A 115,343-nucleotide genomic window follows, 5' to 3' on the forward strand; every position below is an offset into this window, starting at 1 on the left:
AGCAGAACCCATAACGGCACTTGCACCACTGCTGTTGTGCAATACAAAACGACCTTCTTTTATCGTACTATCGAGCTTGCCATTTTTTAAATAATCGAAACTTACTCCCTTAACCACGCCAACAGCCTGTTTATTGTTGTATTTTAACAAGGCATTTTCTTGCAACACTTCAGTAAAAGCATATACAGCCTTGTTTTGCCTTAACTGATTAAAATAGGTTGTATTTGGATCGAAAGTTTTACCCTTAGCCGGGGTAATGGCTATTTGCGGGGTAATGGTATCGAACATACTCAATACCACCGTTTCCAAGCCGTTAAAAACCGACAAAATAATAATTAATGCAGCACTACCCACCATTACACCCACCATCGAAATACCCGAAATCAGGTTGATGGCATTGGTAGACTTTTTGGCAAAAAGGTACCTTTTGGCGATATAGAAAGATGTGTTCACTGCGGTAAAGATAATAAAAGGTTAAAGGTTTAATGGAAGAAGGCATAAGGTTGTATACCGTTACAATTAAATACTTTACAAAAAATAGCCAATACTAAAAAAACGGGTTATGCTGCTTTTCGAAACCTATACTGGTTGCTGGTCCGTGGCCAGGATAAACCTTAGTTTCATCTGGTAAGACAAAAAGTTTATCGGTAATGTTTTGAATTAATTGCTGATGGTTACCACCGGGCAAATCGGTACGGCCAATACTGCCATAAAAAAGCACATCGCCACCCATTAAAATATGATCGGCTGCACTGTAAAAGCACAAATGAGCAGGCGAATGACCCGGTGCAAAAATTAAGCTCAATGTACTGTTACCAAAACTGATGGTTCCGGTTTCGGGCAAAAAAGTATCGGGTTCTGGCGAAAGTTCGTAATGGCTGAAGCCCATTTGCGGCGCATAGCCAGGCACGGCCTGTAATATCGGCAATTCGCCTTTGTTAAACTGCGGCTTTAGGCCATAAGTATCGAAAACAAACTTGTTGCCAAAAACGTGGTCTAAATGGCAATGCGTATTCAGCAACAAAACAGGTTTAAGATTATTTTCTTTGATAAACGAAACCAGTTCATTCTGCTCATAGCCTTCATACATTCCCGGGTCGATAATTACGCACTTGCCGGTTTCATCATATAAAACGTATGTATTTTCGCTGTACGCGTTAAAAGTTAATGTTTTTACTGTAATCATATGGTTTTTAGTTTTTCCATCTAAAGGTGGAAATCAATTTATCAATATCTTTTTTAATGAAATTGATAACGGGCGCAATCGAGTCGTATTGCGGACGTTCGTTAAAATATAATGCCCCCCTGAAATAGTGCTTAACACTGTCGGTTAAAAAAAATTGCACAGATGAGGCGGTATTCCCTTCAATGGCATAATAAATTCCATATACCTTATGATCGGGATAGTTGATGAGTTTCTGATCTATAGCGCTTGCCTTGATGGTGTGTTTAAAAGCGAGTTTTCTGGCGTCTTCTACCATTTCATTGTACTCGTTCTTGCCAGACACATCGTAATAAGTTAAATGCAAATAACCGTTAAATTGTTTAAAATGCAGGTTATACCAATCTTTTTGGGCATCGCGACTTTTATCCTGCTCTATGCTCGCATATACCGGGTACTCAAAACCAAAAGGCACCGGCGCAATGAAGGATTTATATTCTTTTTTGGGGAACTCAATCCTGAAGTAAGCTTTAGGCTTAGGGCTATAATCGTGGTTTTGGCAGGCTGTTATACATAAAAGCAGTGCAAAGGGTAAAAAAATCAGCTGTTTTAGTTTCATTCCTCGGGAGATTGCTTAATGGTTAACAGGATAAAGATAGGCCAAATTATTTATTCCAAATGGCCCAGGCTTTTTCAGCCTGCTGATGCAACATTTCGAGTCCGTTTTTAGTTTTTGCGCCTTCAGCTGCAGCTTTAACCAGAAATGCAGTTTCGAGCGGATTGTAAACCAGATCGTATGCCAAATGTTCAGGTCCAACCAAACTGTAATCGATATCCGGAAAGGTATCTACATTTGGCGACATGCCCAATGGTGTGGTATTGATTAATAATTTATGCGAGGCTAGAATTTCAGGAGTAATCTCCGCATATAAAATGGCTCCTTCAGTTGCCTTACGCACCACTACCTGATATTCGATATTCAGCTTTTCTAAAATATACTTTACAGCTTTAGCCGCGCCACCATCGCCAAAAACCAGGGCTTTGGTATGCTGTGGTTCTAACAAGGGGCTTAACGACGATTCGAAACCATAAGCATCTGTATTATAGCCTTTTAAATAGTTTTTCCCTTCAAAGTTTTTAATCGAAATGCAGTTTACCGCACCAATTTTATCGGCAGCTTCATCTACCTCGTTTAAATAGCAAAGTACATTTACTTTATGCGGAATGGTTACATTTAATCCCTGCAACGATGGGTTATCGTTCAGTAAATCGGGCAGCGCTTTAATATCTTCAATTGGAAAAAGCTCGTATTGATGATCGGCAATGCCTTCATTTATAAACTTTTCGGTAAAATATTTTTTAGAGAAAGAGTGAGAGAGCGGATAACCAATCAGGCCGTAAGTTTTCATAAGCATATATACATTCATTGCGAAGCAGTACTTCCCCAATAGGGTAAGCAACGCTTCGCAATGCAGAAATTTTATATTATTTCCCTAAGTTTAAGAAATGATCGAAGGTATCGCCCCTTAAACCCAAACGAATGGTTTCTAAAGGAATAACTTCGGCAGGGGCAATATTACCCAGGTTTACATTGGCTCCAATGAGTTTTATAAACCAAACCTGCTGCTCTTTTTGGGGTGCTTCCCAAATAATGGTTTCTTCGGGTATCTGGGTCAGGATTTCATCTACCAATCCTTCGCGTACCTCACCGCTTCCGCGGTAAATACCCACATTACCACCTTCGCGTGCTTCGGCAATAACTTTCCACGAGCCGGCTTCGATTTCGGCCTGCATCAGTTTAATCCACTTGTATGGCGCAAATATTTTGGCAGCATCTTTACTACCAACTTCCGAAATTACGGTAACCTGTTTGGCCAGTTCGCTGATAAAAGCGCACTTTTTATCGTGTTCAATATCTACCGAACCGTCTGAAACCTCGGCATACTCCATTCCGTACTGATCAAGCACGCGCTGGTAATCTGAAAACTGGTTACGGATAATAAAGGCTTCAAATAGTGTTCCGCCAAAATAAGTCGGAATACCTGCACTTTTGTATAAAGCTAACTTTTCTTTAAGGTTTGGTGTTACGTGTGAGGTAGCCCAACCCAATTTTACGATATCTGTATGTACACCTGCCACATCAATAAAATCTTCAACCTGGCGCAGGCTTAATCCCTTATCCATAACCATTGTTAAGCCTTTTTGGCGTGGTTTAGCTGGACGTTCGGGAACGTTTAATAATGGATAATTCATATGCCTACAAAAGTGAAAAAAATTTTCAGATTTATTTGTTAAATTTTTCTCACAAGGTCGTTACCTGATATATCGGTTTATTACGTTCAAAATGGCACTATTATCTTGTAATTGTGGCAAATATTCGAATAAAATATAATGTTTTTCGGGGTCAGTTGTTAAAGCAGTTTCCAGATATCCCAATGCATCAGCATAACTGCCAAGTGCAAAAAGGTAAGCTACCATACGGTAATACAGTTCGGCAGCTTCGGGATTATTTTTAATGGCCTCGGCCATGGTTTCTGATGCTTCAAGCAGTTTACCCTGCTCATACAATACGGTACTGAAATCTAACCAGGCCTCAATATCAAGCGGATTAAATTCCAAAACTTTCTCGTAAGCCTCGATTGATTCGTCAATCTGGTTTAGTTTGTAATAGGCATCGGCCAGTGCAAACCAGAAATCGGCATTTTCGGCTTCTAAATCGATCGCTTTTTTATAAAAATGAAGCGATTCGAAATAACGTTCTTCAAAATTCAGTGTAACACCAATCCCAAACCAGGCATCAGCCATTTTAGGATCCATTTTTACCGATTTTTTATAATAAGAACGGGCTTCGTCCATCTTCTCGAGCTTTTCGTAACATTCGCCAATGGCACAATACGTATCGGCATTGGGTGGTTCGTACTCAAAAGTTTGTTTATAAACCTCTATCGCTTCGTTATACTTATCTAACTGTACCAGCGCATTGCCTTTGTTAAAATAAGCCGAACTGAAATCTTCTTTAATCAGAATGGCATAATCGTAAGCATCAATTGCCTTTTCGAAAAGATTTATCTTATGGAAACTGTTGCCCAGGTTGTACCAGGCCGCATAAGAATACGGATCGGTATCGATATATTGCTGATAAAACTTGATGCTTTCTTCCTGCTTGTCCAACACATCGTAACAGAAAGCCAGTTCGTATAAACCATCCTGGTTTTCCATATTCTGCTCTAAACTGAGTTTGATGTAAGTAATGGCATTTTCGTAATCAGACATGCTCTGGTAAACGTAGGCCATTTGCAGTAAAATCTCGTCGGTGCTTTCGGCCAGGCCCAAAGCTTTTTCATAATTCTCTAAAGCTTCGTCAAAGCGCTCGGTATTCTGAAAAATATTACCACGAAGCAAATAAATATCCGGTTCTGATGGTTCCAGTAATTCGGCCTTTTGCAAAGCGATAAAAGCCTGTTCGTGGTTGTTGGTTAAAATGTACAGATGAGCCTGTTTAATTAAGAAAACAGTTGCGTAGGGGTGTTGACTGATTGCAAAATCAACTACCTGCAAAGCTTTGACCGGATCATTTTTCTCAATGTAGAAATCTACAATGTATTCAAAAGCGCCTGCATCGAAGAAATATTGGTCCTGATTGCGGAGCATTTCTTCGTAACGTTCTACTGAGCGTTGTGCGTCTTCGTTGGATTCAAAAAAGAATTCTTCTTCCATATATTATACTATTAAAGAACCGTGCCAATTAGCAGGAAAACACATTATAATTTTACTACTTTTAATTATCCGTTTTTAAAATAATTATTAACATCTGCTATTTAAAACGACGTAAATAGCTGAATATAAAGCTTATTAACTGTTATTAAGATGTGTGGATAATCAATAGATTTTTGCAACATCGCGGTTCCTTTTCCCTTCTTTCACAAAAATACTATAAATTTATGACACAAACGTAATGAAGAAGTCATGAAAGGAACAGTCATTTTTGCCCTGTTTTTGGTCTGCTTTGGCTTACAGGCCTTTGCGCAAAACGATGAAGAAAGCGCCATTAAAAAAGCAGTAAACAATCTTTTTACCGGCATGAAAACCAGCGACAGCACCTTAGCGCGTAGTGCCTTCGCAACTGGTGCTGTAATGCAAACCATTGTGAACAAAGAAGGGAAAGTAAGTGTGCGCAACGAGTCGGTTGATAATTTTATCAAATTAATTGGCACACCTCATAAAGACCAATATGACGAGCGGATTGTGTTTAGCAAAATATTAATAGACGGACCACTGGCATTGGTTTGGACAGATTATAAATTTTATCTGGGCGATAAATTCAGCCACTGCGGTGTGAATTCCTTTCAGCTGGTAAAAGGCGATAATGGCTGGCAGATTGTTTATATTATTGATACGAGAAGAAAAGACGGCTGTAATTAGGATATTGACTTTGGCTTAAGCCTAAGTCTCCAAAGCTTAGATATGCCAAAAATAAGGCCGGTCATGTTTTTCATGCCGGCCTTTATTTATTCAAATTTGTTTTGCTTATTCTTTGCCTAAATCGGCGGCTCCTTTTTTAAACAAATCTGCCTGTTTGTTCAGGTTATCTTTAGCGGTACCGGTAGCCGCAGCAGCCTGTTTTTGCTTAGCCTGCACAGTTGCGGTATAAGCACCTGCCAATTGTTTGTTTAAGTAAGCCTGCAGTTTTAATCTTTCAATAGCATTATTAATATTTTTGATTCCTTTTTCGGTAACCACCGGATTAGTATTGGCCCTTAAATACTGAAAATACTGGCCAATGGTGGCAAAAATTTTATTTCTGTCGCCAGTAGCCATAACATTCTCGTAAAAAGCCTGATGCTCATCTCTCGGGTCGCTGATGTATAAAGTTGCAACCGAACCTGCAATGTGATCTTTGGTATCTGCATCTAGGGCCGATAATGCCGCAGAACCTTCCTGAGGAGCCAATCTAGCTAAGCCACCGAGTCCGGCAGCAATTACCTTGTACGAGCGGTCTTTTAAACTTTCGCTCATTAGCGCTTTATAGGTTTGATCGCCGGTTTCGGCAAGCTTGCTTATCGCGGCCGATCGTACTTCGGTATCTTTATCGCTTTTAGCCAATTGCAGCAGAATTGGCAGGGCCGCAGCTTTAATCTGGGCATCTTCTAAATTCAAACCATCAATGCTCAGCGCACGCAAATCGGCCGATTTATCTTTCAATCCGGCTAACAGTACCTGCTGACCGCTGTTGGCTTTGCTTTGCATAATAAACTGCAGTGCTTCGATCCTGTTGGCATAACTTGGCGCATTTTTATACTGGAAGTAATAGTTTTCGGCTGTTTTATTGTCGTTGGTTTCGCCTACCACAATTTTATCTGCATCAAAATCGATCAGATCAGGCTTAGTGCTTACATCGAAACTAAAGCTTTGTTCGCGGCTGTTGATCAGGATTTCTTTTCTGATTTTTTGTCCACCTGCATAAATATCTACTTTAACCGGTAGGGTAAAAGTCTGTACGCTGGCATCCTGCGTTTGTTTAACTTTAATGGTTGCTTTACCATTTTCGTAGCCATAATCGATGCTTAAAATAGGGTGACCACCATTGTAATACCACTGATTAAAATAAGGGCTCCAGTCTTTACCGGTTACCTCTTCCATAGCCAGACGCAACTGATGTGTTTCGCCATTTTTAAAAGCATTGGTAGTTAAATAACGGTTAAGCGATTTGTAAAAAGCAGCATCACCCATCTGGTTTTTCAATGCATAAAGAATAATCGACCCTTTGGCATAGCTGATGTTATCGAACATATCTTCCTTATCGTTGTAGTGGAAACGAGCCAACACCGGACTTTCGCCATTTTTAGTTGAGCCAAGATAAGATTGCAATTTTTCGTAACGCGATTTATCTTCAGCATCCTGACCGGCGTCGTGCCCGTGCCAGATCACCTCGCCAAAGGTGGCAAAAGATTCGTTCATCGTTAAATTAGACCACGATTCGGCCGTTACATAATCGCCAAACCATTGGTGGAAAAGCTCATGTGCAATGGTGCCTTCTTCATTTCCATCCAACAGCTCACGGTCTGTTTTTTGCACATGTTCGCCATGTAAAGTTGCAGTGGTATTCTCCATTGCTCCCGAAACGTAATCGCGGCCCACCACCTGCGAATATTTGTTCCATGGATAATCTACGCCAAGCAAATTGCTGTAAAACTGAATCATATCAGGTGTTTTACCAAAAATCTGCTTCGCATAAGGCGCGTATTTAGGTTCCAGGTAATAGCTTACTTCTTTACCTTTATAACTGTCTTTGGTCACTTTAAACTCACCTACAGCCATCATAAACAAGTATGGAGAGTGCGGCAAATCCATTTTCCAGGTATCTGTTCTGGTACCATCGGTATTGGGCTTCTGACTAACCAGTTTTCCGTTTGACAGAGTGGTGTATTTCGATTTTACCGTCATCGAAATTTCCTGTGTTGTTTTCTGATCAGGTTTATCGATTGTAGGAAACCAGGCTGAAGAAGATTCGGTTTCACCTTGCGTCCAGATTTGCGTTGGTTTGTTTTTATCGCTACCATCTGGATTAATAAAATACAATCCTTTGGCATCAGTTATGGCCGCGCTTCCTTTCACCTTTAACTCATCGGGCTTAGCTGTATAAGCAATATACACTGTATATTTTTCGGTGTTGGTGTACTTTTTATTTAAGTTGATGTACAACTTATTATCGTTATAGGTGTATTTAAGCGGGGTATTCCCTTTTACACCAACCAGTGCAACTGTTTTAATGTCCATGCCTTGCGCATCAAGCGTTAGCGAATCGGTGGTGTAAAAATGAGGTTTTAAAGTTATCCATGCCTTACCGTAGAGGTATCGCTTTGCATAATCAAAAGAAACATCGAGTTTGGTATGTACCAGATCGTTAACCTTGGTTGCAGTTACTCTGTAAACGCCAAGATTAGATTTTTCAGCAGCTTGTTCCTGTGCGGAAAGTGAATTGGTTGCAAAAACAGCAGCCAGCATTACCCCACAGACAATAAATTTTTTATTCATTTTTTAAGATTTTATAAGTCAGTTTCTTGATGGCAAGGTATTAAGAATTGCGGTAATTACCAGCTAATTTTACATTATGCCTAATTGGTTGTTATCGGTTTTAAGATGTAACCTTTAACCTGCAAGCCTTTTATCAAACCTTCATCTCCCACCAAATGACCAGCACCAACGGCTATAAACAACGATTCTTTTTCCATTAAAGCAGGGAGTTGATCGAGCCAGCGTTGATTCCGGTTTTTGAGCATTTCAGTCATAAACTCTTTGGTTTCTTCATCCTGCGTTTTAAAAAAATCAGTTAATTTATCAATATCCTGAGCCAGGTAATAGGCGGTTAGCTCTTTTATTTTAAGTTTATTTTTATCCGATTCCCGAACTGATTTAAGCAAGGCCTTTTTCTGTTTTTCCAGATCGCCGTCAAACAAAAGTGCGCCCTGATATTCAGCAGTTTCTAAGCCGTGTATCGATTTTGCATTGCTTTTGGCATATTGCTGAAAGCTATCGTCTATCCCATCGGCCATATCTTTTATCTCCGGGTTATCCAGCAGCATCAGTAGCACGCCAACCATAGCGGGCTTAAATCTGTTCAATTGTTTTAAATTAACTTTTGGGTTTTTAGCTTTAATGTAATCGTCAACCTCTTTGTATTCTGCGGGTGTAAATAAACTATCGAGGGTGTTGTTTTTCATGGTTAAAAACGGAGCCATTCGCATTTGTACCGTGCTATCCATTACAATCTCGCCCACTACACCATCAACCGATTTCAGTTTTTGTTGCAAAACCCGCATGGTATCGGCAAATTTCCTGCTTGTAAAATGGTGTGTTCCAAATAAATAAGATGGCTTCTGTATTCCATTGCCTGAAATTTCCCAGAGGAGTGTGTTGGTAGCCTTTTTGGTTTGTGCGTTAAGGCTGAGCCCAAAACCTAAAATGGCGATGAGTAATAGTTTAAAGTTTCTCATTGAGTAGTCGTTTTTAGTAAAATCAGGGCAAGATATTAAGAATTGTGATAAAGTTAAGTGCGCCGTGTACCTCGCATTCCTTTATTTTTTTGTTTTTTTGTGTAAACCGATAGAGATATGACTACAGATATTCAATCCATTTTAAACAAATTGGGCATAAATGCCGATAATGCAGCATTTAGCACAGGGAGCCATTGGGGAGGAACTGCTAATGTAAAAACGCTGGAAAGTTTTTCTCCTGTAAACGGAAAACGAATTGCTTCGGCCAGGGTGGCTACCAGTGTCGATTATGAAGCAGTGGTGCTACAGGCGCAGGCTGCTTTTACCGAATGGCGCAACGTTCCTGCTCCTAAAAGAGGTGAAATTGTACGCCAGTTTGGCGATGCCCTGCGCGAAAACAAATCGGACTTGGGCGCACTGGTTTCATACGAAATGGGAAAAAGCTTACAGGAAGGTCTTGGCGAAGTACAGGAAATGATTGATATCTGTGATTTTGCTGTGGGTTTATCGCGCCAGCTATATGGCTTAACCATGCACAGCGAACGCCCAAACCACCGCATGTACGAGCAGTGGCACCCGCTGGGTATTGTAGGCATTATTTCGGCCTTTAATTTCCCGGTTGCGGTTTGGAGCTGGAATGCAGCACTAGCCCTGGTTTGTGGCAATGTATGTATCTGGAAACCATCAGAAAAAACGCCTTTAACCGCTATAGCCTGTCAGCATATTATTGCGAAGGTTTTTAAAAAAAATGCGGTTACAGAAGGTGTATGCAGTTTAATTCTAGGCGATAAAGAAGTAGGTGAACTGATGACCAATGACGGACGTGTTCCTTTGGTTTCGGCAACCGGATCAACCCGAATGGGGAAAGCGGTTGCCGCTGCTGTGGGCGCACGTTTAGGCAAAAGTTTACTCGAACTGGGCGGAAACAATGCCATTATTATTTCGGAACATGCCGATTTAGATATGAGTTTAATTGGTGCTGTATTTGGTGCTGTGGGCACTGCAGGGCAAAGATGTACTTCAACCCGCAGGCTGATTATTCACGAAAGTGTTTACGATACTTTTACCGCAAAACTGGTTAATGCCTACGGGCAACTGCGCATTGGCGATCCTTTAGATCAAAACAACCATGTTGGTCCGTTGATTGATACTGATGCGGTTGCAGCCTATCTCGATTCGATTGAAAAATGCAAAGCTGAAGGTGGCCGTTTTGTGGTAGAAGGTGGTGTATTATCGGGCGAAGCATACCAGAGCGGCTGTTATGTAAAACCCTGTATAGCCGAAGTAAAAAACGAGTTTAAAATTGTACAGCACGAAACATTTGCTCCGATTTTATATTTAATCAAATACAAAACACTTGATGAGGCCATTGCTTTGCAAAACGGTGTTCCACAAGGGCTTTCATCGGCCATTATGACTTTAAACCTGAGAGAAGCTGAACAATTTTTATCTGCCAGCGGATCGGATTGCGGTATAGCCAATGTAAATATTGGTACCTCAGGTGCCGAAATTGGCGGAGCCTTTGGTGGCGAAAAGGAAACCGGTGGTGGCCGCGAAAGTGGATCAGATGCCTGGAAAGCGTATATGCGTAGGCAAACCAACACCGTTAATTACTCGAATACCCTGCCACTGGCACAGGGGATTAAGTTTGACTTGTAAAATCTGTTGGTCCGGATTTGTAATCCGGACCAGGGTAGCATGGCGATTGTATCGCCAGAATATATTAATCCGTGTTTATCCCGTGTATCTGTGGTTAAAACCTTAACTTTTTAACATAAAAAAGGTCGGGATTTTGCAAATCCCGACCAACATTTAAAATATATGATAGAGTTAGAATAGTTTTTCTAATAAAGCAATGTCTATATCGGCATAACGGGATGGATTACTGTTGGCCAACACAACTGGTTTTGCCGATACCCTTATGCTACTTTCTGTTGCTGTAAAATCGCCCATTTTAATTTTCGATTCTGCCCCGATTACAGCAGTATGATCTTCGGTAGAGCCGGCTAGTTTTAAAGTTGCTGCATCATTAATTTCTGTTGATAGATTAACCGTATTGGCAGTGATATCGGCCGAAGCTTTATCGCTAAGTACAACCTTAAGGTTTAACAAATTAAAGTTGCCCGCAGTGCTTACTGTTGCTGTATTTGAAGCTACAATTGTTGTCAGGTTATTCACGTGCGCAACCACTGTCAGGGTATTTTTATCAAAAGAGCTGATTCTCAATTCGGCACCTTGTTGTTGCACCATTGCATTTTTACCATAGTATTGATCGTAAACCTCAACACTTTCTTTAGCATCCTGAACCAGGATTAGTTTAACATTGCCCGATACCACTACTTTACTGATGTTTTTAACATTTGTTAATGCAGTATAGCTTGCTGTGTTTTCGGTAGCATTGGCTACCACTGCTGCGCTACTTAAGGCAACCACTACCAATGCAGCTGCGAATAATTTTTGGATAGAATTTTTCATGATCTTAATATTTTATGTTTGACGAATCTTTATTTTAAACGCCTTACTACCAGGCGTTTTCTATAAATAAGACGACTGTTTCTTCAAAACGTTTCAGGCAAGAGCATGCTATTATACCATAAGCATCTATTTATAGACGAACACCCGATTAACCTATACGAAATTCGGTTTGTTAGCCCGTCAAAGATTAAGCGATATTGAGAATTAGGCAGATATGTTAAAAAAGGTTAAAACTTAATATAGAACTAACATATTAGTTCTATATTCGTAAATACAAAACAGATCCTTCTATATGAAACGTTTATTACTCTCACTGTGCTTTTTTGTCACGATTGCATCGTACACAAGGGCACAGAGCCTGCATACCATAAAAGGCCGGACGATTGACACCGCTTCGACGGCCATTTTATCGGGTAGTTCGGTTGCAATTTTAAATGCAAAAGACTCTACCCTGGTAAAGTTTACCCGTGCTGCAGAGAACGGCTCTTTTGAGCTTACCGGCATTAAAAACGGTAAGTTTATCCTCTTGGTTTCTTATCCTCAATATGCCGACTTTGTTGATCATTTTACGCTCGATTCCACTACGCAAATCAAGGATTACAACAAAATAAATCTTACAGGGATGGCTAAACTTCTTTCAGACGTGATTATTAAAGGAGAGCGGGCAGCCATCAAAATTAAGGGCGATACGACTGAGTTTAATGCATCAAGCTATAGCATACAACCCAACGACAAAGTAGAAGATTTGTTAAAAAAGTTGCCAGGCATACAAGTTGATAAAGACGGTAAGATCACTGCTCAGGGAAAATCAGTTCCGAAAGTATTGGTAGATGGAGAAGAATTTTTTGGCGACGACCCCACACTGGTTACCAAAAATTTAAGGGCCGATATGGTTGATAAAGTGCAGCTTTATGAGAAATCAAGCGATCAGGCCGCATTTACCGGAGTAGATGATGGACAGAAAACACAAACCATCAATATCAAATTAAAAGAAGATAAAAAGAGTGGCTATTTCGGTAAGGTAGATTTAGGTTACGGCACCAAAGATTTTTACAAAGGGCAGGTTTTATTCAACCGTTTTAAAGCCAAACAAAAATTCTCTGTTTATGGAACAGCCGGCAATAATGGTACAACCGGATTAAGCTGGCAAGACAATAATAAACTAGGCGCTAGCGACAACAATATGCAAATGGGAGATGATGGAAGCATGTGGTTTAGCTTTGGTGGCGGCGATGAACTGGAAAGTGGCAGCTATTATGGAGAAGGTATCCCCAAAGCTTTAACAGGCGGTGCACATTACGACAATAAGTGGAATGATGATAAAGAAACCATTAATACCAATTACAAATTGGGTGCCTTAGGTATAAAAACCACCAAAAATACCATCAACCAGAACAATTTACCTGATGGGATTATCAATACCAATACCGACGAAAATTCTGACCGGAATGTTTTCAGACAAAAATTAGATGCAACCTATACCATTAAATTGGATACCACCAGCAATCTTAAAGTAATTGTTGATGGGATGTTGAAAAATAGTGATAATACCTCCAGTATAAACAGCAAGGGCCGTAGAGGCAACAATTCTTTGTTAAACAGCAATGATCAATCTAACAGCAATGATGGTAAGGAGCAGAACTTTAACATATCGGCACTTTATACTAAAAAGCTTAAAAAATTAGGCCGGAACTACTCGATAAGTGTTAGTCAAAAATTAAACCAGATTAATGGCACAGGTTTTCTACATTCGGATGTTAAGTATTTTGATACGTTAGGCGTGCAAACCAGAAGTGAAGTAACCGATCAGTACAAAACAAATAATACCCGCAGCGCCATTTTTAACACCAATGTAACCTATAACGAACCCATCACTAAATCAGTTGCGTTGGTACTCAACTATGGTTTTGTACTAAACGATAGCCGCTCAGACCGCAGGTCTTTCAATCAATCTACGCCGGGTAATTACGATGTGCTGGATAGCGAGTTTAGTAACGATTTTAAAGCTACACAATATATCCATCAGGGTGGAGCGATTTTTAACTACAAAAAACCTAAAACGACCATTAGTTTCGGCAGTAGGATTAGTGCTGTAAACTTCGATCAGATCGAACAGCTTTCGAATCAGACCTACAACAGGAGTTTTGTTAACTGGTTACCACAAGCCAGCTATCTTTATAAATTCTCTGCACAAAAATCTTTACGCATTGGTTATAACGGAAATACTACTCAACCTTCTATTAGCCAACTGCAACCAGTAAGGGTTAACGATAACCCATTGTATCAACCATTGGGAAATCCTGATCTTGCACCATCGTTTAATAGCCGTTTTAATGCGGGCTATAACTCTTATAAAGTTTTAACGCAACAATCATTATATATAAACGGTAGTTTTGGTTTCGTAAATAAAGCTATTGTAAGTAATACTGAGACCGACGCCGTTGGTAAAACAATTGCCAAATCTGTTAACTTAACCGATAAAACCCCTATTAACTACAACATTTACGGTGGCATTAGCCGGAAACTAAAGTTTCTATTTGACACCAACGTTGGTCTTAATTTAAATGCAGGAGGCAGTACCAGCTACAATTATGTAAAAAGCCAGCTAAGCGATGTTACCGAATTAAATGAAATAACAACCACCCGTTTCAGTCCTACAATAGATATTAACCGTTATAAAGATAAAAGTGAATTCTATCTTAATTTCGGACCAAGTTACAATGCCCAGGTAACCTCTTTACAAAAAGACCGCGCCAATAAGGGATGGGGTATGCAGGGATGGGGAGGCATGAGCTTTACCTTACCGAAAAAAATTAAATTTCAGGCAGATGGTGAATATACGTATACGCCACGTTCGCAAGCTTTCGATACCAGTTTCGAACAGATTGTGGTTAATGCATCCATAACCAAATCTTTCTTCAAAAAGGAAGAACTGAAATTTACCATTCGTGGAAACGATTTGTTTAACCAAAACCGCGGATTTAGAAGGTATGCTTATTCCAACATCATTACGCAAACCAATTACAACAACATCAGCCGTTACTTTATGTTCTCACTTGTTTGGGACTTTAATAAAATGGGTGGTGGAGCACCTCAAAAATAATCAGCACATGCTGTTAAAAAGACTAAATATTATATAATTGATCTTTTAAATTATTACAAAAAATGAAATTAAGATATGCCATAATGATGCTTTTTTGCACTGTAAATTATGCAATGGCACAGCATGCGAGGTTTGTACACCAGGGTACCATTCAATTTGAGAAGAAGATAAATATTTATGCTTTGCTTAAAGACCAAATCAAGCGTTATCCTGATAATTTCTGGAGTGCACAGGCATTTGAGCAGTATCAGAAAAATAATCCGCAGTTTAAAACTTTAAAAAGTGAACTTGTTTTTAAAAACGACCAGACTTTCTTTAATCCCATGCCTGATGAAAGCGTTGGTAATAACTGGGCAAGCAACTTTGCTTCTGCTAAACAGAACAATATTATTTTAACCAATTTAAAAACTTCAACCAGTATTAACCAAAAATCAGTTTACGAAGAAACTTACCTGGTTAAAGATTCTGTCCGTAAAATAAACTGGAAAATAACTGATGAGTTTAGAGACATTGCCGGCTACAACTGTCGTAGAGCAAATGCACTGATTATGGATTCCATTTACGTGGTGGCTTTTTATACCGACTTGATTCCGGTTTCGGGTGGCCCGGAAACCTTTAGCGGATTGCCAGGGATGATATTAGGCGTCGCCTTGCCTCGCGAGCACATTACCTGGTTTGCTACTGCAGTTAAAGATACTGAAGTAGCCAGTACACAGCTCAAAGTGCCTGCTAAAGGTAAGCCCGTTACCAAAAAACAATTGAGCGATATTTTAAAAGGTGCTTTAAAAGATTACGGCAACTATGCCAGCGATATTTTGAAAGCGGCAGATATGTAAGCCTGAATTATTATTAATTTAGCTGTAAAAATTAATAATGTACAGCGCACTTTATAACCACATTAATAAATTTATAGATTTGAGTAAGGATGAGCAGGATCTTCTTGCCCCCTTACTCAAATCTTTGTCGGTTAAAAAGAAAGCTTTTTTACTGGAAGAAGGGCAAACCTGCAGGGCCAATTACTTTGTGGTAAAGGGTTGCCTAAGACTTTATTTTATTGATATTAAGGGCGCTGAACAAACCACTCAGTTTGCTATCGAAAACTGGTGGATTACCGACCTCACGAGCTTTCTATTTCAAAAATCTTCCGAATTTTATATCCAGGCCGCAGAAAGTACAGAAGTAATTGCCATTGAGCAGCACCATTATGATGAAATGTTCCATAAACTACCTAAACTGGAAAGGTATTTCAGGCTCATTTTACAAAAAAACCACCAGGCCTCGCAAATGCGGATCAGGTACCTGTATAGCCAAACTGCTGAAGAAAGATACCGACACTTTAACCAGCTTTTCCCCGAATTTGTACAAAGGGTACCACAATACATGCTGGCTTCTTATCTGGGTTTTACGCCAGAGTTTTTGAGTAAGATCAGAGCGAAGAGATAAACTAATTTCAACCACAAAGCACACAGAGTAAGGCACAAAGTACACGGAGCCAGGTGAATTACATACCCAAATATGTAAAATTAAAATTGCTCTGTGCCACTCTGTGAAAACCTCTATGGCCGCTGTGGTTAATTTAAAGAAATAGCAGGATTGGAATAATAATTTCTCTGCGTAACTCTGCGCAAAAACTTAGCGACCTTTGCGGTTAATACTTTTCTTAAACTACATTAAGTTTTTTCAGCGCCGGGATACGGAACTTTACATCATAATCAAAAACAATAAAAAATGGAAAGTAGAATTGATATCCCCAAAGTAGATCCGGCAGCCTACCAGGCCATGTATGCCTTAGAGAAATATTTATCAGCCAGCAAAATCGACCCCATTCTTTCAGAGTTGATTAAAATGAGGGCATCGCAAATTAACGGTTGTGCATTTTGTTTAAATATGCACTCGGCCGATGCACGCAAAATAGGCGAAACCGAACAAAGATTATACCTGCTAAGCGCCTGGAAAGAAACCACCCTGTTTACAGAAAAAGAGAAAGCTGTTATTGCTTTAACCGAAGAAGTAACCCTGATCAGCAACCATGTTTCTGATGCTACTTATCAAAAAGTTGCCAGTTTCTTTAGCGAAACCGAAATTACCAGTATCATTATGGCCATTGTTACCATTAATGCCTGGAACAGAATTGCAATTACCTCCAAAGTAATTGTAGGATAAAATTTTTAAACCTATCAGATTTTAAAAGTCTGATAGGTTTTTAAACTTCTTTAGCTCCCCGAACACGAGGCCTGCAATCGCCTTTGCACCTTCAGGCTGAAAATGGGTATTGTCTTTTTGACCTTTCGGATATGCCTCGTATTTAGCCGAATCTAAATTCATAAAATAATTTTTGCTCACATATTCCTGACCTCTAGTGGTAAAAAAATCGGCCGAAAGCGTGGTTAAATCGATAAGCGGTACATGCAACGACTTAGCTACGTCTTTTACTGCTTGCGGATATTCACCGTGTGCGCTACCCAGCTTACCATACTTCCAGGGATAATTGCGCGTAACCGGAGTAATCAGAACCGGGAATGCGCCTTTTGCACGCGTTTCATTTACATACATTTTTAAGAAATCTTTGTAACCCGGTATATCTACATAACGCTCGGGCTTATCTTTTGCCGCATCATTATGGCCAAACTGAATCAGTACCAAATCGTTCTTCTGTAAAGTGCCTAAAACTTCTTTCCACCTACCTTCTTCAAAAAAACTTCGTGTACTCCTGCCTCCTTTAGCTTTATCAACCACCAAAACGCTATCGCTTTTAATCAGCCGGTTTAGTTTTTTTAGGCTATCTTTTTGGAAGAAGGGCTGAAAAACCTGTCCCCAACCCGTTAGCGGATATCTTTTCTGCATGTAGCCTTCTTCTAAAGTATAATCCGCCACAGTCGAGTCGCCGATTAAATAAACCTTAACCGGTTTGGGTTTGGTGATGAATGACATCAGCAAAAAGCCAAGAGCGATAACTGCGGTAATAATTTTATAATGTTTCATTTTGCTAATCGATTATTTAATGGGTTCTATTCTAAACCAATCGTATTCGGCAATTCCCGAATCGTTGGTTTGTGTATCGCGGATGGCAAATAACCCAAGCTTGGCCCCAATCCATTGCCCTGCTGTAGCCTGAAATGCTTCGCCAACGGGATTAAAAGTAATTCCATCTTCGCTATAACTAAACTGGCATTTGGCTCCGTTGGTAACTCCTACCCTTAACTGTACCGATGTTGACTTAAGTTTGATAACCTCCTTTTCATTTTCAGCTTTACCTTTATCAGCACTTTGGCAAACACCATACATCAGATACAGTCCATCCTTTTTACTCTTGATACTCATCTGGGCATAACTTCTGCCCATAACCACTAAACCGGTTTTTTCATTTTCGAGTTTAGGATTGGGTTTAAAATTGAGCTTAGTTGTTGCTACAAACTCATCAGCAGGAAATTTCTGCATCAATAAATTGGGTACATCCCAAAGGTTTTTAGCCTCATCGGGAATTTTTGAAGTATATAATTTTAAAATGCCCTTATTGGCATCGGTGAACCACCAGGTGGGTTGTGGGTTTGCCTGCCATTGCCATTGTAAGCCTAAATTAACCGAACCGAATTCATCACTTTCAACCGGATTTTCTATCGGATATACTTTACCCACATTCGGTTTTTTATAAACTGCTACCGGTTCGCCCGTACCATCGCCATCTTTATCTAAACCAATAACCGGCCAGTCGTTTACCCATTTCATGGATTGCAAATGAACTACACGGCCATAAGCATCCTTATCCTGGAAATGTAAAAACCAATCTTCGCCGGTCGGTGTATTTACCCAGGCGCCCTGGTGCGGGCCATTAACGGCCGATTTGCCCTGATCCATGGCTACCTTTCTTTCGTAAGGTCCGTAAACATTTTTACTGCGCAATATCAACTGCCAACCGGTAGAAACACCTCCCGCCGGTGCAAATAAATAGTAATGACCATTACGCTTATAAAATTTCGGCCCCTCAATAGTGGGGTCTAGCTCATGTCCATCGTAAACAATCCGTCCTTTTTCCAGCGCTTTCATTCCATCACTCCGCAGTGGCATAATGGCTAAAACACTTTTAATTCCGGCACGGCTACCTGCGTAGGCATAAGCCAGGTAAGCTTTACCATCTTCATCCCAAAACGGGCAGGGATCTATCAAACCTTTGCCTACTGCAACCAATTGCGGGGCAGACCAGTCGCCGGTAATGGTTTTGGCTTTGGTTACATAAATTCCGAAATCGGGATCGGGATAATAAATATAAAATTCGCCATTGCGGTAACGGATTGATGGCGCCCAAACCCCGTTGCCATGCTGCGTTTTTTCAAAATGATCGAATGGCGGCTGACGTTTTAGCGCATGACCAATAATTTTCCAGTTTACCAGATCTTTTGAATGCAAAATGGGCAAACCCGGTACAGCATCAAAACTGGAGGCAATCATATAAAAATCGTCACCCACGCGAATGGCATCAGGATCGGAATAATCAGCATTAATAACCGGATTTTTATAGGTTCCGTTGCCCTGATCTGATACCCAAACTTTAGAAATGTATCTGTTTGAAGGGCTTTGCTGTGCAAAGACACTCAAACTAAGACTTAAAATCAGGGTGGTGCTAAAAAGATATTTCATTTTACAACGAGGTAATTAATATTTGGCTATCAACAAGATTAAGCCTTTTTTTATTTCAAGACAAACAGATATTGTGCAATCGTTCCCGACATCGTTTGCATCTTTTAATTTCGATAAAACTTCGTTCTGACGAATATTAATGTTTAAAATTGTTCATCATATATTTTAAAACACGGCTGCGTGATGAAGTTCATACTTTTACGTGGCCGATTTTATTTTAAGCCTAACCAAATCGATATGAGAACAATTGCTTTATTCTTTTTAACGGTCTTTGCCCTTGCTGCACATGCATTGGAGGTTAAACCCGATTTTATAGTCGCTGCTGATGGAAGTGGAAATTTTAAAACGGTGCAGGAAGCCATTCATGCCGTACCCGATTTCAGGAATAAGACCACCGTAATTTTCATTAAGAAAGGTATTTATAAAGAAAAGCTGGTTTTGGCAGCATCGAAAAAAAATGTAAAACTAATTGGCGAAAGCCTTAACGAAACCGTTTTAACCTACGATGATTATGCCCAAAAGAAAAACACTTTTGGAGAAGAAAAAGGCACTTCAGGCTCATCCAGTTTTTACATTTACGGCGAAGGCTTTTCCGCAGAGAACATCACTTTCGAAAATTCATCGGGCCCGGTTGGGCAGGCTGTAGCGGTTTGGGCCGGTGGCGATAAGTCTGTTTTCATCAATTGCAGGTTTTTGGGCTTTCAGGATACATTGTATACCTACGGCGGCAACAATCGCCAGTATTATAAAAATTGCTATATCGAAGGCACGGTCGATTTCATCTTTGGAGCGGCAACAGCCTGGTTCGAAAACTGTACGCTTTATTGCAAAAAGGCCGGTTACATTACCGCAGCATCGACCGCCGATACCACTAAATTTGGGTATGTTTTTAACAAATGTATCATTAAAGGCGATGCACCAGCAAATAGTTTTTATCTGGGCAGACCCTGGCGGCCTTATGCAAAAGTAGCCTATCTTAACTGTACACTCCCCGATTTAATCCGTCCGGAAGGCTGGAACAACTGGGGCAAAACAAGTAACGAACAAACTGCTTATTATGCTGAATACAAAAGCCTTGGAAAGGGCGCAAATCCTGGTTCGAGAGCCAAATGGTCGCACCAATTAACAGATATGGAGTATAGTGCGTATATTTTGGAAAACGTTTTCCGGGGATGGAAGCCGGAGGCTAAATAATCAATATAAAAAACTGATAATCAACATAAAAGCACCTTAAACGAGGTGCTTTTTTCGTTTATTTTCCGGCAACGATTGCATAGATTTCTCTTCTGTTTTAGGAGCAAACAACGTACACTTGTTATACGATTAACCAAATATAATTTAACAGCACCAACAATGAAACAGATAACAGGTAGTTTCTGCCGTACAAAAATAGCGCTCACATGTATTTTAATATCGGCTGCATGTTCGGCTATTGCGCAACAAAAGCAAGGCTTGCCTGTTATTCAGCAGGTTAAATTTAAAGCCGACACCACAAGCATTACCCGCTTTGGGGCCAAAGGCGATGGGCTTTTTTTAAATACCCAAAGCATTAACAAAGCCATTGAGGCCGTAAGCCAAAAAGGTGGCGGCGTGGTTTTAATCCCATCTGGTTTATGGTTAACCGGACCAATCGAATTAAAAAGTAATGTAAACCTGCACTTAAAACGCGATGCGATTTTGCAGTTTACCGATGATTTTACACAATACAAACTGGTTCAGGGAAATTGGGAAGGTCAGCCCGCATGGCGCAACCAAAGTCCTATTTCTGGTGTTAATCTGCAAAATATAGCCATTACCGGCGCAGGGATTATTGATGGAAATGGTGGTGCATGGCGCATGGTAAAAAAAGATAAACTTACCGAAACCCAGTGGAAAACATTGGTTGCATCGGGAGGAGTAGTGAGGGCTGATGGCAAAATGTGGTACCCATCAGAAAAAACCGTTAAAGGCTCGAACACTAAAAATGCTGGTGTAATTGAACCTGGCAAAACGGCTGCCGATTACGAAGACATCAAAGATTTCCTTCGTCCTAACCTGGTAGTGCTAACAGGCTGCAAAAAAGTACTTCTGGAAGGCGTTACCTTTCAAAACTCGCCAGCCTGGAACCTGCACCCTTTACTTTGCGAAGACCTGACTTTGAGAAACCTACAGGTTAAAAACCCCTGGTTTGCCCAAAACGGCGACGGTGTAGATGTAGAATCTTGCAAAAACGTGTTGATTGAGGGTAGCACTTTTGATGTGGGCGATGATGGTATCTGCATTAAATCGGGCAGGGACGAGGCCGGCCGTAAACGTGGCGTGCCTACCGAAAATGTAATTATCCGCAACAATGTGGTTTACCATGCACATGGCGGTTTCGTTATTGGAAGTGAAATGAGTGGTGGTGCCAAAAATATCTGGGTATACAACTGTTCTTTCATTGGTACCGATATCGGTTTGCGCTTTAAAACCACCCGCGGTCGTGGAGGCGTAGTCGAAAATATTTATGTGAACAACATCAACATGATCGACATTCCGGGCGAAGCCATTTTATTCGACATGTATTATGCGGCAGTTGATCCGGTTCCTTTGGCTGGAGAGAAACGCGAAGCCATTAAAACCGTTACCGTTCCGGTTACTGAGGCTACTCCGCAATTCAGAAATTTCTACATTAAGGATGTAGTAGCCAATGGCGCAGAAAAAGCGATATTTTTCAGGGGCTTACCTGAAATGAATATTAAGGATATCCACCTCGAGAATGTAACCGTTCAATCGAAAAAAGGGGTCGAAATTATTGAGGCATCAAATATTTTCCTTAAAAATGTTAAGGTCATTACCAACGATACCAATCCCGTTGTACGTGTGCAAAACGGCACCAACATTAATATTAATGGGCTTCAGTATAAAAACGGAGCTGAGCTCTTGTTCGATATCACCGGCGAAAAAACCAAAGGGGTAAAAATAACGGGAACAGATGTTTCAAAAGCACAAAAAACCTCCGCCTTTGCTACCGGCGTAAATCAATCTGTATTGGAGATTTCAAAATAATAAAACATGAAACGATCAATTATATACCTTACAGCAACCTTAGCATTCCTTACCGTTTTTGTACAAAATGGCCTGGCGCAAAAGAAATTGTCAGAACAGCTCACACTAACGGCCATGGAAAAACTGTTTCAGGATACCACCCTGCTTAAAGGTGCCAAAGGCCCAAAATGGACCTACGATATGGGAGTTGTTTTGGAAGGTGCTGCCGCCGTATGGCGCAATACCGGCGATGGAAAATATTTTAAATACGTACAAAGTTCGATGGATGCCTATTTGGACAAAGAAGGCAACATCAATACTTATAAAGCCGAAGATTTTAATATCGACAATGTTAAAAATGGTCGTTCATTGTTGCTGCTTTACAAAGTTACCGGACAACAAAAATACCTGTTGGCAGCCACTAAACTTTATGATCAGTTACAGCAACAACCACGCACCAAAGCTGGCGGTTTCTGGCACAAGAAAATTTATCCCAATCAGATGTGGCTGGACGGGTTGTATATGGGTGAGCCCTTTTACGCCGAGTATGCCAAACTGATGAAAAAGGATGCTGCTTTTGACGATATCGCCAAACAGTTTATTTTAATGGAACAAAACTCGCGCGACAATAAAACGGGTTTATTGTACCACGGTTACGATGAAAGCCGCGAAGAGCGATGGGCAGATAAAACAACCGGGCGCTCACCCAATTTTTGGGGCAGGGCTATGGGCTGGTACATTATGGCTTTAGTTGATGTATTGGATAATTTCCCTGTAAATCACCCCAAAAGAGCAGAATTATTAGCCATTTTAAACCGTACGGCAACCGCTGCTGTAAAATATCAGGATCCGAAATCGGGTGTTTGGTTCGATATTCTGGATATGCCAACCAGAAAGGGCAATTACCTGGAAAGTTCGGCTTCGAGCATGTTTGTGTACGGACTGGCCAAGGGGGTACGCAAAGGCTGGTTAGCTCCATCTTTTATGGCAGCTGCCAATAAAGGTTATGCCGGTTTAAAGAAAGAATTTGTTGAGCCTGCGGGTAACGATAGGATCAACCTGACCAAAACCGTTTCTGTTTCGGGTTTGGGAGGAAAACCAAAATACCGCGATGGCAGTTTCGAGTACTACATCAGTGAAAAAGTTATCACCAACGATCCAAAAGGCGTAGGTGCCTTTATCTGCGCATCAGCAGAAATGGAAATTGATGCGCTACCTAAAACCGGGAAAGGTTTAACAGTAACTGTTGATAATTTCTTCAATAACGAATACATGACCGGGCCAACCGGCGATAAAATCCCTTTCCATTACCTTTGGGAAGAAGACGACAACAATGGTTTTTCGCTATTCGGGAAAGTATTTAACGATGCAGGTGTTAAAACCGCAACGCTTAAAACTGCTCCGACCACAGCAAACTTAAAAGGCAGCAACATTTATATCATTGTAGATCCTGATACGGAAAAAGAAACGGCTAATCCCAATTACATGAATGCTGAACATGCAAAACAAATTGCAGCATGGGTTAAGGCTGGTGGCGTATTGGTGCTGCTGCTTAACGATGCTGGCAATTGCGAAATCAGCAAATTCAATGTGCTTCCTGAAACTTTCGGGATTAAATTTAATGAAGACAGCCGCAATAAAGTGCAGGGCTCGAATTTTGAGCAGGGAGCCGTAAAAATCCCTGCCGGAAATGCAATTTTCAAAACGGCTAAAAAAGTTTACATCAAAGAAATTTCGACCATTGTGGCCAAAGCACCTGCTGTTTCTGCATTGACCGATAACGGCGATGTGCTGATAGCAACTGCAAAATATGGTAAGGGAACAGTTTTCGCTGTTGGCGACCCCTGGTTTTACAACGAATACATTGATGGGCGGAAATTGCCTGCAGATTTTGAAAACTTTAAAGCCACAAATGATTTGGTAAACTGGCTGATTAAGCAGGTTCCTGGTAAGAAATAAAATAAAGAGATAATAGGTCGGTGAGGACACCAACCTATAGGAGAATATTAGCCACGGAAACACAGAGACACGGAAAAAGAATTAAGTAGTGGTCTGTGGAGACACAGACCACGGAGGAGTGTTAATCCCCGCCTCCGTGGCAGAAAAAACTAACAAGCAAACAATGAAAATAAAAATAGTATTAACCCTGATTTGCAGCACACTGATGCTGTCGTGCTTTGCGCAGCAAGCTGCAGACTCGATCGCCGATAAAATGCTGGTTTATCAGCTGGGCAATGGCGGCTGGCCCAAGCAGCTGGAAGATAAGAGCGTGGTTAACTATGGAGCAACCTTAACCCCTGAGCTTTTGGCCAAAATAAAAGCCACTAAAGATTTACATGCTACGTTCGATAACAAAGCCACCAGCAGGGAAGTAGTATATCTGGTTAAAGCCTACAAAAAAACACAAAACCCCGCTTACCTGAAAGCTGCTGAAAAAGGAATTGATTTCATCCTCGAAGCCCAGTATGCCAATGGTGGCTGGCCGCAATATTATCCGGATAAAGCGCTGTACCGTTCAGAGATCACCTATAACGATGATGCCATGATTAACGTGCTGGATATCCTGGAAGACATCGTGACAAAGAAAAACGATTTCGACGTCGTAAACGTCAGCTATATCCCGAAAGCTGAACGCGCCGTTACTAAAGGAGTAGACTGCATTTTGAAAACACAGGTAAAACAAAATGGTGTTTTAAGCATTTGGGGAGCACAGTATGATAAAGACAGCTTGCAGCCCGCAAAGGCCCGGAATTTTGAGCCGGCATCTTTAAGTACAAGCGAATCGATGGGCATTACCCGCTTTTTAATGCGTTTTAAAAATCCTTCTCCACAAATTAAAGCTGCAGTAACAGCTGCCTACAATTGGTTTAATACCTATAAAATTGCAGGTTACCGTTTCGAAAGAGGTACCGACCCGAAAACAAAGGAAAAAAGTGCTGCGCTGGTTCCCGATCAGTCATCAATGGTTTGGGCACGTTTTTACGATCTGGATAAAAACATTCCGATTTTCGGCGACAGGGATAACAGCATTAAACTAAAACTGGAGGAGCTGATTCCCGAACGCAGAAACGGTTACGCCTGGTACGGCAGCTGGGCACAAAAATTTATAGAAAAAGATTATCCGAAGTGGTTAGCCACAAACGGGAAATAAACATTGTATAACTCGTCATTGCGAGGCACGAAGCAATCCTACTACTATGGGTGGGCATCACTACCGCTTTAAGATTGCTTCGTTCCTCGCAATGACGGAAATTGGAAGACCAATGATTTTAAACAAAGAAAATTTAAACAGCATCAGCAGCGAAAAGGTTACCAAACCAACTGCTGAAATTTTAGCATTACCAGAAAAGGTAATTCAGTTTGGTACCGGCGTTTTACTGCGTGGTTTACCCGATTATTTTATCGACAAAGCTAACCACCAGGGTATTTTTAATGGCCGTGTACTGGTGGTTAAATCGACCTCAAAAGGTGGTGCCGATGCTTTTTCGCAACAAGACAACCTGTACACGCTATGTGTTAAAGGTATAGAAGATGGGGTTAATGTAGCAGAAAATACCATCAATTCATCTATCAGCCGCGTATTGTCGGCTTCGCAAGATTGGGCCGAAATTTTAAAAGCAGCAAATCAGCCAGAAATGCAGGTGGTGATTTCGAACACCACCGAAGTAGGTATTGTAAAAAGCGAAGATAAAATTACCGACAACCCTCCGCAATCTTATCCCGGTAAACTGCTCGCCTTTTTGCACGAGCGTTACAAAGCCTTTAACGGATCGGCTGAAAGTGGAATGGTGATTGTACCAACCGAACTGATTAGTGATAATGCCGATAAACTGAAAGAGATTGTACTGAACCTGGCCATCCAAAACAAACTGGGCTGGGATTTCGAAAACTGGTTAAAAACCGCCAATCACTTCTGCAAAACTCTGGTAGACCGCATTGTACCGGGAAAACTGCCTGCAGCTGAACAGAAAGCCATTGAAAACGAATTGGGTTATGAAGATGAGCTGATGATTATGGCTGAACCTTTCAGGCTTTGGGCCATCGAATCATCGAGCGAAAAGGTAAAAGACATCTTATCTTTTGCCAAAGCCGATAAAGGCATTTTCATTGTTCCATCTATCGATAAATTTAAAGAATTAAAACTCCGTTTACTGAACGGAACTCATACCATTAGCTGTGGACTGGCCATTTTAGCCGGCTTTAACACGGTAAAAGAAGCCATGGCCAACGAAGAATTTTCGGCACATGTTTTAAAACTGATGCAGGACGAAATTGCTCCGGCTGTGGTAAACGAAGACATTACTTACGATGAAGCCCTTGCATTCGCAAAAAGCGTAATCGACCGTTTCAGCAACCCGGCATTAGAACACAAATGGCAGGCCATTACCTTAAACTATACTTCCAAATTGCAAATGCGTAACATGCCTTTAATCAGAAGGTACTACGCTTTAAAAAATGAAGTGCCCCAACTTACAGCACTTGGTGTAGCTGCTTACATCCTTTTCATGAATGTAGCTAAAGAGGGCGATGTTTTTGTTGCAAATGTAGCCGGAAAAACCTACCCTATTGACGATGAATTTGCCGGAATTTTATACGAATACTGGAAAAACCCTGAAACAGTAGTTGACAGTACGCTTGGCGACAGACGTTTGTGGGACAAGAACTTAAATAACTACCCTGGCTTTAACGCGGCTGTAAAATCGTACGTTGATTTATTACAAAATAAAGGTGCAAAAGAAACTTTAGGTAACTTGCATTCAGAAAGAACAATTTAAAATGGTTACTAGAATTTTAAAAATCCATCCTAACGATAATGTACTGGTTGCGCTTCAAAACCTGGCAAAAGGCGAAACCGTTATCCACGATGGACAGGAATATATTTTACAGGATGACATTCCGGCCAAGCATAAATTTTTTATGCAGGACATGAACCAGGGCGACCACATTATCATGTATGGTGTTTTGGTTGGGAAGGCGCAGCACTTCATCCTTAAAGGTGGCTTAATGGATACCGAAAATACCAAACATGCATCTGATCCTTTCGAATTCCGTCCGTACCATTACCAATGGCAGGCACCCGATGTGAGCAAATTTGAGGGCCGTACCTTTAATGGTTACATCCGCAGCGATGGTCGTGTGGGTACAGCCAATTACTGGTTGTTTATTCCAACTGTTTTTTGCGAAAACCGCAACCTGGATGTAATCCGCGAGGCTTTACACAACGAGTTGGGTTATGCGGTAACCGACAAATACAAATCGTATGCACACGAGCTGGTAGAAGCGTATAAAAACGGCGAAATTTTAGCCGAAGCCGATCCGGCATCAATCGGACAGGCCAATCCATCTGCCAACCGTGTTTTTAAAAACGTTGATGGTATTAAATTTTTAAATCACCAGGGTGGTTGTGGCGGTACCCGTCAGGATGCTGCTGTGTTGAGCAAGCTACTGGCTGCTTATGCCGATCACCCGAATGTTGCCGGCGTTACAGTTTTAAGTTTAGGTTGCCAGAATTTACAGGTGCACGATTTTATGGAAGACCTGAAGCACCGCAGCCCTAACTTCGATAAACCTTTATTTGTTTTCGAGCAGCAACAATCGCAAAGCGAAGAGCAACTCGTTAAAGAGGCGATCAGAAAAACTTTTATCGGTTTAACCGAAATCAATAAAATTGAACGTCAGCCGGCACCATTAAGCAAACTGGTTTTAGGTGTTAAATGCGGTGGAAGCGATGGTTTTAGCGGCATTAGTGCAAATCCGGCAGTAGGGTATACTTCCGATTTATTGGTGGCCTTAGGCGGAACTGTACTACTGGCCGAGTTCCCTGAACTTTGTGGTGCAGAACAACAGCTGATTGATCGTACGAAAGATGAAACTGCTGCACGTAAATTTATCCAGTTAATGACGGCTTATAACCAATCGGCTGAAAACGTAGGCTCGGGCTTTTTCATGAACCCATCACCAGGCAATATTAAAGATGGTTTAATTACCGATGCCATAAAAAGCACTGGCGCTGCAAAAAAAGGCGGAACCTCGCCGGTTGAAGATGTTTTGGATTATACCGAACCCGCAACCAAACCTGGCCTCAATTTAGTTTGTACGCCGGGTAACGATGTGGAAGCCACTACCGGTAAAGCAGCATCGGGCGCAACTTTGATTTTATTTACAACCGGACTGGGTACACCTACCGGAAACCCCGTTTGCCCAACCATTAAAGTATCTACCAATAATGCCTTAACCAAACGCATGGGCGATATTATCGATATCAATTGCGGCCCGGTGATCGAAGGCGAAAAAACCATCGAACAAATGGGCGAAGATATTTTGGAATACTGTATCAAAGCAGCAAGTGGCGAGGTTATTCCAAAGGCCGTTTTGTTAAATCAAGACGATTTTATTCCGTGGAAACGCGGCGTAAGCCTTTAATTATCAGCCGCCGCGGTCAGTGTCTGCACTGACCGCACCAAGTTTTATTCAATTTAGTGGTCTGTGAAAACACAGATCACCAGTAACAATGACATAGCATGAAACCTTTTTTAGACGAAAATTTTCTTTTGGAGAGCAAAACTGCTGAAAAGCTTTATCACAATTTTGCCAAACCCTTACCGATTATAGATTACCATAACCACCTCATTCCCGAGCAAATTGCCAACAACACTCAGTTTGCCAACATGACCCAGGTTTGGCTGGCCGGCGACCATTACAAATGGCGTGCAATGCGTGCCAATGGTGTTGACGAAAAATACATCACCGGTGCAGGTTCTGATTTTGAGAAATTTGAGAAATGGGCAGAAACCGTTCCTTATACTTTGCGTAACCCACTGTACCACTGGACACATTTAGAACTCCAGCGTTATTTCGGCGTTACCGATTTACTTTCTGGTAAAACTGCGCAGAAAATTTACGACGAATGTTCGGCTAAACTGCAAACACCTGAATATTCAGTACGCGGTTTATTGGCCAAAATGAATGTAGAATCGGTTTGTACTACCGATGATCCTTTAGATAGCCTGAACTTTCATCAGCAACTGGCCAGAGAAGGAGCAAACCTGAAAATGTTACCCGCTTTCCGTCCAGATAAAGCCATGAACAGCGATGACATTGAAGGTTTAAACCAATATATTGATAAACTGGAAAGTGTAGTTGATAAAACCATCAGCAGTTTTCAGGACTATATTGATGCATTGAAAAGCCGCCACGATTATTTTGCGGATAATGGTTGTTCAGTGTCTGACCATGGTTTAGAGCAGATTTATGCCGAAGATTATTCCGAAGCCGAAATCAGCGCCATTTTTGACAAAATTCGCAGTAAAAAGGGCATTTCTTACGAAGAAAACCTGAAATTCAAATCAGCCATGCTCGTTTATTTTGCTGAGTGGGATCACGAGAAAGGTTGGGTACAGCAATACCATTTAGGTGCGTTACGCAACAACAATGCCCGCATGTTAAGACAACTAGGTCCGGATACTGGCTGGGATTCGATTGGTGATTTTAGCCAGGCCCGTATGCTTTCTAAATTCTTAAACCGTTTGGATAACCAGGATAAACTGGCCAAAACCATCATCTACAACCTTAATCCTGCAGATAACGAGTTAATTGCAACCATGATCGGTAACTTTAATGATGGTTCTGTAGCAGGTAAAGTACAGTTTGGATCGGCCTGGTGGTTTTTAGACCAAAAAGATGGCATGATTAAACAATTAAATGCACTATCGAACATGGGGCTTTTAAGTCGCCTGGTAGGTATGCTTACCGATTCACGCAGTTTCCTTTCTTTCCCTCGTCACGAATATTTCAGAAGGATTGTTTGCAACCTGTTTGGAACCGACATTGAAAACGGAGAATTGCCTAACGACCTGGAGTGGGTTGGTAAAATTGTGCAGGATATTTCGTACTTTAACGCAAAAAATTACTTTAAATTTTAACCAAAATCAGGCTTTTAAGAAGAATTTCGTTGGATTCAACGCATTTCAAACGTTTTACTTCCATTTTCATACCGTTGCAGAAAACAGCATGAAAAAAGCCGATTATTTACGAAAATGAGTACCCAAATATTCGATTCATCAAAAAAAGGAAAAAAAGTTTTAAGCTTTGGTGAAATACTTTTACGCATCTGCCCGGATATGGATGGGCAATGGTTAAAAGAAAATAAACTACCGTTTTATGTGGGAGGTGCCGAGCTCAATGTGGCTACCGCCTTAGCTTTATGGAATGTGCCTTCGGCCTACCTTTCGGCTGTGCCCGATAATTCGGTAACCCGCGAGATTGTTGAATACCTGAATGTGCGCAATATCGATACTACGCCAATGGTTTATCATGGCGAACGTCTGGGCCTTTATTACCTGCCAAAAGGGAAAGACCTTAAAAATGCAGGGGTAATTTACGATCGCGCCAATTCGGCCTATGCTGATTTAAAAGTTGGACAGATTAACTGGGACGAAGTGTTTGAAGATGTAGCCTGGTTCCATTTCAGCGCAATTTGCCCCGCCATTAACCAAAATATCGCCGATGTTTGCCTGGAAGCACTAAAAGCTGCCAGCACCAGAAACATTACCATTTCTTTAGATTTAAATTACCGCGCCAAACTTTGGAAATATGGTAAAGAGCCTATTGACATTTTACCTGAGCTGGCTAAATATTGTACTTTAATTATGGGCAATGTGTGGGCAGCAAATAAAATGCTGGGTACAGCACTTCACCCTGATTTGCTGCCAACCGAAGGTTATGCAAAAGAAACGTTACTGCAACAAGCCACCGATACTTCTAAAGAAATATTAAGTTTGTTTCCGGCGTGTAAAGTTGTAGCCAATACCTTCAGGTTCGATCATGGCAAAGGCATCCGCTACTATACTGCCATTTATACCAACAATGAGCTAACCGTTTCCGAAGAATATGTTTCTGAAGAGATTTTAGACAAAGTAGGTAGCGGCGATTGCTTTATGGGTGGATTAATTTATGGCTTCTACAATGGCCTTTCAGCTAAAGAAACCTTAAATTTTGCTACCGCAGCTGCATACGATAAATTATACATTGCAAGTGATGCCACAACCAGCACCGTGGCAGATATAGAAAAACGAATTATATAACCATGATCAGTAACAAGCACAAAATTTTAGATGCCATTTTAGAGCAGGGCATGCTACCCCTTTTTTACCAGGATAGCGAAGCAGGAAGTGTTGAAATATTGCGTACCCTGTATAAAGCAGGTGTTCGTGTTTTTGAATACACCAACCGCGGAAAATCGGCCTTGCCTAATTTTAAAAAGCTAAAAGAAATCCGCGATGCAGAAATGCCCGACCTTTACCTGGGCATTGGTACCATTAAAACCCCTGCTGATGCGAATGCTTTTATTGAAGCCGGAACCGATTTTATTGTAGCGCCGATTATCAATCCGGCTGTTGCCGAAATTGCCAACAAAATAGGCATGCTATGGATTCCGGGTTGTATGACCCCTACCGAAATTAGTGTGGCACAAGAACACAAAGCCATGTTAATTAAAATTTTCCCGGCTAATATTTTAGGCCCAGAATTTATTGCTTCGATCAAAGATTTATTTGCCGGCCAGCTGTTTATGCCAACCGGAGGGGTAGAAATTAATGCCGATAATTTAAAAACCTGGTTTAAAGCCGGTGTTTGTGCCGTTGGTATGGGCAGTAAATTAATTAGTAAAGACGTGATGAGCAAAGGCCTTTATGATGAACTGTACGAAAATACCCAACTGGCGCTCGACCTCATTAAAAAAAGTAAGTAATCCCTAACCACACACAACCGAAATGAGCCAAACCAAAATGAGCAAATACAGATGGACAATATGTACGCTGTTATTTGTTGCAACCACCATTAATTATTTAGATCGACAGGTACTCTCACTTACATGGAAAGACTATTTTGTTCCCGAATTTCACTGGACAGATAGCGACTATGGAACCATTACAGCACTATTCTCTCTTTTTTATGCCGGATCGATGTTGGTTGCAGGACGTTTTGTTGACTGGATGGATACCAAAAAAGGTTTCCTTTGGGCAATCGGAATCTGGTCTGTAGGTGCATGTATCCACGCTTTTTGCGGCATTGCCACTTCAGGCATCATTACCGGTACCTGGGCCATGAGTTTTGCAGGTGCCAAAGAGGCGCTTTCTACCGTTGGAAACACGACGTTAATTTTATCAACCAGTCTTTCGCTGTTTATTTTTGCCCGTTTTGTACTGGCATTGGGCGAGGCAGGGAACTTTCCGGCAGCTATTAAAGCTACTGCTGAATATTTCCCTAAAAAAGACCGTGCTTTTGCTACCAGTATTTTTAATGCAGGTGCAACTGTTGGTGCTTTGGCCGCTCCTGTAACCATCCCTTACATTGCTGAGGCTTATGGCTGGGAAATGTCGTTCATCATTATCGGTGCCTTAGGTTTTATCTGGATGCTATTCTGGATTCTGCTTTATGGCAAACCAGAAAACCACTCGCGCGTAAGCAAGGCTGAATTGGCTTACATCCAGCAGGATTTAGTTGCACATGAACAAGTTAGCGAAACGGTTACTGCCGCATCGCCTGTTAAAAAGCTGTCGTTTGCCGATTGCCTTAAATTTAAACAAACCTGGGCCTTTGCTTTTGGTAAGTTTATGACTGATGGAGTATGGTGGTTTTACCTGTTCTGGTCGCCAGCCTACCTGAAAGATATTTATAAAATGAGCGGTACGGAAAGTGCTTTCCCGCTGTTTATTTTATATGTAATTACCTTGTTATCGATCATCGGAGGATGGTTACCATCTTATTTTATTGGCAAGAAAAATATGAACCCTTACGATGGAAGGATGAAATCGATGTTGATTTTTGCCTTTTTCCCGCTATTGGCTTTATTGGCTCAGCCTTTAGGTTATTATAGCTACTGGTTGCCAGTAATTATTATTGGTATCGCAGGGGCTGCACACCAGGCTTGGTCAGCTAATATTTTTACTACTGTAAGTGATATGTTTCCCCGTCAGGCCATTGCTACCGTAACCGGAATTGGTGGTATGGCCGGAGGTTTAGGATCATTTTTTATCAACAAAGGTTCTGGAGTACTGTTTACCTATGCCGGCGATAGCCAAATGACTTTTATGGGTTTCCACGGTAAAGAGGCCGGTTATTTTATCGTTTTCTCTTTCTGTGCTGTTGCCTATTTAATTGGCTGGACGGTGATGAAAGCATTGGTACCAAAATATAAATTAATAGAAGTTAAATAATTCAAAACACAAGATTTAGGCACAAAAACAAGTGCCTAAATCTTGATACTTTTTTTAAAAACATTAATCTATACTTAAACGATAGATTAAGCATTATAAACCCTAACAACCAAACCCAAATTGAGCACATCGCTAAACCTCGAAAGTATTTTCGTTGAAGAGAGCCAGATTCCAGATGAATTTAGGCTCAAGGAAGAGATCAATCAAAAAGAATTCCTTTCCAATGGTGAAATGAAACCCTGGAACGGACCTTTTAACGAAGTTTTTTCTCCCGTATGTATTAAAACTCCTGAAGGTTTAAAACGAAAACGGATTGGAAGTTTCCCGGTATGTACCGAAAAGGAATCGACAGAAGCTTTAGACGCTGCAGTAGCGGCTTATGACAACGGTCGCGGCCAGTGGCCAACCATGAGCGTTGCCGATCGTATTGCCTGCGTAGAAAATTTTACCCACAAAATGATTGAGCAAAAAGAAATTGTTGCCAAACTGATTATGTGGGAAATCGGTAAATCGTATGCCGATTCGGTTAAAGAGTTCGATCGTACCGTTGAATACATTTATGCAACCATTGATGCGCTGAAAGACATCGACAGACAGTCTTCGCGTTTCGAAATAGAGCAGGGTATTGTGGCCCAGGTGCGCCGTTCGCCACTTGGTGTGGTACTTTGTATGGGTCCGTTTAATTATCCCTTAAACGAAACCTTTACTACTCTTATTCCGGCTTTGATTATGGGCAACACGCTTTTATTCAAACCACCTAAACACGGTACCTTATTGCACTACCCATTATTAGAGGCTTTCCGTTCGAGTTTTCCTAAAGGTGTGGTAAACACCATTTATGGTCGCGGCAATACCATTGTACCAGGCTTAATGAAATCAGGAAAGATTAATGTACTTACCTTAATCGGATCGAGTAAAGTGGCCAACGAGCTTAAAAAATTACACCCGAAAGTAAACCGCTTAAGGGCTATTTTAGGGCTTGATGCTAAAAATGCCGCCATCATTACCAAAGATGCGGATCTCGACCTGGCCGTTTCTGAAACCGTATTGGGCTCGCTTTCTTTTAACGGACAGCGTTGTACCGCAATTAAAATTGTTTATGTACACCGTAGTCTGGCGCAGGAGTTTTTAAAACGCTTATCGGCCGAAGTTGAAAAACTGAAATTCGGTATGCCATGGGAAAAAGGGGTAAACCTTACACCACTGCCTGAATTAAATAAACCTGAATATTTAAGAGATTGCATTGATGATGCGGCTGCACATGGTGCGAAGGTAATTAACAAAAACGGTGGGCAAACACTCGAAACCTTTGTTTACCCTGCAATTGTTTATCCGGTAAACAGCAACATGAAACTATACCGCGAAGAGCAGTTTGGTCCAATTGTACCTGTGGTGCCTTTTGACGATTTAGAAGAACCTATTGAGTACTTAATCGGCTCACCACACGGCCAGCAGGTAAGTATTTTCAGCAATAATGCCGCGGTAATTTCTTCGTTAATCGATCCGTTGGTTAACCAGGTGAGCCGTGTAAACATCAACTGCCAGTGCCAGCGTGGGCCAGATGTATTTCCATTTACCGGCCGTAAAGATAGTGCAGAAGGTACACTTTCGGTAGTAGATGCCTTGCGTTCGTTCTCGATCCGTTCGCTGGTAGCTACCAAGTTTACCGATAGCAATAAAAAACTATTGAATGAGATTGTTAAAGGCGACGATTCGAACTTCCTGAGTACGAAGTATATTTTCTAGTTGCTGTCATTCTGAACGCAGTGAAGAATCTGTTCAAAGTGGAGTCAGCTGTTACCAGCTGACTCTTTTTGTATCCGACGTGTTAGATATACTCTACTCTTGCATTGTTGTCTGTAGCAGGCAGGCTTCGTCGTTCCTCCCCGTAACAACGCCTCCTTTTTATGTTGTCATCCTGAGCTTGTCGAAGGATCTACATAAACACTTTATGAGACGTTTCTACAGGCTCAAGGTGACAAACCTGAAAAAAGACTCTCCCCAAAGTAATGATCCCATTTACATGTCACCCTGAGCAGAGTCAAAGAGCGCTTAATAATTATTGTAATAGTAACTAATATCATCCACCAGCTGACTGTAAATCGGCTTGATAAACTCCAGAAACAAGGTACTCGGCGGTGGAGGAAGCATTTCCCTGCGTTTAGTCATGGCCAGCTGCTGCTTGCTTAAAGCCCGGTCATCGCCTTTATAACTGGCCCAGCTATCTCTCCAAACGTAAGTTCCGGGAAATTTCTGCTGGCGCACCAGTTTTTTTGTGTTCCAATCCATAATACTCATATCCAGCAAGCCTGAAGAAGAAATATTTTTTTCAAAAATACTCAAGGTAGCCTTTACTGTGCCATAAACGGGTTTTCGCTCACGGGTTTCGCCAATCACCACACTATCGCGCTTTAACTTTTCAACGCGTTCTTTCACATAAGTTTGTCCAACCACAAAATCATCAAAATTCAGGCTTAATACCTGATCGGGAACAATTTTTTGCTCAGTAGCCTGCTGCTCACCATAAAAAAGCACAAACTTATTGCGCGCATATTTACCAATAAACTGATCAATTTGCTGCTGAAAATAATCGGCACTCAGTCTATACAAGCTGCTGTTAACGATAATGGGTTGTACAACCACACGGGTAACTGCAGCCCAGTAAGCATCTTCCATTTTAGCTTTGGCATCTTTATAATTAGGTTCCAGGTTTAAGGTTTTCTCGAACTCGTAATAAGCTTTCTTAGCTGCCAAACGGTTATTATCCCTTAAGTAGCCCAATCCTGAATTATATCTCGCTCCGGCAGCCATGTATTTGCTATCTGCTAGTTCTGTAATATATTTCGAGGGGCTGGGTACGATGGTTAAACAAGCCGGACAGCTGTTAATATCGTCGGCCAGCTGATTTATTTTCTGGTAATCGTACATAATCGATTCCCATCTGAACAGGTCGTTTGATAGTTTAGCTTCATCAATTTTGCGCAAATGACTTTGCAAGGCCAGGTCATAAGCCGTTTTAAGCACCTGCATGGCTTCGGTGTTTTTAGGCGAATTTTGCAGCCTGCTAACCGCCTTGCTTACCGAGGCATCATAGTCACCTTTTTGCAGTGCATTCTTTCCTGTGGTACATCCTCCAATAATTATTAAGGATAAATAAATAAAATACCGTAATCTTGAAACGTTTTCCATGGCAGAGGTTTTTGCGTTAATAAACAAATATACTTTTGTAAGGCGATACTTACCTTATTTATTTAGAAGACGATTGATCATGAAGATTAGTTACAAAGAATTTGAATTAGAGTTAAAGCACCCATTCTCGATCTCGAAATTTACCCGCACCAGCACGCCTTTAATGCTGCTCAAAATAAACTACGAAGGCGTTATGGGTTACGGCGAAGCATCAATGGTGCCTTACATGGGCGAGAGTTACGAAACCGCTATACACTTTTTAAAACAGGTAGATTTAAGCGCTTTTAAGCATCCTTTCGATTTTAAGGAGGTTATTACCTATCTCGACAGCATTGCACCCGGCCAGCCAGCGATAAAAGCAGCCATTGACATTGCACTAAACGATATCCGGGGGAAAATTTTAAATAAACCCTGTTACGAAATTTATGGCGCAAACCCGGCGCAAATGCCAGTTACCTCTTATACCGTTGGTATTGATACGCCTGAAGTAATTCGAGAAAAACTGAAAGATGCCAGTGCATTTAAGGTGATAAAAGTTAAACTGGGCAGGGATAACGATCAGGAGATTATCGAAACCATCCGCAGCATGACTCAGGTGCCGCTATATGTTGATGCCAACCAGGGTTGGAAAGACCGCATTAAGGCCATCGATTTGATTTACTGGCTCCATAACCAGGGCGTTGTTTTAATTGAACAGCCCATGGATAAAAACGACCCGGCGGGTAATGCCTGGTTAACTGAGCGTAGCCCTATTCCGCTATTGGCCGACGAAGCTGTACAGCGCCTAAATGATATTGACAACCTGAAAGGCGTTTACCATGGCATTAATGTAAAGCTGATGAAAAGCTGTGGCATGTACGAAGGCCATCAAATGATTTTAAAAGCCCGTTCTTTTGGCATGAAGGTGCTAATTGGCTGTATGAGCGAAACCAGCTGCGCTACATTGGCTGCTGCTGCATTAGCTCCATTGTGCAACTGGGCCGATTTAGATGGTCCCTGGTTAACCAAAAACAATCCGTTTACCGATCCACCTTTCGAAAACGGCAAATATATTTTAAAAGATTTACCCGGTTTGGGGCTTGAAGGAGTTACTTCTGATCTTTTTCCTTGAAACTTTTTCTGATTTCTTTGGTTAGCTGATACTTAAAATAGAACAAGCAGCAGGCTACACCAACCAGAAAGCCGGCCGGGAGATATTTACCATTGTTGTAGCACCAAACCAATCCAAAAATAGCAAGGATAATGGCCAGGTTATAGAAGATATTTAAAGCAAATTTTTTACCCACAGTTATAGGTTTTTCGTGTATGAGAATTTAGCGAAGAAGCACCAATGAACAATAATCAATTTTCAAACCCTATCCGGAAGTCGGAAACATTCAAAACGTTTAATCCCGCAAGGTTAAAGTTTGAAAATTGATCTTATTTATGTGATATAACCTACTCCAATTGATCATTGGAATTTGGTTATTTTTTTTCCTGGTAATTGGTTATTGAAAACTGGTGATTTTAATAAACCGGCATATTCGGATCGTAAGCCTCTTGCCAGGCTAAAATACCGCCTTTTAAATTGTAAAGGTTATCATAACCGTACTGTTGCTCTAACTGCATTACAGCAGCTGCACTTCTTTTACCACTGCGGCACTGGATAATTACGGGTTTATCTTTTGCAACCTTATCAGCCTCAATTAAAATCCCACCCAACGGAATGTTTTCTCCGTTCAGATTAGAAACTTCATATTCGAATGTTTCACGAACATCAATTAATTGAAAATCTTCATTGTTGTCGATTTTCTCTTTTAGTTCTTGTACCGATATTTCTTTCATTTTATTCAATGTATTTATGCAAATATAGGAAAATCAGCCTTACCCGCCCCATCAAAAAAATGCCATAAAATTTTGTAAAAAACTGTAACAACTTAAACCCTTAGGCGTTTAATTATAAATAGTTACAAATGGACAAACTGAACCGCTTCTTTTGGTTTTGCTCTGGCGCTCATATCCCGACACTGGAAAAATATCCTTCAGAACAAAATAAATATACCGGCATTGGTGCCACCATCTTTTTTACGGGCTTATTTGCGGCCCTTTCGGGTGGTTATGCCATGTATTTTGTTTTTAAAGGCGACGATCTGGCGGTAATTTTCGCAATCATTTTTGGCTTTTTATGGGGTGCAGCCATTTTTAACATGGACCGCTACATCGTATCGAGTATTAACAAAAGTGCAAGTACCAATAAACAGCTTTTACAGGCCACGCCACGTATTTTACTGGCCATTATGATCGGTATGGTTATTTCGAGGCCTATTGAACTTAAAATTTTTGATAAAGAGATTAAGGAGCGTTTAAAAGTAAGCTATTTGAATGGTCAGCGGGCAAAAATTGATACCTTAAATAAAGCTTTCGAGAAAAAATACCAGGTTGAGTTTGGCCGCTTGAACCAGCAAAAAGCTACGCGCGACTCGCTGGAGAAAGGCATTAAATCCGACAGGCAGAAACTTAACTTCGAAATATTCGGCAATAAGACCACCGAAACATCGGGCGTAATGGGTTATGGACCCTATGCCAAGCGTAAGGAAGCAGAAATTGCGCAACGCACGGCAGAGCTCGATTCGCTAAAGGCCAACATTAATAAATCGGAAGCTTTTGTAGATAAACGCAAAGAATTTGATGGCCTGTTTACCGAAAAACTGTATACCAAAAAGCAATTGGATAGTTTAGCCAACATTGCAGGTTTTGCCGACCGCAACTGGGCACTTGGCCAGCTTAAATTTAATGTAGATGGCAGCCGCGACAACAATACAGCCATTGCCGTAACCTTTATTGGCCTGCTGTTTATCTTTTTTGAGTGTTTGCCGGTATTTGTTAAACTGATGAGTGCCCGTGGCCCTTACGATTATGCCATTTCCGATGGTGATGAAGTTTCGATTTACCATTCTAAAAAGGATAAAGATTTTCATTTCGAGGTGGCCGATAATATCCACGAAACGCGGGTTGATTCAGAATCATCCAAACGGAAAGAAATTATTAAAGGCAAAGCCTACCGCGATTTGGAAAAATACGATTGGGATAACGAGAGTTAAAGAAGAGGGTTGATAGCCCATAGTCGATGGTTAATAGATAATAGCCCACACAAAACAATTGTGCTATTGACCAAACTTATCCTAACCAGGCTATTAACTATAAGCTATCAACCATAAACCTAAAGGCTACCTTAAAAATCTTCCATTTATTACTAAATTGCCGTCATTATTCCCTTTTTATGAAGAAATTTATAGGTACCGCAATCGGGAGCCTGCTCTCACTTGCAGCTTTTGCTCAAAATGAAATCAGTTACGCCGTTTCATTTCCCAATGCCATACACCATGAGGCAGAAATCAGCATGCTTATTCCCAATGTTCCGGCAGCTACTTTAAAAGTACGCATGAGCCGCTCTTCGCCAGGCCGTTATGCCACGCACGAATTTGGCAAAAATGTATACCATTTAAAGGCTTTTGATGGCGCGGGGAAATATTTAACCGTTAACCAAACTGCGGGCGATGTATACGAAATCTCCAACCACGGTAGCAGCGTTAAAATAACCTACACCCTTTTTGGCAACTGGATTGACGGAACTTATGCAGGCTTCGATGAAACCCACGCCCACATGAATATCCCGGCAACATTTGCCTACCCGATAGGTATGGATAACCGGCCAAGGGTAGTGAAATTTAATTATACAGGTAAACAAAACTGGAAAGTGGCTACCCAGCTTAAACTTCAGGCCGATGGAAGTTATTTTGCGCCTAATCTGCAATATTTTATGGATAGCCCAATTGAAATTGCAGACTATAAAACCGCAAGCTGGGAGGTTAAAAACACCGATGGAAAAACACAAACCATTCACCTGATTTCGCATGCTAACGACGATCAGCAAACCATCGACAATTATGCCGGGATGCTGAAAAAAATGGTTGATGAACACCTCGCGGTATGGGGCGAGTTCCCAACTTACGATTATGGCCATTACTACTTTTTAGAAGATGTTTACCCCGATAATGCCGGCGATGGGATGGAGCATCGAAATTCGACTTCTATTGTGCAGCGCACCCCAAAAATTGCAGGCTACGAAGCTAATTTACTGGGTACATTTTCGCACGAATATTTCCACAGCTGGAATGTGGAGCGACTGCGCCCCAAAACTTTAGAGCCTTTTAACTTCGAACATGCCAATATGAGCAATGAGCTTTGGCTTGCTGAAGGCTTTACTCAATATTATGGCAATCTGCTGTTAACCCGTGCAGGTTTAAAAACAGAAGACAATGCCATACAAACTTTTAACAGTTTGGCAAATGCTGTACTGCTTTCGCCTGGGGCACTCAATTTTTCGCCTGTTGAGGCCAGCCGGTATGCCGTATTTGCCGATGCTGGTGTAGCGATCGACCAAACCAACAAAGCCAATATTTTTACCTCTTACTACACTTATGGCGCTGCAACCGCCCTGGCCTTAGACCTCCGCTTAAGAGCGGACTTTAAGCTTACGCTCGATGATTATATGCGTGCACTTTGGAAAGCCTACGGGAAGCCGGAAATTGCGTACACCATCCCAGATTTAGAGAAGACTTTGGCAAGCTTAACCAAAAACCCATCATTCGCAGCCAGTTTCTTTAAAAAGTACATTTACGGCACCGAAAAAAACGATTATGCTCAATTGTTGCTTAATGCCGGATTGGTACTGCGAAAGGCAAAGCCAGGACAGGCTTATACTGGGTTTGGAAATATTGCTTCAGTAGACGACAAAGTTATTTTATCGCAAACCCTGGCAGGAACCCCAGCATATAAAGCAGGCCTGGATATTGGCGATGTTTTATTAACAATAAATAGAGTACAAGTGAAGAACGGTCCTGAGGTAATTAAAGTTATCGACGATTATAAACCAGGCGACACAGTTGATATCACTTACCTCTATCGTGGTGTAGCAAAAACAACAAAATTAACCTTAACCGAAAATCCGGCCCTGGAGCTTATCAGTATTGAAAAAACAGGAGGAACCTTAACACCTGCCATGCAAAATTTCAGAGCCAGCTGGTTAGGCTCACAAGTTAAATCGAAAACAACTAATTAAACATAAAAAATGAAGAAAATAGCCCTTTTTGCCTTAGTCGGGATGGCAGGTTTGCAGCTTAAAGCGCAAAACATCGATAAAATTATTACCCGCGAATATACCGACCACCTCATTAAAACCTTAAGTGCCGATGATATGCAGGGACGTGCCACCTTTACGCCCGGTATTGATAAGGCCGCTACATTTATCGAATCGGAATTTAAAAAGATTGGTTTACAACCTTTAACCGGAGAGAAAACCTTTCGCCAGACTTTTTATAAATACCGCATTACCAACCAAAATACGAGTGTTAAGATAGACGGACAGGAAATTGCGCCTGAAAACCTGATTATTTCCGGTGTATCATCAGAAAACGTTACCCTCGACAAATCAAATGCTACGGTTGTTAAACTTGACCCTGAAAAGCCATTTGTTGCCCAATTAAGAGCCATGACCGAATCAGGTAAAAACCAACTGGTTTTGGTTGACAGTAAGTTTGCCGATTTGTTTAACCGTTACAGAAATTATTTTAGCAAACCCGCCACCGTTGATGAAAAAGACGTAAAGGCTGCCAGTGCTGTGCAGGTTTTTGTATTGGGCAAAGATGCTGCAGTCGATTTTTCGGCAAACGTTAAAAGCAAAGTAGATAAAATGCCTTTGTTTAATGTGGCTGGTGTAATTCCTGGTAAATCAAAAGCTAAAGAAATTGTAGTGTTCTCAGGTCATTACGATCACCTGGGTTTCTTAAAACCGGTAAACGGCGATAGTATTGCCAATGGTGCAGATGATGACGCCTCGGGAACAACAGCCATGATTGCCCTTGCCAAATATTACAAAGCACAAAAGAATAACGAACGCACATTGATTTTTGTAGCCTTTACGGCCGAAGAAATTGGTGGTTTCGGTGCAAGGTACTTCTCAGAGAAATTAAATCCGGATGATGTTGTAGCCATGTTTAACATCGAAATGATTGGAAAAGACTCTAAATTCGGTAAAAATACCGCATTTATTACCGGTTATGAAAGATCAGATTTTGGCAAGATTTTACAGAAAAACCTGGCCGGAACGGAATTTACTTTCCACCCTGATCCATATCCGGAGCAAAATTTATTTTACAGAAGCGATAATGCTACTTTAGCAGCCCTGGGTGTTCCGGCACACACCATCAGTACCGATAAAATCGATATCGATAAATTGTACCACTCAGTTAAGGATGAGTACAGTTCTTTAGATGTAGAAAATATTTTATCAACCATTAAAGCCATTGCGAAGAGTGCAACAAGTATTGTAAACGGAACTGATACACCAACAAGAATACCTAAGTTGAAGCAATAAATCTATAAACAATGGAGAGATGCTGAAATAAATCCGATAGCCATCGGATCAGCATGACGCTCAATTAATAGAACATCAAAAAAGGCCAGTGAAAAATCACTGGCCTTTACTATTTTTTATAAACTTACGAAGTTCTCCAAGCTCCTTGCTTTTCAAACTTCGTAAGCAGATTACTTACTCAAATACATTGATTTGTCTTTGTAAAGCTTGCGGAAGTAAGGATCTTCCAGATCTTTAATGAAGCGGATCGCCTCACCAGTCGATTTCATTTCTGGGCCTAGCTCTTTAGTCACCTCAGGGAACTTCTCGTAAGAGAAAACAGGCTCCTTAATCGCATAACCTTTTAATTTACGCTCGATGGTAAAATCTTTCAGTTTCGCTACACCCAGCATAATTTTAGCTGCGATGTTGATGTAAGGTACATCGTATGCTTTCGCAATAAACGGAACCGTACGTGATGCCCTTGGGTTCGCTTCGATTACATATACTTTTTCATCTTTGATAGCGAACTGAATGTTCAGTAAACCACGTACATCTAAAGCTTTCGCAATCTTAACCGAATATTCTTCCATGGCTTTAGTTACCGTTTCAGATAAGCTAAAGGTAGGCAATACTGCAAACGAATCTCCAGAGTGGATACCTGCAGGTTCGATGTGCTCCATCATACCTACAATATGAACATCTTCACCGTCAGAAATCGAATCCGATTCTGCCTCTTCTGCTCTGTCTAAGAAATGGTCAATCAGTACGCGGTTACCAGGTAAATCGCCCAGTAATTTCACTACTGCTTTCTCCAGGTCTTCGTCGTTAATTACGATGCTCATACCTTGTCCGCCCAATACATAACTCGGACGAACGAGTACCGGATAGCCTACCTCGTTTGCTACCACAATAGCTTCTTCGGCGTTTTCGGCAACTCCGTATTTTGGATAAGGAATATTTAAATCTTTTAACAGGTCAGAGAAACGGCCACGATCTTCGGCGATATCCATGTTCTCGAAAGAAGTTCCGATAATTTTGATACCGTTTTCAGTCAGTTTCTCAGCCATTTTCAAGGCGGTTTGTCCACCAAGCTGAACAATTACACCAACTGGTTTCTCCAGCTCGATAATTTCGCGTACATGCTCCCAGAAAACCGGTTCAAAGTACAATTTATCCGCCATGTTAAAGTCGGTAGAAACCGTTTCAGGGTTACAGTTAACCATGATGGCCTCGAAACCTGATTCTTTAGCAGCCAATAAGCCGTGTACACAAGAGTAATCGAACTCAATACCCTGACCAATACGGTTAGGACCTGATCCCAGAACGATTATCTTTTTTCTATCTGTAGGTACCGATTCATTTTCCTCTTCGAAAGTTGAGTAATAATATGGTGTTTGTGCCGGGAATTCTGCAGCACAGGTATCAACCATTTTATATACTCTGCGGATACCTAGCTCTTTTCTGCGGGCATAAACCTCATCTTCGGTTACGTTACCCAGCAACCATGAAATCTGTACATCAGAAAAACCTTTTTGTTTTAAGTTGAAGAAGAAATCGCGCGGGATATTGTTCAGTGAGTATCTTTTTAACTCAGTTTCTAAAGCTACAAGCTCCTGAATCTGGTTTAAGAACCATTTGTCGATTTTGGTTACCTTACGGATTGATTCCAAAGGAACGCCCATCGCCATGGCATCTTTTATTAAGAACAGGCGGTTCCATGAAGCGTGCTCCAAACCATCCATAATTTCTTCGATATTGCGTACTTGTCTGCCATCTGCACCTAAACCTGAGCGGCCAATTTCTAAACTCTGACAAGCTTTTTGTAAAGCTTCAATGAACGTACGGCCAATAGCCATTACTTCACCTACCGATTTCATTTGTAAACCAAGCTCTTTGTTGGCTCCTTTAAATTTATCGAAGTTCCAGCGAGGTACTTTTACGATTACATAATCTAAAGTAGGTTCGAAATATGCCGAAGTGGTTTTGGTAATCTGGTTTTCAATTTCATCCAGGTTGTAACCGATAGCCAGCTTAGCTGCAATTTTTGCAATCGGGTAACCCGTTGCTTTACTTGCCAATGCTGATGAACGTGATACACGTGGGTTAATTTCGATCGCGATGATTTCATCATCAGCCGGGTTAACCGAGAACTGAACGTTACAACCACCAGCAAAGTTTCCGATGGCGCGCATCATTTTAATCGCCTGGTTACGCATTTCCTGGTAACAACGGTCAGATAAAGTCATGGCCGGTGCAACTGTAATCGAATCTCCGGTGTGGATACCCATTGGGTCGAAGTTTTCGATCGAGCAGATAATGATTACGTTATCGTTGCTATCTCTTAACAACTCTAACTCGTACTCTTTCCAGCCTAAAACGGCTTTCTCTACTAAAACTTCGTGTGTTGGCGAAGCTTCTAAACCGCGTTTAAGCGCGGCATCGAATTCTTCTTTTCTGTGCACGAAACCACCACCAGAACCACCTAAAGTGTATGATGGACGAATTACCAGCGGGAATCCGATTTCCTGTGCGGCTTCTTTACCTTCTAAGAATGAGTTGGCAATTTTCGATTGGGCAACCCCTACACCGATATCAACCATTAACTGGCGGAAAGCTTCGCGGTTTTCTGTTTTCTCGATTGCATCAACATCAACCCCTACAACTCTAACCCCGTATTTTTCCCAAACACCGCGCTCTTCTGCTTCTTTACAAAGGTTTAGTGCTGTTTGGCCACCCATTGTTGGTAGTACGGCATCAATTTTAGGTAAACTTGCATCAGCAATGTGCTCCTGCAAAATCGCTTCGATCGAATCAACAGTTAACGGACGCAGATAAACATGGTCGCCGATAACTTTATCCGTCATAATAGTAGCCGGATTTGAGTTGATAATTGATACGGTAATCCCTTCTTCTTTTAAAGATAGGGCCGCTTGAGAACCCGAGTAATCAAATTCACAGGCTTGGCCAATAACAATTGGTCCAGATCCGATAATTAGTACTGAGCGAATGGAAGTGTCTTTAGGCATGATAAAGCTTAAACAATAATTAAAATTCTAAAGTGTTGGTTCATCTAAGAACCTTAGAAAGCAACGAGATTTAGTGCTAGTGCGAAGAAAAATCCCAACTGTTCTGTCGGGATGCAAAGATACATCTTTAGCACGACTTTAAGCCGTTTTTTTTAAAATAAAAAAGAGGCCTTAATTATGCCTCTTTTTAACCTTTTTCTTTCGCTAAAACACCTATTGCAGTAATTTAATTTCGCCTAAATCTGTAGTAGCACTATCTTTAACTGCCACCTTTTCAATAGTGGCATCTTTGTAAGGCGCATTGGCCCGTATCCAAACGGTATAAACACCTTCTTTAAGATTGGTAAAAGTAAAAACACCCTGGTTTAACTGCGCTTTTAAAGTATCTGTTCCGGCTACTAAAGAAACAGAGGCAGCAGCATCTGCAGGACTAATTTTACCAATAATTCCGCCTAACTTAATGTTGGTATAGGCAATTGCCCCGAGGGCAAATACAATGAGCAGCGCCAATATTGCACATAACTTTTTCATCGTTTTAGTTTTTAATGTCTAACTGTCTAAAATAAGTAACACCATTTAGTACAAATAGTTTTAAATAATGAACAGCCAAAATTCAAAACGTACTAATAATTATACACAAGAGTAATGCCACAATATACAATTGTAATCTGAATGTTAATAAGTGTTAAAATAACACTAAGAATATGGCCCCACACGTCAGAATTAAGTCACGAAGTTGTGATGTTCCCATTATTGGCAATAATGTTGTAATAAGCAGAACAGATATACGTTTTGTATATACTTTAGACAATGATCTAAAGCTTCCTCCGCGGATTAGTTACCCGCCATGAGGATTTCTTCATAAATAGTTTGTTTGGTTTATTATCCGGTTAGAGGAGCCCTCCTCAACCGGATTTTTTCTTTTAGGGCATTTTCCTTTACATTTGAACCTTGTCAGCATACATTACGTGAACAAGAACATAAAAAAAATCGCCATAGTTGGCCCCGAGAGTACAGGTAAATCAACTCTATCGCAATTATTGGCCAAACATTACAAAGTTTCGTGGGTGCCCGAGTACGCGCGTTATTACTGCGAAAACCTGGTTACCGACTATACCCTGCAGGATGAAGCCAACATGTTTTATGGTCAGGTGGCGCTTGAAGATGCCATCCTTTCAGTAACGGAAAGCGATTTTATTATTTGCGATACCACTTTTGTAACCGTTAAAATATGGAGTGATGAAGTGCTGGGTAAAACCCCACAGGAGGTGCTGGATACTTTACCCAAAAGGCCTTACGATTTATATCTGTTAATGGATATCGATTTGCCCTGGCAAGACGATCCCTTACGCGATTTTCCGAACAAACGCGAATATTTTATGGAAATCTGGTACAAAGAACTGCAGGCACTTGATGCAAATTACATCGTAATTAGCGGACAAGGCGATGAAAGGGTAGCTAACGCCAAAAAAGCAATTGATGATTTTTTAGGCCAATAGTGAATCAATTTTTATATTTTGAAAATGATGGTCAGTAGCTTTTGGCAGCCTGTAGCCCCGCCATCCGCTATAGCTCCGATAGAAAAATCGGAGGCTGCCGCTGCTGTCGGGTTTAAGAACAGCGGCTTGTAAACATGGCACTGATGACACCAGGCGCACAGAACCGTAAATTTTCCAACAAAAAATCAACAAATTCTATAAACAAGACGATTAAGGTATCATTTCTTTAAATTCGGCACCGCAATACCTAGGTTTAAGTGAGAATTGCCAAATATTCCCTACATTTGCCTCATCATTAGGGGTGCCTTGTTTAAATAAACACAAAAACAGGCTGAGAACATACCCATTGACCTTAAATAACCAATTCAAAATATCCAATTTTCAAAAATTTGAACATTGGAATTTGATTATTGGAATTTAAAAGTCATGCACCTGATCCGGGTAATGCCGGCGTAGGGATTGGAGTTATGGAAGTTTAACTAAAAATCGGGGAAACCCCTTTTTCCGGTTGGTTTAACTAAAAACAAAAAAATTGAAAAATTTACTTTTTGCAGCCCTTGTTGCAATGTTGCCTTTCTTTGCATCGGCACAGCTTGTGGTTACCGGTAAGGTAACCGATCAAAACCAAAATGCCCTGCCCGGCGCCACCATTAAAATAAAAAACAAAAAAACAGTTGTATTGAGCGATGCAGGTGGAAATTTCACCTTATCCAACCTTGAAAATGGAAAATATACATTTGTTGTGAGTTATGTGGGGTACAGAACTGAAGAAAAAGCAGTAACCCTTTCGCAAAACAGTACGATAGATTTCGCCTTAACGGCACAAAATTTTCTGGCCGACGAGGTAATTGTACGGGCAACACGGGCCAATGAAAAATCGGCAACAACCTACAAGAACATTGGTAAAGAAGAAATCCAGCAAAACAACTTTGGTCTGGATTTACCTTTTATTTTACAGAATACGCCTGGCGTGGTAGTTAATTCTGATGCCGGCGCTGGTGTGGGTTACACCGGTATCCGTATACGCGGTAGCGATAATAGTCGTATAAACGTAACCGTTAACGGCATTCCAATTAACGATAGCGAAAGCCAGGGAACTTTTTATGTGAATATGCCCGATTTTGCTTCATCAGTAGACAATGTGCAGATTCAGCGCGGTGTAGGTACCTCAACCAATGGTGCCGGCGCTTTTGGTGCAAGTTTAAACATCCAGACCACCGCCAGCGAAACGGAACCCTATGCAGAAGTAAACAGCACCTACGGCAGTTTCGATACCTGGAAAAATACCATAAAGGTTGGAACAGGTTTAATTAACAACCGTTTTAGTTTCGATGGCCGTTTATCGAGAATCAGTTCTGATGGCTATGTAGACCGTGGATCATCTTTACTTAAATCTTATTTCCTTTCTGGTGCTTACCATGGCAACAAAGATTTATTGCGCGTAAATGTTTTCTCGGGTAACGAAAAAACTTATCAATCGTGGAATGGTATTCCGCAATCGCGTTTAGAAAATGATGTTGCCGGCATGAATGCCTACATCGCCCGGAACGAACTTAGCGCTGAAGATGCCGCTAACCTGTTAAACTCTGGACGCAGATATAACAGTTTCTTATACAATAACCAGACAGATAATTATGTTCAAAACCATTACCAGCTAATTTATGCCCGTCAGTTTTCTGATCAGTTCTCTTTTAACGGAGCTTTGCACTATACACAGGGTTCGGGTTACTATGAAGAATACCGTGTACAGAATAAACTGGCCGATTATGGTTTAAATCCGGTAGTTATTCCTGGTGGAACACCTATTACCAAAACAGATCTTATCCGTCGCCGTTGGTTGGATAACGATTTTTATGGTGTTACCTATGCCTTTAATTATGTGCCACAGAAAAATTTAAATTTCACTTTAGGTGGTGCATATAACGAATACAAAGGCGCGCACTTCGGACAAATTATTTGGGCACAATATGCCTCAAACGGCGACATAGACAGGCATTATTATGATAACGATGGCTTTAAAACCGATTTTAATACCTACGGTAAGGTGAACTACAGCCCGGTGGAAGCACTGAGCTTATTTGCCGATTTACAATACCGTCGTGTGTATTATGATATCGCCGGAACTGAAAACAAACTGAATACGCTGGCGATAAACAAAACTTTAAATTTCTTTAACCCTAAGTTTGGTGCTACTTATTTCATCAATCCGGAGAGCAATGTATATGCTTCATTCAGCGTAGCCAATAAAGAACCTAACCGCGATGATTATACCGATGCAGCAGTGGGTGCAACTCCTAAACCAGAAAGGCTGAACGATTTAGAATTGGGTTACCGTTTTAAGAACGAAAAATTAAACATCGGGGCTAATGCGTACGGCATGTTCTATAAAAACCAGCTGGTGGTTACCGGTAAAATAAATGATGTGGGTGGAAATTTCCGTCAAAATGTAGACAGAAGTTACCGTTTGGGTATTGAGCTGGATGGTGCTTATACCATTAGCAAGCAGTTTATTTTAAATGCAAACGCAGCTTTAAGTCGTAACAAAATCAAAAACTTTACCGAGTATTACGACGATTATGACAACGGTGGTCAGGTGGTAAACAATTACCAGCTTACTGATATATCATACTCGCCACGTGCCGTACTTTTTGGCGAACTGGTTTACAAACCGGTTAGTGGTTTTGCGGTAGCTCTGCAAAGTAAATATGTAAGCAAGCAATATTTAGACAACACCCAAAATAACGACCGTACCATAAATGGTTATTGGGTAAGCAATGCCCGCTTAGGTTATGATTTTAAATTTGCCGGAGTTAAAAACATCAATCTGGGCTTATTGGTGAATAATATTTTCGATAAGCGTTACGAAAACAATGGCTATACCTATGGCTACCAGTTAGGTGGCAGCAGGATTACCGAAAATTTCTTTTACCCACAGGCTGGAACCAACTTTTTGTTAAGCCTGAATGTGAAGTTTTAAGAAAGCTGAAAGACTAAAGCAAAAAGACCAAAGCTTAAAATCGCCATTGAGGATAAATTCTCAATGGCGATTTTGTTTATATTGGCATTTTAAATTATAAAAACCCTAATCGGGAACAACACTCACCATGAAATACATCGAAAAGTTCCAATACATTACCCACGATATCCCCAACTTAACGCACATTGAACAGGTACAACTGGCTTGCGAGGCAGGGGCAAAGTGGATTCAATACCGTTGCCTGAGCAAAGACGATGAAGCTCTTTTAGCGGATATTAGCGCCATCGCCGAAATTTGCGATGATTGGGGTACAACACTAATCGTTACCGATCACATCCATTTAAATGGCAAAGCCGATATCCAGGGATTTCATATTGAGGATATGGATGCCGATTTTGCAGCTATCCGCAAGCAGCTGGGCAATGACGTTACTCTGGGCGGCTCGGCCAATACCGTTGAAAATTTAATCCGCATGGCCAACCAGGGCGTAGATTATGCCGGCTTTGGCCCTTTTGCTACAACCGAAACCAAGCCAAACGATTTACCCTTGATAGGAGTTGAAGGTTATTCCAAAGCATTGCAAAAACTCAAGGCAGCCAACATTCAATTACCCCTTTTAGCAGTCGGGGGTATTAAAATTTACGATGTTGAAGCTTTAATGCAAACGGGTATTTACGGTATCGCCGTTTCTGGCGCGATTAACTTTGCCGATGATTTTATTGAAGCTTATCAGGATTTTTACACTTTGGTAAAAGAAAGTGCTGTTTATTAAAATTTTAGAATTTAAAGCCTGTTAGCTATTTTAAGCTTTGGGATAAACCAAACCACATGTCAGAAAACGCTCTTCAAAACAATGCCCAATGGGGGATTTTTAAAAAAATCTCTTTCAGATTTTTCTTTATTCTGCTCCCACTGTTTATTTTCCTGAATAATAACGGAGTTTTCACATTCCTGTCGGGGCTGCTGCAATTGCCTAATCACTTTTTACGCGATTTCGTTCCATGGTTTTCTAAAAATATCATTCATTATAACTATACGCCCAACACGAGTCCAAGCGGCAGCGGCGATACCTCTTACAATTGGGTACTATTGCTTCTGATAGTTCTCGTTTCGCTAGCAGGCTGTATCATCTGGTCTGCTTTAGACCGCCAACGCAAAAGTTATAATACTGCGTATTACTGGCTTGTGGTGCTGGTAAGGTTTTACCTGGCCTTTACCTTAGTACTGTATGGCTTAATCAAGGTGATCAAGCTTCAATTCCCTGATCCAACGCTTGATCGTTTGCTCCAACCTTTTGGCGAAGCATCTCCTATGGGCCTGGCATGGACTTTCCTTGGATTCTCAAAAGGATACAATATTTTTATGGGCATTATAGAAGTTTCCGGCGTACTACTCTTATTCCGCAGAACAGTAATAGTGGGTACCTTTCTATCTCTTGCAGCCACCGCCCACGTAATGGCTATGAATTACTTTTTCGATGTGCCTGTAAAATTACTCTCTACTGCGCTTGTTGTGATGAGCCTTTTTATTTTGGCCCCCCATTTCTTGAAACTATACCGCTTCTTTATCCGGTATGAAAGTGAGCAACTGGATAAAATGTATAAGCCAGTGTTTAAAAAACGGTGGCTTTACTTTTTGGCTTATGGTGTAAAATACCTGTACATAACAGCTGCTATTGGTACTTTACTATACACGTTTAACCAGCAAAGAAAAACTTACGGCAGCGATGCACCCAAACCATTTTTGTATGGCATTTACAATGTAGAAAGCATGCGTTTTAAAGGGGAGGAGCTGCCACCTTTAGCTAGTGATAGCAGGCGATGGAAACAAATGGTGATTAGCTATGCAGGTTATGCACGCGTAAAAACAATTAATGATAGTACCCTTAATTTTTCAACAGTATTTAATACAAAAAAGCGGGAAATCACATTGGGGTCACTGGATAAAGAATCGGCACAATATATTTTAACTTACCACCTTGTTGGAAAAGATAAATTGATTGTCTCTGGCCTGAAAGATAAAGATTCCATTTCCATAAGTTTTAAACGAAAAGACCTCAAAGAATTTAGGCTGATTAACAGGGGTTTTCATTGGGTAAGCGAATATCCTTATAACCGGTAATTACTTCTTGCTACCTTATTCCCGATACTGGCAATTTGATACACCGACTCGATACTAAATTTTCTATATTCGCAACATGTCATCACATCATATAGTAAAAGAAAAACAGGAACCCGCTTTGTATATTGACGAGCTGGGTAATTTTAGCGAAGAGTTTTTAGGGCAACTTTTGGAGTGGAGCCCAACGCTTTTGGTTAATGGCGAAAACTACGATAAGATTATTTCGCTTGGCCTGAAAGTAGATGTGCTGGTCAACGGAACCAATCAGGACGTTCAGGAAGACACCAAAACCATTCAGGGTCCGGTTGACGCGCTAATGGTTGCCGTTAATTTCTTATTTGAAGAAAAATATCCGGCTGTGAATGTGATCGCAAAAAAATTCGACCTCGAAAAATTTGCAGGATTTGAAGATAAAATCAACCTGGTTGTATTTACAGAACGGGCCAAACATTATCCCATTAGGTCGGGTTTTTCGGTATGGAAGCCGGCAGGCAGCGAATTTTTAATTCATGGCAACCGCTATCTCGAAGTAACCAACCTGATGCAAACCGAAGAAGAAATTTTTGAGGTAGTAAACGATGGCTTTGTAGAATTTACCTTTTCCGGACAACCTATTTTTATTAGCGAACCGATATGATTACCCTTAGAAAAGCAAAAGAACAGGATATAGAAATCATCAGGGATATTGCCGCAGCAACCTGGCCATCAACTTATCTGGATATTATTGGTCAGCCGCAGATCGATTATATGCTGGAGAAAATGTATAACCAGGGCGAGCTGTTAAAACAATTGATGGAAGGCCATATTTTTCTGATTGCGGAAGCGGGTGAAGAGCAATATGGTTTTGCGGGTTATTCCATTATCGATCACGAAGCACGCATTTACAAACTGCATAAATTATACGTGCTACCATCTGCACATGGAAAAGGGGTAGGTAAAATCCTCATCAACGAGGTTTTCAACCAGGTAAAAGATATTGGCGGAACTGCTTTAGAACTTAACGTTAATAAACACAATAAAGCCAAAGATTTTTACCTGAAAGGTGGCTTTACGATTAAAGAATCAGTAAAACTTGATATTGGTGAAGGCTACTTTATGGATGATTATGTGATGGAATATAAGTTCTAATTACTTTTTTGCATAGCAATAATCATAGCTAAATATTTTATACGCCCGTCATTTCCCTGAAGGGCGTTCTTTATTCCCACGTTCATTAACATATAGCTTTAAGAAAAAATAATTATTAATTTGGCTTTATAATTTAAACCATGAAATATATATTATCGCTCCTATTACTCTTCGTAACGGTTACTACATTTTCACAAATACCAAAACCGCTAAAAGACACCTACGTAAATGATTTTGCGAAAGTCCTTTCCAAATCGGAAATTAAAAAGCTAAACGATACGATTAATCAAATCGAAAAAAAATCAGGTGTACAACTTGCACTTGTTATTGTAAACACAATACCAAAGGAATACGATATTGAAGAATATTCGTTACTAATTGCACGCAGATGGAAAGTTGGCAATAAAGAAGATGGCCTGGTTTATGTTGCCGCCGTAAAGCAGCGCAAGCAACGACTAGAAGTAGCCCGTAATCTTGAACCCATTTTTACTACCGAAACCAGTCAGGATGTACTGACTAAAACCAAAGCGCACTTTCGTGCAAAAGATTACGGAAAGGGCCTTTTTGCATTGGTATCTGATATCTCTTTTAAACTTGATAGTGCCGGCTATGGTGAACCACCAGCAGTACAATCCCTTGCTGCTGTTGATAAACAGGACAACAAGGCCGTAAGCAATACGAGCGACAGAGTTGATATAACACTTTTTGTACTTGGCTTTTTTGTTATTGTATTTGTATTAGTAGTGCTATTAATCGTTCGCATATTCAGATCAAGACCAAGCAGCCAAACCTTTGCCAATAATGGATTTGGAGGCTACAACAACGGTTACAATGGTGGTTTTAATAATGGCTACAACGGCCGCCGCAGAAGCGGATTAGGATCCTTTTTTGCAGGTGCAGCTACTGGTTATTTCGCTAATAGCCTTTTCAACAGGAATAGATATCATAATAATCACGTAGTCCCTCAACAAACACAAGAGGAAGAACGTCCAGGCAGTGGAAGCAACTTTGGCGATTGGGGATCATCACGCGACAGCTCTTCTGATGGAAACAGCTCATCTGGAAGCAGTAGTTCATCTTCAAGTGGTGGGTTTTCAGGAGGTGGAGCTAGCTCAGACTGGTAAAGAAAAAATAACCTGATATTCGATATAAAAATAAACGCCGCCCATGAAAATGAGCGGCGTTTATTTTTGGGGATACATGATTCTAAAAAATGTTAAAACCCCAATACTATCCTTTTTTCAAAACAGGCGTGTTAATTTTTCATCCTTCCCTGCTCCGATTCAGTACCTGTAGAACGGCGACGGGCAGGTTTGATTTCATTTTTACCAAAACGATAGGTAAAACTGATCCGGCCAACACGGGTTTCATTTTTTTGATGTACGGTGTAGGTTAAGCCAGGGTACGCGCTTGATAAATTATTTTCAGACATATTAAACACATCCGACAAAGCCAGCTTTAAACTTGCCTTTTTGTTAAATAACGTTTTGCTTAAGCCTGCATCGATAGAATAACGGGCTTTTAAACTAAGCGTACCATAATCAAGCGGCGATTCGTAATTACCGTTCAGCTCGGCCGTAAAGCCATTTACGATAGTAAAGGTTTGTTGCGATTTAAACTGGAAAGATGTTTTTCCGGTTTTCAATGCTCTGCCGGCTAAATTTGGCGATTCAAAGCTCAGGTAAAAAACATTTAAGTTATTATTGGTTTGCCACCATTTGGTAATTTGAACAGGCACATTTAAATTAGCACTGTAACTGATGTTGGTAGCGATGTTGGCATTAGTCTGATATAACGCTTTTTGTGCTTCATCTGGCAAAATCACTTCTGCAATTACGTCATCAACCCTACTGTAACCAACAGTAAGCATATATTTTTGCAAAAGGGTATAACTCAGCTCAAAATTATGCGTGTATTGCGGGTTCAGAAAGGGGTTACCTTTATTATAGGTATACTGATCTAAGTAATAAATAAACGGGTTTAAAGCATCGTAACTCGGACGATCGATCCTTCTGCTGTAAGAGAAACCCAACTGGTTATTTTTGGAAAGATTCTGCTGCACAAACAAAGTCGGGAAGAAATCCCAGTAGCTTCGTTTAACCACAGTATTGGTGGTAATTAAGTTCCCTTTCGAATTGGTTTGCTCCATCCTTAAGCCAATTTGTATACTGGTATTTTTAAACTGTTTATTCAAATTGGTATAAGCCGCATTAACATTTTCATCGTAAACAAACTGATTACTGCGACGCACATCATTCTGCCAGTTGTTATTTACAAATTCTTCGGCCTGCAAATCGTTATCGGTTTTTACCCAGCTGCTTTTAACTCCCGCTTCGAGCTTAACCGTTTTACTTAACGAAACATTATAATCTACTTTAAAAGCTTTAATATCAATAATAGAAGGTGTATTGTTGCGGATGTAATTGATTGGACGAATCCGGCTGCCATTGGCAAACAAGTAATCGTTGGCATAGTCAGAACCATCGTTGCCGTTGTAGCGCGAATAATCTACATCGGCCGAAATTTCTGATCCGGCAGTATCCAAAACCGATTTATAGTTTAAATTATACGAAATGTTATTGTATTTATTGGTTTGCAGGCTATTCGAAATCAATGTAGAATCGATTTTTTGAAAAGACGGGCCAATTAAGGTATTGTTAACACCAGCTTCGGTACCATGATTAAAATAACCATTTACCAAAACCCCAATGGTATTTTTTTTATCGATAAAATAATCTAAACCTGCTTTGAAGTTGTTATTGTATTGTTTTCTGTTGCTCTCGCCAACCTGCATAAAGTAGGTATCAGGTGTTCCGTTCGAAATCCTGTCGATCGCGATCAGGTTATCGCGTTCAAACTTACCGTAGTTATAGTTACCAAAAAGATTGAGCTTCTGGGTGCGGTGGTTCAGGTTTAAGCCAGCATTTCCCCTCAGGTTTTTACCGTAACCTAGCGAGCCATTTACGCTGCCATTTGTTCCACCGTTTTTATTTTTTTTGGTTTTGATGTTAATAATACCCGAATTACCTGAAGCATCATATTTGGACGATGGATTGGTAATCAGCTCAATGCTCTCTATATCAGAGCTCTGCATATTCCGCAAAAGGTTGGCTACATCAGCACTGCTCATGTAGGTTTGTTTTCCATCGAGTTGAATCAGCACGCCTTGTTTGCCCATCATCGAAATTTTATCGTTCTGATCGACTGTTACACCAGGCGCTTTCTGTAAAACCTCTAATGCTGATGAACCCGTCATGATTGAACTGTTAGAAACATTCATCACAATTTTATCCATCTTTCTTTCAATCAACGGTTTGGTAACAGCCACATTAACATCTTTTAAGTTCTGTGCAGTAGCCACCAGCTTAGCTGTGCCAAAATCTATTTTCTGGTTGTCTTCAGTTACCGTAATTATTTTGCTTTTAAGGGTTTTATAGCCCATGTTACTGGCTTTGTAAAAGTAGGTTCCTTTGCCTGCTACAATAAATCCAAACGAGCCATTTGGATCGGTAAAAGCAGTTTTAACTACACTCGAATCTGCGGCCTTGAAAAGAACTACGGTTACATAATCGGCTGGTTTATCATTCTCATCTAAAATTACACCACTGATATTAGGTTTAGGCGTAGATTGGGCAAAAACCTGTGTAGTTGTAAAAAAAAGGGTTATTATAAGCGCTATTTTGTATAAATTTTTCATCGGTTTGGTTTAATGTGCTAAAAAATTCGGGCAAAAAAAATTCCATAACACCTGTAAAAGGCATTTTCCATTTATTGCTGTTATTTTAAAGTTTAGTTCGGAAACGAAAGGTTTCCATGATCTTGTTATAGGTAAGACGACTGTTTTTTGAAAAGGTTACAGGAAATTTAAAAAAGTCTTTAGTTCTAAGTCTGGAGTCGGCGCTTCGATAACCGAAGTTTGGAAAGTTGAAACTTACATAAGCTACTGTTAATCAATCCCGTTTCAAGTCTATGGCTACCAATGAACTAATGGCCAATGAACTAATGAACAAAAAAAGCCACAGTTCAACAAGTTAAATACCTGCTGCCCTGTGGCCTTGAATACCTAATCAGGAGATATTATTTCACACCCAACACATCAACACCTTGTTCAAAAATTACATCAACAGGGATATTCTTTTTGGTTAAACGATCAAGGTCTGTTTGCAATTCGGGGTGGATAATGGCTTTTTCTTTTTGTGCTTTTTCTACGGCAGCTTTATCTCCATTGCCCTGAAGCGTAATGATGAAAGCACTTAATTCGTTCATTGCCGATGCAAATTTATCGAAATTTACTTTGTAGGTCCCTTTTGGCGTACGCTCAAAAGCGCCTTTCTCCTGAAAGTAATTAAAGCATTGCATATTGGCTTTTCCGTGTGCTTCTGAAACACCAAAGCGAACCGACCGTAAAATACCGGCCATAAATGTGGTATAATAATCTTTTATATCGCCTTGTAATTCGCCCTTTTTAAGCAAGCCTGTTACCATGTACAAACCTAAAATATCGGCTTTACCCTCTTCAAGCCAGCTGTACTGTTCTTTTAACGCAGCACGCACAAAACCTTTTCCGGTAACGGTTTTTTTAATGCCTAAGCCATGGGCTACTTCATGAAACATTACATTGGCAAAAAAAGCATCGAACTTAATGTATTGCTGTTGTTCGGCATCAATCAGTTCTTTTGAAATAGGAACCAGAATTTTATCGAATTTGGCCTGCATTGCATTTTTTAGCTGCGAGCGGCGGGTACCTTTTTCCTGTTGTATTTTTTCATCATTGGGCAGGTTAACCGCAATTGTTTTCGATCCCGCATTACAGTCGCCCGCATAATACACCACGTCATAAGCATTCAATTCCGAATCGGTTCCTGGTGTTTCGGCTTTATATTTAGCGTCAACCGGTAAGTTTTTCTGCAGTTCGGGCAGCATTTTTACATACTTGGCCAAACGCTTGCTCCATTCTTTATCCTTAATTAAAACATAAGCCTCGTAACTGGTGCGGGCATTAAAAAGTTTATCTTCGTAATTTTCAATCGGGCCGATAATGATATCCAAACCATTGGTTTTCATATCCAGCCAGGCATAATCACTCGCTGTAAAATTATCGGTTACCAACGCATCAGCCCTTAAATTTAAATATTTCTTTAAACCGGCATCTTCTGCAATTAAGGCTGCCTGTTTTAGTAATGAACTTGCTTTTTGTAATTCAGCAGCAAATAAAACATGGTAAGGTACTGTTGATAATTTACCTGTGCTATCTTTCCTAATTACAGAATAGGCACCAAATTTATCGGCCAGATCAGATTTTTCTACCGCATCTTTGGTAATGCCGTAAGGATAAAATGTTGCACCTTCAGGTTTAACACCAACGCCTTGTACAAAAGGTTTATCGTTATTGAGCCTGTCCCATGGACCATAATTGATGTTTACAAAATCGCGGGTTTTTTCATCCTTAATGGTAGCCAAAAGGCTGTCGCGTTGCGGATATACCTGTTTCCAGTACAACTCATCCATAATTTCTGCCGCCTGGATCAGCAAAGGCAAAATTTTACGGTCGTTAACACTTAACTGGTTAATATTAGTGGTAAGTTTTACCTTTTCGTAAATTGGCAAACGATCGGCCACATAACTAATCAGGCTGTCTTTCTGAACACCTCCGTTTTTATCGTCAGCAGGTTTAGAGTCGCCACCGCAGGCAGCTAACATCGCCAAAGAAACAGCCATTGCCGGCAAAAGTATTGTTGATTTGTATAAATTCTTCATATTAAAGTATATCGGCGCTAAATTAATAATTTTTAAAAGCTTTGTATAAAGTTTGATGCATTGGGCGAAGTTTAGCCTAACTTTGTAACTTCATTCTTTTAATCAACATGCCCATGCTGCTTTCTGATTTATACAAAACCGCTTTATTAACTGCTTTTTCACTAACAATGATGCTGGCTTCGTGTACCACCAGTAAGTATGCCGCAACCGAAAAAATCTACAAGGATAAAGCCAAAGGTTTTGCAGAAATTATAGGTACTGTACCTCCAACCGGGCAACTGTACGATTCTCTAAATGCAACAAACCAGCAATGGATTGGTTCTGTAAATTTTGGGATACGTAAACCCAATTATGTAGTAATACACCATACCGCGCAGGATAGTTTGGCACAAACCGTTAAAACTTTTTTTTCTACCAAAGCCGGTACCAGCGCACATTATGTAGTTAGTCGCGATGGTAAAGTGGTGCACATGGTAAACGACTATTTACGTGCGAACCATGCCGGTATAAGCAAATGGGGGAAAGATACCGACCTCAACTCATCATCTATCGGCATTGAACTGGATAACAACGGCTTAACCGATCCATGGCCTGATGCACAAATCAATAGCCTGCTTAAACTATTGGCTACATTAAAGAAAACCTACAATATTCCAACAGCCAATTTTATTGGCCATGCCGATATTGCCCCAAAACGTAAAAACGATCCTAAAAATTTCCCATGGAAAAAACTGGCAGATAAAGGTTTTGGTTATTGGTACGATGATGTATTGAAAAACCCTCCTGCCGATTTTAACACCGAAATGGCTTTAAAATATATCGGTTACGATACCAGCAATCTGCCTGCTGCAATTACAGCATTCAAAATTCATTTTATCCAAAGCGATATTACACCAACACTAACCCCAGTTGATATTTTGGTGTTGTACAACGTGTATACGAAGTATTAAGCGGTTGGCGAAAATAAGTCAGAAAGTCGGAAGACGGAGGTCTGGACGCGAATACTTAGCGCGCTTTGCGATTATCTCTGTGTGCTTTGCGGTTAAATAATAGCAGTAATATTAACGGTATAAAACAAAAAAGCACGGATAAATCTGTGTTCATCCGTGCCTATCTGTGGTTAAAAAACGATTAATTCGGCTTCTTAAACGTATCTTTTAGCGTTACCGTTCTGTTGAAAACCAATTTATCAGCAGTCGAATCTTTATCCAGACAGAAATAACCTTTACGGATAAACTGATAACGGCTTTCCAAATCAGCATCGGCCAAAGCCGGTTCGATGTAAACATTTGGCAATACCGTTAAGCTTTCAGGATTTAAATAATCTTTAAAGTCGCCTTCTTCTGCATCTGGGGTTTCTGATGTAAACAAACGCTCGTACAAACGGATCTCAGCCGTTTTGGCATGTTGCGCGCTTACCCAGTGAATGGTACCTTTCACGTTTATACCACTGGTATCATTTCCGCTTTTCGATTCGGGAATATAAGTACAACGGATCTCAGTAACGTTACCGTTTTCATCTTTCACAAAATCCTCACATTTTACAATGTAAGCGAATTTTAAGCGCACCATGGCTCCAGGGGCCAAACGGAACCACTTTTTAGCCGGTACTTCCATAAAATCTTCACGCTCAATCCAAAGTTCATTGCTGAAAGGAATTATACGTGTACCGCCTCCATCTTCTGCTTCAGGATTGTTTTCGCCAATTAAATCTTCTGATTGTCCTTCCGGATAATTGTTAATAACCAGTTTAATCGGATCTAAAACAGCCATTACGCGGTTAGCACTCTTATTCAGATCTTCGCGGATACAGAACTCCAGTAAGCTTAGCTCAATCAGATTTTCGCGTTTGGCAATACCAATGCGTTCGCAAAACTCGCGAATACTCTTTGGCGTAAAACCTCTTCTGCGTAAACCCGAAATAGTAGGCATGCGCGGGTCATCCCAGCCACTCACCAGTTTTTCGTTCACCAATTGCAGCAGCTTACGCTTACTCATTACCGTTGAGGTAAGGTTTAGGCGCGCAAACTCATATTGTTTAGAAGGGAAAATTTCTAATTTTTCGATAAACCAATCGTACAATTCGCGGTGTGAAACATACTCCAGCGTACAAATCGAATGGGTAATGTTTTCAATGCTATCACTCTGGCCATGGGCAAAATCGTACATCGGGTAAATGCACCATTTATTACCTGTACGGTGGTGCTCGGCGTGTTTAATTCGGTAAATAATCGGGTCGCGCATTAACATATTCGGGCTGGCCATATCAATCTTTGCCCTTAAAATATAAGTACCGTCAGCAAACTCGCCATCTTTCATTTTTGTAAAAACAGACAGGTTTTCTTCCACACTGCGGTTGCGGTATGGGCTATCTTGTCCGGGCTCAGTTGGCGTACCTTTTAAAGCAGCAATTTCATCTGCGGTGCTTTCATCCACATAGGCAAGGCCTTTTTCTATTAGCTTTACCGCAAAACCATATAATTCATCAAAATAATCTGATGCATATAATTCGTTTTTCCAGTTAAAACCCAGCCATTTAATGTCTTCCTGCTGGCTGTTTACATATTCTGTTTTTTCCGTAACCGGATTGGTATCATCAAAACGCAGGTTGGTGTACCCGCCGTATTTTTGTGTTAGTCCGAAATTTAAGCATATCGCTTTCGCATGGCCGATGTGTAAATAACCATTTGGTTCGGGCGGGAAACGCGTAACCAGGGTTTCATACTTACCACTATTTAAGTCGTTCTCAACAATTTCTTCAATAAAGTTCAATGACTTCTCTTCACTCATAAAAACCTGTAAATTAGGAATGCAAATGTAAAAAGATTGAGCGTATTTATACAATGATTAACGGTTTATTAGCACACAGTTAATATTGTATTTAATAGAATTTCATTAATAGCTGATAAATGGTGATACAATCTCCTGCTAATCGCCATGGAGATTAAACATCAACTATAATCTTTAACGCCTGTTTCTCTATTAGTTAATAAAATCAATACATTTACCTTAACTTAATATTCATTATGAGCAAAGCATTAAACCGGCCAATACGTGTTTTAGTGGCTAAAGTTGGATTGGATGGCCACGACAGGGGAGCTAAAGTAATTGCCACATCATTGCGCGATGCCGGTATGGAGGTAATTTACACCGGCTTACGCCAAACGCCCGAAATGGTAGTGAATACGGCCTTGCAGGAAGATGTTGATGCCATTGGTATTTCGATCCTCTCGGGTGCGCACATGACCGTCTTTCCTAAAATTATCCAGCTGATGAAAGCAAAACAGTTAGACGATGTGTTGTTAACAGGTGGAGGCATTATTCCGGAAGCGGACCGTTTAAAACTGGCGGAAATGGGCGTTGGCACATTATTCCCGCCGGGCACAACTATGGCCAGCATTGTGACATATATTCAGGATTGGGTTACAGAAAACAGAAATTTTTAAGCTATGGCATACCAGAATTTAATATCAGAAGTAAAAGAACAAATTTTATACCTTACCATTAACCGCGAAAAAGCACTAAACGCCTTAAATAAAGATACCTTGGCCGAGCTGGCCGATGTGGTTGCATTTGCCAATAAAACGGATGAAGTGAGGGGAGTGATTATTACCGGTGCTGGCGAAAAGGCATTTGTAGCGGGTGCCGACATCAAAGAGTTTGCCGATTACAATGGCAAACAGGGCGAAGAACTGGCGAAACGCGGTCAGGAGCAGGTATTCGATGCTATTGAAAATGCCACTAAACCCTTTATAGCAGCTATTAATGGCTTTGCACTGGGCGGAGGTTTAGAACTGGCCATGGCCTGCCACATGCGTATTGCCGCAGATAATGCCAAATTAGGATTGCCAGAAGTTACTTTAGGATTGATACCGGGATATGGTGGCACACAGCGCCTTACACAACTGGTTGGAAAGGGCAAGGCTATAGAAATGATTACAACAGCCAATATGATTACCGCTGCCGATGCTTTAGCTTTTGGACTGGTAAATCACGTTGTGCCACAGGCCGATCTTATTTCGAAAGCCGAAGAAATACTAAACTTAGTAAAACAACGCGCACCACTTGCAGTTTCGGCCGCCATTAAATCGGTTATTGCAGCTGTAAACAACAATAATGGTTATGCAACAGAGATAGAGGCTTTTGGAAAATGCTTTGAAACAGCCGACTTTAAAGAGGGTGTAGCTGCATTTGTAGAAAAAAGAAAGGCCATTTTTAAGGGCAAATAGCCCACTGTAGTATTAATTCGATCTGAATATAACAAAAATGTTGCAAAAGTTTTTCCAATTCAATTTTTTTAAGTAATTATGTGCGATCTAAATTGCTAATCTGAACCGCTCTAATAATTAAGAATTAATGTGCAGAAGTTCATTTTAGCATAAAAAGGTGCTGTTAATGAAAAAAAGAATACTTATAATTGATGATGAGATAAATATTGGGCTACTGCTTTCAACATTTTTAACCAAAAACGGTTTTGAAGTTGTCAGTACTACGTCCGGTACTGCAGCGTTGTCTGTTTTAAGCGAGCAGGCATTCGATCTGGTATTGTGTGATTACCGGTTGGATGATACTGACGGAAAAGAAATTTTAATCAAAATAAAAGAAAATTATCCGGGTACTAGCGTAATCATTATCACCGGTTATTCTGATATCCGACTTGCTGTTGAGTTAATTAAACTGGGGGCTTACGATTATATTGCTAAACCCTTATACCCCGACGAAATATTAATCACCATTAATAAAGCATTGGCGGCTCAGCAATCAATTTCCGAACACAAAAACGCCACTCCTCAAAAAAACAAGGATCGTTCTGCCGACAATTTCTTAAACCATCCCGAATATGTTGATGGCAAAAGCGAAGCTTCCAGGACGTTGGTTAAACAAATAAAACTTATTGCCCCGACAGATTATTCGATTATTTTAACCGGTAAAAGCGGTACCGGAAAAGAATGCGTAGCCAAGGCCATTCATTTAAACAGTCCGCGCAAAGATAAACCCTTTGTGGTAATGGATTGCGGAGCTTTATCAACAGAACTGGCGGCAAGCGAATTCTTCGGGCACGAAAAAGGGTCATTTACAGGTGCCCTTGCTACCAAAATCGGTCACTTTGAAGAAGCAAATGGTGGCACCCTTTTTCTGGATGAAATTGGCAATTTATCTTACGAAATACAGGCCATTTTGCTCAGGGCTGTTCAGGAGCGAAAATTAAAACGCATTGGCAGCACCAAAGAAATCGATTTAAACATCAGGTTAATTGTGGCAACCAATGAAAACCTGATCCAGAATATTCAGAAAGGAACGTTCAGAGAGGATTTATACCATCGGTTTAACGAATTCGCAATACATGTGCCTTCATTAAAAAACCGCGGCAAAGATATCCTAACCTTCGCCAAGCATTTTTTAACCATTACAAACAGGGAGCTTAACAAAAATCTTAAAGGATTTTCTGAAGAAGTAAAAACCTGTTTCATGAACTATAGCTGGCCGGGCAATATCCGCGAACTTAAAAATGTTATCAGGAGGGTAAGCTTACTCACAGAGGGAAGCATTATTCCTTTAGCGGTACTGCCTCAGCAGCTCATCGCGGCTAAAGATGCAAAAAACACACCTGCACAGCAGGCAAAATCTAAACCAGGTTCGAAAAAAGCAACTTTGCGAAACGCACGGCTAGATGCCGAGCTGACAACCATTTTAACCGTTTTAAAACAGGTAAACTTTAACAAGAGCAAGGCTGCAAAGATTCTGAATATCGACAGAAAAACACTTTACAACAAAATAACGGGTATTAATCTTAACGAATTAAATTAAAATCAGGTAAAACAAAACCTGCCAATTTCGCATTTAAAGAATACCAAGCATTTAAATTATGTCAGTATTCTCTTATAAGCAGCGTAACAATATTAACCTTGTTATTATTATTGCCCTTGGGATATTAATTGCCTATTCGTTACAAAGTATTTTCAGTGCCATTTTAAGTACGCTGGTACTCTATACCATTATGCGTCCGGCTTACATTCACCTGGCCGAGCAGAAAGGCTGGAACAGAAGGCTGGTTGCTATACTACTCATTGCCATTAGCATCATTTTAATTGTCCTGCCTTTTTATGCTTTAAGCAGTATGGTTATCAGCAAAATTTCTGAGCTGAGAAACAACGAAATCTTTTTTAAAAACCTGCTGGTTAAACTACAGCATCTCATACCTATAAAAATTAACCAGGATTTGATTCAGGAAGGGATGAACCGCCTGGGTAACTGGGCCACACAATTATTCCCTTCATTGATTTCGAGTGCAGTAAATATTATTTTAAGCCTGCTGGTGATGTACTTTTTACTCTACTTTATGCTCATTGAGCGCAAAAAATTTGAGTTTTCGCTGATTAAATACGCACCCTTCAGAGAACAAAATGCCCTCCGCTTTGGCGATGAAATGAGAAATACCACCTATGCCAACGTTTTGGGCCAGGGCTTAATTTGCCTCGTTCAAGGCTCGCTGGTGAGCCTTTCTTTTCTGGTTTTAGGTTACAAAGACCCCTTATTTTGGGGCATAATAACCACATTTATATCCTTTGTGCCGGTTTTAGGCCCTCCGGTTATATTTGTACCGGCAGCCATATTACAAATTGCAAACGGAAATAATTTTGCAGGATGGGCCATGCTTGTTTTTGGTTTTGTGGTCATTATCAACATCGATAACGTACTGAGGTTTATCATCGCAAAAAAAGTTGGCAATATTCACCCTATAATTACAGTAATTGGCGTAATTATTGGTATCCCTTTATTCGGTATATTGGGTCTGGTTTTCGGCCCTTTGCTGCTGTCATATTTTATATTGCTCGTTAAAATTTACGAAACCAGTACGCTTGCTTCGGAGAGATTGGAAAGAATTAAAACAAATAATGAGCATATGGAGTTATAAATATAGCTTAACAATAAAATAATGTAGTAGTTTTATATTGAACTTAATTGTTAACCCTTAAAATAGATTAATTATGAATGATAACTCAAAAGTTGTAGTTGCGCTTTTAGCAGGATTAGCTGCAGGTGCTGCATTAGGTATTTTATTTGCACCAGATAAAGGTGAAGAAACCCGCGATAAACTAAGCCAATCGTTAAAAGACCTGGGCGATTCTATTAAAGATAAAGCTGCCGATGAAATTAACAATCTGGCGAGCCTGAAAGATAAAGTGGTAAGCTCTATCAAAACCAAATTAAGAAGTGTAGAAGAAGAATACAGCGACGACGTAGAGCACGCTTAAGCAATAACAAAGGCATAGCCTGGGCATTTGCCCCAGTTAAATCTCATCTGAATTATGCAGGAAAATAAAGAAAAAAGTATTGAAGATCTGGTAGATGATGCCAAAGGCTTTTTAGAAGCCAGGGTAGAGTACACCAGGCTGTATCTTCTGGAAAAAATATCGAAGGTTTTTGCAGATCTGGTAACGAGTACGACCGTTATCGTATGCTTTGTATTGGCCTTTTTATTCGGTTCTGTTACACTTGGGCTTTACCTGGGCGATGTTTTAAACAACTATGCGGCCGGTTTTGGCTGTGTATCGCTGCTTTACATTTTAATTGCAGTAGTTGTATATTTTACCAAAGATAAATACATAGAAAAAGCAATTATAAACATTGCCATTAGAAAGTATTTTGATAAACTGGCAGATAAGGAGGACGGCGATGAGAAGCTATAAAACCATCAGAAACCTCGAAGATTTGCAGGCTAAAAAGCTGGAGCTGAAAGTAGAGTATACCCTGAAACAAAACATGCTTAAAACAGATGCTAAAGCATACTTTCATCAGTTTACCTTAGGTGCGCTGATTAAAAAATACGCTACGCCCAGTAATTTGTTTAAAGCCGACGAAAAGCTGAACATCAGCAGTACAGCCATGTCATTACTTTTACCGATGATTATGAATAAAACCATTTTCAGGGGCGCAGGTTTTTTAACCAAAGCCGCTGTTGGTTTAGTTTCGGGTAAACTCGGTAAATCGCTTGATGCAGAACACCTTTCGGCCATATTCAACTCGGTAAAAGGCTGGTTCAGTAAAAAGAAAGAAAAAAAAGATAAGAAGTTTGTCGATTATGGCATCCCGCCAGATAGTGAAACGTATTAGTTCAATGGTTCATTTGTCATTTGTCCACTAGTATACAAAGTGCAGAAGGCCATAACAGAAAAGCCTCAAGATTTAAAATCCTGAGGCTTTTTGCTATAATCGTCACCTTGAATTTATGACGAATTTTGTTATAAATCTGTTTTGATCTTCAGTTCTTTCAATTGCTTCTCATCAATAGTACTCGGACTGTCGATCATCACATCTCTACCCGAATTATTTTTAGGGAAGGCAATTACATCGCGGATGGAATCCAAGCCTGCAAAAATTGAGGTTAAACGGTCAAATCCAAAAGCAATACCACCATGCGGAGGTGCACCAAACTCGAAAGCATCCATTAAGAAACCAAATTGTTTTTGGGCTTCTTCGGCGCTGAAGCCTAAATGCTTAAACATTAAAGCCTGTAATTCGCGATCATGGATCCGGATAGAACCACCACCAACTTCGGTACCGTTAATTACCATATCGTAGGCATTGGCACGTACTTCGCCTGGTTTAGTATCTAACAAGGCAATATCTTCAGGCTTTGGCGAAGTGAACGGGTGGTGCATGGCATGGTAACGTTCAGTTTCTTCATCCCACTCCAAAAGCGGGAAATCCAATACCCAAAGGGCCGAGAATGTATTTTTATCGCGTAAACCTAAACGGTTACCCATTTCTAAACGAAGCTCGTTTAACTGCTTGCGTACTTTATCGGTAGAACCGGCTAGAATTAACAATAAATCGCCTTTTTCAGTTGCAAATGCCTCGCTCCACTGTTTAAGGTCTTCTTCGTTAAAGAACTTATCAACCGATGATTTGATGGTTCCATCATCATTATGACGGGCATAAATTAAGCCTGTAGCGCCAATTTGCGGGCGTTTAATGAAATCAGTTAATTCATCTAACTGCTTGCGTGTATAGCTTGCTGCCCCTTTGGCATTAATACCCACTACCAGCTCGGCGTTATCAAAAACCGGGAAACCTTTACCTTTAACCAAATCGTTCAGCTCTACAAACTGCATGTCAAAGCGGGTATCCGGTTTATCAGATCCGTATAAACGCATGGCATCTGCATACTGCATGCGCGGCACCTCAGGTAAATCGTAATTGCGTACTTCTTTAAATAAAGTACGGATTAAACCTTCAAAAGTGTTTAAAATATCTTCCTGTTCAATGAACGACATTTCGCAGTCAATCTGCGTAAACTCAGGCTGACGATCGGCCCTTAAATCTTCATCCCTGAAACATTTTACAATCTGGAAATAACGGTCGAAACCAGAAACCATCAGCAATTGCTTAAAGGTTTGCGGCGATTGAGGTAAAGCATAAAATTCGCCTTCGTTCATGCGGCTAGGCACAACAAAATCTCGCGCACCCTCTGGTGTAGATTTAATTAAAACCGGGGTTTCTACCTCGATAAAATCCAAAGCATCTAAATAACGGCGTACCGATTGTGCCATTTTATGGCGTAAAACCAGGTTATTGCGCACCGGGTTACGGCGTAAATCCAGGTAACGGTATTTCATGCGCAACTCATCGCCACCATCGGTTTCATCATCAATTAAAAACGGTGGTAGTTTCGCCGCGTTTAAAATTTCTAATGCTGTGATTTTGATCTCCACATCGCCGGTAGGCATTTTAGGGTTTTTATTGCTCCGCTCTACAACGGTACCAATGGCTTTAATTACGAACTCGCGACCAAGCGTACGCGCTTTCTCGCAAAGCTCACGATTATCGTCCATGTTAAAAACCAACTGGGTAATACCATAACGATCGCGGATATCGATAAAAGTCATACCGCCTAAATCTCTCGATTTCTGTACCCAACCACATAGGGCTACACTTTCGCCTAAATTATTCAGGTTTAATGCACCACAAGTTACTGTTCTTAACATATATAGTAATCTAAAATGAGCGGCAAAAATACCGATTTTGTTTTAAAGTTTCGAGTAGAAGATTTAAGGAAATTTTATGTCCTTAGATTTATTGTTTTTAACCACAAAGACACAAGGTGCACCAGGAAATTAGGGGTGATTTTAATATTTCTCTTCCAGCACAATTTCGATGGCAATTACTTTCCACTCGCCGCGAATGTTTTTCCAATGTACCATTTCTTCGGTTTGGATGGTTTGTTTTCTGGAGAAAAACAGCAAATTAGGTCTGATAACGATTGATTTCCGCGCAATTTTTTCAATAAAAACATCATTTTCGAAACTTGATTTTATACGATAATGGCTCGTATCAAAGCTTTTAGCGCCTTTAAAGTATTTCCTTAAATCGATCGTATAATCGCGCTTATTCAGGGCAACTCCTCCGGCCGGCGTAAAAACAAAGTTGTGATCGAGTATAGCCACATAGGCATCTGCATCTTTATTAATTAAAGCCTGATTAACGGCTTGATGTATTTCGTTTATCGCTGAAATGATTAAATCGGTTTCCATGGCATGAAGTTAAAGCTTTGTTGCAGGGTTTTCAAATTAATGATGAACAGGCAAGTATTTTTCCACAAACAGGTGGCCAGCTGAAGCTGTAGTTTTTACCCTTATCTGCGTTAAAATAAACCATTTTACAATATGATTTGAAAACGATCGTCAGTGCCCTATGGCCAATGCAGCCCTGCCATCCGCTTTATCCCGATGAATACCGATATATACCTGAACGGGATGCCCGCTCCTGTCAGGTTTATTTAACCCAAACCTGTGTTAAAACACCCAAAGTCTTGACTAAATTTCCGGTTTTTGCAGCTGCCCGGGTTAAATAAACCCGATTGAATGGAGGCCAGTTTCCTTCAAACGGGCCGGAAGAAAAGCGGGGCTGAAATGGCCAAAAGTGCCGGAGCATTCATTTTCTAACAAATGAAGCAGCATTCAGGAGATAGCCGATCATTGTTACGGCCATAAATCTAGCTCAGACTTAAAACAGATTTAACATATTTTTAAACTTTTTTATACCTTGATGCAACGTTTTAAAATCTCTACTGTCTTATAATCAGAATATTCAAAATTTTGGAAGCCGTATACATCGATAAAAACCTCGAACTAGTAAAAGAATGCATGCAGGGAAGCCGCGCTGCACAGTTTGAATTGTACAAACTGTATGCGAAGGCAATGTATAACGTAGCGCTGCGCATTTTAAATTATGAGGAAGAGGCCGAAGATGTTTTACAGGAAGCCTTTTTAGACGCTTTTACCAGAATTGTTGATTTTAGGCAGGAAACCACTTTTGGGCTTTGGCTGAAACAGATTGTAATCAACAAATCAATCAATTATCTGCGCAAGCGTAAAATGGAATTTGTAAGTACCGACGAAATAACGGAGGTACCTGACGAGGTGAGCTTTGATGATTATGAGGTGCAATTACAGGCCGAAGAAATTAGAAAAGCCATTACCGAATTGCCTGATGGCTACAGGGTAGTGTTGAGTTTGTACCTGCTTGAGGGGTACGACCATGAAGAAATTGCACACATTTTAAAAATAAGTGAAAATACAAGTCGCACACAGTATATGCGTGCCAAAAAGAAGTTAAAGATTATTTTAGAACAGAAAGGGATGAGAGATGAATAACGGCAGATTAGAAACCTTTGTAAAAGAAAACCGCAAAGCCTTCGATGTAATGGAACCATCGGCAGCACTTTGGGCCAAAATTGAAAAGGAATTAGACAGCAAAAAGAAAAAAAAGCCGGTAAAGCTATATTTATGGATGAGCGCCGCAGCCGCTATAGTAGTGGTAATTGGTTTGGCCTGGCTGTACACCGCAAGAGTGCAAAACAACGATTTAGAAATCGCTGATGTTAGCGCTTCGTATGCCAAAAAAGAGGTTCATTTTGCAGGCTTAATTACCGAAAAGAGAGACAGTTTAGCCATTTTTGCCTCGGCCAATCCCGAGTTGTATAAAAAGTTTACTGCCGATTTAAGAAAACTGGATGAAGATTACGAAAGATTAAAATCGGAACTACCCACTTCGCCCAACCAAACTTTTGTGGTAAAGGCTATGGTAAAAAACCGCGAAATACAGTTACAACTTTTAAAACAGCAACTATTAATTATAAACCAGGTTGACGATTACAAAAGGGTTAATCAGATTTAAAAAAGCGGAAAGACCAAAGCTAAAAGACTAAAGCTTAGATGTTCTAAGATGTCTAAGGTGGTAAAAGACTTAAAACAAAAAATTGAAATTACGCGCTTTCGGGAAAAGAATTTGGGAGGAAACGCTCACCGCATTGAATTGCTTACACCAGCCGGCAGGTTTAAGCCTTTAATGTTTTAACAATTAACAAACATGAAAACAATAAAAATACTTTTAGCCTTTATGGCTTTAATAGCCGTAAAAGCCAGTGCCCAGGAGGCAACAGTTAACAGCCCGTCAGAAAAGGCGATTGTAGAAAATATCGAAAAATCTACTACGCTGGCTATGGTAAGCAATATCCAGACACAAAATGGGAGCGATGCAGAACGCACAAAATCTTTTAGCAAGAGTTTCAGTGTAGATAATAACGATAAGGTTAATCTCAACAACCAATACGGATCGATCGTAATTAAAACATGGGATAAAAAAGAAGTAAAGGTTGATATCGACATTAAAGCTTACAGCAATTCGGATAGTGATGCGCAAAAGCTCATTGATGGTGTAAGCATTGAAGCCAATAAAACTGGTGATGTGGTATCGATAAAAACCAATTTTGCCGACCGCGGTGGCAATAACTTTATGGGCAGGATAACCAAAAACGGGGTGACCAAACGTCGTGAACTTAAAATTTCCTATATTATTTACATGCCTGCAGTTAACCCGCTTACGCTAATGCAACAGTACGGGAACGTAAACATGGACGATTTCGCTGGCCCAACTTCTTTAAAAGTTCAGTATGGCAGCTTAACCGCCGGCAATTTAAGCAACACCAATAACTACATTAATGTGCAGTATGGTAAATGTACCGTTCAGGATATAAATGCAGCTGTTGTGAAACATAGCTATAATGGCCCGGTAAGTATTGGTAGCGTAGGTACTTTAGAGCTAGCTGCCGAATACGTGGCGGTAAACGTAAATACCATTCGCAAATCGGCAGATATTAAAGTAGAATATGGAGGAGGCTTAACCGTTGGCAATATTGGCGGCAACTTATTGCTCAATACAGAGTACGCTAAGGTTGACATTAACAGTGTAAAAGGAAATACCGTAATTAAACAGGGCTATGGCAGCTTAAACCTGGCCAGTGTAGGTAAACTAAACCTTAAAACCGAATACACCAACGTAAGTCTTGGTGCTTTAAATGGCGATGCATTAATCGATATGGAGTATAACAAGCTTAGCGTAGCCGATATTACTCCGGCCTGCCGCAACTTTACCTTTACCGGCGAATATGTGAGTACTGCACTTGGCTTTAACGACAGATATAACGCAAACTTTAATCTTTCAACATCTTACGCAGGATTTAAATATGGCTCCAACGTTTCGGCCAGTAAAGTTAGCGACGATGATGAAACCAAAAAATATGCGGGCAAAATCGGCTCAGGAGGCAGTGCTACTGTAAATGTTAAATCAGAATACGGATCGATCACCTTCAAATAAGTATTTACCAAACTAAACAAAAATAGTCCTGTCTGTTATAGGCAGGATTTTTTTGTTTATTACTGTCCGGTAACGGATATTAAATGCTCGATAATGAACACTGAAATACCCATAAGGACTCATAGTTTAACGCAAACAGGCTTTTTTCAACTGGTATAAAAATTGAAAGTCAAAAAATATCCAAATTAAACTAAACAAACTATGAAGAAAATTCTTTTACTACTTCTATTGCCTTTAACTGTACTTGCCCAATCGAACAAATTAACCAAAGCGGATAAGATTTATGGCCTTTCAAAATTTTGGCAAGAAGTAAATTACAATTTTGTTTATCTGAATAAAGTTGACCGTGTTAAATGGGACAGCACTTATAAAGCCTTAATTACCACTATACCCGAAACCAAAACAGATTACGAATATTACCTGGAAATGCAGCGGTTTTGCGCTATGCTGAAAGATGGGCACACCAACGTTTATATGCCTGCCGGAAAAGATTTTGAACCCATGAACACCATGTTTGGCGATTATCGTTTCTTTATCGAAAATGTAGAAGACAAAGCCATAATTACCCGGGTTAACCTGAGCAAGAAAGACGAAATTCCGGTTGGGAGCGAAGTAATAGCTGTAAATGGCCAACCTACTGCACAATACATTGCAGAACACGTTTCGCCGTACATTTCTTCTTCTACCGATTATGTTTTGAAAGATTGGAGTATCAGCAAATTGCTTCAGGGCGTTGAGGGCAGCCAGTTTGAAATCAAAATTAAAAAACCCAAAGGACAAATTTTAACCCTGAACTTAACACACAAACGAACTGAAGAAAAAGAAGTTTTCCCGGCATTTCCTGCAGAATCGGCTTTGCTCGATTTTAAATGGTACCCCAATAATGTAGCTTACGTTGCGCTTAACTCTTTCGGGGATGAGAAAATAGATTCGCTTTTTACTACCAAATTGCCAGAACTCTATAAAGCCAAAGCCATAATTATTGATTTGAGAAATAACGGAGGCGGGAGCACTGGTATTGGAAGCTATATTTTGAAATATTTAACAAACGACAGCTTACTTTATGGTTCGCGCAATGCTACCCGCCAACTCAGTTCGGCTTTTAAAGCCTGGGGGTATTATACCAAGGCAAAGGATACGGTTAATAATGAGTGGAGCAAAAAAGCCCTGCTTACCTTTCAGGATAATTATTTTTATCATTTTGATTATGCACCGTTAAAGAATAAGCTTTCTGAAAAGCGGATTGTTGTGCCTACAGCTTTATTAATTGGCCATAATACTGCTTCAGCAGCCGAAGATTTTTTAATTTATGCCGACAACCAAAAGCACATGACCAAAATTGGCAGAAACTCTTTTGGAAGTACCGGACAGCCCTATCTTTTTGATCTTCCGGGCGGCGGCAGTGCCAGAGTATGCACCAAAAAAGATACTTATCCTGATGGACGTGAATTTGTGGGTCACGGCGTAAAACCCGACATAGAAGTAACGCCAACGGTAAAAGATTTTATGGCTAATAAGGATACTACGCTGAGTACCGCAATAGATTATCTCAATAAAAAGATAAAATAACCAATCCCCTAAAGTCCCGGCAAATTTTGGTGGGACTTTTTATATTTTAGCCTTTCTATGAGGATTTACCTTTTTACTTTGCTTTTGATATCAGGATTTGCCCGAGCACAGGAAACACCAGTTGTTAAATGGGCTACGCAGGAAACTTTTTTCGAAGATTTAACCGGTAAAGATTTACCTGATTTCAATGGATTAACCATCAATAAAAAAACCTTTAGCAGGGCCAATTTAAAAAACCAGGTTGTAGTAATTAATTTCTGGTTTGAAAACTGCCCGCCCTGTCTGGCCGAAATGCCCGAATTGAATAAGCTGGCAAAGGCGTACAGACAAAAAGGCGTGCGCTTTATCGGCATTACCCACGATACGCCAACACGTGCCAAACATTTTCAAAAACGAAATGGTTACGAATATGAAATTGTATCGATGAGTAAGGCGGAAATTAGCAAGCTCAACATCAACCACGGCTTTCCCACTAACATTCTTGTAGGGGCGGATGGAAAAATCATTTACGCTACAGCAAATATTTCTTTAACCGATACGGCTTTTAAAGCCAAATCGATTTTATTTGCAGATAAACTAAAAGCAGCAGTAGAAAAGGCTAACAGCAAATAGCCTATACCTAATAAACGGTAAATAAAACAGATATGCTTATCTTAGTTGTAAGGTAAATTAGTCCTGGCGCATAACCTTTGTTAAAACTTAAACGATGAAATCTGTTAACAGCAAAAATGCATACCTTACCGTCATTACGTTAATTATCTGGTTTTCGCTTTCACTGCAATTCAGTTTAAGTTTAAGGCATTATAATGGGGCACTTTGGCCAACCCTTAAAATACTTTTGTCTTTTTTTACCGTTTTAACCAACCTCATCGTAGCCATCTGCCTGGTTGCACAATTGTTGTTAAAACAAACTGCCTTAGGCCGCTTTTTTTCGAAACCCGCAAGCCAAACAGCTGTTGCAGTTTATATATTTTTAGTGGCTTTAGTATATAATGTAGCTTTACGCGGTTTAGACCAGCCAAAGGGATGGCACAGTTTGAGTAACGAATTGCTGCACGTAATTAACCCCTTGCTTTTTCTAATTTATTGGGTTGCTTTTGTTGATAAAGCCAGGCTCAGCTACAAACAAACCACAGTTTGGCTTATTTATCCGTTATTGTATGTTATTTTTATTGTAATCAGAGGTTATTTAATCGGGCAATATCCTTACCCTTTTATTAATGTAGTAGAGATTGGCTATCCAAAGGCGATTTTAAATACAATTATTATTTTAGTTGTATTTTGGATTTTATCCTTAATTTTTGTGTTTACAGGCAAAAAGACTGCAAAAATCTAAAGCACATACTCATCATTTATCGGCTTCACCGGTTCCGGAATTTCTTCTTCTTCCAGCATCTGCAACAGGTTAATTTCAATCGTTCTGGTAATCTGGTTAAGTGGTACACCAGCCGAATTGTTCTCGAAGGGATTAACCAGGCTCATACCATTAATTTGTGTAGATACAAATACAAAACCGATTAACCAGCCTAAAAATATAGCAGCAGGTCCGGCATCCTGACTAATTACCAGCGTGAAAGTTACCACAAACAACCAGATAAACACTTTGGTAAGGTAGCTGTAAGTTGTAGGAAAAATGGTGTTTTTAATGCGCTCGCTCATGCCCATCGAATCAGAAAAACGGGTTAGCATCTCATTAATTTCGATAAACCTGAAACCATCAACCACACCTGATTTAGAAAGTTTCTGCAAATCGCGCGATTGAATATTGAGCAATGCATTGTGCTTATTGTTGTGCTTTTCCATTTCTTTCAAATCGGCTTCTTCCAAATATTTGGTATAAATTTCATCAACTGTACCCCTCAAATTGGCTTTTAAAGCATATAAAAAAGCGATATGCCTGCAAACCATCCGTTTCACACTTTCTCGGTCATCGTCAGCATAATTAATTAAAGCCCTTGCGAAAGAACGCGAATCGTTAACCAGGGCGCCCCATACTTTCCGCGCCTCCCACCACCGATCGTAGGCCTGGTTGTTGTTAAAACCTATAAAAAAGGCAATGGCCGTACCCAAAACCGTTGGGATAATGGAGGGAATAGAAAAATGATGCGCAATTAAATATTCGCGCACGAAATAAGCCGCTGTGCAGGAGGCGATCATAATCAGATCGACATGCCATGTATTTCTTAAAATTCTACTTAACCTGATGTTTTGAACTAAAAGCATATATTCTAAATGGTGAATGAAAATACAAAACAAAAGGCAAAATGTTTTATTTGGCGCTAAATTTAATAGCCGACAGTACAGGTTGCCGATTGTGACTCAAATGTTTATATTGGGAAACCAAATATTCCCGAATTTTTATGAGCGACGCTTTACCTAAGAACAACATTTTTAAAGTTATTGGTGCATCATCACTGGGCACACTGATTGAATGGTACGATTTTTACATTTTTGGCAGCCTTGCCGTGATTATCGGTCACCAGTTATTTCCAGAAGACGCGGGTGCATCGGCCCTGATTAATACACTTGCCATATTTGCCGCAGGTTTTATTGTACGCCCTTTTGGCGCCCTGGTTTTTGGCCGGCTTGGCGATTTAATTGGCCGCAAATACACCTTTCTTTTAACCCTGGTTTTAATGGGTGGCTCTACTTTTTTTATAGGACTTATTCCCTCTTATAAAAGCATTGGCTATGCAGCGCCCATTTTAGTCTTAATATTAAGATTAGTACAAGGTTTGGCCCTCGGTGGCGAGTATGGGGGAGCTGCAACCTATGTAGCCGAACATGCCCCCGAAAATAAACGAGGCTTTTTTACCAGCTGGATACAAACGACAGCTACGTTGGGTTTATTCCTTTCGCTGGGCATTATTGTAATTACCAAGAATATTTTGGGCGCCGAAACTTTTGGCGATTGGGGCTGGCGCATTCCCTTCCTGCTATCGATTGTACTGGTAGTGGTATCCATTTACATCCGGATGAAAATGCACGAATCGCCGCTGTTTTCGAAACTAAAGGCAGAAGGAAATGTTTCGAAAAACCCGCTAAAAGAAAGCTTTAGTCATAAAGCTAACTTTAAAATGGTGCTTTTAGCGCTATTTGGTGCAACCATGGGACAAGGCGTAATCTGGTATACCGGACAATTTTATGCGCAATCGTTTTTAGAGAACACCTGTAAGCTCGATTTTAATGATTCGAGATATATTTTACTTTGGGGAATTGCCTTTGCCACTCCGTTTTTTGTAGTATTTGGTGCATGGAGTGATAAAGTGGGCCGAAAGTGGATTATGCTTACGGGTATGTTGCTGGGTATTATTTTCTACCGCCCCATTTATCAGATTTTTCTGGATGATACCGATTATACCAAAATTGAACAAAGCGATATTTTATCTTCAACAGCTGCCCCGGCAAGTGCTGTATTGATTCCAAATTCAACTGATAGTTTAAGAACCACCGTAACCAAAGTAATGCTTAAAAGCGGAGCCTCATTTAGCCGGATACAAACAGATACCATTTCGGTGAGTAACGGCATTTTACCAGCAAAAGAAATTATTAAAGATAAAATATTGGCCAAAACCGTATTCTGGAAGTTCGTTGGACTGATTTTTTTCCAGATTTTACTGGTAACCATGGTTTATGGACCAATTGCTGCATTTTTGGTTGAGCTTTTCCCTACCAAAATCAGGTATACTTCCATGTCGCTACCTTACCATATTGGCAATGGTGTTTTTGGGGGACTGGTTCCTTTTATTGCCACCCTGATAGCCAGTTTTTCGGGATCGACGCCGCTATCTGGCTTGTGGTACCCTATTGGCATTGCCACATTGAGTTTGGTGATTGGCGCCATTTATTTATCGAACAAAAGAGACGAAAACATTAACGATTAGCATTTAAGAAAATGAATACACTGAAGAAATTTTTAGGCTTAATCTGGATGGTTTTAGGACCATTAGCTATGACATTTTTGTTTTTACAAGCCATAGAAAAAGTAGGTTTAACCCATACCGACATTGAACGCACAAACACCATTTTACAATGGGGAATTATCTTGTTTATTTTCCTGCCCATAAGCTTAGGGCTCATGATTTTCGGTTTTTATGCCTGGAAAGGCGAATATGATAAATTGCCGGAGAGCTCGGAAGAGGTGTAAATGTTATTTTTACCACAAAGCACTCCCGCTCTCGCGCGCTTCCAACGCGTGCGAAAATAGCCTGTCGTATTTTACGACGTCAAGCTATATTTTGCCACGGAGGAACGGAAAGCATAGAAAAATATCCATGTTAATCTGTAGCTAAAAAATAAGATTAAAGAAAATTAAAGGACCCGTAGCAGTAAACCTTTCAGGTATTCACCCTCCGGGAATGAAATCCTAACCGGGTGATCTTCAGGCTGACAGAATTGTTTAATAATCTGTACTTCTTTACCTGCATCGAGTGCTGCCCAGGCAATAATCTGTTTAAAGGTTTCGATATCCACTGCGCCAGAACAAGAGAAGGTAGCCAAAAGACCTCCTTTTTCTAACAATAACATACCTAAACGATTTAAATCTTTGTACGCTCTCGCTGCGCGGTCTAAGGCAGAACGTGAAGGTGCATATTTTGGTGGGTCGAGTACAATAACATCGAACAGTTCGCCTGCTTCTTTAAAAGCTCTTAACTGTTTATTCACGTCTGACTGGATGGCCGTAACTTTATCGCCATCAAATTGGTTCAGTGCTACGTTTTGTTTTAAGGTTTCTACAGCCAAACCAGAGCTATCTACACTGGTAACACTTGCAGCGCCATTTGCCAAACTGTTTAAGCTAAAGCCTCCGCTGTAGCTAAAGCAGTCCAGAACTTTTTTGCCTTTGGTATAGCTCGCTAAAATACTGCGGTTATCACGCTGATCGCAATAAAAACCCGATTTTTGCCCTTCAGCAATATTGATATGGTAGGTAATTCCGTTTTCTTTAACCGCTAAAAATTCAGGTGGATTTTCGCCCCAAAGCAAACCATTTTCTACAGGTAAACCTTCGTGTGTACGGGCTGTAGCATCACTTTTATCAAAAATACCTTTAGGTTGCAACTCCGTTCTGAGAATCTCTACAATGTCGTTCTTTACCTTTTCAATACCCGAGCTTAAAATCTGCAGCGAAAGGAAGTCGGCATATTGATCAACAATTAAACCAGGCAGGAAATCCGCTTCGCTAAAAACCAGTCGGCAGGTGTTGGTCTGCTCGCCCAAAATAAACTGACGTGAGGCAATAGCTTGTTTTAAGCGGTTTTGGTACCAGTTAAAGTCTATGGTTTGTGTTTCATCCCACTCCAGCAAACGAACGGCAACACGCGAGTTGCTGTTGTAATAGCCATAGGCCAGAAATTCACGGTCAAAGGCATATACTTTTACTACATCGCCATCTTCTGGTTTTCCTTTAACTTTTTCCAGCGCACCAGAAAATACCCACGGATGTCTTTGTATTGCTGCTTTTTCTTTGCCCTTTTTTAATGTGATTTCTACCATGCTGCAAAGGTAGCAATTAGTTTGGAGTTGAGCGGTTAGCCTTTAGAATAGCAAAAGCTACAAACCAGCGTACCAACAAGTACTTATAAAAACTTACTTCCTACCTGCTTTGGCATTTTTACCAGTTCGGTATCGAGCACCTTGGTTTCGAATTCGGTTACCGGCCTTTTGGCTTCAATCATCGAAATCAGCAATTCGGTGGCTACCTGGCCCATTTCGAAAGCGGGTTGTTTTACCGAAGTTAATGATGGCGAAAACAGCTCAACCAGGTTTGAATTGGTAAAGCCAGAAATGGCAATATTATGGGCCACTTCGGGATTTGTTTTCTTCAGGGCCATAATACAGCCTGTAGTTAAACGGTCGCTCGATATAAAAATCCCGTCAGGTTTAAGTGGCAAAAGTTCTGTAACAGCTTGCTCAAGCTCGGCACTGTGCATACCTCCATGCTGGCAATATTTAACGAGTTCAGGCTTAAATTCGATGTGATATTTTGCCAGTGCGGCTTTATAACCTCCCAACCGTTCTTTGGTAATTGATAAGTTTTCGGAGTTGGTTAAATGTGCTATGGTTCTTTTACCTGATAAAATAAGGTGTTCAGTAGCATCAAAAGCGCCCTTAAAGTTATTGGCGATTACTTTATGAGTTTCAAAATCTTCAGGTACCCGGTCAAAAAAAACAATGGGCAAGCCTTTACTGTATAAATCGCGCAGGTAGTCAATATCCTGGGTTTCTGACGAAAGTGCAATTAAAAGCCCGTCAATCGAACGCGATGCTAAATGCTCTACGTTGAGCTTTTCCTGCTTATAAGATTCGTGGCTCTGCGAAATAATTACGTGGTAATCTTTATCGTAAGCAATAGATTCGATGCCATTTATTACCTGCGAAAAGAAGTTATTGGCAATTTCGCTTACAATAATGCCTATCGAATAACTGCGGCGCTCTTTCAAGCTTCTGGCAATGGGGTTGGCCCGGTAATTTACCTTCTCGGCATAGGCCAGTACCAGTTTTTTAGTTTCCTCACTAATTTCGTAACGGTCTCTTAAAGCCCTGGATACTGTTGATGTAGACAGTCCCAACGCTTTAGCAATATCTTTTATGGTAGATGTTTCAAATCTCATGGTATGTACTTGCGTACAAGTTACGAAAAATATCTTTTACGGGCATTTTGATCCCATTTTTAATAAACGTTAAAAAGACGTTTTTGGGAACGTTTGCACAGATTTTTAGTTAAATTCGGTTTCAAACGGTTTTTAGTTTGTAAAATTGTTACATCAACGTAACCAAATATAAACAAAGTACAACATCCCGAAACTAGAATTATATTCTACATGCAAGCGATTGCATCACTTAAAAAACCAAATATTTTTAAATAATTACATAACTATGAGCAGAGTTTTACTCGTTTTTGCATTTCTCTCGTTTTTTGGATTATCTGGAGCTCAGGCACAAAACCGGCAACTAACGGGAACCGTGAAAGATAAATCGGACGGGCAACCCCTGATTGGTGTTAGCGTATCTGTTAAAGATTCGAAAACCGGAGCCAGCACAGATGCCAACGGTACCTACAAAATTACCATCCCAGGCAAAGGAGCTACCTTAATTTTTACTTATGTGGGTTATAAAACCAAAAGTGTTACGGTAGGCGATCAAAGTAAAATGGACGTCACCCTGGAAGAAGATGCCAACACCTTACAAGAAGTTACCGTAAATATTGGTTATGGCTCAGTACGTAAAGAAGCTTTAACTGGTTCAGTTTCGTCGGTTACCGGCAAAGATATTGAGCAATTCCCGGTAAGTACAGCCGCCCAGGCCCTGGCCGGTAAACTGGCAGGCGTATCGGTTACCACTACTGAGGGTAGCCCGGGTGCCGAAATTGTGATAAAAGTACGTGGCGGAAGCTCACTTACGGGCGATAACTCCCCGCTCTATATTGTTGACGGTATTCAGGTAGAAAATGCCCTATCGATCTTATCGCCAAACGAAATCCAATCTATCGATGTGCTGAAAGATGTGGCCTCAACTTCTATTTATGGCAGCAGAGGTGCTAATGGAGTTGTGATTATTACAACCAAAAGCGGCAAAAAAGGTCGGCCAATTGTTTCTTTTGATGCCTACGCAGGCGCCAGACAGATTGTAAACGAACTGGATGTAATGAACCCTTACGAGTTTGTGAAATATCAGTACGAGCTTTATAATAACAATACCAGTCAGGATGTAAAAGATACCTTTACCAAGAAATACGGTACTTTCGAAGATCTGGATATTTACAAAAACATTCCGAATATCGACTGGCAGGATAAAGTTTTTGGTCGCCAGGCCTGGAGCAATACCGAAGTGTTAAACCTTGCAGGTGGAACATCCAAAACCACTTACAATGTTTCGGTAAACAATACCAAAGAGGATGGTATTATGCTAAACTCAGGCTACAGAAGAACTTTTGCTTCGGTGCGTTTAGACCATAAATTTACTGATAAACTGAGGGTTGGCCTTAATGCCCGTTACAGCCGTCAACGTGTTGACGGGGTAGGCACGACCTCTACCGGATCGCAGGGTACCAATCGTTTAAGAAACTCTGTTCGTTACCAGCCTTACTCGGGAGGATCTGATTCAGGCGACTTATTCGATGCCGATTATTTAACAACCGGATTAACCAATCCAATTACCTTAGCCAATCAGGAGCTGAAATACGATTACCGCAATGATTTAATCAGCAGTGGTTATGTGCAGTATTCAATCCTTAAAAACCTGACCATTAAAAGTACCGTAGGTTACAACAGAACCAACAGGCACGTAAATGTTTTTAATGGTCCGGTAAGTAATGTGGCCCGTAACAATGCTGGTTTACCTGCTATTCAACTTGATACGGTTGCCCAAAAATCGTTCATTAATACCAATACCATCAATTACAAACCCAATTTAGGTAAAGATCACAGCCTGGATTTATTGGTAGGACAGGAAATCAACATGGTGGATATCGATTCGAGAAGTACTGTACTTAAGTTTTTACCTATCGATATTTCGCCGGATGATGCCTTTGTTAGTTCAGCACCAGCAAACACCATTCAAGATCGGCCTACCTCATTAATTTCGGGTACCAGACAGTTTTCGATATTTAGCAGGGCTTCTTACGGTTTTAAAAACAAATATCTGGCCACGGTAAATTTCAGAACCGATGCTTCATCACTATTCGCGGCAGGTAAACAATGGGGTTATTTCCCTTCGGCACAGGTGGCCTGGAGGGTAACTGAAGAAAAATTCATCAAAGACCTTAACCTGAACTGGCTGGATAACTTTAAAGTGAGAATGAGTTATGGTGCCGCCGGGAACAACCGAATTGGCCAGGATTTATTCAGAACTTTGTTTTACCTGAGTTCTACCACAGGTGGTTATGCCGAAACTGATGCATCAGTTTCAACAGGTTTAATTTCAGGTACAGCAACCGGAAATATCCTGTCGAACCCAAACATTACCTGGGAAACTAACATTTCTAAAAACCTGGGTATCGATATCGATCTGTTCAAAAATAAATTGTCCCTTAATTTAGATTATTACGATAACCGCACTAAAAACCTGCTATTAAATGCCAACGTTCCACAAACTACGGGCTATTCTACCCAGCAGCAAAACGTGGGTAAAACCCAGAATACAGGTTTTGAGTTGCAGTTAAACTATCAGGCTGTTAAAACCAAAAACTTTAGCTACAATACCAGCTTCAACATTTCATTCAACCGGAATAAAATTGTGGAACTCCAAAATGGCGTAAGTTCTTACATCACGCAATCGGGCTGGGTAAACAGTCTGGGCGATTTTAAAGTAGAGGTAGGTCAGCCAGTTGGCCAGTTTTACGGTTTCGTATCTGACGGTCGTTATACTGTTGATGATTTTACCTATGTGCAAAATACCACAACAGGTGCTTATACCTATACCCTTAAACCAACGGTAGCCAACAGCAGGGTATTATTGGGTAACCGCGATCCGCAGCCCGGCGATATGAAAGTGAAAAAACTCTCTTCATCATCAAGCATGATGATTGGCGACGATGACAGAACCGTGCTGGGTACTGCTCAACCGAAATTTACAGGCGGTTTTAACAATCAGTTTGCATATAAAAACTTCGATTTAACAGTATTTGTAAACTTCAGCTATGGCAATAAGGTTTACAATGCCAACAAGTTAGAATTTACCTCGCAATACAACGTTAAAGACAACAATTTACTGGCAGTAATGAACGACAGGTGGCAGAATTTTGATGCCAATGGTGTAAAAGTAACCGACCCAAGCCTGTTAACAGCCATGAATGCCAATACAACCTTATGGACACCAACGGGAGGAAACTATGCTTTAACCTCTTATGCAGTAGAAAGCGGTTCTTTTTTAAGAATCAGCAATGTAACCCTTGGCTATAGCTTACCGCAAAGCTTAATTAAAAAAACAGGCTTTATTTCAAAGCTAAGGGTATACGGAACGGTTAACAATTTGTACACCATAACGGGTTACACCGGTTACGATCCGGAAGCCAATACCCGCCGTTCAAATCCGCTTACACCAGGTATCGATTATGCGGCTTATCCGCGCAGCAGATACATCCTGGCTGGTATTAACATGGTATTTTAACCTCAACATTAAAGAAAATGAAAAATAAATTGATAAAATCGGCTTTAATGGTAATTGCTGTTGGAGCATTGAGTATAACCACTTCCTGCAAAAAATATTTAGACGTACAATCGCCTTCCACTTCATCTCCTGATGTAGTTTTCGAAAGTACTGCAAACACCAATGCTGCACTAATAGCGGTGTACAACCGTTTATGTGGCGATAACGGTTACGGTAGCCGGATTTCGACCTTATTTGGCCTTACCGCCGATGATTTTAAAACCTCAGGAAGTTACAGTTCTTCTGACAGGAGGGGCATTAGCATGTACGGGGCAAGTTCGGATAATACCGATTTGATTAACCCCTTTTTACAGTTGTATGCTGGCGTAGAACGTGCCAATATCTGCATCAAATTTATTCCGGCATCTAAACTTTACGCCAATGGTTCTGATGCAGAAAAAGCCACCATGCAGCGCTACTACGGCGAAGCATTGGCTTTAAGGGCACAATTCCTTTATGAATTGATCCGCAACTGGGGCGATGTACCGGCATCATTTGTGCCATCGGCTGATGCCGAAACCCTTTACGGCCCAAATGTAGACCGCAATAAAACTTACGATCAGATTATTGCTGATCTAAAAATGGCCGAAGACCTGGTGCCCTGGAGAAGCGGTATCACAGAATACGGTAGCTTCCGTTTTACCAAAGGCGCCATTAAAGGTTTAAGGGCCCGTATTGCATTGGCAAGAGGTGGTTATTCGTTAAGATCGGCCAGCCATACCATGGAGCGCAGTGCCGATTACTTAACCTATTATAAAATTGCAATGGATGAGTGCCTCGACCTGATGAACCACCGTTCGGAGCATAACATCAATCCTGTTTATGAAAATGTTTTTAAAAGCCTGCATACCACTACCCGCAACGATGATGCCCACGAATTGATGTTTGAAGTGGCTGCCTTTGGTGGTAATGCTGCTACAGATAGTAAACTTGGCTATTATAACGGTATCCGCTTTAACTCAGCCTCTACTTTCGGGTCGGGCGGTGGCGGTATGAATGCCATCCCAACCTACTTTTATGAATTTGATGTAACGAAAGATTGCCGCAGAGATGTAACGATTGGTGTTTTCGAAATTACTGCGACATCAAAAAAAATCATCAATACTTTGTTTAATATGACGGATGGTAAATTCCGTAAATCGTGGACTGCCTTTAACGGCTCATCTGCAGCGCAGAATTTTTCGATCAACTGGCCTATTTTACGCTTTTCTGATGTATTGCTGATGTATGCCGAAGCTGATAACGAAATTAATGGCGCACCATCTGCTGCTGCAGTTAACGCCTTACAGGAAGTACAAAAAAGGGCTTACGCTGGTTTCGAAAGCCAGATTCCGGCAACACCAACAGATAAAACCGGTTTCTTCAATGCCATTGTTAAAGAGCGTTTACTGGAATTTGGAGGCGAAGGCATCCGCAAGTACGACTTAATCCGTTGGAATTTACTGGCCAGCAAGTTTGATGAAACACGCACCAAAATCCGTGCTTTGATTGCCGGTACGGGCGATTATGCCAGTGTACCCAATTATATTTATGCCAAAGAAGGCAATTATTTACTTGGAACCAGTGTAAACGAAGTGGCTACGCTCGATCTTTATGGAGGTGTTCCGAATAACGTATTTGTTTCTCCGGGTTTAAATACTTCTTCTGCACCAACCGGCTATACCACCAAAAACTGGCGCAAAGCGGTAACTGAAGAAAACTCGATTACCAGCACTTCAACTGGTATTGCTTATTACTTCGAAGCCAACAAAAAGGAGCTTTTCCCATACCCCAAAACGACGTTAATTGAAAACCCAAACATGGTTCAAAACTTTGGTTATTAATAAGAGTATTATGAAAAAAATTATAGATCAACTGGGATTTAAACTGATGATGTTATCGCTGATGGCTTTGGCGATTGCTTCTTGTAAAAAGGAAGAGGATGTGCCTGCAGAACCGGCGAGGATATTTAAACCGAGCGATGTTAAAATTACCTCCGGCGAAACTTCGGCCAAATTAACCTGGACCTTACCGCTCATGTCGACCGGTAAAACACTTAAATACAGCGTTGATTTCTCGACCGATTCGTTATTCGCGACGGTAAATTATACCACCACAACCGACACAGCAGGAGTAACGGTAACCGACGATAACCTGGCGGTAAGAACAAAATATTATGCCAGGGTTAAGGCCACTGCAACCGAGAGTCAGCCCGAATCGAAATACGTGCGCAGCAGTGCCTTTCAGTTAACCGGTATCCAATTGTTTTCGGCTATCAGGGATAATGAAATTAAAGAAACCTCGGCTAAATTGTATTTCACCAAAACAGCAGGCTTAACTGCTATTGTACTAACCCCGGCTACGGGCGCAGCAATAACCGTTTCGTTAAGTACCAGCGAGGCTACTGTTGATGGTTTTAAAGCCATTACTGGTTTAACTGCAGGCACCAAATATACTGCCGAACTTTTTGCAGGCACTAAGAGCAAAGGCCTGGTTACCTTTACCACACTGGCACCTACGGTTTATACCGTGAAATTAAACCCTGGCGATGATCTGGCCGCAGCAATTAGTAATGCTGCTAATGGTGCAGTAATCGGCTTAAACCCGGGTACCTACAACATATCTGCAGCTTCGACATTCATTACCCAAAAAACCATTACCCTTAAATCTACCTCGGGTGAGCCTAAGGATACCAAAGTAAATTTTAAAGAATTTGATATCGAAGGTACAGGAGCAGGGGTAACTTTTTCAGGTATCGAATTTGATGGAACAGCAGGTGCCTCATTGTACTTCATCAACTTTATCGGCTCGCAGGCTTCAAATGGGGCAGCAGCAACCTTTACCAATGTAACCGTTGATAATTGTATTGTACACGGCTCTACCACTTCGTTTTTACGTGGCGACAGGGGAACAGCGGCGCGGGATTTTAAAATAACGGCTATTACGGTTAACAACTCTATTGTTTACGATATGGGCGCCAATGGCTCATCGGCCTATTACACTTTCCACGTAAACAAAATGCAATTCAATACATTAACGGTATCTAAATCTACATTTTACAATGCAGGTCCGGGTTTGGTAACGGCAAGCACCACTTATGCTGGCGATGTGATTCCAACAGTAGCCATTAGCAATTCTACCTTTAATGGTTTTGGTGGCAATGCCAAATATGCGCTGTTAGATGCAAGCGCAAACCCGATTAATTTCACCATCGTAAACAGTATTTTGGCCAATACCCCTAAATCAGGGACGGTTAACGCTGCTGCCATCAGAGGCACAGGAGCGGGCAGTACCCTGAAAATTTCGAACAGCAATTATTTCAATCTATCGAGTGCGCTAACGGGGGGTACCGCTTTAACTTTTGGTACAGCTACCCTGGCCAGCAACCAAAGTATCAACACAGGCTGGACAGCCACTACTACCGATTTTACATTACCTGCAGGTTCTGTTTTAAGAACTGCCGGAAGTACAGGTGGACCAATAGGCGATCCACGCTGGACATATTAATTATTTTTTAAGGGCAGGTTTACATCTGCCCTTTTTTATTGAAATTTATAGCAAAACAGTTTACCGATCAAATGAAGAAATTTATCCTTATCCATTTTGCCTTTACCTTACTTTTTTGCATCGGCTTATCTGTTCAGGTTTACGCACAAGATCCTAAACATCCTGCCACACTTACCGTTTCGAAAGATGGCAGCGGAAATTACAAAACCATACAGGAAGCTGTTAACTCGGTGCGCGATTTAGGTGAAAAGGAGGTTAAAATTTATGTCAAAAATGGCATCTATAAAGAAAAGCTGATTATTCCATCCTGGAAAATCAAAATTGCCCTGATTGGCGAAAGCGCCGAAAATACCGTCATCACCAACGATGATTATTCAGGCAAAACCTATTCAGGAGGTAAAGATGCTTTTGGCCTCGATAAATTCAGCACCTATACATCGTATACCGTATTGGTACAGGGTAACGATATCAGGCTCGAGAACCTAAGCATCATCAATGCAGCCGGTCGCGTGGGGCAGGCCGTTGCGCTACATGTTGAGGGAGACCGTTTTGTGGCTAAAAACTGTAGGCTTCTAGGCAATCAGGATACCTTATACGCCGCTATCGAAAATAGCCGTCAATACTATCAAGACTGCTATATTGAAGGCACTACCGATTTTATTTTTGGCAAAGCAACCGTTGTTTTTGAACAATGCACCATTAAAAGCTTAACCGATTCTTACGTTACGGCAGCCTCCACTTCTGCCAATCAGCCTTTTGGCTTTGTTTTTATACATTGCAAGCTCACTGCCGATCCGGCTATTAGCAAAGCTTATCTTGGCCGGCCATGGCGCCCATATGCCAAAACGGTTTTTATGCACTGCGATTTAGGTAAACATATTTTACCTGAGGGCTGGAACCCATGGAAAGGCGACAAGATGTTTCCGGATAAAGAGCAAACTGTGTTTTACGCCGAATATAAAAATACCGGTGCAGGAGCATCACCTCAAACCCGTTTAAGCTGGACAAAGCAGCTGAGCGATAAAACTGCGAAAAATTATACTATTAAAAACATCCTCGGCGGGAAAGACAACTGGAACCCCAACACCAATTAATGAACAATGAAAAATAAATTTTACCTGGCATTTGCACTTGCCGCATTAACGGCTACCCTATCCTTTACACTCATCCAAAAGAAAACTACGCTGTACATTATCGGCGATTCTACAGCGGCTAACAAAGACCCCAAAACCTACCCCGAAACAGGCTGGGGCATGGCATTACAAGCCTTTTTTAAGGCAGATGTTACGGTTGATAACCGCGCGCTGAACGGCCGAAGCACCAAATCTTTCCGTGCAGAAAAACGCTGGGATCCTATTCTGGCACAGCTGAATCCGGGCGATTATGTTTTTATTGAATTCGGTCACAACGACGAAAAAGTAGATAAACCCACAGTTGGTGTTTCGCTGGCTGATTTTAAAACCAACCTGATTAATTACGTTAAAGAAACGCGGAGTAAAAAAGCTTTGCCCGTATTGCTTACCCCCATTTCGAGAAGAAGTTTCAAAAATGGTATTCTAATCGATTCGCATGGCGACTATCCGCGCATTACCCGTCAGGTGGCCGATTCGCTGCAGGTACCTTTAATTGACATGCTGGCTAAAACCGAAAGTTTGTTAAACCGTTTGGGCGAAGAGCCTTCAATCAAACTATTTAACCACGTTGATTCGGGCAATGTAAATTACCCCAACGGCAAGAAAGACAATACGCATTTAAGCCCTGAAGGCGCCAAACAGGTAGCCGGTTTAGTGGTAAAAGGAATAAAAGAACTGAAGTTAGATCTGGCTAAAAAGCTGAAATAAAGCTCAGGAAAGATTTTAATTGGTGCAATGGTAATCGCAGCGTTAAAATAAAAGTTCGGTACAAGGCACTAAAAATATAATGGCTAATATTGCAGCAATGAATACCGGTTTATACAATCCTTTCCAAAACTTCGATTTTTTATATAAAGTCTGCTTTTTAAGTGGCAAAACTTTTAACACCCCTGTTCTCCAGGTGCCTTTAATACCGAAATGGTTATTGGCACAGGCGGGCTTAAGCGGAGAAGAACAAATCCAGTTTTTGGATGAAAGTATCCGGTCGTACAATAGCCTGGTTATTCCGGTAAACAGCGAGGTAAACGAGCAGTTTTTAAATCCATTGGAAGATAAAATAGAAGCGGCCTTTGCAAAAGGTTATGCTGCTGTTTCGGCCTTGCCTGAACTGGATTTATTTAACTGGATCGGCAAGTTTTTATATGGCTTTGTGTACATCGAAATGCATGCTGCACTGCGCAAGGAAATGACTGCCGATGGTTTAAACATGTCGCAATCGTTAATGATGAAATTCGCCAACCTGAATTTCATGATGCAGAATTTGTACACCAGTCTCGAGTTTGAAGATTTTACACCCTGGTCTATCACGGTCGTTAAACTCGAAAACGAAGAAACCCCTTTCAGTTTCCGTGATGAGATTAATACGCTTACTTTTTCGTTAAAGCTGAAAGATTTCGGGATCATTGCCTGCTTGCAGGATAACGGAACCAATAAACGCTATCATCAGGAAATTGTAGACCAAATTGCGGGAAAAAGCTTAACTGCAGAGCAGTTTGAAGAGGTAACTGCCCGTTTTTATTATTCGGCTTATCTGTTTAACCGTTTGCCCGAATATACTTTTATGCCGGTTGATGGTACCACTTACATTGAAGCCATGCCTTTACGTGGCAACATGAGTAAACCATTGTTTGATGTTTGGCAGCATAAAGTATATGCGCAAGTGTTAGAAAACTTCTGGAAACCATGGGGTTATGTGGTGTTCGAAATTATTAAAAACCCAGAGCAGCCGATGAGCTTTTTCGAAAATCCGTGCCTACCGAATGCAGGGTAGATCACTTAGTTTTTTACCACCAAGGGCACAAAGTAAAAACACAGAGCACGCAGAGCGAACTGGATTGTCATTCTGAACGAAGGGAAGAATCTCAGTCCACAAGTTAAATTACCTGTCTATTTTTTTACCGCAAAGCACACAAAGAAAAAGCACAGAGCACGCAGAGCGAACTGGGTTGTCATTCTGAACGAAGTGAAGAATCTCAATCCACAAGTTAAATTACCTGTCTATTTTTTTAACCGCAAAGCACACAAAGAAAAAGCACAGAGCAGGGAGTATAATTTAATGATGAGCGTAGAATCAACCTCGTTTCCCTCTGTGTAAACTCAGTTTTCTCTGTGGTCTCTGTGGTTAAATTCTTTTCGCAATTCCATCTTACAGCTTATATTTTTTCCCGCAGATTAAACAGATAAGCGCAGAATCAAACTCGTTTCCCTCTGTGCAAACTCAATGTCCTCTGTGGTTAAATTGATTCCGCAATTCCATCTTACATTTTACACTTCCTTACCTCGATCCGGTTAGCAGGGTAAAGAAATTCTGCAATATCCCCGGAACAAAAATAATGGTAAAAATTAAGCCCGTTAAAGCACCGAAAAAGTGCGCATCGTGGTTAATGCCATCGCGCGAGTTTCTGGAAGCATAAGCACAATAAATCAAGTAAATGATGCCAAAAATCCATGCCGGAATCCCAAAAGGAATAAACATGATATAAATTTTAGAAACCGGATTGAACAATATAAAACTGAATAAAACTGCACTAATCGCTCCCGAAGCGCCCAAGCTGTTGTAGTTAAAATGATCCTTATGTTTAAAAATGGTAGGCAAATCACTTAAAATTAAAGCCAGAAAGTACAATAACCCAAATTTAAAGCTGCCCAACAGCTGTTCTAACGTAAAGGCAAAGGCCACGAAAGTAAACATGTTAAAAAACAGGTGCATCCAATCGGCATGGATAAGGCCGCTGGTAATTACCGTCCATACCTTGTGCCCTTTTGATACACTGTAGGGGTGCAGCATAAACTTGCCGTAAATGCTATGATCGTAAAAGGCATAAAGGCTCGTAATGATGGTAAAAACAAAAATTAACGAGGCAACTGGTGCCATATTGAAATACTCCATCTGGGTTATTTTAAATCTAGTTGGACATCGGTAAGCAAACGTGCTACCGGATATCTGTTATGTGTTTTTTCGTAATAATCAGAATTTTTATACACAAAGTCAAGTTGTGCAGGCCCATTCTTCGCAAAATCGGCATCCGAAGCCTTTTTAGCTTCGAGCTTAGCCTTTAAATCCGGGTTTTTCTTCAATAATTCTGCAGCTGTATCTTCAAAAACATAAGCCGAATAATGCTCTTTCATATCCAGAATCGAATCGAAAAAATTCCAGTTAAAATAAGAATCGATAGCCTGTGGCTCCAGTGTTTCTACAATATAACGGTTGCAGGGCTGGTTTACATATACTACAAAATCTCCGGCATAATACTGCAGGTTTTGCTTTACTGGGTTCAGTTTTACTGCCGAATGCAGGTAATGCCCTTCGTAAGGCCTGGTACCCGTTTTAAAATCACCGATATAATAACTTTCTACCGCTATTTTCTGGTCGGTCTTTATTTCCCTTAGTTTTACACCATTTAATTTCAGCAGGTTAATTACCCTATCCCATGCTTTTGGAATGATGTAAGCAATCGGTTTTTGTACGGTAATAGCCGGCTCAAATTTATTCCACTCTTTAATTGTTTTGGTATAAGGTTTACTCCGATCGTAGTACAAACGGTCTGCTCCACTTACCTCACTGCGCTTTTGTCCGGCTTCAAATCCCTTAAACTGTAATTCGTTTACTTCGCTTTTATTCAGTTTCCAATCCAGTGGAAATTCCTTTTGAGCAGCCACAAAGGCATCAGCTTCTTTCTTGTTCTCGCCAATAATCCTGGCATCTCGTGCTACGATATCCACGTAAGCCTGCAAAAGTTTATAGGTGGCATCAACGCGTAAATCGTACGATTTTAACATGTGTGTCTCGGGCATAAAACCAATGGTATTGTGCAGCGTTGTATAACCCGTCGAATAGCGTGGCGATTCGATAAAACCGGTAATCCCACTTTCGGGTGTTTCGCCAATCGAGTTAACATAAGGAATCATCGGGTAACCTTGCTGTTCCATGCGCTTATATAAGTCCGGCACCAGAGTTTGGGTTAAATAATTAGACAGAATGCCGTTCAGCTTATCCTTTTGGGTTGGAATAAGCGTCATCACGTACTGATAATCGGCACCGTTGCTGGTATGTGTATCTACAAAGATTTCGGGCTGCCAGGCATTAAAAATCAGCTGAAAAGCAGCCGAATTTTTAGAGTCTGTTTTAATGAAATCCCTGTTCAGATCGAGATTTTTACTGTTACCCCTAAACCCGTAAGCAACAGGCCCGTTTTGGTTGGCCCTTGAGGTACCTGTACGGTTAAAACTTCCATCGATATTATACAGCGGAATGATGGCAATTACCACATCCTTAGGTATTTTGTTGCCTTTAATCAGGTCGCGTGCCAGCATCATCGAGGCATCAATACCTTCGGGTTCTCCCGGATGAATACCATTATTAATGAGCAGGATCCGTTTATTGCTTTTGCGGATTGCGGCCGGATCGAAAACCTTATCTTTCGACAAAACTAACAGATGCAGCGGTTTGCCGAAATCAGTACTTCCGTAACTCAGCAGCTTAGCCTCCGGACAGCCCTTAACCAGGTTTTGATAATAAGCAATAGCAGCGGGATAGGTTGTGGTTTCTTTCTTTCCGCTAAGCTCGAAAGGCGTTTTTTGTGCCTGCACTTTTATCACTAAAAATAAAAAGCAAAGCACAAAGTATTTTTTCATAGTATAAATTGATGTGAGTGATAATAAATCTAGCTCATCAGGCCTGAAAGCCAGAAAAGGCTGTATTTAAAGTGTTTTGCGATAAGATTTAATCTTTCCGAAAAAGTATCTGAATCCGATGGTATAGGCATTATACACATCAGGAGAGTAATTTTTGAACTTAGCACTGGAGTCGTTATAACCATCCAAACCTTCGCCAAAAGTAAAGTTACTCTGCGCATTGATATTGATTACATAACGCATGTAACCATAACCATCTTCGATATAATAATTAAAACCAAAATTAATAGGCATCAGCAGGTTTAAGCTTTTATCCTTACCAGGGAAAGGCCCATAACCCGGATCATATGATGCCCAGCTTGGTTTATACCTTACAATATCGGTCATTTTGTTGTTAATTATGCCAATACCAGTACCAAAATACAGTCCCCTGATATTGTACAAAAATTCACTTTTATCGTAATCTACAATCTCACCTAACATTAACTTGGCATTAGCCGAAATCGAATTGTACTGGTTAATAAACTGGCGGTTATGCGGATCGGTTACAATATCGCCACCCTGTACACGACCGTATTGGGCCTCTAAACCCAACGTTACAAAAGGAGTAACATGAAAATCGAGCACACCGTAAGTAGTGTAACCAAAGCTTCCTTTGTAAACATCTGTATATGATTTATTGATACCGGCACCTAAACCATATGAAAACTTGAAATAATTGGATTGGGCAAAAGAAAAACTTCCGACAAAAACAAGAAGAACGGTTAAGCAAGTAACTTTCAAGAGGTTCGAAATCATATTGTTTTTTTACAAAAATAATATGATTATTGAATATCTATAACTTTTACCTTTGATTTATGAGTAATTACCACAACTTTAACAAATCTTTAGCGCAAAGATTTATCAAATATGCCAAAATAGATACGCAGTCAGATCCGGCTTCACCAACCTGTCCTTCGACCCTAAAACAAAAAAATTTAGGGCAGGAACTGGTTAAGGAATTGCTTGAAATTGGCGTTTCTGATGCAGAAATGGACGACAATGGTTATGTTTACGGAACCATCCCATCAAATACAGATAAAGCATTACCTGTTATTTTCTTCTGCTCGCACATGGATACTTCGCCCGATTGCAGCGGAGAAAACGTGAAACCGATTATTCATGACAATTATCAAGGGCAGGATTTAGTGTTGCCCGATGATAACAAAATTGTGATCAGAATGTCTGATCATAAAGACTTAAAACACCAGATTGGCAATGATATTATTACCGCCAGCGGCACCACTTTACTGGGCGCCGACAACAAAGCCGGGCTGGCAGAAATTATGGAAGCTGCGGCTTTTTTGATGAAAAACCCGGAAGTAAAGCATGGCACCATTAAGGTTCTTTTTACGCCCGATGAGGAAATAGGCCGTGGCGTTGATAAGGTTGACCTGAAAAAATTAGGAGCAGATTTTGGCTATACCATTGATGGCGAAACCCTCGGATCAATTGAAGATGAAACCTTCTCAGCTGATGGTGCTACCCTTACCATTTATGGCGTAAGTACGCATCCGGGCTTTGCAAAAGGCAAAATGGAAAGCGCCATAAAAATCCTGGCCGAAATTTTAGACAGCCTGCCCAAAGATACCCTTACCCCTGAGGCCACTCATCAAAAAGAAGGCTTCATTCATCCGGTAAGTATCAGTGGTCAGGTAGAAGAAGCCGAAGCACAATTTATCATCCGCGATTTTACAGATGAAAAACTTGCACAACACGGGGCCTTTTTAGAAGAAACGATTAAAAAGATATTGGCAAAATATCCTAAATCGAGCTATAAACTCGAAATTAAGGCTCAATACCGCAATATGAAGCAGGTTTTAGATCAATATCCTAAAATTGTGCAGTATGGTATCGAGGCCATTGAAAGGGCTGGAGTAGTGGCCAAACAACAAAGTATCCGCGGTGGCACCGATGGGTCGCGGCTTTCGTACATGGGTTTACCATGTCCCAATATTTTCGCCGGAGAACATGCTTTTCACAGCAAACAGGAGTGGGTAAGTGTGCAGGACATGGAAAAAGCCGTACAAACCATCATCAATATCGCCTGTATCTGGGAAGAAAGAGGTTAGTACCAAGTCTTCAGTCCTTAGTCTGGAGTCAGATCTGGAATTAATCAGTAGCTTGTCCGATAGCCAGGCTACTGATTTTACCTTCCTTATTTATTTCGAACTTAAAACAAGTAGTAAAATCGCCCCATTGATCGGAGTGAAAATGCCCGTATACGTGTAGCCCGTTATTTTCAACTTTATCTATATGGGTAAACCGCTCATGCCCCAATGCTTTTTTAAAGAAATTGTTGAATTTCATCTGGTTGCCATCATCGTAAAAAGCAACTTCAGGGGCAAACAAAGGAAACCAGATTTTCTCATCTCCTTTTTGTAAAGCTACTATTGCAGCTTTTACCTTTGGGTTTGATAATTTTGTTAAATCTACCGACATAGCACTGTAGTTTTAATGTTGAGCAGAACCAGGTTAAACGAATTGCTTAATATTCAAAATTAAAAAAAAGATATTTTCAAAGCACAGCTTATTTATTAATTTAGATTCAAATGATAACTCTGGAGAACGCATACTTAAAAGTTGACTTATCGGCCAAGGGCGCTGAATTACAAGGCTTATACAATAAAGGAACCAATATCGAATACCTTTGGAATGGGGATTCAAAATATTGGGGCAAGCACAGTCCGGTATTGTTTCCGATTGTAGGTTCTTTGAAGAACAACAGCTTTAATTATAAAGGTAAAAATTATGAATTGCCACGTCATGGTTTTGCACGCGATTATGTTTTTGAAATTGAACGTGCTACGGAAACGGAAGCTGTTTTTACTTTAACCCAAAATGCCGAAACCTTAAAAGTTTATCCGTTTTATTTTGAACTGAAGCTGAAATATACTTTAAGAGACAGTAAATTGAACCTAACTTATGAGGTAATTAATACGGGTGCCGATGAGCTACTCTTTTCTATCGGAGCGCATCCGGCCTTTGCTGTTCCCAATACACCCAACACCACTTACGAAGATTACTATCTCGTTTTTAACGCCGACCAAAGGTTAACCTTTTGGAAACTGAAAGATGGCCTGGTTGCTGATGAAACTGAAACCATCGAATTGAATGCACATAAGCTAAACCTTAAACACGAGTTGTTTTACAACGACGCACTGGTATTTAAAAACCTACAAAGCAATTGTATCAGTTTATTAAATACTAAAAACGACTCGGGCTTACATTTTCATTTCGAAGACTTCCCTTTCTTTGGTATTTGGGCAGCCCTCGATGCTCCTTTTGTTTGTCTGGAGCCCTGGTGCGGCGTAGCCGATGGCGTAAACCACGATCAGGATCTGGAACGAAAAGAAGGCATAATCAGACTTGAAGCCGGTAAAAACTGGGAACGCTTTTGGGAAGTGGAGTGCTTTTAACGCCGAAATCGTCACCCTGATCCGATAGCTATCGGATTCGTTTCAGGGTCTCTTCAAGTACAGGATGCTGAACGCCAATAACTACCCGGCATACTTATCTTAAGCCCACAACCAGAGAGGTGCTAAAATACCTGTTCGATCCGTCCGGGTGGAAGTTCAGCCGGCGACAAGAAATAAACGCTCATTTCTTAATCTAGTTTAAGAAAAATGTGATTGGCAGGTATTAATTTGCTGTTTAAACAATTATAACTCAAAATGAAAAACAGCACACATTTTCCGCAATTATTTCTTCGCCTTGCCCTGGGTATAGGTTTTATATTACCTGTTATGGATCGCTTTGGTTGGTTAGGAGCGCCGGGAAACCCAACAGTTGGCTGGGGCAACTGGAGCATATTTTTAGATTACACCAATTCATTAATGCCTTACCTGAGCAGGCCATTGGCCAATATTATGGCTATAATTGCCACTGCCGGCGAATTGATTTTTGGTGTTTTGCTGATTATCGGCTACAAAATAAGGCTTGCTGCAATAGGAAGCTTTCTGCTTACCCTGATGTTTGCACTCTCTATGCTATTTTTCGCAAATTACAGAGCGCCGTTTAATTACTCTGTTTTTGTAGTAAGTGCATCAAGCTTATTAGTGGCCACCATACCAAATTATAAATGGGCTTTAGAGCAAACCAATGACATTAAGTGCTATTAAACTACAATACATTTCCTGATAGAACAAACTTCCGTGTAGTAAAAACCCTTACACCCTTTAGGGTATTTTTACCTTTTAATTTGTTCGTAACATGTTGATAACTATATTTATACCGTTAAGATTAAATCAACGGGACGATTTAGATTAAAACAACAGGAGTCTTTCAGCAATGGAAGACTTTTTTATTTTAAAAAAAACACGCTCCGGGGAGCGTGTTCACTTAAATATTTTCGGGACGATTGAGAAGTTATTTAAAATTATTGTTTAAAACCCTCATTACAAATATCATAAAGATAACCGGACTATTTCCGTTCAGTTTTATTCATCTGAAAAATAACACTTTAAACGTAAATGTTCGCCAAAATGAACAGCGCCCACAGTTAAACTTATTTAACTCCACTACTCGTCAGATAATCCAAAAGGTCAAAAAACACCCTTAATTTTGTCTCAACCACCCCCGTTTTAGCCATACTTAAGTACGTAATTTAGTGTAAACAAAACGAAAAACATTATGGCAACAATGCACCCTTATTTAAACTTCGATGGCAAGGCCGAAGAAGCTTTTAATCACTACAAATCTGTTTTTGGTGGTGAGTTTACCTTTTTTGCAAGAATGGGCGATGCACCTGAAAGCGACAAACTCTCTGAAGCAGAAAAAAACCGGGTAATGCATGTGGCACTACCGATTAATGAGCATACCATTTTAATGGCCTCAGATTGTGTGCCTTCTGCGGGCCATGTACTTACCGAAGGGAACAATATGTACATTAATTTACAGGCCGAAAGCCGTGAAGATGCCGATAGGTTGTTTAATGGCCTTTCAGCAGGTGGAACGATTGAAATGCCTATGGCCGATATGTTCTGGGGCGATTATTTTGGCAGTTTCAAAGATCGGTTCGGTATTCAGTGGATGGTTAATTTTACTAACAGAAGATAAAACAAGTTAATTTCAGTATAAGGCACTCGCTAAAGCGTTAAACGGCTCAATGTTTCTCTGGTTACGCCGAGATAAGAAGCAATCAGACTTTTCGAAATCCGCTTTTGTAAAGATGGGTATTGGTTACTCCACTGTTTATAGCGCTCACCTGCGTTATTACTCAACAGGGCCAATACCCGTTTTTGCAATGCCATATTTCCTGTTGTATATTTTTTCCTGAAAAAGTATTCCATCTTGCGCGATGATGCACAAAGCTTTTCCTTGTTCTCGAAAGTAATGGAAAGCGTTTCGGTATCTTCGATGCAATCTACATTTAAAGTCGCGGGTGTTCCGGTATTAAAAGCATTCGGATCTGAGAACCACCATTCCTCCATGGCCAGTTGCAAAATATATTCTTTGCCTTCATCATCGGTATAGGAAGATTTAACAATTCCTTTTAACACAAAATGCTCCTGATGAGCCGTATCACCAGCTTGTATAATGTACTGGTGTTTTTTATATTTCCGCTTTGTAAAGAAAGATTCGGCGTGTTTAAATTCTTCGTCGGTTAAATCAACGATTTGCTGAATATGCGCCCTGAAAAAATTTGTTTCCATAATTTAATACCCGCCCCAAATGTAATATTTATTCAAGATTTATGGCAGAGCCCGATCTTCCAATCGGGCCGAGGTGTGACAATCATCACAATAAAATAGTGATGTATGTCCTTTTAAAGCAACCACACCTTGCATTATGTTTGCAGCAAACAAACACACAAAACCTAAATCAACACACAAATGAAACTTAAATTACTGACCGTTTTAGCTGTACTGGGGCTGTTAACTACCGCAAAAGTAAATGCCCAGAGTTTAGCCAAAATGAATTGGTTTAACGAACCTGAGCAATGGGAAATTAAAGACAAAAATACTTTTAGCTTTTTTGTACCTGCCAAAACTGATTACTGGCGCATTTCACATTATGGTTTTACAGTTGATGATGCTCCTTTTTATTATGCCACTTACGGTGGTGAGTTTGAAGCCAAGGTAAAAATAACCGGCAATTATGTTACTACTTTCGACCAGATGGGCATTATGCTCCGCATTGACGAAGAAAACTGGATCAAAGCAGGTGTAGAATTTGTAAACGGCAAACAAAATGTAAGCGCAGTAGTAACCCATAAAACCAGCGATTGGAGCGTGGTTGAACTCGAAAAAGCGCCACCATCAATCTGGATGAAAGCCGTTAGAAAACTCGATGCTGTAGAAATTTTCTATTCACTCGATGACAAGAAATATACCATGATCCGGACCTGTTACTTTAAAGACAATTGCCCGGTAATGGTCGGCCTGGTAGGTGCTTGTCCGGATGGTAAAGGTTTTAATGCCGTTTTCGAAAACTTTAAAGTTACCCAAACGCCAGACCAGCGGAGATTGGATTGGGCAAAAAAACAGCAAAACTAGCTTCAGCCTTATAAAATTAACCTGGTAAAATACTTATTCACAGCCTCTGTCGAAATAACCCGGCAGGGGCTGTTGATTAAATCTCAGTTAGTGCATTTACCAGATCTTTAAAACCCGGACGTATTTGCTGATCTGCTACCAGACAGTTGTCTCTGAGCATGGCTATAGTTTGCAAAGTTTTTCCGCTAATGGGTTGGCGGTATAGGCTAAGTAAATCATCGAGCAGGTAGCCAAAAGCCAGAACCTCAATACGCTCTAAAGCAAAAACCAGTTCAGCATGAAGTTGATTATAAAAACTGGCCGCGCCAAAATCGCCAAATAAGGCACTTCCTTCATCATCAATTAAAGTATTGTGGGCATATAAATCGCCATGCATAATGCCTGCGCTGTGCAATTGCGCAGCCAGCGAGGCAATAATCCGGGCAATGCCTAAAATCTGCTGTTCGGTGAGTATTCGTTCTGCCGGAAACACATCGCGTGTACAACTTTCCAAACTTGGCGGACTACCCAGGTTATAAAAATGATGTGGAATAAGCTCCATCACCAGGCCTTTCTTATCATCCGGGTGCAGCGCAATTTGCCCAATCAGGTTAACCAAACCGGGGTGAAAGCCCGCAGCAATATAAGCCATCATTTCGTCTTCAGGCAAGCCATCGCTGGTTACATCCCCTTTAAAAATCTTAACTGCCACTTCCTGAATTTCATCGTTAATGCTATGGCTGGCCTTAGAAATTACACCTGATGCACCTTCGCCCAGTACATGACTGATTTCAAGATCGTGCCAGTTGATGGCCGAGAGCTTTTCAACCGCTGGCGTTTTGCTAAAATTATTTCCTGAAAAAGCAATCCAGGCCAGTTTTGGCATAGTCGTAATCCACTCAGGTAACTCGTGCAACTTATTTGCCGCAATACGCAACAAGCCCAGGTTTTTACACTGGCTAAGCGTTTCGGGCAATGCATGCAGACGATTTCCGGCCAGCATCAGTTTCTCCATGCGTGGGCATAGGCCAATTTCATCGGGTAAAGAGGCAATGTTATTGTTGGTTAAAATCAACCAGCGCAGGTTAGGGTTCAAAGCTTTTGCCGGCACAGTTTCGATCTGGTTGGATTTAAAACCTACAATATCCAGCAGCGGGCAATCGGCCAGTACTTCAGGCAATACTTTAAAGTGATTTTCTGAGCAAAAGAAAATGCGCAGTTTCTTTAAGCGACCAAAATCGGGCGGCAGGGCAGATAATTTATTAAAAGAAAGATCGAGCACTTCCAGCGTATCGGCAAGTTCGAATATTTCTAAAGGAAAATGGCTTAGGTTTTCGGATAGTTTTAATGATACCGTCCCCCGAAGTTCGCCGTTTTGCAGTTGTAATAAAGTTTGCCCCATAATTCGCTTTGATTTAAATTGCCTACGAAGATACCGCTAAATGTTGCAATGAAGTTATTGCGGATGGATTTTATTCATTTGGGGGTTCGGGGATGAATAGAGAAATAATCGCTTGCTCCGTTTCTCGAACAGCTCATTAAATTTCTATTGTATTAAGATTGCCAGTCAAGCTGGCAATGACGGTTCTCTAAAAAGATTAACCAAATTCCCATTTATACTAAAATAAATAAAAATAGATTTTATCTATATAGTCCTTTTATAGATAAAAAATTAAGCAAATATACCAATCACAGAAAGCCCAGGATCAGTCTCCTCGCTGAAAGTCACAATTTATTTTTTATTTGCATTAGTAAATTTATGCCCTATATTTACAAAAAACTTTAGGGGTGCCTAGTGCTGAGAAATACCCTTTGAACCTGATGCAGTTAGTACTGCCGAAGGGAAAAGTGAGCGCAACGTTTGTTGCCGTCTTTTCGTACCCTGTTAGGGGCAATCTCTATAGTTTTTCCAATTTTTTTAAACATGGAAGTAACTATAAACAACCAAAACCATTTTCTTGGCGAAGCCTGTTCCATCGAACGCATGCTGAATTATCTGGCCGTTCAAACCACCAATGGCCTGGCCATTGCCGTCAACCAAACCATCGTACCGAAGTCAAGCTGGCCTGTACATACTTTACAGCCAGGCGATCAGATTATACTCATTAAAGCCACCCAGGGTGGATAAACCCCATCAACCATGAAACAAGAAAAAACCCCAAACGCCGGAGTCATCAGCCGCAGCCCATTTCCTGCATCAACCAAGATATTTGTGCCCGGGAAAATCCACAATATACAGGTGGCTATGCGCGAAATCTGTTTAACCGATACCAAAATCCATAACGGATTTGGTTTAACCGAAGCTAACCCCTCGGTAACCGTGTACGATACCAGTGGCCCTTACACCGATCCCAATGCGGTTATTGATGTAAGAAAAGGCCTCCCGCGCCTGCGCGAACAGTGGATAAAAGACCGCTCAGATGTAATCCAACTCGATCAATTGTCATCAGCATACGGGCAACAGCGCCTGGCCGACAGTAAGCTCGATATATTAAGATTTAACCACATTAACAAACCCTACAGGGCACAGGAAGGCGCCAATGTATCGCAGATGCATTATGCTAAAAAGGGCATAATTACCGCCGAAATGGAATACATTGCCATCCGCGAAAACCAGCAGATTGATTTGATAAACGAACAGCTGGGCAAGCAGCAAGCGGTAATGAACCACCAGCATGCGGGAAACAGCTTTGGCGCCAATACCCCGAAAAGTTACATCACGCCAGAATTTGTAAGGACTGAAGTGGCTGCAGGTCGCGCGGTAATTCCCTGCAACATCAATCACCCCGAACTAGAACCGATGATTATTGGCCGGAACTTCCTGGTAAAAATCAATGCCAACATTGGTAACTCAGCAGTTACTTCAACCATCGAAGAAGAGGTAGAAAAAGCTGTCTGGGCTTGTCGTTGGGGTGCTGATACCATTATGGATTTATCGACCGGAAAAAATATACACGAAACCCGCGAATGGATTATCCGCAATTCGCCGGTGCCTATTGGTACTGTTCCGATTTATCAGGCACTGGAAAAAGTAAACGGTAAAGCCGAAGACCTAACCTGGGAAATCTTCCGCGATACGCTGATTGAACAGGCCGAGCAGGGGGTAGATTATTTTACCATTCATGCAGGTGTATTGCTTCGTTATGTACCACTAACGGCAAAAAGAATTACCGGTATTGTTTCTCGGGGTGGATCAATTATGGCCAAATGGTGTTTGGCGCACCACAAAGAAAACTTCCTCTATACCCATTTCGAAGAAATCTGCGAAATTATGAAAGCGTATGATGTGGCTTTCTCTTTAGGAGATGGCTTAAGGCCGGGTTGTATTGCCGATGCCAACGATGAAGCACAGTTTTCAGAGCTCGAAACTTTGGGTGAACTCACCAAAATTGCGTGGAAACATGATGTGCAAACCATTATTGAAGGGCCGGGCCATGTGCCCATGCACCTGATAAAAGCCAACATGGAAAAACAGCTGGAACATTGTGCAGAAGCTCCTTTTTATACTTTAGGCCCCTTAACTACCGATATTGCTCCGGGTTACGACCACATTACTTCGGCCATTGGCGCGGCTATGATTGGCTGGTTTGGAACCGCTATGCTGTGTTATGTAACCCCTAAAGAACATTTGGGCTTACCGAATAAAAAAGATGTAAAGGATGGTGTAATTACCTACAAAATTGCCGCCCATGCTGCCGATCTGGCCAAAGGTCACCCGGGTGCACAATACCGCGATAATGCTTTGAGTAAAGCCCGGTTCGAATTCAGATGGGAAGATCAATTTAACCTTTCTCTTGACCCGGATACGGCAAAAGAGTTTCATGATGAAACCCTACCTGCAGAAGGCGCTAAGATTGCCCACTTCTGCTCCATGTGCGGTCCCAACTTCTGCTCGATGAAAATTACCCAGGATGTGCGCGAATATGCTGCGCAACAAGGGCTTGAAACCGAAGATGCACTGGCGAAAGGCATGCAGGAAAAATCGAAAGAATTTACCCAAAAAGGAAGCGAAATCTATTCATAAAACATGATGGAACTGTTTGTAATTGCGTATCCAACAATTTTGAAAGACGAAACCCTATTGGTAAACCAGCTTTTCGATGCTGGTTTACCTGTATTTCATTTGCGCAAACCAACAGCACATGAGGCCACATACCGTAAATTTTTGGATGGTATTCTACCTGAGTACCACAACCGCGTGGCCTTACATCATTTTCATGCACTGGCCAATGATTACAATATCAAAAGATTGCACCATACCGAAAGTTTTAGAAAGAACAGTACAATAGGCGATTTTTCACAACCTTACACCTATAGCACCTCGATACACCAGCTGGCGGAAATTGATCAAATTAAGTCATACCATTACAGTTTTTTTGGTCCTGTTTTCAACAGCCTTTCTAAACCCGGATATATGGGAATTACCGACACCGGATTTAGTGTAACCCAATCAAAAACCACCAAATTAATTGCGCTTGGCGGTATCGACTTGAACAATATAGGTCGCGTAAAAGCCATGAATTTTGATGGGATTGCCCTTTTAGGCAGCATCTGGAACGAACCGGCGCAGGCCATTATCAACTTTAAAAAAATACAGGCAAAATGTCAGCAAATTTAAATCATCTACCTATGATTCACCCCTTACAATATATTTCTCAGGCACCTAAAACCGGCACCCATTTAGATGCCATTGAGGAAGTGCTTCTGGCTGGCGGAAAATGGATTCAACTCCGCATTAAAAACCTGCCCGAAGCAGAAATATTGCCCTTTGCAATCGCAGCACAAGCATTATGCAAGCGTTATGATGCAAAATTAATTGTAAATGACTATCCGCAACTGGCCAAAGCCGCAGGCGCTTTCGGCGTTCATTTAGGCCTGCAGGATATGCCCATACCACAGGCCAGGCAAATTATCAACCCGGATCAGATTATTGGTGGTACGGCCAACACTTTCGAACATATTCTGCAGCGTGTGGCCGAAGGGGTCGATTACATTGGCCTTGGTCCGTTCAGGTTTACCCGCACCAAAGAAAACCTCAGCCCGATAGTCGGTCTGGAAGGTTATCAGAAACTGATGGAAAAAGTAAAAAAAGCAGGTATTACTACGCCGATTATTGCCATTGGTGGCATCGAAGCCGATGATATTGCGGCTATTCTCGAAACGGGCGTATATGGCATTGCCGTATCAGCCGTGCTTACCAATCAAACCCAAACACCCGCCATATTAGCCGAGATGAACAGCAAACTGGCCCTGAACACCCTTTAAAATTATGTTAAAAATAGCAGATCAAACCTTTAGCTCTCGCCTTTTTACCGGAACCGGAAAATTCAGTTCGGCAAAAGAAATGGAAAGCGCCTTAATTGCTTCGGCTTCCGAGCTGGTTACCGTGGCCCTTAAACGTGTAGACTTAAAAAGCAAAGATGATGACATTTTGCATCACCTCAAATACCCGCACATTAACCTGCTGCCCAATACCTCGGGCGTACGTAATGCCAGAGAAGCTGTTTTTGCTGCTCAACTGGCGCGCGAGGCTTTAGAAACCAACTGGATTAAACTCGAAATCCATCCTGATCCCAAATATTTAATGCCCGATCCTATCGAAACACTGAAAGCAACAGAAGAGCTGGTTAAGATGGGCTTTGTGGTACTGCCTTATATCCACGCCGACCCGGTTTTATGTAAGCGTTTGGAAGATGTAGGCACCGCAGCAGTAATGCCGCTCGGATCGCCAATTGGCAGTAACAAGGGTTTAAAAACCATTGACTTTTTAGAGATTATCATCAGCCAAAGCCGCGTACCCGTAGTTGTTGATGCCGGAATAGGCGCCCCTTCTGATGCCGCTAAAGCCATGGAAATTGGTGCTGATGCCGTATTGGTGAATACCGCCATTGCCATTTCTAAAAACCCTACTGATATGGCTTTAGCCTTTAAGCTGGCTGTTGAGGCCGGAAGAATGGCCTTTGAAGCTAAACTGGGCACGCAGCAACATTATGCTGCTGCCAGTAGTCCACTAACCGCATTTTTAGACGATGAGTTTTAATTCAATATTCGAATCTTACAACTGGGATGATACCAAAGCCAGCATTTACGATAAAACGGCTGCCGATGTTGAAAATGCCCTTGGCGCACAGCAAAGAAGTCTTGAAGATTTTAAGGCGCTGATTTCGCCTGCTGCTTTGCCCTACCTTGAAGATATGGCGCAGATCAGTCAGCGGTTAACTTTAGACCGCTTTGGCCGCACCATACAAATGTACATTCCGCTGTATCTATCAAACGAGTGCAACAACATTTGTACTTATTGTGGTTTCAGCTACGACAATAAGGTAAGGCGCAGAACGCTTAACCCGATGGAGATTATGCAGGAAGTAGCCGTAATTAAAGGCATGGGTTACGATCACGTGCTCCTGGTAACCGGCGAAGCCAACCAAACGGTGCATACCGATTATTTTAAAAAAGTACTCGATCTCATTAGTCCGCATTTCTCGCACATTTCTATGGAAGTGCAGCCACTGGATGTGGCCGATTACGAAACCCTGATTCCTCACGGCTTAAATACAGTATTGGTTTATCAGGAAACCTACCATCAGGACGATTACCGTAAGCATCATCCTAAAGGTAAAAAATCGAACTTCCTCTACCGGCTGGAAACCCCTGACCGTTTAGGACAGGCCGGAATCCACAAAATGGGGCTTGGCGTTTTAATTGGTCTGGAAGACTGGCGTACCGACTCATTTTTTACAGCCTTGCACCTGTCGTACCTCGAAAAACAATACTGGCAGAACAAGTTCAGCATTTCCTTTCCCCGCTTACGTCCGTTTAGCGGAGGCCTTGAACCTAAAGTGGCCATGAACGACCGCGAGCTGGTGCAACTGATTTGTGCTTACCGTTTATTTAACAGCGAAGTAGAACTTTCCATTTCTACGCGCGAAACTATGGCCTTCAGAAACCAGGTTATTAAACTGGGCATTACAGCCATTAGTGCCGGTTCAAAAACCAATCCGGGTGGCTATCAGGTAGAACCACAATCTTTAGAGCAGTTTGAAATATCAGATGAGCGTTCGCCGCAGGAAATTGCAACTATGATCAGAAAACAGGGTTACGAGCCCATTTGGAAAGACTGGGATATGAGCTTGATCCACAAAACATGTTAGTAAAAGCAGAACAGCAACGCTACAACAGGCAAATGCTCTTGCCCGAAATTGGCGCAGCAGGACAGCAGAAACTGAGGGCAGCTAAAGTACTGGTAATCGGTGCCGGCGGATTGGGTTGCCCGGTACTGCAATACCTGGCTGCCGCAGGAGTTGGCGAAATAGGCATTGTAGATGATGATCTGGTAGATTTGAGCAACCTGCACCGGCAAATCCTGTTTAATTCCAGCGACATTGGCCGGCCTAAAGCTGCCGTAGCCTGCGCAAAACTAAGCCTGCTTAATCCACACGTTAACCTGGACAGTTATGTGCAAAGGTTTGATACTAACTGTGCAGCTACGATTTGTAGTAAGTATAATTTAGTGATCGATTGTTCGGATAACTTCGATACCCGTTACCTCGTTAACGACACCTGTGTGGCGCTGGGTAAAACCCTGGTGTTCGGTTCGATATTAAGGTTTGAAGGCCAGATTGCTGTTTTTAACCATAATGGCGGTGTAAATTACAGGGATTTATACCCCGAACCACCTAACGAAGATATCAGCTGTGCTGATGGAGGCGTAATCGGTACGCTGCCCGGACTCATTGGTTTATATATGGCTAACGAAACCATTAAGCTCATTTGCGGAATAGGGGAAACGCTCGCAGGTAAACTGATGCGTGTGGATTTACTCAACAATACCCAATACGTTTTCAGCATCCAGCCAGACATAACAGTAGCCAACCTAACGCCGCCAAAAACCGAAGCAGCTGTTAAAGAAATAGACCGTACAACCCTGGCAAACTGGATGGAAACAAAGCCAGCAGAAATTTTCTTGATTGATGTACGCGAAGCCTACGAGCATGAAGAGCACAATATAGGTGGCACTCACATTTCGCTATACGATTTAAGCAGCACTTTAGACCGTATTCCGGTTGGTAAACTAGTAGTTTGCTATTGCCAAACCGGGCAAAAAAGTAAAATGGCAGTTAAATTATTACAGCCGCATTTTGGGGATGAGATATATAGTTTAAAAGGCGGGATCTAAAATCAAAATCGTAGTACTGAACTTACGCCTAAGCAGAAGTTAAGAGTAACATTAGAGAGAATCCGTCATTCCCACGAAAGTGGGAATCTTAATGCTTTCGCTATTGTGCACCTCTCTTTTGCCCGCGCTAGTTATTAAGAGCCCCTGAAACGAGTTCAGGGTGACGTTAGAGAGAATCCGTCATTCCCGCGCAGGCGGGAACCACGAAGTGTTCAGCGAAGCTAATCTTAATGCTTTCGCTATTGTGCACCTCTCTTTTGCTCGCGCTAGTTATGGAGAGACCCTGAAACACCCGTCCGACCAGCCGGGCGGAAGTTCAAAGTGACGGCGAGGTGGTGATGACTGAGGCGATAGCGATAAATGTTTCTCTTGAAGCTTTTCCCTTTCCGGGGTGCCCACAGGCGGATAGGGATTACTGAGTCTGCACTTTACGCAACCCCTCCCCAGGCCTAAACACCAGATTTTCGGTCGGTTTTAGAAAAATCATCTGCTTGCCCCAGCACACTTGAACCCGTCCTGTAATTACCTTTACACGAACCTGATCGTTATTAAGCCCGATATAAAAAGAAGTACCCAGCACTTTGGTGATAACTGCACCCGAGGTAATAATAAACGGGTGTTTATGATCTTTAGCCACTTTAAAAAAGGCATTCCCTTTAAGTAAGGTTACCGCCCTTATGTTATGGGTAAAATGTTGGGGATACCGGAAACTGGAATGGGCGGCCAGGTAAACCGTACTTCCATCAACCAGCTTTACCGAATCGATATTAGCTGCTGTGCTGAGTGTAATGGCTTTAGGGTTAATTTTAGCGTTTAACAAAATCCCCGCACCTACCGTTAAGGCAACCAGGGCTGCAGCAGCATACTTGATGTAGCTGGTCCACGATTTGGTAAAGTGGGCACGCTTTTTAATCTGGGTGTAAATCTCTGCCGAAACAGCGGCCTTTTTACCCATCTGCTCGCCATCCCATTCGGCACTTTGGTATTCATTACTAAAGAAACTTTCCAGCAGTCTGCTTTCTGCTTCGGTAATGGTTCCCTTTTCTTCTTTTTCTACCAGGTGCTCCAGGTAATGCATTTCTTTTTTGCTCATAGTACTTGTATTCGGGTATAAGTACCAAAGGGGGCAAAAAAGTACTATGGCAGACGATTACGAAATCGTTAAATTATGGTTAAGTAATATTAACATGTAAATCCCGAAAGGGATAATCAGTCCGGAGGTTTCGTTGCTGTGAAACCTTAACTGCTTTAAAGCCGAGGTGAGCTGGTTTTTAACCGTTTGCTTAGAAAGATTAAGCGCTTTGGCAATCTCGTCGATATCCATCTCCCTGATTTTGTTCATCACCAGAATCTCTTTCCTTTTTTCAGGTAAGCGCGCCAGCAGCACATTAAGCTGATCCATCAGTTCTGCCTCAAGCGTACCTACATGATCAACCAGATAACTTTCAAAGTTATCTTCCATAATGGTCGTATCCAGTTTTTTCCGACGGTATTCTTTCAAAACCTGGTTTTTGGCTGCCCTGAACAGGTAATTTTCTATCGACAGGATGCTTACCTCGGCGCGTCGTTCCCAAAGATCAGTAAAAATATCCTGTACAAAATTCTGCGAAAGATGTTCGTCCCTCGTCATCCGAAAACAGAATGCATACAGTTTCTCCCAATGGCGGATATAGATGTATTCAAATTCTTTAAGGCAAATCATGGGGATGATTAATTTTTAAGCCTAAGAAAAGAAAAAGATGTAGCCTGCATTTTACTTGAAGGTTATGTTTTAATTAAATCTTGGCATTCAGGCGGCTCCTCATGGAAGATAAAACCAGCCTGATCAACTTTTTTAATCTGCCCAACCAAAAAATAAACGGCCAAACAGGCTTTAACACTAAATGCACGATTTTCAGTCGATTATACCCGATTTTCTACCTTTTATTTAAGGATTTTCATCTTTTTTTAAAGTAGAATATAGCAGTTTTGATTTAACCAAACCCATATCCTTCCCGGCTTCGGGCAGATATGAAAACATGATAAGCGGCTGTCCCCAAAAGCTGGCTTATCAAACAAATTAACCAAAACGATTGATTATGAAAAAACCATTACTTCACAAGCAAGGCTTTCTGAAGGTTTACCAGGCTCCAATCCCAATCCATTTCTGTTGCTTGTTACCCGATGCTCAGTTGCCAGCGCAATCCTATCACCAAACGTATGCAAAAGCAGGGCTTTACGGCGATGCCAAAATCCTAATGTTTCAGGCTCAAAGCCAGAATTTACAACCCAATTAAGCAAGCCCCTGAATTTTAAAGGTAAAAACAGTTAAACAGTTCCTCCCCGGCGCAAAACACCTTCATGAAATGCGGCTGTAAGGCTCTTTCATGCCGATGTTAAGGTATTGACCACAATAGTGGTCCGGGAATTTATTTGCCCTGCCGAAAGGCGTGGAAGGGATCTGTATTGCTGTTTTTTAAACAGACAAGCCAACAAACGTGATATAAAATGAACAAAAAAAATCAAGCATTAGATTCCGATCTAAACCAGCTTCAGCCGGGATGTTTATTTAAAAACATACCCAAAAAGATGGGTTTATTTTTAGTGCTATCCACCATGATTAGCTGCGCGGTTAACCTTCAATCGCATGCGAAAAGCACAGCTAACTTAACCGTCGCCTGCTTTCAGGATACCACCAAAAAAGCAAAGCAGCAGGTTGCTATCGATTCAGTAATACTGGTAAGCTATGTATCCAAAAGCAATACCGATACCGTAAAACTCAACCAGGTAAGCAAATATCCTTTTATCTCCCTGCAGCAAGCCTTAAAAAGTAATGCCAAAGGCCTATACGTGCAGGAAATTACCGGCGAGCCGGGCAGTGCCAGCCAATCGATGTTATTGAGAGGCTTAAGCCGTCCTTTATTATCAAAAGCTAATGTTGCAGAATCGCAACCAGCCGTTTATATTAACGGTATTCCCTTAATAGGCGATAATCCTTTTGTGTATAATGTACAGGAATACGATTTTTCGCCTATAGGGCCTGCCACCAACCTGTTATCGGCTATCGATCTGGATAATATCCAATCTATAAACGTAATCAGCAACCTGGCGGCTGTTTCTATTTATGGGCCACGTGCAGCTAATGGTGCCATTTTAATTACCACCAAAAATGCACACCAGGGCAACCGCGAAATTTCGGTGAACAGCTATTTCGGTTTTGCCGCTAAAAACAAGGTAACCACTACCAATGGCCGAGATGAAAGCCTCTTCCGCAACATTTTCTACAATAAATATGCTACAGCAGAAGATTTCGACAAGTACCCGGCTTACCTGGCCGATGCCACCAACGAAAACTATTACGGCCGATCGGACTGGACCGACCTGTACTACAAAAATGCAGCGTTGCACACCATCAACGCCAGCATAACCGGTGGTACCTCGCGATCTAACTTCAGGTTTTTTGCCGGCAATACCTCTAATGCAGGCAATGCCGATGATACCCGCCTTAACCGCTATAACGCAGCCTTTTTTATCAATGTGCTGCCGCTGAAATGGCTCACCATCTCAACCATGGTTAACGCTACCCGCCTTAACCGCGACCGCAACCGCTCGCTGCGCGACCGTTTTGCGGAAATGCAGTACGTACCCGACCTCATTAGCCCGATAGCGCCAAACAAAACCATTTATGGCAACTATTTAAGCGAGTACGAAGAAAAAACCATCGATAACAACATCAACAATGTATTACAGGGTTCTTTTTCGGCTAATGCCAGGTATAAAAACTTCGATTTCATTACCCGCATATCGTTTGATTACAATGAAGGTATGCGCGATTTGTTCTATCCAAGCACTTTAATGGATGGGAACAATTACATCTCTAACTTTTACGCTTACAACCAGCGCTTAAATATCGACAACTCGATTGCCTACAATTTTAAAGTAAACAAAGCCCAGGTGTTTAAAGCTTTGTTTGGCCATACGCTTTCGCGCGATGTAAATAAGTACAATTACCTGCAGGGTTACAAAGGTACCAGCGATTACATCCGGATTAACAGCGTAGATGGCGATGTAAACGAAGGCGACTATTTACAGGCCCAGGGCTTTTTCACCAAAAAATTTACCGACAAGCAAAAAATCAACATCAGTTCTTTATACGGCAGTTTTGATTATACGCTGAACAACGAGTTTTTTGCTACCCTGGTAGCCCGTACTGATGGAGCTTCGAATATGCAGGCCAATAACAGATGGTTCTTTTCGCCATCGGTAAATACCAAATGGGACATTACCAAATACCTTAAAAGTGCTGTACTTAATAATTTAAGCTTAAACGCCTCTTATGGTCGTTTGGGTACGCTTAACATTACTGATGTATACGGCGCAGGCCCGCAATATGTAAGCGATCTGGGCTGGAGCTCCAATAAATCAGTAGGTTCTTATGGTGGTATTGGTACGCTATCACGCCCTTACAGCTCAGGCTGGATTGGTTACGATATTCCATGGGCCTATGTGCAGGCATTAGAAGTGGGTACTGACGCTGCATTTTTAAACAACAGGTTGCAAACCCGCCTGTCGTTCTATTCTAAAACCAACAAGCGCATGCTGTTAGGCGTTCCGGTTAATGCCGAATCGGGTTATACCAGGGAGTATAAAAGCGGCATGGATGTAAACAATAAAGGCATCGAGCTGGCCATTTCGGCCGAGATTCTTAAAGCCAAAGCTGGCGAGCTGGGTTGGAATGCCGATTTCAACATTGCTTTTAACCAAAATACTTTAAAGGCCCTTCCCAATAACCTGCAGGAGATTACCATTGGCAACCAGAAACTAACTGTAGGTAAACCTGTAGATCAGATTCTGGTATTACAAAGCCAGGGCGTTTACCAAACCGATGTAGATGTGCCTGTAAATCCGGCCAATTTCCAGATCATGACTTACAAAGGCCTGAAACTGCATGGCGGCGACCCGAAATGGAAAGACCAGAACGGCGATTACGTGATTGATGAAAACGATAAAGTAGCCATGGGTGGTTATATGCCGCGCATTGTGGGCAATTTTACCAGCAGCTTTAGCTACAAAGGCTTTAATCTCGATTTCAATATTTACTTCGCCTTAAAACGAAGCATCATCAACCAATCGGCAGCCAATCAGCTCGATTTCATTAACAAAACCGGTAACAACAACATCAACTCGGTAAACGAAATTACTTTCTGGCAAAAGGGCATTAATGTAGCCGATTACCCGATTTACAACCCCTGGAGCGCCGTACAATCGTACCGTAGCGATCAGGATATTTTTATCGAAAACGGCTCGTATGCCAAGTTAAGATCGGTTTCGCTGGGTTACGATATCTCAAAGTTCAGGTATTTCAACAAAACCTTCCGTAAAATTTATGTCTACGCCGCAGCACTTAACCTCTATACACTGAAAAGTTATACCGGTGGCGACCCCGAACTGGTGAGCTATACCGGCGAAGATACCGGTTATGGCCTGCCTATACCGAGAACATTCACATTAGGTTTAAAAATTGATTTATAAGCACATTTACAATGTATAACAAAATAAAACCAGCCAGAAACGTAATCAAAAAGATTGGGATGTTTATGCTCATCGGTACGGTATTGCTATCGGGCTGTAACAAAGAACTCGACATCGATTCTACCCACCTGGTAAACGAAAGCAACAACTGGAAAAGTTTAGCCGATGCCCGTTCAGCCCTGCTGGGTTCGTACGGTTTGCTCAGGGCTGCGCTTGCCGATAACAATGCCCACTGGCTGTATGGCGATTTGCGCATGGGCGATTTTAAAGCCACTTCGCGCCTGGATTTAAAGGCCGTTACCGAAAACAATTTAAATGCGCCTTATCCCGTAGTAAAATCGTTGAGCAACTGGCGCAAATTCTATGCAGTAATTAACAGTTGTACGGTTTTTATTGATCGTGCAGGCGAAATTTTAAAAAACGACAAACAATACACCGAAGAAAACTATAAAATTGATGTGGCCCAAATGCGGGCGCTCAGGGCCTTTACCTATTTTTACATGGCGCGCATCTGGGGCGATATTCCATTAATTACAGCCTCTACCGACGGTAATTTTATTGAGCGCCCAAAAGTAGCATCAGAAATTGTACTGCAGTTTGCCACCAGCGAATTACTGGCCGCTGTAAACGCCCTGCCTTACCGTTACGGTGCTTTACAAAACGGCTTAAACCAGCAGAGTTATTACGGTAAGGTGGCGCCTTACTGGGATGGCATTTTACTGAACCGCATTTCGGCCTATGCTATCCTGGCACATATTGCAGCCTGGCAAGGTAAATACCTCGATGCGGTGGCCTATGCTAAATTCGTAATGACCAACTTCGGTT

Annotated in this window: 97 protein-coding genes and 1 riboswitch (2 of these 98 cut by a window edge); of the genes, 65 read left to right on the plus strand and 32 right to left on the minus strand. The window is 41.1% G+C overall.

All coding sequences use genetic code 11. From position 1 onward, the window contains the following. From BLR37_RS07885 to BLR37_RS07910, 6 genes are all read right to left on the minus strand, one after another. A protein-coding gene (locus tag BLR37_RS07885; RefSeq protein ID WP_039474884.1) for an ABC transporter permease crosses the window boundary here: on the minus strand, positions 1-453 show its beginning. 780 nt of this gene lie to the left of the window's left edge; the window shows 453 of its 1,233 coding nt (coding positions 1-453); the start codon lies at positions 451-453; the stop codon falls past the left edge of the window. Between the two features lie 94 nt (positions 454-547). Continuing rightward, entirely contained in the window at positions 548-1,186 is a 639-nt protein-coding gene (locus BLR37_RS07890; protein WP_090766867.1) for an MBL fold metallo-hydrolase, read from the minus strand. Between the two features lie 7 nt (positions 1,187-1,193). Beyond that, a complete protein-coding gene (gldD, locus tag BLR37_RS07895; protein ID WP_090766869.1) occupies positions 1,194-1,781 on the minus strand; it encodes a gliding motility lipoprotein GldD in 588 nt (195 codons plus the stop codon). A gap of 46 nt (positions 1,782-1,827) precedes the next feature. Continuing rightward, positions 1,828-2,571, minus strand: coding sequence for a shikimate dehydrogenase family protein (locus BLR37_RS07900; protein WP_090766872.1), 744 nt, complete (start codon positions 2,569-2,571; stop codon positions 1,828-1,830). Positions 2,572-2,647: 76 nt separating this feature from the next. After that, complete coding sequence (locus BLR37_RS07905; RefSeq protein WP_039474878.1) at positions 2,648-3,415, minus strand: phosphosulfolactate synthase; 768 nt, start codon at positions 3,413-3,415, stop codon at positions 2,648-2,650. 60 nt (positions 3,416-3,475) lie between these two features. Then, positions 3,476-4,879, minus strand: a complete 1,404-nt coding sequence (locus tag BLR37_RS07910; protein ID WP_039474875.1) for a tetratricopeptide repeat protein — start codon at positions 4,877-4,879, stop codon at positions 3,476-3,478. A 249-nt stretch (positions 4,880-5,128) separates the two neighbouring features. Here BLR37_RS07910 and BLR37_RS07915 point away from each other — a divergent pair, with 249 nt between their 5' ends. Next, complete coding sequence (locus BLR37_RS07915; RefSeq protein ID WP_090766875.1) at positions 5,129-5,584, plus strand: nuclear transport factor 2 family protein; 456 nt, start codon at positions 5,129-5,131, stop codon at positions 5,582-5,584. A 105-nt stretch (positions 5,585-5,689) separates the two neighbouring features. On the opposite strand, the gene BLR37_RS07920 is transcribed toward BLR37_RS07915, so the two are convergent. Further along, entirely contained in the window at positions 5,690-8,197 is a 2,508-nt protein-coding gene (locus BLR37_RS07920; RefSeq protein WP_090766878.1) for a M1 family aminopeptidase, read from the minus strand. An 80-nt stretch (positions 8,198-8,277) separates the two neighbouring features. After that, the gene (locus BLR37_RS07925; RefSeq protein WP_090766881.1) at positions 8,278-9,156 is read right to left on the minus strand and encodes a TraB/GumN family protein; all 879 of its coding nucleotides are present in this window, start codon (positions 9,154-9,156) and stop codon (positions 8,278-8,280) included. Positions 9,157-9,273: 117 nt separating this feature from the next. Between BLR37_RS07925 and amaB the strand changes: the two genes are divergently transcribed. Further along, the gene (gene amaB, locus BLR37_RS07930; RefSeq protein ID WP_090766884.1) at positions 9,274-10,815 is read left to right on the plus strand and encodes an L-piperidine-6-carboxylate dehydrogenase; all 1,542 of its coding nucleotides are present in this window, start codon (positions 9,274-9,276) and stop codon (positions 10,813-10,815) included. A 171-nt stretch (positions 10,816-10,986) separates the two neighbouring features. On the opposite strand, the gene BLR37_RS07935 is transcribed toward amaB, so the two are convergent. Then, the gene (locus BLR37_RS07935) at positions 10,987-11,631 is read right to left on the minus strand and encodes a GIN domain-containing protein (RefSeq protein WP_090766888.1); all 645 of its coding nucleotides are present in this window, start codon (positions 11,629-11,631) and stop codon (positions 10,987-10,989) included. 292 nt (positions 11,632-11,923) lie between these two features. Here BLR37_RS07935 and BLR37_RS07940 point away from each other — a divergent pair, with 292 nt between their 5' ends. The 4 genes from BLR37_RS07940 to BLR37_RS07955 all read left to right on the plus strand — a co-directional run bounded on the left by BLR37_RS07940 (position 11,924) and on the right by BLR37_RS07955 (position 16,897). Continuing rightward, a complete protein-coding gene (locus BLR37_RS07940) occupies positions 11,924-14,734 on the plus strand; it encodes a TonB-dependent receptor (protein ID WP_090766891.1) in 2,811 nt (936 codons plus the stop codon). 62 nt (positions 14,735-14,796) lie between these two features. After that, positions 14,797-15,570 (plus strand): GLPGLI family protein, encoded by a 774-nt coding sequence (locus tag BLR37_RS07945; protein ID WP_244154619.1) that lies wholly within the window; start codon positions 14,797-14,799, stop codon positions 15,568-15,570. Between the two features lie 37 nt (positions 15,571-15,607). Then, positions 15,608-16,177 (plus strand): Crp/Fnr family transcriptional regulator, encoded by a 570-nt coding sequence (locus BLR37_RS07950; RefSeq protein WP_090766894.1) that lies wholly within the window; start codon positions 15,608-15,610, stop codon positions 16,175-16,177. Positions 16,178-16,462: 285 nt separating this feature from the next. Then, positions 16,463-16,897, plus strand: a complete 435-nt coding sequence (locus tag BLR37_RS07955; RefSeq protein WP_039474841.1) for a carboxymuconolactone decarboxylase family protein — start codon at positions 16,463-16,465, stop codon at positions 16,895-16,897. 21 nt (positions 16,898-16,918) lie between these two features. On the opposite strand, the gene BLR37_RS07960 is transcribed toward BLR37_RS07955, so the two are convergent. Together BLR37_RS07960 and BLR37_RS07965 are read right to left on the minus strand one after the other, a co-directional pair. Then, a complete protein-coding gene (locus BLR37_RS07960) occupies positions 16,919-17,716 on the minus strand; it encodes a rhamnogalacturonan acetylesterase (RefSeq protein WP_090766897.1) in 798 nt (265 codons plus the stop codon). 12 nt (positions 17,717-17,728) lie between these two features. After that, positions 17,729-19,369, minus strand: a complete 1,641-nt coding sequence (locus BLR37_RS07965; RefSeq protein ID WP_090766900.1) for a glycoside hydrolase family 43 protein — start codon at positions 19,367-19,369, stop codon at positions 17,729-17,731. Between the two features lie 237 nt (positions 19,370-19,606). On the opposite strand from BLR37_RS07965, the gene BLR37_RS07970 reads away from it, so the two are divergent. From BLR37_RS07970 to BLR37_RS08020, 11 genes are all read left to right on the plus strand, one after another. Further along, on the plus strand, positions 19,607-20,563 hold the full coding sequence (locus BLR37_RS07970; protein ID WP_090767835.1) for a pectinesterase family protein: 957 nt from the start codon (positions 19,607-19,609) through the stop codon (positions 20,561-20,563). Positions 20,564-20,722: 159 nt separating this feature from the next. Next, the gene (locus BLR37_RS07975; protein WP_090766903.1) at positions 20,723-22,396 is read left to right on the plus strand and encodes a glycoside hydrolase family 28 protein; all 1,674 of its coding nucleotides are present in this window, start codon (positions 20,723-20,725) and stop codon (positions 22,394-22,396) included. Positions 22,397-22,402: 6 nt separating this feature from the next. Continuing rightward, a complete protein-coding gene (locus BLR37_RS07980; protein WP_090766905.1) occupies positions 22,403-24,334 on the plus strand; it encodes a glycoside hydrolase family 88/105 protein in 1,932 nt (643 codons plus the stop codon). 163 nt (positions 24,335-24,497) lie between these two features. Beyond that, positions 24,498-25,526 (plus strand): pectate lyase, encoded by a 1,029-nt coding sequence (gene pelA / locus BLR37_RS07985; protein WP_090767837.1) that lies wholly within the window; start codon positions 24,498-24,500, stop codon positions 25,524-25,526. Between the two features lie 112 nt (positions 25,527-25,638). Further along, complete coding sequence (locus BLR37_RS07990) at positions 25,639-27,150, plus strand: tagaturonate reductase (protein ID WP_090767840.1); 1,512 nt, start codon at positions 25,639-25,641, stop codon at positions 27,148-27,150. Between the two features lies 1 nt (position 27,151). Then, complete coding sequence (locus BLR37_RS07995) at positions 27,152-28,798, plus strand: UxaA family hydrolase (RefSeq protein ID WP_039474825.1); 1,647 nt, start codon at positions 27,152-27,154, stop codon at positions 28,796-28,798. A gap of 98 nt (positions 28,799-28,896) precedes the next feature. Beyond that, the gene (gene uxaC / locus BLR37_RS08000; RefSeq protein WP_090766908.1) at positions 28,897-30,297 is read left to right on the plus strand and encodes a glucuronate isomerase; all 1,401 of its coding nucleotides are present in this window, start codon (positions 28,897-28,899) and stop codon (positions 30,295-30,297) included. 114 nt (positions 30,298-30,411) lie between these two features. Then, positions 30,412-31,458, plus strand: coding sequence for a sugar kinase (locus tag BLR37_RS08005; RefSeq protein ID WP_090766911.1), 1,047 nt, complete (start codon positions 30,412-30,414; stop codon positions 31,456-31,458). Positions 31,459-31,460: 2 nt separating this feature from the next. After that, positions 31,461-32,123 (plus strand): bifunctional 4-hydroxy-2-oxoglutarate aldolase/2-dehydro-3-deoxy-phosphogluconate aldolase, encoded by a 663-nt coding sequence (locus tag BLR37_RS08010; protein WP_208599618.1) that lies wholly within the window; start codon positions 31,461-31,463, stop codon positions 32,121-32,123. A 22-nt stretch (positions 32,124-32,145) separates the two neighbouring features. Further along, the gene (locus BLR37_RS08015; protein WP_090766913.1) at positions 32,146-33,591 is read left to right on the plus strand and encodes an MFS transporter; all 1,446 of its coding nucleotides are present in this window, start codon (positions 32,146-32,148) and stop codon (positions 33,589-33,591) included. Positions 33,592-33,711: 120 nt separating this feature from the next. After that, positions 33,712-35,337: an NADP-dependent glyceraldehyde-3-phosphate dehydrogenase gene (locus BLR37_RS08020; RefSeq protein WP_090766919.1), complete on the plus strand. Its 1,626-nt coding sequence runs from the start codon at positions 33,712-33,714 to the stop codon at positions 35,335-35,337. A 306-nt stretch (positions 35,338-35,643) separates the two neighbouring features. Here the strand turns inward: BLR37_RS08020 and BLR37_RS08025 are convergent, their stop codons facing one another. Next, positions 35,644-36,780, minus strand: a complete 1,137-nt coding sequence (locus BLR37_RS08025; RefSeq protein ID WP_090766922.1) for a hypothetical protein — start codon at positions 36,778-36,780, stop codon at positions 35,644-35,646. A 79-nt stretch (positions 36,781-36,859) separates the two neighbouring features. Between BLR37_RS08025 and BLR37_RS08030 the strand changes: the two genes are divergently transcribed. Continuing rightward, positions 36,860-37,891 (plus strand): dipeptide epimerase, encoded by a 1,032-nt coding sequence (locus BLR37_RS08030; protein WP_090766925.1) that lies wholly within the window; start codon positions 36,860-36,862, stop codon positions 37,889-37,891. On the opposite strand, the gene BLR37_RS08035 is transcribed toward BLR37_RS08030, so the two are convergent. After that, positions 37,869-38,066: a DUF6358 family protein gene (locus BLR37_RS08035; RefSeq protein WP_090766927.1), complete on the minus strand. Its 198-nt coding sequence runs from the start codon at positions 38,064-38,066 to the stop codon at positions 37,869-37,871. The two genes, BLR37_RS08030 and BLR37_RS08035, sit on opposite strands and share 23 nt — an antisense overlap. Before the next feature lie 220 nt (positions 38,067-38,286). Continuing rightward, positions 38,287-38,604: a rhodanese-like domain-containing protein gene (locus tag BLR37_RS08040; RefSeq protein ID WP_039474799.1), complete on the minus strand. Its 318-nt coding sequence runs from the start codon at positions 38,602-38,604 to the stop codon at positions 38,287-38,289. A gap of 128 nt (positions 38,605-38,732) precedes the next feature. Between BLR37_RS08040 and BLR37_RS08045 the strand changes: the two genes are divergently transcribed. The 3 genes from BLR37_RS08045 to BLR37_RS08055 all read left to right on the plus strand — a co-directional run bounded on the left by BLR37_RS08045 (position 38,733) and on the right by BLR37_RS08055 (position 43,195). Beyond that, positions 38,733-39,860 (plus strand): DUF4407 domain-containing protein, encoded by a 1,128-nt coding sequence (locus tag BLR37_RS08045; protein WP_090766931.1) that lies wholly within the window; start codon positions 38,733-38,735, stop codon positions 39,858-39,860. Positions 39,861-40,039: 179 nt separating this feature from the next. After that, entirely contained in the window at positions 40,040-41,881 is a 1,842-nt protein-coding gene (locus BLR37_RS08050) for a M61 family metallopeptidase (protein WP_090766934.1), read from the plus strand. 9 nt (positions 41,882-41,890) lie between these two features. Next, complete coding sequence (locus BLR37_RS08055) at positions 41,891-43,195, plus strand: M20/M25/M40 family metallo-hydrolase (RefSeq protein WP_090766937.1); 1,305 nt, start codon at positions 41,891-41,893, stop codon at positions 43,193-43,195. 170 nt (positions 43,196-43,365) lie between these two features. Here BLR37_RS08055 and carB read toward each other — a convergent pair whose 3' ends face one another. Both carB and BLR37_RS08065 read right to left on the minus strand, forming a co-directional pair. Beyond that, a complete protein-coding gene (gene carB, locus BLR37_RS08060; protein WP_090766940.1) occupies positions 43,366-46,203 on the minus strand; it encodes a carbamoyl-phosphate synthase large subunit in 2,838 nt (945 codons plus the stop codon). A gap of 213 nt (positions 46,204-46,416) precedes the next feature. After that, positions 46,417-46,734: a carboxypeptidase regulatory-like domain-containing protein gene (locus BLR37_RS08065; RefSeq protein WP_039474787.1), complete on the minus strand. Its 318-nt coding sequence runs from the start codon at positions 46,732-46,734 to the stop codon at positions 46,417-46,419. 437 nt (positions 46,735-47,171) lie between these two features. Here BLR37_RS08065 and BLR37_RS08070 point away from each other — a divergent pair, with 437 nt between their 5' ends. The 7 genes from BLR37_RS08070 (at position 47,172) to BLR37_RS08100 (ending at position 55,052) form a co-directional block, all read left to right on the plus strand. Beyond that, a complete protein-coding gene (locus BLR37_RS08070) occupies positions 47,172-47,702 on the plus strand; it encodes an AAA family ATPase (protein ID WP_090766943.1) in 531 nt (176 codons plus the stop codon). A 532-nt stretch (positions 47,703-48,234) separates the two neighbouring features. Continuing rightward, entirely contained in the window at positions 48,235-50,679 is a 2,445-nt protein-coding gene (locus tag BLR37_RS08075; RefSeq protein WP_341844513.1) for a TonB-dependent receptor, read from the plus strand. A 127-nt stretch (positions 50,680-50,806) separates the two neighbouring features. Continuing rightward, entirely contained in the window at positions 50,807-51,451 is a 645-nt protein-coding gene (locus BLR37_RS08080) for a thiamine phosphate synthase (protein WP_090766949.1), read from the plus strand. A gap of 56 nt (positions 51,452-51,507) precedes the next feature. Continuing rightward, the gene (locus tag BLR37_RS08085; RefSeq protein ID WP_090766952.1) at positions 51,508-52,800 is read left to right on the plus strand and encodes a hypothetical protein; all 1,293 of its coding nucleotides are present in this window, start codon (positions 51,508-51,510) and stop codon (positions 52,798-52,800) included. A gap of 76 nt (positions 52,801-52,876) precedes the next feature. Then, on the plus strand, positions 52,877-53,437 hold the full coding sequence (locus tag BLR37_RS08090; RefSeq protein WP_039474764.1) for a hypothetical protein: 561 nt from the start codon (positions 52,877-52,879) through the stop codon (positions 53,435-53,437). Beyond that, the gene (locus BLR37_RS08095) at positions 53,434-53,928 is read left to right on the plus strand and encodes a GNAT family N-acetyltransferase (RefSeq protein WP_090766954.1); all 495 of its coding nucleotides are present in this window, start codon (positions 53,434-53,436) and stop codon (positions 53,926-53,928) included. The genes BLR37_RS08090 and BLR37_RS08095 overlap by 4 nt, the downstream gene beginning before the upstream one ends. 140 nt (positions 53,929-54,068) lie before the next feature. Continuing rightward, positions 54,069-55,052 carry a TPM domain-containing protein gene (locus BLR37_RS08100; RefSeq protein WP_090766957.1) on the plus strand — a complete coding sequence of 328 codons (984 nt, stop codon included), beginning with the start codon at positions 54,069-54,071 and terminating at the stop codon, positions 55,050-55,052. A 131-nt stretch (positions 55,053-55,183) separates the two neighbouring features. Here BLR37_RS08100 and BLR37_RS08105 read toward each other — a convergent pair whose 3' ends face one another. Then, entirely contained in the window at positions 55,184-57,625 is a 2,442-nt protein-coding gene (locus BLR37_RS08105; RefSeq protein WP_090766959.1) for a TonB-dependent receptor domain-containing protein, read from the minus strand. A 380-nt stretch (positions 57,626-58,005) separates the two neighbouring features. Beyond that, entirely contained in the window at positions 58,006-59,685 is a 1,680-nt protein-coding gene (locus tag BLR37_RS08110) for a dipeptidyl-peptidase 3 family protein (protein WP_090766962.1), read from the minus strand. Between the two features lie 113 nt (positions 59,686-59,798). Here BLR37_RS08110 and BLR37_RS08115 point away from each other — a divergent pair, with 113 nt between their 5' ends. Further along, the gene (locus BLR37_RS08115) at positions 59,799-60,635 is read left to right on the plus strand and encodes an N-acetylmuramoyl-L-alanine amidase (protein WP_090767843.1); all 837 of its coding nucleotides are present in this window, start codon (positions 59,799-59,801) and stop codon (positions 60,633-60,635) included. A 181-nt stretch (positions 60,636-60,816) separates the two neighbouring features. Here the strand turns inward: BLR37_RS08115 and BLR37_RS08120 are convergent, their stop codons facing one another. Beyond that, positions 60,817-62,475 carry a glutamine--tRNA ligase/YqeY domain fusion protein gene (locus tag BLR37_RS08120; protein ID WP_090766965.1) on the minus strand — a complete coding sequence of 553 codons (1,659 nt, stop codon included), beginning with the start codon at positions 62,473-62,475 and terminating at the stop codon, positions 60,817-60,819. 236 nt (positions 62,476-62,711) lie between these two features. Here BLR37_RS08120 and BLR37_RS08125 point away from each other — a divergent pair, with 236 nt between their 5' ends. The 7 genes from BLR37_RS08125 to BLR37_RS08155 all read left to right on the plus strand — a co-directional run bounded on the left by BLR37_RS08125 (position 62,712) and on the right by BLR37_RS08155 (position 67,800). Beyond that, positions 62,712-63,131, plus strand: a complete 420-nt coding sequence (locus BLR37_RS08125; protein WP_090766968.1) for a cobalamin B12-binding domain-containing protein — start codon at positions 62,712-62,714, stop codon at positions 63,129-63,131. Between the two features lie 3 nt (positions 63,132-63,134). Further along, positions 63,135-63,914: an enoyl-CoA hydratase-related protein gene (locus BLR37_RS08130; RefSeq protein WP_090766970.1), complete on the plus strand. Its 780-nt coding sequence runs from the start codon at positions 63,135-63,137 to the stop codon at positions 63,912-63,914. Positions 63,915-64,080: 166 nt separating this feature from the next. After that, entirely contained in the window at positions 64,081-65,493 is a 1,413-nt protein-coding gene (locus BLR37_RS08135) for a sigma-54-dependent transcriptional regulator (RefSeq protein ID WP_090766973.1), read from the plus strand. A gap of 58 nt (positions 65,494-65,551) precedes the next feature. Beyond that, positions 65,552-66,601 carry an AI-2E family transporter gene (locus BLR37_RS08140; RefSeq protein WP_090766976.1) on the plus strand — a complete coding sequence of 350 codons (1,050 nt, stop codon included), beginning with the start codon at positions 65,552-65,554 and terminating at the stop codon, positions 66,599-66,601. Between the two features lie 73 nt (positions 66,602-66,674). Next, on the plus strand, positions 66,675-66,941 hold the full coding sequence (locus BLR37_RS08145; protein ID WP_039474732.1) for a YtxH domain-containing protein: 267 nt from the start codon (positions 66,675-66,677) through the stop codon (positions 66,939-66,941). Between the two features lie 54 nt (positions 66,942-66,995). Then, positions 66,996-67,376, plus strand: a complete 381-nt coding sequence (locus BLR37_RS08150) for a hypothetical protein (protein WP_039474729.1) — start codon at positions 66,996-66,998, stop codon at positions 67,374-67,376. Next, positions 67,363-67,800, plus strand: coding sequence for a hypothetical protein (locus tag BLR37_RS08155; protein ID WP_090766979.1), 438 nt, complete (start codon positions 67,363-67,365; stop codon positions 67,798-67,800). Before BLR37_RS08150 ends, BLR37_RS08155 begins: the two co-directional genes overlap by 14 nt. Before the next feature lie 128 nt (positions 67,801-67,928). On the opposite strand, the gene aspS is transcribed toward BLR37_RS08155, so the two are convergent. After that, the gene (aspS, locus tag BLR37_RS08160) at positions 67,929-69,674 is read right to left on the minus strand and encodes an aspartate--tRNA ligase (protein WP_039474723.1); all 1,746 of its coding nucleotides are present in this window, start codon (positions 69,672-69,674) and stop codon (positions 67,929-67,931) included. 141 nt (positions 69,675-69,815) lie between these two features. Next, a complete protein-coding gene (locus tag BLR37_RS08165; protein WP_090766982.1) occupies positions 69,816-70,220 on the minus strand; it encodes a nuclear transport factor 2 family protein in 405 nt (134 codons plus the stop codon). Positions 70,221-70,784: 564 nt separating this feature from the next. On the opposite strand from BLR37_RS08165, the gene BLR37_RS08170 reads away from it, so the two are divergent. From BLR37_RS08170 to BLR37_RS08195, 6 genes are all read left to right on the plus strand, one after another. Further along, complete coding sequence (locus BLR37_RS08170) at positions 70,785-71,342, plus strand: RNA polymerase sigma factor (RefSeq protein WP_039474715.1); 558 nt, start codon at positions 70,785-70,787, stop codon at positions 71,340-71,342. Further along, positions 71,335-71,865 (plus strand): hypothetical protein, encoded by a 531-nt coding sequence (locus tag BLR37_RS08175; RefSeq protein WP_244154620.1) that lies wholly within the window; start codon positions 71,335-71,337, stop codon positions 71,863-71,865. Before BLR37_RS08170 ends, BLR37_RS08175 begins: the two co-directional genes overlap by 8 nt. Before the next feature lie 192 nt (positions 71,866-72,057). Next, positions 72,058-73,344 carry a hypothetical protein gene (locus BLR37_RS08180; protein WP_244154621.1) on the plus strand — a complete coding sequence of 429 codons (1,287 nt, stop codon included), beginning with the start codon at positions 72,058-72,060 and terminating at the stop codon, positions 73,342-73,344. Positions 73,345-73,545: 201 nt separating this feature from the next. Beyond that, the gene (locus BLR37_RS08185) at positions 73,546-74,913 is read left to right on the plus strand and encodes a S41 family peptidase (protein WP_090766988.1); all 1,368 of its coding nucleotides are present in this window, start codon (positions 73,546-73,548) and stop codon (positions 74,911-74,913) included. 57 nt (positions 74,914-74,970) lie between these two features. After that, positions 74,971-75,525, plus strand: a complete 555-nt coding sequence (locus BLR37_RS08190) for a peroxiredoxin family protein (protein WP_090766991.1) — start codon at positions 74,971-74,973, stop codon at positions 75,523-75,525. Positions 75,526-75,619: 94 nt separating this feature from the next. Beyond that, positions 75,620-76,249, plus strand: coding sequence for a Pr6Pr family membrane protein (locus tag BLR37_RS08195; RefSeq protein ID WP_090766994.1), 630 nt, complete (start codon positions 75,620-75,622; stop codon positions 76,247-76,249). Here BLR37_RS08195 and BLR37_RS08200 read toward each other — a convergent pair. Next, the gene (locus tag BLR37_RS08200; RefSeq protein WP_039474707.1) at positions 76,246-77,136 is read right to left on the minus strand and encodes a bestrophin family protein; all 891 of its coding nucleotides are present in this window, start codon (positions 77,134-77,136) and stop codon (positions 76,246-76,248) included. The genes BLR37_RS08195 and BLR37_RS08200 overlap by 4 nt on opposite strands. A 137-nt stretch (positions 77,137-77,273) precedes the next feature. On the opposite strand from BLR37_RS08200, the gene BLR37_RS08205 reads away from it, so the two are divergent. Together BLR37_RS08205 and BLR37_RS08210 are read left to right on the plus strand one after the other, a co-directional pair. After that, entirely contained in the window at positions 77,274-78,797 is a 1,524-nt protein-coding gene (locus BLR37_RS08205) for an MFS transporter (RefSeq protein ID WP_090766995.1), read from the plus strand. Between the two features lie 11 nt (positions 78,798-78,808). Continuing rightward, positions 78,809-79,060 carry a DUF6814 family protein gene (locus tag BLR37_RS08210; protein WP_090766998.1) on the plus strand — a complete coding sequence of 84 codons (252 nt, stop codon included), beginning with the start codon at positions 78,809-78,811 and terminating at the stop codon, positions 79,058-79,060. 164 nt (positions 79,061-79,224) lie between these two features. Here BLR37_RS08210 and BLR37_RS08215 read toward each other — a convergent pair whose 3' ends face one another. After that, positions 79,225-80,409, minus strand: coding sequence for a class I SAM-dependent rRNA methyltransferase (locus BLR37_RS08215; protein WP_090767001.1), 1,185 nt, complete (start codon positions 80,407-80,409; stop codon positions 79,225-79,227). Between the two features lie 83 nt (positions 80,410-80,492). Further along, complete coding sequence (locus BLR37_RS08220; RefSeq protein ID WP_090767004.1) at positions 80,493-81,527, minus strand: LacI family DNA-binding transcriptional regulator; 1,035 nt, start codon at positions 81,525-81,527, stop codon at positions 80,493-80,495. 265 nt (positions 81,528-81,792) lie between these two features. Between BLR37_RS08220 and BLR37_RS08225 the strand changes: the two genes are divergently transcribed. The 6 genes from BLR37_RS08225 (at position 81,793) to BLR37_RS08250 (ending at position 91,452) form a co-directional block, all read left to right on the plus strand. Then, on the plus strand, positions 81,793-85,023 hold the full coding sequence (locus BLR37_RS08225) for a SusC/RagA family TonB-linked outer membrane protein (RefSeq protein WP_090767011.1): 3,231 nt from the start codon (positions 81,793-81,795) through the stop codon (positions 85,021-85,023). Between the two features lie 17 nt (positions 85,024-85,040). Next, entirely contained in the window at positions 85,041-86,885 is a 1,845-nt protein-coding gene (locus tag BLR37_RS08230) for a RagB/SusD family nutrient uptake outer membrane protein (protein WP_090767014.1), read from the plus strand. Between the two features lie 10 nt (positions 86,886-86,895). After that, entirely contained in the window at positions 86,896-88,548 is a 1,653-nt protein-coding gene (locus BLR37_RS08235; protein ID WP_143009553.1) for a fibronectin type III domain-containing protein, read from the plus strand. A gap of 71 nt (positions 88,549-88,619) precedes the next feature. Next, complete coding sequence (locus BLR37_RS08240) at positions 88,620-89,642, plus strand: pectinesterase family protein (RefSeq protein ID WP_090767852.1); 1,023 nt, start codon at positions 88,620-88,622, stop codon at positions 89,640-89,642. A 6-nt stretch (positions 89,643-89,648) separates the two neighbouring features. Then, entirely contained in the window at positions 89,649-90,389 is a 741-nt protein-coding gene (locus tag BLR37_RS08245; RefSeq protein WP_090767019.1) for a rhamnogalacturonan acetylesterase, read from the plus strand. Between the two features lie 79 nt (positions 90,390-90,468). Beyond that, positions 90,469-91,452 carry a hypothetical protein gene (locus tag BLR37_RS08250; protein ID WP_082018563.1) on the plus strand — a complete coding sequence of 328 codons (984 nt, stop codon included), beginning with the start codon at positions 90,469-90,471 and terminating at the stop codon, positions 91,450-91,452. A 504-nt stretch (positions 91,453-91,956) separates the two neighbouring features. Here BLR37_RS08250 and BLR37_RS08255 read toward each other — a convergent pair. The 3 genes from BLR37_RS08255 to BLR37_RS08265 form a co-directional block, all read right to left on the minus strand. Continuing rightward, complete coding sequence (locus BLR37_RS08255) at positions 91,957-92,571, minus strand: rhomboid family intramembrane serine protease (RefSeq protein WP_090767022.1); 615 nt, start codon at positions 92,569-92,571, stop codon at positions 91,957-91,959. Positions 92,572-92,576: 5 nt separating this feature from the next. Then, entirely contained in the window at positions 92,577-94,316 is a 1,740-nt protein-coding gene (locus BLR37_RS08260) for a M14 family metallopeptidase (protein WP_090767026.1), read from the minus strand. A 66-nt stretch (positions 94,317-94,382) separates the two neighbouring features. Beyond that, positions 94,383-95,114 (minus strand): hypothetical protein, encoded by a 732-nt coding sequence (locus BLR37_RS08265; RefSeq protein ID WP_244154622.1) that lies wholly within the window; start codon positions 95,112-95,114, stop codon positions 94,383-94,385. A 59-nt stretch (positions 95,115-95,173) separates the two neighbouring features. On the opposite strand from BLR37_RS08265, the gene pepT reads away from it, so the two are divergent. Next, on the plus strand, positions 95,174-96,427 hold the full coding sequence (gene pepT / locus BLR37_RS08270; protein WP_090767030.1) for a peptidase T: 1,254 nt from the start codon (positions 95,174-95,176) through the stop codon (positions 96,425-96,427). A gap of 40 nt (positions 96,428-96,467) precedes the next feature. Here pepT and BLR37_RS08275 read toward each other — a convergent pair whose 3' ends face one another. Then, on the minus strand, positions 96,468-96,797 hold the full coding sequence (locus BLR37_RS08275) for a hypothetical protein (RefSeq protein WP_090767031.1): 330 nt from the start codon (positions 96,795-96,797) through the stop codon (positions 96,468-96,470). A gap of 110 nt (positions 96,798-96,907) precedes the next feature. Between BLR37_RS08275 and BLR37_RS08280 the strand changes: the two genes are divergently transcribed. The 3 genes from BLR37_RS08280 to BLR37_RS08290 all read left to right on the plus strand — a co-directional run bounded on the left by BLR37_RS08280 (position 96,908) and on the right by BLR37_RS08290 (position 99,413). Then, positions 96,908-97,774: an aldose 1-epimerase family protein gene (locus tag BLR37_RS08280; protein WP_090767033.1), complete on the plus strand. Its 867-nt coding sequence runs from the start codon at positions 96,908-96,910 to the stop codon at positions 97,772-97,774. A 255-nt stretch (positions 97,775-98,029) separates the two neighbouring features. Further along, a complete protein-coding gene (locus tag BLR37_RS08285) occupies positions 98,030-98,476 on the plus strand; it encodes a DoxX family protein (RefSeq protein ID WP_090767035.1) in 447 nt (148 codons plus the stop codon). A gap of 511 nt (positions 98,477-98,987) precedes the next feature. Then, on the plus strand, positions 98,988-99,413 hold the full coding sequence (locus BLR37_RS08290) for a VOC family protein (protein WP_090767037.1): 426 nt from the start codon (positions 98,988-98,990) through the stop codon (positions 99,411-99,413). A 29-nt stretch (positions 99,414-99,442) separates the two neighbouring features. Here BLR37_RS08290 and BLR37_RS08295 read toward each other — a convergent pair whose 3' ends face one another. Further along, the gene (locus tag BLR37_RS08295; RefSeq protein ID WP_090767039.1) at positions 99,443-100,009 is read right to left on the minus strand and encodes a Crp/Fnr family transcriptional regulator; all 567 of its coding nucleotides are present in this window, start codon (positions 100,007-100,009) and stop codon (positions 99,443-99,445) included. Between the two features lie 180 nt (positions 100,010-100,189). On the opposite strand from BLR37_RS08295, the gene BLR37_RS08300 reads away from it, so the two are divergent. Beyond that, positions 100,190-100,852: a DUF1349 domain-containing protein gene (locus BLR37_RS08300; RefSeq protein ID WP_090767041.1), complete on the plus strand. Its 663-nt coding sequence runs from the start codon at positions 100,190-100,192 to the stop codon at positions 100,850-100,852. A 76-nt stretch (positions 100,853-100,928) separates the two neighbouring features. Here BLR37_RS08300 and BLR37_RS08305 read toward each other — a convergent pair whose 3' ends face one another. Then, the gene (locus BLR37_RS08305) at positions 100,929-102,233 is read right to left on the minus strand and encodes a leucine-rich repeat-containing protein kinase family protein (protein WP_090767042.1); all 1,305 of its coding nucleotides are present in this window, start codon (positions 102,231-102,233) and stop codon (positions 100,929-100,931) included. 372 nt (positions 102,234-102,605) lie between these two features. Beyond that, a riboswitch (TPP riboswitch) is annotated at positions 102,606-102,693 on the plus strand. Between the two features lie 62 nt (positions 102,694-102,755). Here BLR37_RS08305 and thiS point away from each other — a divergent pair. The 7 genes from thiS to moeB are packed head-to-tail and all read left to right on the plus strand — an operon-like array spanning position 102,756 to position 109,007. Continuing rightward, complete coding sequence (gene thiS, locus BLR37_RS08310) at positions 102,756-102,959, plus strand: sulfur carrier protein ThiS (protein WP_090767044.1); 204 nt, start codon at positions 102,756-102,758, stop codon at positions 102,957-102,959. Between the two features lie 12 nt (positions 102,960-102,971). Then, the gene (gene thiC / locus BLR37_RS08315; protein WP_090767046.1) at positions 102,972-104,855 is read left to right on the plus strand and encodes a phosphomethylpyrimidine synthase ThiC; all 1,884 of its coding nucleotides are present in this window, start codon (positions 102,972-102,974) and stop codon (positions 104,853-104,855) included. Positions 104,856-104,858: 3 nt separating this feature from the next. Then, complete coding sequence (locus BLR37_RS08320; protein WP_090767049.1) at positions 104,859-105,449, plus strand: thiamine phosphate synthase; 591 nt, start codon at positions 104,859-104,861, stop codon at positions 105,447-105,449. Positions 105,450-105,460: 11 nt separating this feature from the next. Continuing rightward, the gene (locus BLR37_RS08325; protein ID WP_090767857.1) at positions 105,461-106,096 is read left to right on the plus strand and encodes a thiamine phosphate synthase; all 636 of its coding nucleotides are present in this window, start codon (positions 105,461-105,463) and stop codon (positions 106,094-106,096) included. A 4-nt stretch (positions 106,097-106,100) separates the two neighbouring features. Then, positions 106,101-106,871 carry a thiazole synthase gene (locus tag BLR37_RS08330; RefSeq protein WP_090767053.1) on the plus strand — a complete coding sequence of 257 codons (771 nt, stop codon included), beginning with the start codon at positions 106,101-106,103 and terminating at the stop codon, positions 106,869-106,871. Next, positions 106,861-107,982 carry a 2-iminoacetate synthase ThiH gene (gene thiH / locus BLR37_RS08335; RefSeq protein ID WP_090767056.1) on the plus strand — a complete coding sequence of 374 codons (1,122 nt, stop codon included), beginning with the start codon at positions 106,861-106,863 and terminating at the stop codon, positions 107,980-107,982. The genes BLR37_RS08330 and thiH overlap by 11 nt, the downstream gene beginning before the upstream one ends. Continuing rightward, positions 107,976-109,007: a HesA/MoeB/ThiF family protein gene (gene moeB / locus BLR37_RS08340; RefSeq protein ID WP_090767059.1), complete on the plus strand. Its 1,032-nt coding sequence runs from the start codon at positions 107,976-107,978 to the stop codon at positions 109,005-109,007. The genes thiH and moeB overlap by 7 nt, the downstream gene beginning before the upstream one ends. A gap of 412 nt (positions 109,008-109,419) precedes the next feature. Here moeB and BLR37_RS08345 read toward each other — a convergent pair whose 3' ends face one another. Then, positions 109,420-110,100, minus strand: coding sequence for a FecR family protein (locus BLR37_RS08345; RefSeq protein ID WP_090767062.1), 681 nt, complete (start codon positions 110,098-110,100; stop codon positions 109,420-109,422). A 57-nt stretch (positions 110,101-110,157) separates the two neighbouring features. Beyond that, positions 110,158-110,709 carry an RNA polymerase sigma factor gene (locus BLR37_RS08350; protein ID WP_090767065.1) on the minus strand — a complete coding sequence of 184 codons (552 nt, stop codon included), beginning with the start codon at positions 110,707-110,709 and terminating at the stop codon, positions 110,158-110,160. A gap of 376 nt (positions 110,710-111,085) precedes the next feature. Here BLR37_RS08350 and BLR37_RS25095 point away from each other — a divergent pair, with 376 nt between their 5' ends. From BLR37_RS25095 to BLR37_RS08365, 3 genes are all read left to right on the plus strand, one after another. Next, positions 111,086-111,283: a hypothetical protein gene (locus BLR37_RS25095; protein ID WP_143009554.1), complete on the plus strand. Its 198-nt coding sequence runs from the start codon at positions 111,086-111,088 to the stop codon at positions 111,281-111,283. Positions 111,284-111,575: 292 nt separating this feature from the next. Continuing rightward, entirely contained in the window at positions 111,576-114,518 is a 2,943-nt protein-coding gene (locus BLR37_RS08360) for a SusC/RagA family TonB-linked outer membrane protein (protein ID WP_167356567.1), read from the plus strand. 11 nt (positions 114,519-114,529) lie between these two features. Further along, a protein-coding gene (locus tag BLR37_RS08365; protein WP_244154623.1) for a RagB/SusD family nutrient uptake outer membrane protein crosses the window boundary here: on the plus strand, positions 114,530-115,343 show its 5' portion. It continues 725 nt past the right edge of the window; the window shows 814 of its 1,539 coding nt (coding positions 1-814); it begins with the start codon at positions 114,530-114,532; its stop codon lies beyond the right edge, outside the window.

Origin of the sequence: Pedobacter soli, assembly GCF_900101435.1 — a bacterium.
GTDB lineage: Bacteria > Bacteroidota > Bacteroidia > Sphingobacteriales > Sphingobacteriaceae > Pedobacter > Pedobacter soli.

Coding starts and splice junctions, on each gene's coding strand:
- BLR37_RS07890 (WP_090766867.1), bottom strand. CDS start 1,186: ATGATTACAGTAAAAACATTAACTTTTAACGCGTACAGCGAAAATACA.
- gldD (WP_090766869.1), bottom strand. CDS start 1,781: ATGAAACTAAAACAGCTGATTTTTTTACCCTTTGCACTGCTTTTATGT.
- BLR37_RS07900 (WP_090766872.1), bottom strand. CDS start 2,571: ATGAAAACTTACGGCCTGATTGGTTATCCGCTCTCTCACTCTTTCTCT.
- BLR37_RS07905 (WP_039474878.1), bottom strand. CDS start 3,415: ATGAATTATCCATTATTAAACGTTCCCGAACGTCCAGCTAAACCACGC.
- BLR37_RS07910 (WP_039474875.1), bottom strand. CDS start 4,879: ATGGAAGAAGAATTCTTTTTTGAATCCAACGAAGACGCACAACGCTCA.
- BLR37_RS07915 (WP_090766875.1), top strand. CDS start 5,129: ATGAAAGGAACAGTCATTTTTGCCCTGTTTTTGGTCTGCTTTGGCTTA.
- BLR37_RS07920 (WP_090766878.1), bottom strand. CDS start 8,197: ATGAATAAAAAATTTATTGTCTGTGGGGTAATGCTGGCTGCTGTTTTT.
- BLR37_RS07925 (WP_090766881.1), bottom strand. CDS start 9,156: ATGAGAAACTTTAAACTATTACTCATCGCCATTTTAGGTTTTGGGCTC.
- amaB (WP_090766884.1), top strand. CDS start 9,274: ATGACTACAGATATTCAATCCATTTTAAACAAATTGGGCATAAATGCC.
- BLR37_RS07935 (WP_090766888.1), bottom strand. CDS start 11,631: ATGAAAAATTCTATCCAAAAATTATTCGCAGCTGCATTGGTAGTGGTT.
- BLR37_RS07940 (WP_090766891.1), top strand. CDS start 11,924: ATGAAACGTTTATTACTCTCACTGTGCTTTTTTGTCACGATTGCATCG.
- BLR37_RS07945 (WP_244154619.1), top strand. CDS start 14,797: ATGAAATTAAGATATGCCATAATGATGCTTTTTTGCACTGTAAATTAT.
- BLR37_RS07950 (WP_090766894.1), top strand. CDS start 15,608: ATGTACAGCGCACTTTATAACCACATTAATAAATTTATAGATTTGAGT.
- BLR37_RS07955 (WP_039474841.1), top strand. CDS start 16,463: ATGGAAAGTAGAATTGATATCCCCAAAGTAGATCCGGCAGCCTACCAG.
- BLR37_RS07960 (WP_090766897.1), bottom strand. CDS start 17,716: ATGAAACATTATAAAATTATTACCGCAGTTATCGCTCTTGGCTTTTTG.
- BLR37_RS07965 (WP_090766900.1), bottom strand. CDS start 19,369: ATGAAATATCTTTTTAGCACCACCCTGATTTTAAGTCTTAGTTTGAGT.
- BLR37_RS07970 (WP_090767835.1), top strand. CDS start 19,607: ATGAGAACAATTGCTTTATTCTTTTTAACGGTCTTTGCCCTTGCTGCA.
- BLR37_RS07975 (WP_090766903.1), top strand. CDS start 20,723: ATGAAACAGATAACAGGTAGTTTCTGCCGTACAAAAATAGCGCTCACA.
- BLR37_RS07980 (WP_090766905.1), top strand. CDS start 22,403: ATGAAACGATCAATTATATACCTTACAGCAACCTTAGCATTCCTTACC.
- pelA (WP_090767837.1), top strand. CDS start 24,498: ATGAAAATAAAAATAGTATTAACCCTGATTTGCAGCACACTGATGCTG.
- BLR37_RS07990 (WP_090767840.1), top strand. CDS start 25,639: ATGATTTTAAACAAAGAAAATTTAAACAGCATCAGCAGCGAAAAGGTT.
- BLR37_RS07995 (WP_039474825.1), top strand. CDS start 27,152: ATGGTTACTAGAATTTTAAAAATCCATCCTAACGATAATGTACTGGTT.
- uxaC (WP_090766908.1), top strand. CDS start 28,897: ATGAAACCTTTTTTAGACGAAAATTTTCTTTTGGAGAGCAAAACTGCT.
- BLR37_RS08005 (WP_090766911.1), top strand. CDS start 30,412: ATGAGTACCCAAATATTCGATTCATCAAAAAAAGGAAAAAAAGTTTTA.
- BLR37_RS08010 (WP_208599618.1), top strand. CDS start 31,461: ATGATCAGTAACAAGCACAAAATTTTAGATGCCATTTTAGAGCAGGGC.
- BLR37_RS08015 (WP_090766913.1), top strand. CDS start 32,146: ATGAGCCAAACCAAAATGAGCAAATACAGATGGACAATATGTACGCTG.
- BLR37_RS08025 (WP_090766922.1), bottom strand. CDS start 36,780: ATGGAAAACGTTTCAAGATTACGGTATTTTATTTATTTATCCTTAATA.
- BLR37_RS08030 (WP_090766925.1), top strand. CDS start 36,860: ATGAAGATTAGTTACAAAGAATTTGAATTAGAGTTAAAGCACCCATTC.
- BLR37_RS08040 (WP_039474799.1), bottom strand. CDS start 38,604: ATGAAAGAAATATCGGTACAAGAACTAAAAGAGAAAATCGACAACAAT.
- BLR37_RS08045 (WP_090766931.1), top strand. CDS start 38,733: ATGGACAAACTGAACCGCTTCTTTTGGTTTTGCTCTGGCGCTCATATC.
- BLR37_RS08050 (WP_090766934.1), top strand. CDS start 40,040: ATGAAGAAATTTATAGGTACCGCAATCGGGAGCCTGCTCTCACTTGCA.
- BLR37_RS08055 (WP_090766937.1), top strand. CDS start 41,891: ATGAAGAAAATAGCCCTTTTTGCCTTAGTCGGGATGGCAGGTTTGCAG.
- carB (WP_090766940.1), bottom strand. CDS start 46,203: ATGCCTAAAGACACTTCCATTCGCTCAGTACTAATTATCGGATCTGGA.
- BLR37_RS08065 (WP_039474787.1), bottom strand. CDS start 46,734: ATGAAAAAGTTATGTGCAATATTGGCGCTGCTCATTGTATTTGCCCTC.
- BLR37_RS08080 (WP_090766949.1), top strand. CDS start 50,807: ATGAAATACATCGAAAAGTTCCAATACATTACCCACGATATCCCCAAC.
- BLR37_RS08085 (WP_090766952.1), top strand. CDS start 51,508: ATGTCAGAAAACGCTCTTCAAAACAATGCCCAATGGGGGATTTTTAAA.
- BLR37_RS08090 (WP_039474764.1), top strand. CDS start 52,877: ATGTCATCACATCATATAGTAAAAGAAAAACAGGAACCCGCTTTGTAT.
- BLR37_RS08095 (WP_090766954.1), top strand. CDS start 53,434: ATGATTACCCTTAGAAAAGCAAAAGAACAGGATATAGAAATCATCAGG.
- BLR37_RS08100 (WP_090766957.1), top strand. CDS start 54,069: ATGAAATATATATTATCGCTCCTATTACTCTTCGTAACGGTTACTACA.
- BLR37_RS08105 (WP_090766959.1), bottom strand. CDS start 57,625: ATGAAAAATTTATACAAAATAGCGCTTATAATAACCCTTTTTTTTACA.
- BLR37_RS08110 (WP_090766962.1), bottom strand. CDS start 59,685: ATGAAGAATTTATACAAATCAACAATACTTTTGCCGGCAATGGCTGTT.
- BLR37_RS08115 (WP_090767843.1), top strand. CDS start 59,799: ATGCTGCTTTCTGATTTATACAAAACCGCTTTATTAACTGCTTTTTCA.
- BLR37_RS08120 (WP_090766965.1), bottom strand. CDS start 62,475: ATGAGTGAAGAGAAGTCATTGAACTTTATTGAAGAAATTGTTGAGAAC.
- BLR37_RS08125 (WP_090766968.1), top strand. CDS start 62,712: ATGAGCAAAGCATTAAACCGGCCAATACGTGTTTTAGTGGCTAAAGTT.
- BLR37_RS08130 (WP_090766970.1), top strand. CDS start 63,135: ATGGCATACCAGAATTTAATATCAGAAGTAAAAGAACAAATTTTATAC.
- BLR37_RS08135 (WP_090766973.1), top strand. CDS start 64,081: ATGAAAAAAAGAATACTTATAATTGATGATGAGATAAATATTGGGCTA.
- BLR37_RS08140 (WP_090766976.1), top strand. CDS start 65,552: ATGTCAGTATTCTCTTATAAGCAGCGTAACAATATTAACCTTGTTATT.
- BLR37_RS08145 (WP_039474732.1), top strand. CDS start 66,675: ATGAATGATAACTCAAAAGTTGTAGTTGCGCTTTTAGCAGGATTAGCT.
- BLR37_RS08150 (WP_039474729.1), top strand. CDS start 66,996: ATGCAGGAAAATAAAGAAAAAAGTATTGAAGATCTGGTAGATGATGCC.
- BLR37_RS08155 (WP_090766979.1), top strand. CDS start 67,363: ATGAGAAGCTATAAAACCATCAGAAACCTCGAAGATTTGCAGGCTAAA.
- aspS (WP_039474723.1), bottom strand. CDS start 69,674: ATGTTAAGAACAGTAACTTGTGGTGCATTAAACCTGAATAATTTAGGC.
- BLR37_RS08165 (WP_090766982.1), bottom strand. CDS start 70,220: ATGGAAACCGATTTAATCATTTCAGCGATAAACGAAATACATCAAGCC.
- BLR37_RS08175 (WP_244154620.1), top strand. CDS start 71,335: ATGAATAACGGCAGATTAGAAACCTTTGTAAAAGAAAACCGCAAAGCC.
- BLR37_RS08180 (WP_244154621.1), top strand. CDS start 72,058: ATGAAAACAATAAAAATACTTTTAGCCTTTATGGCTTTAATAGCCGTA.
- BLR37_RS08185 (WP_090766988.1), top strand. CDS start 73,546: ATGAAGAAAATTCTTTTACTACTTCTATTGCCTTTAACTGTACTTGCC.
- BLR37_RS08190 (WP_090766991.1), top strand. CDS start 74,971: ATGAGGATTTACCTTTTTACTTTGCTTTTGATATCAGGATTTGCCCGA.
- BLR37_RS08195 (WP_090766994.1), top strand. CDS start 75,620: ATGAAATCTGTTAACAGCAAAAATGCATACCTTACCGTCATTACGTTA.
- BLR37_RS08200 (WP_039474707.1), bottom strand. CDS start 77,136: ATGCTTTTAGTTCAAAACATCAGGTTAAGTAGAATTTTAAGAAATACA.
- BLR37_RS08205 (WP_090766995.1), top strand. CDS start 77,274: ATGAGCGACGCTTTACCTAAGAACAACATTTTTAAAGTTATTGGTGCA.
- BLR37_RS08210 (WP_090766998.1), top strand. CDS start 78,809: ATGAATACACTGAAGAAATTTTTAGGCTTAATCTGGATGGTTTTAGGA.
- BLR37_RS08215 (WP_090767001.1), bottom strand. CDS start 80,409: ATGGTAGAAATCACATTAAAAAAGGGCAAAGAAAAAGCAGCAATACAA.
- BLR37_RS08220 (WP_090767004.1), bottom strand. CDS start 81,527: ATGAGATTTGAAACATCTACCATAAAAGATATTGCTAAAGCGTTGGGA.
- BLR37_RS08225 (WP_090767011.1), top strand. CDS start 81,793: ATGAGCAGAGTTTTACTCGTTTTTGCATTTCTCTCGTTTTTTGGATTA.
- BLR37_RS08230 (WP_090767014.1), top strand. CDS start 85,041: ATGAAAAATAAATTGATAAAATCGGCTTTAATGGTAATTGCTGTTGGA.
- BLR37_RS08235 (WP_143009553.1), top strand. CDS start 86,896: ATGAAAAAAATTATAGATCAACTGGGATTTAAACTGATGATGTTATCG.
- BLR37_RS08240 (WP_090767852.1), top strand. CDS start 88,620: ATGAAGAAATTTATCCTTATCCATTTTGCCTTTACCTTACTTTTTTGC.
- BLR37_RS08245 (WP_090767019.1), top strand. CDS start 89,649: ATGAAAAATAAATTTTACCTGGCATTTGCACTTGCCGCATTAACGGCT.
- BLR37_RS08250 (WP_082018563.1), top strand. CDS start 90,469: ATGGCTAATATTGCAGCAATGAATACCGGTTTATACAATCCTTTCCAA.
- BLR37_RS08255 (WP_090767022.1), bottom strand. CDS start 92,571: ATGGAGTATTTCAATATGGCACCAGTTGCCTCGTTAATTTTTGTTTTT.
- BLR37_RS08260 (WP_090767026.1), bottom strand. CDS start 94,316: ATGAAAAAATACTTTGTGCTTTGCTTTTTATTTTTAGTGATAAAAGTG.
- BLR37_RS08265 (WP_244154622.1), bottom strand. CDS start 95,114: ATGATTTCGAACCTCTTGAAAGTTACTTGCTTAACCGTTCTTCTTGTT.
- pepT (WP_090767030.1), top strand. CDS start 95,174: ATGAGTAATTACCACAACTTTAACAAATCTTTAGCGCAAAGATTTATC.
- BLR37_RS08275 (WP_090767031.1), bottom strand. CDS start 96,797: ATGTCGGTAGATTTAACAAAATTATCAAACCCAAAGGTAAAAGCTGCA.
- BLR37_RS08280 (WP_090767033.1), top strand. CDS start 96,908: ATGATAACTCTGGAGAACGCATACTTAAAAGTTGACTTATCGGCCAAG.
- BLR37_RS08285 (WP_090767035.1), top strand. CDS start 98,030: ATGAAAAACAGCACACATTTTCCGCAATTATTTCTTCGCCTTGCCCTG.
- BLR37_RS08290 (WP_090767037.1), top strand. CDS start 98,988: ATGGCAACAATGCACCCTTATTTAAACTTCGATGGCAAGGCCGAAGAA.
- BLR37_RS08295 (WP_090767039.1), bottom strand. CDS start 100,009: ATGGAAACAAATTTTTTCAGGGCGCATATTCAGCAAATCGTTGATTTA.
- BLR37_RS08300 (WP_090767041.1), top strand. CDS start 100,190: ATGAAACTTAAATTACTGACCGTTTTAGCTGTACTGGGGCTGTTAACT.
- BLR37_RS08305 (WP_090767042.1), bottom strand. CDS start 102,233: ATGGGGCAAACTTTATTACAACTGCAAAACGGCGAACTTCGGGGGACG.
- thiS (WP_090767044.1), top strand. CDS start 102,756: ATGGAAGTAACTATAAACAACCAAAACCATTTTCTTGGCGAAGCCTGT.
- thiC (WP_090767046.1), top strand. CDS start 102,972: ATGAAACAAGAAAAAACCCCAAACGCCGGAGTCATCAGCCGCAGCCCA.
- BLR37_RS08320 (WP_090767049.1), top strand. CDS start 104,859: ATGATGGAACTGTTTGTAATTGCGTATCCAACAATTTTGAAAGACGAA.
- BLR37_RS08325 (WP_090767857.1), top strand. CDS start 105,461: ATGATTCACCCCTTACAATATATTTCTCAGGCACCTAAAACCGGCACC.
- BLR37_RS08330 (WP_090767053.1), top strand. CDS start 106,101: ATGTTAAAAATAGCAGATCAAACCTTTAGCTCTCGCCTTTTTACCGGA.
- thiH (WP_090767056.1), top strand. CDS start 106,861: ATGAGTTTTAATTCAATATTCGAATCTTACAACTGGGATGATACCAAA.
- moeB (WP_090767059.1), top strand. CDS start 107,976: ATGTTAGTAAAAGCAGAACAGCAACGCTACAACAGGCAAATGCTCTTG.
- BLR37_RS08345 (WP_090767062.1), bottom strand. CDS start 110,100: ATGAGCAAAAAAGAAATGCATTACCTGGAGCACCTGGTAGAAAAAGAA.
- BLR37_RS08350 (WP_090767065.1), bottom strand. CDS start 110,709: ATGATTTGCCTTAAAGAATTTGAATACATCTATATCCGCCATTGGGAG.
- BLR37_RS25095 (WP_143009554.1), top strand. CDS start 111,086: ATGAAAAAACCATTACTTCACAAGCAAGGCTTTCTGAAGGTTTACCAG.
- BLR37_RS08360 (WP_167356567.1), top strand. CDS start 111,576: ATGGGTTTATTTTTAGTGCTATCCACCATGATTAGCTGCGCGGTTAAC.